We start from the raw sequence: 115,343 nt of genomic DNA, 5'->3' as shown, positions 1-115,343 counted from the left end.
TGGTTACTTAAAACGTGATGAATTTGTTGAGCTATTAAAATTTGCCAAAGATCGTCATATTCAAATTATCCCAGAAGTTGAAGGGCCAGGTCATGCGCGTGCCTCAATTAAAGCAATGGAAGCGCGATACCATAACCTGCTTGAAGAAGCAGAAAAAACAGCTAAAAATAACATCAAGTCACAGTCAGCTAATAAGGAAATTCAAAAAGTAGATATTGGCCCTGCAACACAATATTTATTGACCGATCCTAAAGACACCTCTGTGTACATGACAGTTCAAAACTACAAAGATAACTCGATGAATGTATGTATGGACTCAACCTACGCATTCTTAGATAAAGTGACCTATGAACTACAGCAGATGTACCGCGAAGCAGGTGTGCAGCTAAAAAATCTACACATAGGTGGTGATGAAGTGGGGGCTGGTTCGTGGATTGGCTCGCCGATTTGTCAGGCGCTGTTTGCTGATCCTAATAATGGTGTTGCTGGCCCTGCAGATTTAAAACCTTACTTTACTCAGCGTGTGGCGACCTTACTTGAGAAACGTGGTATCTCTCCGGGTATATGGGAAGATGGCATCATGTATGATCGTGAAAACTCGTTTAAGCGTGATGAGTTTCCAAATAAAACCTTTACAGTTAATACATGGGATAACATCTGGGAGTGGGGTGTTGCAGATAGGGCGTATCGCTTAGCCAATGCCGGTTACCAAGTGGTGTTATCGCATGGTACGCATTTGTATTTTGATCACCCGTACGAGGCAAGCCCTGAAGAACGTGGTTATTACTGGGCAACCCGTTACACCGACACCAAAAAAGCGTTTAACTATATGCCAGATGATGTGTATGCCAATGCCGATTACACACGCACTCGCGAGCCAATTGTTAATCTAGAGGCGTTAGTTGGTCGCCCATTACCTAAGCTTGAAAAACCTGAGAATATTTTAGGCATGCAAGGTCAAGTTTGGTCAGAAACAATCCGTACCGAAGATCAAGTGCTAGCGATGATCTTCCCGCGTATTTTATCGGTTGCAGAGCGTGCATGGCACAAAGCTGATTGGGAAGGGCAAAGCGTTGATAGTCAGAAACAAGCAAAAGATTGGGCTGAGTTTTCAAGTGCCGTTGGCTTAAAAGAGCTTGAAAAACTAGCTCAAGGTGGCATTAATTTACATTTGCCTGTGCCAGGTGGAGTGATTGAAAATGGTAAGCTCTATGCCAACAGCGCATTTGCTTATTTGAGCATTGAGTACAGCCTTGATAACGGCCAAAGCTGGCAGTCTTATGCTGAGCCAGTAAAGGTTGATAGCAAGGCAAAAGTAGCTTTGCGCACTCGCTTAAATGAGCAGCAAACCAGTCGCGTTACTTTTGTTGGAGAGTAATGTTTAAGGTATTTCGCGCGAAATAAATTTCACGCCTATGTGGTGTGTTTTTAACGGTTGTGCAATGTGGCATCTGCGCGCGAAATAAATTTCACGCTTACGTGGTGTGTTTTTAACGGTTACACAATGTGTACCTGTGGGTGAGTTAAGCTCATAGCTAAAAGAAATATGTCAGCGCTGTCATTTTTGTTGCGATAGTGTTATAAATATTTAATATCAATTTTATATAATTAATCTAAATGAGCAGCATTGCAGGGCCAATGCCTGCTGTGATTGGGAAACACTATGTCAGAAACGAATAAACAAAGTAGCTTAGTGCCAATGGCAATAGTGGCGACACTGTTTTTTATTTTAGGCTTTGCCACTTGGTTAAATGGCTCGTTAATGCCGTTTTTACAACAAATTTTACAGCTTTCACCGTTTCAGGCATCACTGATAATTTTCTCATTTTATATTGCAGTAACATTTACAGCGATCCCATCGGCGATGATCATTCGAAAAGTGGGCTATAAAAATGGCATGGCGCTGGGAATGGCAACCATGATGGTAGCAGGGTTATTGTTTATTCCTGCGGCTAAAACACAAGTGTTTGCACTGTTCTTATTTGCTCAACTTGTTATGGGCGCGGGTCAAACTTTGCTACAAACAGCCGTTAATCCATACGTAGTGAGAATTGGACCTGAAGAGTCAGCAGCAGCACGCGTGAGTGTCATGGGGATACTCAACAAAGGAGCTGGGGTTATTGCACCGATTGTCTTTACCGCGCTGATTTTAAGTGATTTTACAGGGTTTGTTGATAAAGAATTAAGCCAAGCTGATATCGATGCCATGGCAAATGGTTTAATACTCCCTTATTTAGGAATGGCGATTTTTATTGGTGTACTCGGTTTTGCCGTAACTAAAATGCCATTACCAGAGCTAATCGACGATGCTGATGAGCAAAAACCTGGGCAAGTAAAGGAAGCGCTGAGCCACCCAAGTCTTGCGTTAGGGATTGTTGCATTATTTGTTTATGTAGCTGTTGAAGTAATTGCTGGTGATACAATTGGCAGCTTCGCACTTTCATTAGGTGTTGAAAAGTATAGTGTTATGACTTCATACACCATGGGTTGCATGGTATTGGGTTACTTTTTAGGAATTTTATTAATTCCACGCATCTTGTCGCAGCAAGTTGCATTGACAATTTCTGCGATTTTGGGTTGTGCGCTTACAATAGCAATTGTTACAGTAAGCAATGAGTCTGTTTTTATTTCAACATTACTAGGCCTAAAATCGGTACTTCCTGATACCTTATTACTCATCGCTGTGCTAGGCTTTGCTAATGCGATTGTTTGGCCAGCAGTGTGGCCGTTAGCATTATCAGGTTTAGGCAAACTAACGAGTGTAGGCTCGGGCTTACTTGTGATGGGTATAGCCGGTGGTGCATTTGGCCCGTTATTTTGGGGTTTGGCAAGTGGCGGAGTTAAAAGTGCTGACGCCCAACAGGCAGCCTATATTGTGATGTTGCCTTGTTATTTATTTATCCTTTTCTATGCTTTAAAAGGGCATAAAATGAAAAGTTGGAAGTAATAATAAGCTTAAGGTTAAGTTATACAAATACTAACCTTGAGCTGTGAAAAGCATTTCTAGTAAATAGAAATAATCCCGTGTGTAATGCCACCGAAAGGTGGCATTTTTTTGTCAAAGCTAAACGGTACGTAAATTGATGTAAAACTGCTTCACAGAATAAGAGAGCTTTCCCCGTTTTTGTCGATTTTTCCGTTGTATCCGTTCATTTTTATGATCCAAGGCCAATAATCTCAAGATTGTCTACGGCTTAGTCAACTTAGCCAAATAGCTATTTATCAAATCAAGTCTTTGTTCCTCAAACATTATCCAAGCTTATTAAAAAAGCAAGGTGCTTACTAAATGAATGGAAGGGATGGAAATCAGGGGAACGCATTGAGATGAGTACTTGTGGATATGATGCTTTGCTGGATAACACGTTAAGGAATACCCAGCCATTTTACCTAATTAAAAATTTAGATGAATTTAAAACGCCATCGAATATGGTAATATTCGCAAATACAGCAGATAAGTGAAATGGTATAGGCAATAGAGCCTTTATCAAGTAGCTATTAGTAAAAGCTTTAGAGCAGGGTAAGCTCTAGAGCCCCTAAAAGGATTAAAATGAGATATTTAGTAACAGGTGCAGCTGGTTTTATAGGCTCTGCGGTTATACGCCATATCATTGAAAACACAAAAGACTCCGCTATTAATGTTGATAAACTGACTTATGCAGGTAATTTAGAGTCATTGAAATCGGTTGATTCGAGTGAGCGTTATACTTTTGAGCAGGTAGATATCTGTGACCGTGAAGAACTTGATCGCATTTTTAGGCAATATCAACCAGATGCTGTGATGCACTTGGCTGCGGAAAGCCATGTTGATCGTTCAATTACAGGCCCTGCAGAGTTTATTCAAACAAATATAATCGGCACCTATAATTTACTTGAAGCTGCTCGCCAGTACTGGAATACATTAGAAGGTAATGCTAAAGAAAAATTTAGATTTCATCATATTTCGACAGATGAAGTGTATGGTGATCTGCCACACCCAGCAGACCTTGCTCTGGAAGAAAATGAGCTGCAACCTCAGAGTTTGCCATTATTTACAGAGCAAACAGCTTATGCACCAAGTAGCCCATACTCTGCAAGTAAAGCATCGAGTGATCATTTAGTAAGAGCTTGGGCTCGTACCTATAATTTTCCAACAATCGTCACCAATTGTTCAAATAATTACGGCCCTTATCATTTTCCTGAAAAGCTTATTCCATTAGTGATATTAAATGCTTTAGAAGGGAAAGAGCTGCCGATTTATGGCAAAGGTGATCAGATCCGTGATTGGTTATATGTAGAAGATCATGCCCGTGCCTTATATAAAGTAGTGACAGAAGGAAAAGTCGGAGAAACTTACAATATTGGTGGGCATAATGAAATGCAGAATATAGAAGTCGTAAAAATGATTTGCGATCTTTTAGATGAGTTAGCCCCAATTAAACTTAAAGAGCTGAAATCGAAAGAGGGTGAATTATTAACTACATATTCTTCACTTATAAAGCATGTAAATGATCGCCCAGGTCACGATAGACGTTACGCTATAGACTCAACAAAAATGAGCAAAGAGCTTAATTGGAAGCCACTTGAAACATTCGAAACTGGCCTTAGAAAAACGGTACTGTGGTACTTAAATAACCTCGACTGGTGTCAAAATGTGCAAGATGGTTCCTACCAACGAGAACGCCTTGGTGAAATAAACCTCAACAAAACGGAGCAATAATATGAAAGGGATTATTCTAGCTGGGGGGTCTGGCACACGCCTATATCCTTTAACTCGTGGTGTTTCCAAACAATTACTGCCTTTATATGATAAACCTATGGTTTATTACCCATTATCTACTTTAATGTTGGCTGGAATTAAAGATATTTTAATTATAACCACGCCAGAAGACCTTCAGAGTTTTCAGCGAATTTTAGGTGATGGCTCAGATTTTGGTATTCAACTAGAGTATGCAGTACAGCCTAACCCTGAAGGGCTTGCCCAAGCATTCATTATCGGTGAAGAGTTCATTGGTAACAGTTCTGTGTGTTTGGTTTTAGGTGATAATATCTTTTATGGTCAAGGTTTCCCTAAAACATTAGCGAGTGCAAGTCATCGTGAAAGTGGTGCAACTGTATTTGGTTATCATGTTAAGGATCCGGAACGTTTTGGAGTCGTTGAGTTTGATGAGAACTTAAAAGCTATTTCTATTGAAGAAAAACCAGCTAAACCAAAATCTAATTTCGCTGTTACAGGGTTATATTTTTACGATAATTCAGTCGTTGAGAAAGCTAAAAAAGTAAAGCCTTCATTACGAGGAGAATTAGAAATAACCAGTATTAACCAGATGTATTTAGAAGAAGGTACACTGCATGTCGAGCTATTGGGTCGAGGCTTTGCTTGGCTCGATACGGGAACACATGAAAGTCTTCATGAAGCCTCTAATTTTGTACAGACAATTCAACATGTCCAAGGGCTTAAAATTGCCTGTTTAGAAGAAATTGCATGGCGTAATAACTGGTTAACGGCAGAACAAATACTTGCGCTGGCGGAGCCAATGAAAAAAAATGAGTATGGTAAGTACCTTGTACAATTAGTCAGTAATTAAGTTCATGCACGACAAGAAAAAAATTAAAAGTGGTTTTATTTGGAGTGCATTAGATAGTTTAGGCACACAAGCAATAGCTTTAGCTACAAGCTTAGTTCTGGCTAATATCTTAGGTCCAGCAGTATTTGGTTTAATTGCCATGCTAGCGATATTTATTGCGGTTGCTAATGTGTTTATTAATAGCGGGTTCAACGCTGCATTGATACGAAAGACAGACAGAGATGAGTCTGATTTTGCGACTACTTTCTATTTCAGTCTTGGTGTATCCATAGGCTGTTACCTATTACTATTTTTCTGCGCCCCTTATATTGCCCAATTCTATCAGCAGCCAGAGCTAACTACACTAACCAGAGTTATTGCACTTGTTGTCGTGATTAATACTTTTTCGGCAATTCCCATTGTCAAACTCAGTGTAAGCTTAAACTTTAAAACGCAAGCTAAGTGCAATTTCATTGCACTTACTTGTAGCAGTCTATTAGCATTGGCTTTGGCTTATTTTGATCATGGTGTATGGGCATTAGTGGCTCAACAACTAGCATTAGCAATCATCAATGTATTGATGCTAAATATTTTGGTGCCATGGAGGCCTAAGCGCAAGTTTTCTAAAGAATCCTTTAAAAACCTATTTGGTTTTGGTTCAAAGCTACTTTTATCTGGCCTGTTAGATACTATTTACAATAATATTTATAGCCTAATTATCGGTAAGCAGTTTACAGCCGTTCAGCTTGGTTTATTCAATCAAGCGAATAGATTGTCTAGCTTACCTGCGGTTACTTTGACAGGGGTAATTCAAAAAGTTACTTTTCCTATGTTAAGTGCGATACAACACGATACGAAGAAACTTGATGCATCCTACTTATTAACTTTGCAATTTGCTGCAGTAGTCATATTCCCTGTTATGTTTGGTTTATGCATTATTGCCAAGCCGTTGATTGAAATCTTATTAGGGCAAGAATGGCAGGGTACTGCAGAGCTCGTCAGTATCATTACAATGGCGTTAGTGCTTTATCCAATTCATGCTATTAATTTAAACATGTTACAAGTGAAGGGACGTTCTGACCTCTTCTTAAAATTAGAAATAATTAAGAAGATAACGATTACCTTAATACTTGTTGTGACGGTACCTATGGGTATTAAAGCAATGTGTATAGGTATGGTTGTCAGCTCTTACTTGGCATTGTTTATCAATACTTACTACACAGGTAAGCTTTCGAGCTTAACGGCTTATAAGCAGCTGATAGCCTTGCTTCCGATTGCGCTTATTACCGCTTTTTCGGCCTTTTTAGGATACAGCGTTGGTATGAACTTCAGCAGCAATATTATTCAAATTATCACTATGTTAGGTGTTGCTCTAGGAAGTTATATTCTAATTCTAATTCTGATGCAGCGATCATTGCTTATTGCCTTAAAAAACACATTAAAAAATTAACCCTATATGGAGTCATTATAAATGATTGCCTTAAACAACCCTGTTAAACCTAACTTAAAAAAGCTCCAAAAATTACTCGAAAAAATAAATGATAATAGTTGGTTCACTAATTTTGGGCCTATGCATAAAGAATTAACTGAAAAGTTAGAGGATTATTTATGTGTAGAAAACCTTTTACTGACAAATAATGGTACGTCAGCACTTCAAATCGCAGGTAGGGCACTTAACAGCCACTCTCTAATCTCAACACCATTTAGCTTTGTAGCTACTGTTAGCGCTTTTAAATGGCAGAAAGATGAAGTGGCATTTGCGGATATTGACTCAAGTAGTTTAAATATTTGCCCAGATGCAATTAAAGCTGCTTATGAACAAGGCTGTAAAGCTGATACTTTAGTTGCTACACATGTGTATGGAAACCCCTGTGATGTTCTTAAATTAAAAGATCTTGGCGAACAAAAAGACTTTAAAATTATTTATGATGCCGCGCATGCTTTTGGTGTGAAAATCAATGAACAATCAATTTTAAAGTATGGGGATGCGAGTACATTGAGTTTTCATGCAACCAAAGTTTTTCATACGGTTGAAGGTGGAGCTGTTATTTTTAAAGATAAAGACAGCTATGAAAGGGCTGAGCGACTCATTAATTTTGGTTCTAACCCAAGTGATTCGAACCATGTTGGCATAAATGCAAAAATGAATGAGTATCAAGCAGCTGTTGGTTTGGTTAACCTTGAAGAAATAGATGATGTGCTTGATCATAGAGCTGAATTATTTCATGCATATAGACAAGGTTTAAAGGATGTAGTTAAGTTACCTACTTGGCACCCAGAAGCAAATGCCAATGGTGCTTATATGCCAATCTTGTTAGACAGTGAGAAACAGCTAAAGAAAGTGACTCAAGCATTAGAAGAAAATAACATTCAAAGCCGCAATTACTTTGCTCCTTCATTAGACCGAATCTTTGTAGATGAACACAATTACGGAACGTCCAATAGCTTAAAAGCATCAGAAAGTATCTTGTGCTTGCCTTTACATGCGCATTTAAAACTACACGATATTACAACCGTTATCGAAAATGTAAAAAAAGGATTGTAGAAAATATGGCTTTTTATACACAAATTGAATTAGAAGCTTTGGGATTCAAGCATGTAGGTAAGAATGTCAAATTGTCAAAATTAGCATCTATTTACAATGCGGCAAACATAGAAATTGGCGATAACAGTAGAATCGACGACTTCTGCGTTTTATCAGCGGGAAAAGAGGGGATTAGCATAGGCAAGTACGTGCATATTGCTGTTTATACGTCATTGATAGGTGCAGGAAGAATTACGATGGAAGACTATACATGTCTATCATCAAGATGTTCAGTCTACTCTAGTAATGATGACTATTCAGGCGAATATATGACGAACCCAACGGTTCCAAGTCAATATACCAATGTTAGTCATGCACCGGTTACAATCAAAAAGCATAGTTTAATTGGAGCTGGAAGCATTATTTTGCCAGGGGTGATAATTGAAGAGTGCGTTGCAGTTGGTTCTCTATCTTTGGTCAATAAATCTCTTGAGGCTGGTTTTGTATATGCAGGGCAACCCGCTAAAAAAATCAAGCAACGCAGCAGAAATTGTGAAACGCTGGAAAATGAATTATGTTCGAAAAACTAGTCGCACCTTGCGAGGAAGAGGTTACTAAACACTGGTTATATGCTGACCAAGTTTTCACTTCGATTATTTGCACAACATTTAATCAAGAAAGCTATATCCGCGATACAATAGAAGGATTTCTAGCTCAAGTTACAGAGTATCGGTTTGAGATTATTATTCACGATGATCTCTCTACTGATAACACGCGGGCTATCATCCAAGAGTACCAGCAAAAATACCCATCAATAATTAAACTCATACTACAAGATGTAAATCAGTTTTCGATCAACATTAACTTGCCTTTCAAACATTCGTTAGCAATTGCGCAAGGAGAATATGTTGCCCTTTGTGAAGGGGATGACTTTTGGGTGGATCGTTGTAAGTTGCAGAGGCAGATTCTGGAACTTAAAAAACATAGCGATCTGAACCTATGTGTACACAATGCATACATTATAAACTCTGAAGAGGAGCCACACTCTTCATATCAGTTTCCTACACGAAAAGAAGCTACTCATATCATTGATTATGCTGAAATATACAAAGTACACTCACAGTTTTGCCCAACAGCATCAATGTTTATAAGAAAAAGTGTCTTGGATAACTTACCTAGTTTTTTTTATGATGCGCCAATCGGAGACTTTTTCTTGGAGGCTTTCTCTGGGATTAATGGGATTGTTTATCTACATGAAAAAATGAGTGTCTACAGACGTGAAAGTCAGAACTCCTGGTCTTCTGAAACAGTAAATAATACCGTGAAATTAAAAAAGCATAACTTACGCATGATAGAGTCTCTAGATAAACTAGAGCGTTACCTTGAGCCTGAATATTCTCGTAATGTAAAAATAAGAAAACAATACATATTTGGCCAATTATGTACTCAAAGCGTGTTGCAAAATAAATATTTAGAGTCAGTGAAATACTTTAATAAATATCGTGCACAAGGCGCAGCTTTTAAATCACTGTTAAGTTTACTGTATCGTTGTTCTAAAACGCTATTTATGAGACGTGCATTTTAGGTATTACAGCTTCAACAAAAACTAACCAGCAGCGAAAAGGCTACTTAGTATCTAAGTAGCCTGAAAATGACATTACATTTAGTATTAGGGCTTAGAGCTTATTTTTAGGAGGAAAGCTTTTAATCTTACAGCTACAAAAACGCTACTTTTAAAGAGAGAGTTTTGCCGACATTGCGCACTTCAAAGAAGTTTAAAGAGTAAGTGAAATTTAATTTGATAAATAAGGATATTTATAGAGGAAAAAGTGGGGCGACTGATGGGGCTTGAACCCACGACAACCGGAATCACAATCCGGGGCTCTACCAACTGAGCTACAGCCGCCACTGAGATACACCTCGATTGGTGTGGCGCGCATATTACATAATTAATATCACCTTGTGAAGCCCTAAATAGAAAAAACTATAAAAAAGTTTCTTTGCTCGGAAAATTCAGAAATGCTCATGCAGTCAGGTGGCATTCAGTTTTGCAGATTAGACTTTCGCCCTCTGCAATAGAGCAATCACTCATTTTTAATCAGTCTGTAATTTAATGATTTTTTAACCAAAGATCATATATAATTTATACAGCGTTATGCTAAAAATGAACTTCAGGAGAGAACATGGATACTATAATGAACTGGATCAATGAGAATTCAGGTTTAATCATACATTACGCCATTCAGGGTGTGTTGGCGCTAATTATTTTTCTTATCGGTGGCCGTATCGCCAAATTTTGTGAAGGGTTAACTGAAAAAGCTTTCGACAAGAAAAAAGTGGATAAAGCGGTAGGTTCATTTGTAGCAAGCATTGTGTATGCGATCGTATTTGCTGCAACAATCCTAATGGCACTTTCGCAACTAGGTATTGAAACAACATCATTCATCGCTATTTTAGGTGCGGCTGGTTTAGCGGTTGGTTTAGCGCTACAAGGTTCATTATCTAACTTTGCATCAGGTGTACTAATCATTTTACTTCGCCCTTTCAAGTCAGGTGACTACGTTGAGGCTGGTGGCAAAGCAGGTACGGTTAAAAAGATTGAGATCTTCTCTACAGAGTTACGCACGCCTGATAACAAAGTGATTATCATGCCAAACTCAAAAATCATGGGCGATGCCATTATTAACTACTCACGCGAATCAACACGTCGTATCGATTTAGTGATTGGTGTTGGCTACGATGCAGATCTAAAAGAAGCAAAAGCAGTGCTAAAATCAGTGCTTGATAAAGAAGAGCGTCTACTTAAAGACCCTGCTTATACCGTTGCTGTGTCTGAACTTGCCGATTCAAGTGTTAATTTTGTGGTGCGTCCATGGGTCAACTCGTCTGATTACTGGCCGACCTACTTTGATCTTGTAGAAAACATTAAGATCGCATTAGATGATGCAGACATCACTATCCCATTTCCGCAAATGGATGTTCATTTGCATAAAGAAGACGCAAGCGTCAAATAAAAGCAGTAAAGGTTATTTTTTAATGAAATTAAAAGCTTTATCAATTCTGGTTGCAGCATCAGCTGCAACTAGCGCATTCGCAGCTGACGAAACTAAAACGTGGGATGTAACCAGCGAACTGGGTGCAATTATCACTAGCGGTAATACTGAAACAACCACATTAAAAGGCGGTATTAAGGTATTACACAATCTTGAAAGCTGGAATAACGAATACAAACTTGACGGTCTTTATAAAGAAGATGAAGTTGAGAATGATGCGGGCGAAAAAGAAACGCAGCGTACTAATGAAAAGTACTCATTCTCTGCGCAAGGTAACTATAAATTAAACGAAAAGCACTCACACTTATTCATCTACGGCTCGCACGTATCTGATTATTTTGGTGCATATCGTAACGAAACAGTTATCTCAGCAGGTTACGGTTTACGTTTAATCGACCGTTCTGACATGTGGCTGAACGCTGAAATTGGTCCTGGTTATAAATACTTCCAATACCCTGATGACAGCACGGAAATGGATGATAACGGTAACTCACTTGCTGGTGAACGTGAAGGTGAAGTCATTGCGTTAGGTAAGGTTGATTACAACTGGCAAATTTCAGAAAGTGCACGTTTTACTCAGCTTGTATCTGTGGAGTACGGTGATACAAATACCAAAACACGCTCTGAATCAGCTATTTTGGCGAAAATCAACGGTTCACTACAAATGAAAGTGGCGTATAACATCACCCATAACTCAGATGTAGCAGACGACAAAGAAAATACCGATACAGAAACATCATTAACGTTAGTTTATAGTTTCTAAGCGCTTTATTTTAAGATTGAATGGGTAAACTTGTTTACCCATTTTTTTTGCTTAAAAAATGATGTAGTATGCGGCGGTTAATCTTTATTTTCTTAGAAGGGAAACTTTGTGAAGTTTTTTAGGCTTGTAATCGCTCTTTTTATGTCGCTTTTATTTATAACAGAAGCGCACTCCGTCACTCCGACCAAGCAGCAAATTGAACAATTTAAAAAGCTACCTAAATCACAGCAAGAAGCTATAGCAAAGAAATATGGCTTGGATATAAGCATGCTGGATTCTACCAATAAGGATGGCGAGTCGCTTGACGATGAGAATAACAGCTCAGTGATGCCAAGAGATTTATTCGGTGAGAAAAAAGATAATAAAGAAGAACTCACGGATGAAGAAAAATTCAAACCTCAACCTGATGAGCTTAAGCCTTTTGGTTATGAGTTGTTTTCAGGTGAACCAACAACATTCGCGCCAACAGAGAGCGCACTGGTACCAGACACCTATATTGTAGGCTCTGGTGACACATTAACGGTTAACCTATTTGGTAAAGAAGCTTCAACTGAAGAGGCAACGATTGACCGTGAAGGGCGCTTAACGGTTGGTTCGCTTAAGCCTGTGACTGTTGCAGGTATGCAGTATGCTGATGTAGTTCAGTTAATTAAAGCAAAAGTTCAGCAAGAAATGATTGGTGCAGAAGCATTTGTATCAATGGGTAAAACACGTTCGATTCGAATCATGGTGTTAGGTGAATCTTATAAACCAGGCGCTTATACGGTTCCTTCACTTGCTTCGATTACCCACGCTCTTTTTGTTAGTGGTGGTATTTCAGAAATTGGTTCGTTACGTAATATACAACTAAAAAGAGCGGGCAAAACGGTCACTACACTTGACTTATATAACCTACTTATTAAAGGTGACAGTAGTAACGATGTAATCTTAAAACCTGGCGATGTGGTATTTATTCCGCCTGTAGGTATGCAAGTTACTGTTGATGGTGAAGTACGTCGCCCTGCTATTTTTGAATTGAAAGAAGGCGAGTCTAGTCAAGATCTTATTGCTATGGCAGGTGGTTTTAGTGCCGCTGCATTTCCTCAAAAGTCAGTGGTAGAACGTTATACAGGTCACAGCTCAAAAACTGTATTGCAATTAAACCTATTCGATAAAAACGCCTATACACCAAAAAACGGTGACACAGTAAAAGTGCCTTCATCAAGCCAAGAGCTAGATGATGCGGTGACTCTAATTGGTGCGGTTTCTCACCCAGGTAACTATTCATGGCATGAAGGTAAAACGGTTAGCCAGTTATTTAACTCACTTAAATCTGATTTACTGCCAATTGCTGATTACGATTACTCACTCATTGTACGTGAAATCAATGTCCGTGGTGATATTGAAGTCCATCAGTTTTCTCTTTTAGATGCAGTAAATGGTAAGCAAGATTTAGAGCTTAAGCCGCGTGATATCGTTGTGGTATTTAGCCGTTTTCAATCAATTGAAAGTGAAGAAAATGCTTTAAACACAATGGCACTTACTAAAGAGCAGTTAAAGCAGCAAGAAAAAATCAGATTATGGGATGAATACGAAGAGCGTAAGTTCTATGAATTCATCGACTTAGGCTCGTCATTCGATAAAGAATTAGCACTTAGTGTCGCTGAAGAAGAAGAGGAAGAAGTTTTATCAATTACAGAAATGCTCACAAACAAAGATGAGTTAGAAGATGATGAGTATGCTGTATTTAGCCGTAAGAAATTACTAAAACCAATTTTAGCCAAGTTAAATCAACAAGCAACTAAAGACAGTGGCTTGCAGATTATTGGTGTGCGTGGTGAAGTATTTTACGAAGGCGTTTATCCGATGCCTGTTAATGCAGACGTACACGATGCGGTTGCAGCTGCTGGTGGCTTAAAAGAGTCCGCTTTTTTACAAAATGCTGAGGTAACGCGATACACAGAAAATTCAGACTTACAGCATATTAGTATTGATTTATCGACCTTAAATACAAAACAAGGGACAGAGCATTTTGCTTTAGAAAGTAAAGACACAATTAATGTTTACCCAATTCCTAATTGGCAGCAAGACAGAAAAATTAATATTCTTGGCGAAGTTAAATTCCCAGGTATCTACAGTATTGCAAAAGGTGAAAGCTTATCGAGCGTAATCAAACGTGCCGGCGGCTTTACTGATTTTTCTTTCCCTGAAGGGGCGGTATTTACCCGTGAAGCAATCAGACTACAACAACAGCAGCAATTAAATAAAATATCAGAAGACTTACGTCGTGATATTGCGTCTAAAAGTTTCAATAACTCAATTACTGATGCATCACTTTCTTATCAAGATATGGATAGCTTGATTAAAGACTTAGCTAAAGTGAAAGCGGTTGGCCGACTGGTTATCGATTTACCAGCCATTGCCAGTGGTAAACGCGATTTACAAGTTGAAGACAGCGATGTGTTGTATGTTCCTTCAAAACGTAACAGTGTTGATGTTGTGGGTGAAGTAAACTTCTCAGGTTCGCATTTATATCAAAATGAACTGAGCTTAGATGATTACCTAACACGCAGTGGTGGATTAAAACCGCGTGCTGATGAAGACCGTATCTATATTATTAAAGCCAGTGGTCTAGTCGAAGTACCAAACCGAGGTTCTTGGTTTGCGGTTAATAACGACTTTGAGCTATCACCTGGGGACACAATTGTGGTACCTCTTGATACCGATTACATTGATAACTTAACTCTTTGGAGTTCAGCAACACAAATTATGTATCAAATGGGTGTAGCAGTTGCAGCAATCAGCTCATTAGGTAACTAGACTATTTGATGAAAGCTTATGTAATCAAATTACTTAAACGTGCAATAGAGCAACTTCAAGTTGCTCTATTACCTTTATGCAGTAAATCACCAATACTGTCTGGGTTGTATTTTACTTTTTTCTCACGAGATTTTTTTTACGAGCACCAAGCAATACTTAAAGCTCGTCTTGCATATAACAATCAACAAGGCATGCATGGTAAATCAAGTGCCTTATTAAGACGCAATATACACCGCTTAGAAAAGGGGCTCATAATGCAGCCTAGGCGTAGTGTCTTTGCACTCGATTATTTAACAGAGACATTAGCGGCTTACCAACTTGCAGTAACCCAATCAAATGTGGAACAGTCAGAGTTGCAATGGGCAACGGATGTCCTCAGCGAGTACTTTTCTGTTGTAGATAAACAGCATTCAACTGTTGCAAAAAATTATGCTGTCTTTCAGCAGCTATCAACGGCACATAGCGGCTTGAAAAAGCCGTACGCTTACCAGCAAAAAGAGCCACACCAAGTTAGCTATGAGCAGTTTTTAGCGTTAACCAAGTTTCGTACCTCTGTACGTTGGTTTGAGCAAAAGCAAGTTGAGCTAGAAAAAGTTGAAAAAGCACTCGCTGCTGCACTGCAAGCGCCGAGTGCGTGTAATAGGCAGCCTTTCGAATTTTATTCTATTACAGAACAACCTTTGCTTAATAAACTGGCTAACTTACCAGGTGGGACGGCAGGGTTCGCAGACAATATTCCACATTTGATCGCCGTCGTTGGAGATTTATCGTATTATCCATTTTCGCGAGACCGGCATGTGATATATATAGATGGCTCGCTTGCATCCATGCAGTTTATGCTAGCACTTGAAACTTTAGGGTTGAGTAGTTGTCCTATCAACTGGCCTGAACTTATCACTTTAGATAAACGAGTCGCTAAGTTACTTGATTTACCGCAGTACAAGCGAGTTGTGATGTTCATTGCTGTAGGCTATCCCGCTAATTCAGGAATGATACCTTATTCAGATAAAAAGCAAGCGAAAGATATTTTAAAGCAGCTTTAATGCTTGAAAATTCGTTATATCGACAGCTATTTTCCTGCTTGATATACTCAAGCAAATTTAAATTTAAGGAGTTTTCATGAAAAAAAATAAAGGTTTCAGTTTAATGGAACTAATGATAGTGCTTATCATTCTTGGGCTATTAGGTTCTTTGGTTGCTCCTAAATTATTCTCAAAAGTAAGCTCATCGAAAATTAAAACTGCGGTTGCACAAATGCAGATGTTTGAAACAGCTATCGACACATATCGTTTAGATATGGGCACCGTGCCACCAACATTACAAGCATTACGTAGAAGCGAATCGGCAAGTTGGGATGGTCCTTACCTACCCAAAGACATTCCGCTAGACCCGTGGGGCAAAGAATATATTTATAAAGTACCGGGTGAAAACGGTGCACCTTATACCATTATGAGTTATGGCCTAGATGGGCAACCGGGTGGTGAAGGTGAAAACGAGGATGTGATTCATAAATGATCGATCTTAGCCAATTACTTGCTGAGCAATTTAAAGTTTCTGCCGCTGACATAGACAAAGCAAAGTCATATCAAAGTAGATACGATGGTAGGCTAGAGCAAATTTTAGTTAATATGGGCTGTTTAACTGAAGATGATTTAGCCCCTTTGTACAGTAAGTTATTAGGCTATCCGCTGTTTTCTGTCGATGACTATCCTAATTGGCAACTTCCTGAAGGGGTGGATGTAACACTACTTCAATCGCTCAAGGAACTAGATTGCGTATTACTTGAGGTGGGCGATGTATGGACTTTGGCCTGTAAGGACCCGCTTTCGTTATCGCTGGCACAGTTTATTCAGCAGCATGATGTCGATGTCAACATACTAGTTGCAACTGAGTCACAGCTACAAACCTTTTTTTACGAGATTCAAAGTACCTCAGAAAATAATATTGAGGATGATGAACTCACCGGTGATGAAGAGGCCAGATTAAGAGAGCTTGCTTCAGAAGCACCAACAGTAAACCTGTTAAACTCATTGATCACTAAAGCGCTGGCAAGAGGCGCGTCAGATATGCACCTTGAACCGCATCAAGGGCGCTTTCGTGTGCGCTACCGAATAGACGGTGTATTACATGAAGTAGATAAACTTGCGCCTAAAATGCAGTTACCAATCACAACGCGTCTAAAGATATTGTCAGGCATGGATATCGCAGAAAAGCGTCGTCCTCAAGATGGTAAAATAGAACTGCGTATCGCTAACCAAGAGCTTGATATACGTGTTTCTGCTTTACCGCTTAATGATGGTGAAAGTATTGTTTTACGTTTCTTATTAAAAGACTCAATTCGCTATGATATGTCGGTACTTGGTTTGTCTAATGATACACAAAATCTTATTCAGCAAGACCTACGTAAAACTACAGGGGTTATCTTGCTTACGGGCCCCACGGGTTCAGGTAAAACCACAACCCTTTACACGTTCTTAAATGAACTTAACCGCCCTGATGTCAAAATTATCACGCTTGAAGACCCAGTGGAGTACCAACTAGAAGGTGTAAACCAAGTACAAGTTAATAACGATATAGGGTTTAACTTTGCTGCGGGTTTACGTTCAATAGTACGTCAAGATCCAGACATTATCATGGTCGGTGAAATACGTGATGCGGAAACCGCTCGAATCGCTTTGCAATCAGCATTAACAGGGCACTTAGTTTTTAGTACCGTGCACACCAATGACGCAGCAAGTGCTTACACCCGCTTGCTCGATTTAGGTGTTGAAGAGTTTTTACTTAATGCGGCGCTGGTGTCAGTTGTTGCTCAGCGTTTGGCTAGACGCCTATGTCAGCACTGTGCGACACCTTTAGAAGATACAAGCGAATTACTTGCCCAGTATCCGTTAGAACAAGTTGCTAAAAATGCCGCCATCAGTGAATTAAACATCAAGCAAGCTGTTGGCTGCGAACATTGTAATCACACCGGCTTTAAAGGCCGAATTGCGATTAACGAATATTTGCGATGCGATGACGAAATCAAACAACTGCCTAAAAATGATCAATTTATTTCTAAAGCACAAGCCCATAATGCGCAATTGAAGCGCCGTAACCTGATGCAAGATGGTTTGTATAAAGTGGTTACTGGCGTGACCACCATAGATGAAGTATTGCGGGTTGCAGGCTAATGGAATTTGAATATAAAGCCATTGATAACCAAGGGGCGCGGCATCAAGGTGTCGTCAATGCTGCCAGCCAAGCCGAGGCACAAAAAAAACTCCTCGCAGATGGTTTAAATGCATTATCTATTAAGCCTATAGCAAGTGCTTCAAGCATCAGTAGTTTATTTTCACAAAAAGTAAACTTGGATCAGCTCGAGTTTTTTACCAGTGAGTTGGCACTTTTACTCGAAAGTGGTATACGTGTTGACCGCGGTATCGATATTATTAAAAAAGCAAATGGTCACCCAGCATTAACACGGTTATTGAGTCAAATCTCGGCTTCTTTAAAAAAGGGCTCGTCATTGAGCGAAGCCTTTTCAGAACATGAGCATTTATTTGGACCTTTATATATCAGCTTACTGAAAATAGGTGAAACCTCGGGTAACTTACCAGAGGTGCTTAATCGCCTATCAAACGATTTGAAGTTCCAAAAAGACCTTCGCACACAAATTAGTACCGCGTTAACGTATCCAAGCGTTATCTTTTTTGTGTGTATTATGGCGGTTTACTTTGTGCTTACCTTTATTGTGCCAAAAATGTCGGGTATTTTTACCGACCTTAGCCAAGCGCCTTGGTACACACAAATGATCATCAATGTGAGTAACTTTTTTGTTGATTACCAAGTGATTATTATTGGCTCTGTGGTGGCTGCAATTATGGGGCTGTCGTATGGCTTAAAGCGGCCAGAGGTTAAAAACTGGTTTTACATAAAAATCTCGCGTTTACCTGGCATTGGTAGCGTGATTTTAACAGCAGAACGTATTCGCTTTTCGCAATCTATGGCGATGATGCTAGAGGCTGGCCTACAACTAGACACCACCCTAGAGCTCACTGCAAATACCTTAAAACACCCAGAGCTGAAACGCGATGCAAAACTAGCGTTAAAACAATTAAAAACCGGTAAGCAACTGAGCCAAGTGTTAGAGAAAACACGTATTTTTCCTGACTTTTTCTTATCTATTATTAAAGTGGGTGAAGAGACAGGCCGACTACCTAGAGTGTTTTCTGAGGTTGCACAGCGCAGTAAAGCTGAACTTGAAAGTGTGATCAAAAAGCTGACGACTATGCTTGAGCCCATCATGCTTATTTTTATGGGGGGCTTTGTAGGTGGTATCGTCATAACAATGTTAATGAGTATGGTCTCTATTAATGATGTTCCATTCTAAAAAAGCCGCTGGCTTCTCACTTATTGAGCTAATGGTTGTGATGGCAATCATGGCGATTGTTATGGGGTTGACCGGCGGGTTAGTCACCAAAGCGGTTGATCAACAAACACGCCAAGTTGAATTGCAAAAAGTGAGGCAACTATTTAAACGCCTTAGTTACCAAGCTTACTACTCTGGTTTTCCTATTAATGTTCGTATGCAAGGCAGTGAAATTACGATTACAGTTAATCAGCAAGTATCAAGTATGCAATTTGAGCAATTAGTGTTTTCACCTAACGACTACCTAGTTGCGACTAACTCATTAGTGACCCCAAATAGCTATAAAATACTGCGCGCAGACACAATTCAAGAATACAAACTCGAGAGTATGTTTACCCCTTATGAAAACTAACCAAGGCTTCACCTTAATTGAAGTGCTCATAGCTGCGGTTATATTATTCTCATCGCTGGCAATAACAGCACAACTTTACAGTGCTAGCAGCTTATCTGCCGAAAAAGCAGCAAACACAGCTCAGTATTATCAAAGTGCTGAGCTTGTTATAACGAATATAAAGTCGCAGCTTAGAGAGCGTTATCAAACCACAAAACAAAAAGAGTACAGTGGCGTAACACAAGCTTTCGGTTTCGAATTTGAATGGCAGGCAACAACACAAACAATGATAACCCCGCCTATGGAAGTTGATGAAGACTTCCCGCCTGACGCTCGTTTTCCTATCTTTCTAGTTGAAGTGGAAGCACCAAAGTCTGGGCGTTCTTTTCAATTTAGGGTGGTTGCATGGTAAAGCAAAAAGGCTTTTCACTCATTGAGCTTATGATAGCCACAGCGCTGTTGTCTATGGTTATGTTTACAGGTTACTTTGCATACAGCCTATATACAGACAAATGGCAAAAGCGAGCGGACCATTTTTGGCAGCTTAACCAAAGTGCACTCGGTACAGAGGCAATTATAAGAACATTAGAAGCGGCAAGTGTGTATATTGTTCGCGATCAAAAAGAGCAATTTTCAATATTATTTGCAGGCCAGCAAACTGAAATCACACTTGTCACCAACACAGGCTTATTTTCGAATGAAACTGCGCTTATTAATATTAAAGCAATTGACCAAGATAACGGACTACAAAGCTTACTTTATAGTGAAATGCCTTTAAACAACACATTGTTGTTAAACTACCCAATAGAAGAAAACTGGCAGTACCAACATATATTAGTAAACGACATTGCGAAGATAAATTTTCAGTTTTACGGCTGGGAAACCTTACAAAATGCCGTTGCTGGCAACCTTGATAGTGCTGAGCTATCAATTGGAGAAACGCGTGTTAAAAGGCGTTGGTATACAGAACATAACCTCCCTAACAACAGGCTTTTACCTAATAAGTTAGCGCTGTTTTTTGAAAATGAACAACAGCAAGTTACTCATATACAGGTTGATTTGATTAACGTTTCGTACCTTGATCTAGTTAGACATTTAAGGCTGGACGTTTAATATGAAAGCTCAGACAGGTATTGCACTTATACAAGTCCTTATTATTTCCTTTATTTTGGCCTTATTAGGGATTTTTATTAATCAGTCGATACAACAACAAGTTAAAGTAACGCAGCAAATTCAAAACAAGTTTGCAATGCGTTTGGAGCTGGAAGAGGCCGAAACTCAGCTATTTTCAGCCTTATTAGCCCATAAAAAATATCCAGACACTAATAGTAATAACCAACTAGTTAAAAATTGGAACTTCTATGGTGAAGAGTTTAGATTAAGCGATTCAATATTTATAAGCTTAATGGACATGAAATCATTATTTAGTTTGAATATTTCAAGTCCAGATCTGATCAAAAATTTGTTAATTCAACTCAATGTCGAAGAAAACACAGCACAAACCTTTGTAAGCTCGTTGACTGATTGGAAAGACGAAAACGATGTAAGTCGTGTCAATGGTGCTGAGGCCAGCTTCTATAAGCAGCAAGGTAAACGTTATGTTCCCCGTAATGGTTATTTACAAAGCGTAAATGAAGCAGCTCTTATTCGAGGTGCTGAGCAAATACCGAAAGAATACTTTGCACGCTATTTCTCAACAGAAATGGTGACAGGTTTTAACCCAATTAACGCACCAGAGGCTATTTTAAAAGCGATAATAAAAGATGAATCGACAGCCAATAAAGTGTTGAAACGCAGAGCAGCAGGAACACTAAGCAGTTATGACTTTTATTTGCTAACAGGCATTGAAGAAGGTGAGTTTATAAATTTTGTCACTGGCAGCAAAATAAGAGTACAATTACGTGTTGTTTTAAATGGTGCGCAGTTGAGCAAGCAATATATTTTAGATGCTACTCCACGTTCTTACATAAAACCTATGGTGTTCTCTCAAGTTAGCTGGAATAAATCGTGAAATTAAATCAACTTACAAAATCAAGATTATTAAACACGCAGCTTAAAAATACTTTAGGCTATCTCGCTAATGGGGGAATAACCCCTATTTATGAGGACTGCACTCACTTTAAGCCGTTTTTTGTAGTGGTTGCTAGAAAGCACTACAGCATCACTCGTAAAAGTTACCCTGCGCTTAACATGACAGAGCTAAAGGCATTACTGAAAATAAATCAGCAACAATACAGTGATGCAAAACCGTTAGTTGAAATAAAGCCCAATAAAGAAATTGATGGTTTTGATGTAACAACTATCGTCTTTGATCAAGAGTGTGCAGCACTTGCTACAGGAAGCAAAGTGCTGATCCCTGAAACGGCTATTCTATCTAAGCAAAGCACAGCAGAAAAACAGCTTTTTGAGCTTACTACACCCCAAGGTGTATTATTTTTTAGTCGTTCAGGAACAAGTACTCATAGTGCCTACTGTAAGGGACTCATTCAAAATATAGCGGCATATAAACACAGTATTGGTCTTGCTGATGACATAGAGCCAACAATAATTAGTCAATCCGCTTATTTTCGCTTTTTGGCTGAGCAATTTAATGGATTAGCCATTGCTGATTTAGCCAAAATAAGTGTATTTAATTACCAGCATAAAATTAAAAGTACGCAGCTACATGCCCTATACTGGGGGCCACTCATTAGTGTTACCTTGTACTTTGCTGTTATGGCTGGATGGCAGTGGTTAAGTATTAATGCCACGAAGCAAGCAATTGAAAATCAAGCTGACAATGCTAATCAGTTATTATCGCAAAAGCAGCAACTTGATGATTTGAACAATAAAGTTACCTTACTAGAAACACAGGTTAAACAAAATCCGGCCGTTTTCTCAGACTGGGATATAGTCCACAGCGCATTAAGTACAGGCATGTTAATAGACAAGTTTTCATCACGCCAAGGAGTGATCACATTAAGTGGTGAATCTAAAAGCGCGAATACGACAATCGCTGCAATTGCTAAGTTATCTCAGGTTGATAGTGCCATTTTTAAATCAGGTGTGCGCAAGTACAGAGGTTCTGAAAAGTTTGAAATTGAGATAACCTTGCATACAGAAGTACCTGCAGGAGCAAAAGCGAATGGCTGAACTTATAAAATATAAGCATTATTTAATTGTCACCGCTGCTTTAATTTTTGGTTTATATATTACCGAACCATTAATGCTAGCCTACGATGAGCTTAAACAAACGAATACGCTGAATCAAAAGCGTGAAACTAAATTAACAGCCTTACTTTCTGAGCAACAAGTACTCGCTGAGCAACTGGCGTTAGCCGAGCAAAATAAAACGAAATTACAAGCTCTTATGTTTAATAAACCCTCTGAGAGCGACTTTAAACTCACGGCTCAAACACTTTTGGAGTCAACTTTAGAACCTGTAAATTGCTCAATAGAGCGGGTTGCGTGGCGAGGCGAAACTCCAATAAGTGAAAACATTAGCCAGTGGCGACTTAATATGCGCTTTAACGGTGATGCATTATGTGTTGTAAAGGCCACTAAAAAGCTAGAGTCATTAACGCCTTTAATACGCTTTGCAGAATATAATTTTACCAGCCGAGAGTGGAATGGAAGTACAACACAGTCATTAACGGGTGATATTGATCTTATTATGTGGAATAACCGTCAAGTGCTCCAACCACAAGAACAGGAGCCAGCAGCATGAATTGGATAATCGCAGCCATCTCTGTTATGAGTGTCATGTTTTTTGCTGTTCCTGAATTGTTTGACTCAAGCACAGAGCAATCCAGTAATAGTACTGATATTGCAGCATTAACTATTTCTGAGTCAGCATTAAAGCAAGATTCACCGTCGTTATTATTAACTCAATTGCAAAACGAAGCAAACAGTATAAAACGCCAGCAACTAGCCGAGCAAAAGCAAGCCGAGAGCAAAAATAAAAAAACAGCGGCTGAAAATGAACTCGTATTCGGCGATCAGGTTTTTCATTTATTAGGTATTTTTAACCAGCAGAACAATGTGTTTGTGATTATAAAAAATGACCAACAGCAGTTAGTAAAAGCAACAATAGGTGATACACTGGGCGGCAATGTAAAGTTAATTGCTGTAACAAATAACACCATTACCCTTGCAAACGAAACACAAACAAAAGAATTTAAACTTTTTCAACGGCAGTCTCATGAACAATCACCTTCATAAATCAAGCGGATTACTTTTTGCTATTTTATTTTTTAGCACTGGCTGTGCATCGCTTATTGAGCCTAGTAGCAATGTAAAAGCAAATAAAGTCGATGTTACAAATTCATACTTAAAAGATAATGACGACGGAATTAAAGACACAGCGCCTGTAAAAGTTGAACAACAAGACGAGAAAAAAACGACTTTTGAACGTGTCAATTCACTTGAAGATGGGCAGTCACTGACGTTAGAAGTTGACCTATCAAAGCAGTTTAATAACAGTAAACAGTTTCAGGTATCTGTTAATGCGTTACCGTTAAATGAGTTCATTCATTATTCGTTAGGTGAGCTGTTGCAAGTATCGTATTTAATTGAGCCATCAATTAAATCAAAAGCCACCCCTGTTACACTAGAACTGAAAGAAAAAGTAACCGCTCAGCGCTATTTTCAACTAGTACAAGAAATCTTTACGCAAAATAAAATTAGCATTACATTGAATGATGGGGTGTATTATATTTTTCCGGCTGACCCTAAAGGGAGTAAATCGGATGTTGCTTTTGGCTTTGGCCGCACCCCTGCATCGGTCCCTAATGTTGCAAGTGATATAGTGCAATTAGTGCCTACAAAATATGGTGTATCCACTGGGCTGCGTAGTGCCATTGCAGGTTTGGTTGACGCACAGGTGAGTATTGACCCTGCCCAAGGCATGGTGACAATTAAAGGTAAACGTGAGCAAGTGTTAAGGGCTATAAGCCTTATAAACTTAATGGATAGCGCTGCAATGAACAAAAAAGCGGTGGCGTTGATGAAGTTTAGCTATATAGACTCGCAAACATTTATTACCAAAGTAACCGAGCTATTAGCGCTTGAAGGGATTGATGCGCAAGCAAGCCGTTCAACCTCTGCCAGTGTTTATTTTATACCTATTGAGCATTTAGGGCAGGTTGTTGTGTTTGCAACCGCTGATGAAATAATTGACCGTGTTGAATATTGGCAAAAAGAGTTGGATAAGCCTGCAACAGGTGCAGAGCAAAGTTTTTATATTTATCACCCTAAATATGCAAGAGCCTCTGACCTAGGGCAAAGCCTTGCACCATTATTAGGTGGCAGCTTTAATAGTAAAAAAACACCCGAAAAGGCGGCAACTGATGCACCTACTCCAAGTAATGCATCAAGCCAAACACAAAATAACACAGTAAGCAGTATTGAAGGTGACGATATTCGCTTAGTGGTGGATGAGCGCGCTAATGCTCTTATTTTTTACTCGACAGGGCAATACTACCAAGAACTACAACCTATTATTCGCCAGCTTGATGTTATGCCTAAGCAAGTGATGATGGAAGTGGTGATTGCTGAGGTAAAACTCACCGGCAGTTTTTCTAAAGGTGTGCAATATGCTATTGAAAGCGGTGAGGCCACAGGCCGAAAAGAAAGCTTTAGCTTTAATACCGAAGGGGGAGGGGCATTTAATTACTCGATTGTTGGCTTACCTGGCAATATAAGTGTGAATTTATCGCAAACAGATGGCCTTGTAAATGTACTTTCGCGCCCAACGCTATTGGTACGCGATGGTGTCGCTGCTAATATTAGTGTGGGTGACGATATTCCAACTATAGGCAGCACCACCACAGACCCAATTAGTGGTGACCGCCAAACCACACAAGTGGAGTACCGTAAAACCGGTGTTGATTTAACGGTAACGCCAACCATTAATGCCCAAGGCACGGTGATTATGACCATTCAGCAAAATATTTCGAATATATCACCAGATGGCAGTGGGGCTGGAGGTAACCCGTCTATTTTTGAGCGTACCTTAAGCACAGAGGTGGTGGCTGGCAACGGCCAAACAGTGATGCTGGGCGGCTTAATTAGTGAAAACAAATCAAACGGTGCCTCATCAGTGCCCTTTTTTGGTGACCTTCCAGTGCTTGGCCACTTATTTAGAACAGACAGCAGTAGCTCAGATAAAACCGAGCTAGTAATATTAGTCACCCCTAAAATTGTTCAAAATAAAGAAGACTGGCAACGGGTAAAAGACAGCTTTATTAAAGGCTTAGAAAACATTGCCTTTTAATTGCTGTAAATCGCTAAAGTATTGTGAGTAGAGTGACGATATAAAGACTAAAGTGCCGTTTGGTGAGTGTTACGTTAAACGGCCTCGTTTTTATATTAGAATGATTATAAGCTTTTTGTATTAAAAGAAGGCTTTTTGCTTGCTGCTAAATGGTTAAGCTTGGTTCATTGGTTGTATAATTACTCTAATCGAACAAAAAAAGAGCTAAACGGCTGCGAAAGTGGCAAAATTGTATAAATAATCACTTGAAAAGATGTGCCTTAAAAGATAACTTTAGGTTGTTCAGTCAAAGTTAAGTTACGTAATAAAAAAGCGGTAATAAAACGACAACTGTGCGTACTAAACAACATTACATAAAATTGTAATGTAGGCTTGTTATAAGGTGTGTGTTTGCCTTAAATCAAAAAATGATTTAAAAACACATGCCAGTAACAATTTTATACTTGGGTTAGTTATTCGTTATATGCAATAATCGGTTGTAAATGACAGGTGAGTGTTAAGTAGGTTTGTTGTGAAAAGCGTTAAAAACTCTCTACAGCAAACAAAATTTTTTTTAAAGTAGTTTAAATTGTGAACAAAGTTGCAATTTAGCTGTAATTACTTGACATCTCTATAATAAGCCCTTAAATTTGCATTGATCTGGCAAACCTCCAGCCGGAACAATAAAAAATCTTGGTGTATTGCCTTCATTAACAATATGCCAGTTTCATGAAACTAGGAGAATGGAAATAATGAAACTATTCAAAAAAGCACTACTAGCTACGGCTGTATTTGGTGCAATGGGTGCACATGCTGCTGACGTATCTGATGCAGTTAAATTTACTTCAGCTGAAGGTTTTGCTGCTTCAGTTGCAGGTGGTCTTTCAGATGACCGTTCTGTACGTGTTATCGTTCGTGAAAAGCTAGAAGCTGGCGACAGAATCACACTTCAGTTTGGTAAAGGCTTTGGTGACAACATCACTGGTGTAGAAGCTTACACTGGTGGTGCACTTTCTTCAGGTCAAATCTCTATCAATAATGGTACTGCTGACTACACATTCACTGTTGACGCAGTTGCTAGTGACTTCGCTAAAGGTACAGTAGTACTTGAGCTAGACACTGGTTACACAGTTGAGCTTGATGAGTCTTTCGAAATCGTTGTTGCTGCAGATACATTCGAAGCTACTGCAACAGAAGCAAATTCAACAGTAACTTACTCTGCAGTTAGCTGGCAAGACGGTTCTGCTAAAGACACTAAAGGTGATAATACAGGTACTTTCCTTAAGTTCCGTAGTCAGTACTCTGCAACTGTTAAAACAGCGCTTGACGGTGTTATTGAGCGTAAAGACGGTGATAAGTTCATTTCAGGTTTCCCTGGTACAGCTGACGCAACTGATACATTAGTGCTTACACTAAAAGATGACACAACGCTTTTAGATGCAGTTACATCTGGTGCAGTAGCTACATTTAAATTAGCTGGTGACTTTAGTGATTTTGATCAAACAGTAGCGACTACTACTGATGTAGCATTCGCAGCTTCTGATGATACTATCGCACTTACAGCATTAACAGATTCTCTAGCAACCTTCACGGTAACAGACGCTGGTGCTGCTGGTATCGCTGGTGATATCACTGTAACATTAGACAATGCTACACGTATTGCTGCTTCAGAACGTATTAAAGCAACTTCATTCGCTCTAGCTGGTGATGTTAACTATGGTCTTCCTGCTACAACATCTGTTTTCTCAAATGCAGATGCAGGTAAATGGATTGTTGATGCAACTATCATCAATGTTCCTTACTTCCCAGTAGGTTACGAAGGTGTTTCAACTTCTGTACACTTCGCGAATGAAGGTTCTGCAGATGTTAACGTAATCATGACTGCTATCGATAACAGCGGTAAAGTATACGAAGCTGTTGACATGGGTGATTTAGCTGCTGATACAGTAACTAAATACAAGCAAACTGATATCATGGATGCATTCGGTATCACTTCAGCAACTAAGTTAAGCGTTACGTTTAACATTGATGCAACTGACGGTGTAGTTAATGCGTACGCATTCAGCAACGCTGGTACTGGTCGTCAATCACTAGTAACTTCACAACAAAAAGGTAAGTAATTAATATTACTTAATCTTTAGTGATAAAAACCCAGCTTAGGCTGGGTTTTTTATTTTTTAAGTACTGTTTAACACTTAAAATACAATCTAAACTTAAAATACAATCTAAAATGCCTTTCTGATTTTTTCCTATCATGCTTGCCCACAGACGCAGTTATTAATATGATGGCGACTTCGCAGTATGGTGTATATAAGCCTCTAAACTACCTTAAGGATAATGACACGATGTACAAAGCACTCTTATTTACCGCTTCTTTATTGGTTTCAGGTATGGTGGTTGCAAATGATAGCAATGACAGCGCATGTCAATTTGATATAGAGTTTTCATCAAAACCTAAAGAAAATAGTCAAACAGTGAACGCGTCTCCTTCGGTTACGATGGACATTAAACAGTTTGTTGCCACCAAAGTAGTCAAGAATGCAAAAATTGCGTCTAATGTAATGTGCCAACATTTGACGGGGCATGCCTTTACTGGCTCAGAAGGTGAGTTTGCTCAGTTTATTGATAACGCAATTCAAGGCCTTTTGAAAGCAGGTTTTAAAGGCCTTAAATTTACTCGAGTAGGTGCAGATGACGCGACCTATAAAGATGACTTAACTCATCTAGAGTATATATTTACAGGTGATAAAGCGGGTAATAAGCAAGTGATTCATAACCTTGCTGTGATCGATAAGAAGAATAACCAAGTAATTACCATTTCTGTAAGTGGTAATGAAAAAGTCAGTGATGAAATTAAAAGCGAATACACTAAACTGGTAAATTCATTTAGCCTTTAATGCTTTTTTGTAGACGATTTTAACTTTTCTAAAATCGTCTACTTCTCGCCTCTACTCCTTACCTCTACTCACCCTCATCTCTACATATGCTGATTTTAAAGCGTACTGTACTTGTCTTTTGCGCGTAGGTAGTTGTCGGTTTCAAATCGGCATAAATGCTGTATTTGTTGGTTGATGTGCGGTTCATTTAAATAATTTTGCAGTGTGTCTTTCACACTTTGCTTGTGCTTATCTAAATGGCTTTCGGTTGTATTATGACTGCCAATGTTAATCTGCTTACCTGTTAACGTGTGTATCTTAGAAGAAAACCCATCCAGATTATCTAAAAAACTCACCACGCTGTATTTTTCAAGGTTATCACTGAACTCACTTTGCATTGTTTTAGCATCATGCTCATCCCTAGCGAAGCGGCCAGCAATACACATACTGGTAACATTGGCCATTTGCCACCCCCTGCGGTGCTGCAAAATGGTGTCGACCTCTGCTGTGAGGTTATCGTAGTTTAAGTTGTTTGGTGCCATCATTGGCAATGAGTTGGTCAGTTTATTGTATAGGTAGTTCGACTTAAATCGGCTTACTGGCTCACGCAGCACAGTCACAAAGTGATACTGATTGGCAAATTGATTAAGCAATTGTTTGTTTGTTGTTACATGGCCACTTATATAGGGCCAGTCTTGTGCAAGGTGGTACGCAAGCAAGCCAGTTAATTGTTTAGCATGGTGATCGCTAAACTCACTAATACTATCTAAATCAGTAATTTCGCGGTTCATACCTGCTAGGCTCATGGCAATGGCACCTTCGCGGCTAAAGCGAGGTTGACCAGCAATCGCAAATTGCTCACGCATGGCTAAATCAATAGAAATACCTCCCGATTTAGGTACGTGTACAAAGCAGATTGGTTTTGCGTGGTTATGGCTGTTTTTAGCAATACGTCTAAAGGCAACGTCGTAACCAAGTCGGTTAATTATTTTTTTTACTGTGCTTTTCATACTGTACTTTTAAATCGTGAATAAGGTTTGTCAAAATTGGCACAGAGTGTAACACAGCTTGGTGCAATACTTTTGCGTACTCCCGAGTTTTTACGTTAATAAACAAAAAGCCATAGCTTGCAACCATATAAGCAATAATTGTTGCCCATGCAGCCCCTAACCCTTGGTATTTAGGTATGAGTAATAAGTTGAGTAAAATATTTACAACAGCCCCTAAAAGGTTAGAGAGCAGGCTGTATTTATAAAGTTTTTCAAGAATAAGCCATTTAGATAGCACTGCTCGCTGAAAAACAAACAAACTCGCAAAAATATGAACACTAAGAATAGCGGCACTGCTTGTGTATGCTGAGCCATAAATCAGTGCAATGATGTTGTCAGCAAAAAACCAAGTCGCTAAGCTTAAAATAATGGCGGAGCAAGTTAGCACCAGGATCAACCGCTGTAGTAACTGTTTATACAGGGTAGGGTGTTTAAAACGACAATGGCTAAGTTGTGTTGTATAAACATTGGCTATTAATACTGGAAACACATACCAAAATTCAGATAACTTAGCCGCTGCGGCATAGTAAGCCACTGCTTCTGTGTTAATGAGGTTAGCAAGCATTATCTGATCTATTTTTAAATAGATAACGGCTGCAACGCCTGAAAATAACAGCCATTTTCCTTTTTGATAAAGCGCAAGGTAAGTTTGCTTTTTGGGTTGTAGTTTATAAACCTGATGATGCTTTTGGCTGGTATACATAATGTAGTAACACACGCCGATCAGTACGGTCTCAAGCCCTTGTAAAAAAATAAGCGTTGTTAAATCAGCTGCATTAATAATAGCGATGAGTTTTGCAATATTAATAAGTGTTATGGTTACTAGGCGTAGTTTTACCAGCTGAGATACTTGCTTTTTAGCTATATAGAAAAACTCCAGCACATATAAAAATGTAAAACCTTGCATAGCGACTAACATGATTATTAGCCCTGCTTGCTGATGATCTAAATTAAAGGCGTATAAGCACACTAAGGTAGTAATCGCTAACGAGACAATGGCACCTAATAAGCGAATAATTAAGGCAGACTTTATATAGTAGTGGCTGTTTGCAGGGTATTTTACGATGTATTTAGTAATAATATTATTAAGCCCCATGACTGCCAATGGGCTGAAAATGGCGGCAAATGAAACTATGTAAGAAAACTCGCCAAATAAGTCAGGGCCTGCTAGCCGTGCTAATAAAATATTGTTTATAAAGCCAAGGCCAAGTAGCACAACTTTTTCGATGATAAGCAGTAGTGAGTTTTTAACGTTTAAGCTCATTTTAGGTGTTTTATTGCCTATTTGAACGGGTAGTTTATCGTAAATCAAAGAAATTGCACGGAATGCTTGAATGACTATAGATTGCTGTATATTCTTACTCGCTTTGCGTTTTCATTCAGTTTGGGTTGCTTGTGTTAGTTGAAATTAAGGGTGTTCAATTTGTTAATAAGGGTGCGGAGTTGATGCTTGCATCGATTATTGCGCAGTTAAATAAAGCGTTACCAAATGCTGAAATTTGTTTAGTGCATAATGCTAACTCGCCTTATGTAAAACGAGCAAAAGTAGGCGCATACCAAAAGATCAACCTGTGCAAAAATATTCTTGACCTTAATTGGCTATTTTACTGTATTCCGTCTTCAATACGTCGTTATTTTAAAAATCGCTTTGGTATTGTAACTGAAGCGGATGTTGATGTGATTTTAGATGCATCAGGTTTTAGTTATGGCGACCAATGGTCTGATCTCGTTTTAAGACAAGTGGCAAGTGTTGTTAAACGCACTCAGTCTCGCTCAAAGCATTATATTTTTATGCCGCAATCGTTAGGGCCTTTCTCGCGCGATGAAAATAAAAAGTATGCGAAGGTCGCGTTTTCTAATGCAAGCCTTGTGTTTGCAAGAGAACAGCCTTCGTATGAGCACATTGTAGAGCTTGTGGGTGAATCAACTAATATTAAGCAAGCCCCTGATTTCACGAATTTATTTTTACCAACAGCCAAGCCTGAATACGACATATATCAGGATCATGTTATTTTGATCCCTAACTCAAAAATGCTCAGTAAAAGAAATAAAAACACATGGTGGCGAGAAAACTATGTCACAACTTTGGCTCACTTGGCTAACCAAGCCCTTAAAAAAGGGGAGAAGGTGATTATTCTCAATCACAGTGGGGCAGATGACGCCCCCCTGTGCCATGAAATTAATCGCTTGCTAGACACGCCTTGCGAAGTGGTTGAGCCAGCAGATGCTGAGTCAGTCAAAGCATTAATTGCCAGAGGCAAAGTGATTATTTGCTCACGCTTTCACGGTTGTGTGAGTGCGCTTTCTCAGGCTATTCCATGTATTGCAACTGGCTGGAGCCACAAGTATCAAGAGCTTTTCAAAGAGTACGGCTCTGAGGAAACGCTGCTTCCTGCTAATGTTTCACCAGCTAGTTTAGATGCTTTACTCAATACGTGTTTGAACGAAAACACTGAAAGAAAGTCTCAGCTAGAAAATTATGCGATGAAGTATAAGCAGCAAAGTAAAGACATGTGGCAAACGCTGCTGTCTACCATACAGTAACTGTTTTTTGGCTCACTATTAAAAGTTGCGCTAACTGACAGGGGGAAGTCAGCTTTAATTCAGTTCTTAATTGTATGATTACATGTTAGTAACGAAGTTTTACAGTTTGTTTTTATGTTTGCTTGTAAGGTGATTGTAATTCTTATATTATTTTCGGCCTTTGTCTCGGTTGTAACTGTAAAAGGTACGATTTATATGTGTGGGTCAAAGTTTAGTTTTTAGTTTTATAGCTTATAGGTACTAATCGGTAGCTAAAGTTAGGTTTTTAGTAAAACAAGGGTTACAGCTGTTAAAACGTTTATGTCTTTTTATTTGTAATCATCTATAATGATAGGCGTTTTGATGATGTTTCGGGGTACTTCATGTTGATTAAGGTTTATTTTCTGTGATTTTAACAACTATTGCACTTTTTATGTGCTCGTTTTTGAGCCTTTTTGTATTTCGAAAATTTGCCATTTATATAAATCTTGTTGATCAGCCAAATATGCGTAAACATCATAACGGCCCTGTTCCTTTAGTGGGTGGTTTGGCTGTTTTTGTTGTTGTATTCAGTTATTTAGTTATCTACCCCGATTCAATCTCTTCCACTTTTATTTATTTGTTTTGCGCCAGTATATTATTAGTAATAGGTGTTTTTGACGACTTATACGATATTAGTTTCCGATTAAGGTTATTAGTACAAGCGTTTATTTCAACCATGATGATGGTGTTTGGCGAATTGGTTTTTACCAATGCAGGGCAAATCGTCGGTGGCTTTGATTTAGAGTTGTCGTATTTTAGTTATCTCGTTACCGTTGTTGTGGTAGTGGGGGCGATTAATGCCTACAACATGGTTGATGGAATCGATGGTTTATTAGGCGCATTAGCGACCATTACGTTTGCTTCGCTCGGTCTGTTATTTTATTTTAATGGTCAAGTCCAGCTAGCTGTATTTTGTATGGTTGTAGTTGCAGCGACGATTCCTTATATATTAATGAATTTAGGTATTCCTTTAGGTCAGCGCTTTAAGATATTTATGGGCGACGCTGGCAGTACGGTGATAGGTTTTAGTGTTGTTTGGCTTTTACTTGAAGGTTCGCAGTCAGAAAGCGCAGCCTTTAATCCTGTAACAGGGCTATGGGTGGCAGCTATTCCAATTATGGATGCGATTTCTACTATTATTCGTAGAATCAAAAAAGGTCAGTCTCCATTTAAGCCAGACCGAGAGCACTTACACCATATTCTGCAAAGATTAGGGGTTGGCCCTAAGATGACCTTGTTTGTTATTTCTATGCTAGGTTGTTGTTTTGCGTTAGTGGGTATTTTAGCCCAGTTAAATGCTGTTCCTGACTACTACATGTTTTACGGCTTTATTTTCTGTTTAATTGTATATCATCAAGTTATGGTTAACATATGGCGATTAACAGTACGTGCTCGCCGATTTTTTGGTGTTTCAAAAAAGCAGCCAGAGGGAAAGGCTCATAAAGTTAAGCAATAGCTTTGTTATTGCTTCTGTATTAGTGAACAACCTAGGTAATGCTAAGTAAATTAATTAGGCAGACTGGAACGCTGATCAGCGGAAATTTATCTGCGTCTGTCCTGAACTTCTTCTCAGTCGCCCTCTCGTTGAAAGCATTAGGTGTTGAGTCCTTTGGAGAGGTGACTCTACTTCAAGCTTACATATTGGTTTTAAGTTTGTGTTTTAATCCGCAAGCATGGCAAGGTGTGATTCGCTACTTTTATCTTGAAAAAGATAAAGCATCTCTTATTGTGTTAACCCTCAAGTATGATCTGATATGTGCCCTCATCGGGACTCTAATTGCGATATGCTTTGCACAAACCTACGCAGAGAGCTTCAATTTGCAGCATCACACTGAATTATTACAGTGGTGCTCAGTATATATCCTACTTAATCAAACTAGTGTTGCTATAGGTGTTTTGCGTTATCAGGAACGCTACAACGTTTTGGCGATGCAGGCAATCGTTAGCGCCGTGTTGTTTTTTCTGTGCGCATTATTAGGGTACTGGAAAAACTTTGGTGTCGGTTTTTTTGTAACGGCGTACCTTCTGACTTTAGGTGTGGGGGTTATTTATATACAATGCCACAGCAGTCGGTATGTTGCTTCATTGATAAAAAGCCAGAGTGATTGCAACTTGTTGTCTAATGATAAGAAAAAAGAATTTAGCCGTTTTAATTTGACTGTACACATGACCTCGTTGGCCGATATCCCAGTCAAGCAATTAGACAATATTTTAGTGGGTGCTGTGGTCTCCGTCGGTGCCGCTGGTGCTTATCGTGTTATTAAGCAAATAGCTACTATCTCAACAAGGTTAACCAGTCCTTTAAATCAGGTTTTATACCCAGAGATTAATGTCTATTTAGCCGAAAAAGCGTATGACAAAGTCGAAAAGATAATGTCAAAAATAGTGCTGTTACTATTGTTACCTTCCCTTGCATTTGTTGCTGTTGCAAGTATGACATTTGATTACTGGGTTGTGGCTCTTTTTTCAGCAGAGTTGTTGGTTTACAAGTGGCATATTGTGGTATTTATGATTGTTCATGCAGTATCCGCTGCATTGACTCCGATACATCCTGTTTTTCTGGCTTTAGGTTATGTTAAGAGTTTATTACTGATTACGCTTTTTTCTAATCTGGTTTTATGTTTAGGGATCCTAGTTCTAGGGGCGAAAATTGAACTTTGGGGAGTGCTTATAGCAATCTTTGCTCAATATTTTTTGACTATAGCATGCAAGCTCCCTGTAATTTTAAGTAGATTAAGAAAGGAAAAGAATGAGGGTTCTACATTACATACCTAACTTTTCAATGAGCACGGAAACATTTATTTATGATCAAGTTACAGCGTTGGAAAAAGAAGGGATAGAATCTGCGGTAGTGACCGCTAAAAGAGTCAATGAACAAAGCCGTCCTTTTGAACCTGTCTACTTGTGCCCAATTAAAATGGTTATTAATGAGCGCTTTACACAGGCATTTGCCCTAAGGCTACAGTTGCTGCCATATATGATTGACTACAAATATTGGCAAAAGGTGATTGATGAGTTTAAGCCAGATGTTGTTCATTGCCACACTGGTAATGGGGTGAAGACATGGATGCACGTAAGCGAAAAACTCAACCTCAAAATACCCACATTGGCATCATTGCATGGCTCTGATGTAAATAGTGAACCTTTAATTAGGGCTAAATACAGGGCTGTACTTAAAAAAGCAGGCAGCAAAGATTTTATAAAGTGGACTGTTCCTTCTGAATTTTTAAAACGTAAAACAGTCGAAAATCTGGATGTTCCGAGTGAAAAAATTACAGTTGTGCATAACTCTTTTAATTCTATGTTTCTGTCAACAAAGCAGGAAAAGAGTTTTGATACTTTGAATATTGTCTCGGTTGGACGCTTAATTAATTGTAAAGGTCATGAGTTTTTGATTCGTGCATTGGCTGTTTTACATAAAGACTACCCTAATGCGACCCTCACCCTGATTGGTGGCGGTGAGCTTAAAGAGCATTTACAGGGCTTAACTGACCAGTTAGCTTTAACTAAACATGTGAACTTTATCGATATGGTGAGTCATCAAGCATTACCAGAGCTGCTTTCATCGTATAATATTTATGCGCAGCCATCGATTCGAGATGATGTTACATTTCAAGAAGAATCTTTTGGTGTCGCTGCACTAGAGGCAATGGCATCGGGTTTAGCAACGGTTGTTTCAGAGTGTGGTGGTTTAACTGAGCTGGCATCATTAGTTGATACATCCGCAGTGAAAGTGGTGCCTCAAAGAGACCCTGAGTCATTGGCAGGGGCAATAGCTGAGTTATATAAAAATGAAGCGAGTTTAACCCTTGCGCAAAGACATAAATTAGCTGAGCTATTTTCAATAGACATGAATACAGCAAGTATTAAAAGACTTTACAGCGAGTTAACTCAGTAGTTCAGAACGTTAAGCCGTACTTTTCAAAAAAGTACGGAGTTACTTTTTTAGGAGCTTACTTGTTAACTCATCCGCGAGGAAAAAAGACTCTTTGCTGTAGGGAACAGGCTCATACGCGATGATGCCTTCTATATGACTCTCTATATGATTTACATCATGGCAAACCAAAGCATAGTTGTTTCTTTCGATATATAAGGCTAAATCTGATTGGTGTTTATCGACTCTGTCAAAATTTGGCACGACAATCATTTTTTTGTTGAGCTCCAATAGTTCAAAAACAGTGCCAGCCCCCGCGTGTGTAATAACAATATCTGCATCGGCAAGCACGCTTGAAAACTCATTTGAACGAGCGAAAGAGTTGCCATTTTGAGGCTTGTATCCTCCTGTGCCTATCTGAAAAGTAAATGAGAACGCCGTCAATTTTGTAGCGGCTTGGTCTACCGCACGAATTAAAGAATCAAAAGATGATGAGCCTACAGTGACAAGGATTTTCATAAGCGTCCACAATATTTTGCATTTTTATAGAGGGTAAGCTGCTCTTTATTTTGCACCCAAAATTCACTGCATATTTTCGACATCCATTTACCAGTGAAAGAGCGTGTATAAAAGCGACAAAACGTCTCGATGAAAATGACGTTTTTACCCATGGCTCTGAGAATGATAGAAGGAATAATAGCCATGCCAGGTCCGGTTGAAACGATCCCCGTCACTTGGTACTTATGACAAATCTTTAGCGTAATAACGGTTGACCGAAATAGCCCAAGCATTGCCATTAACAATGACTTTAAACGGTTCTCTTTGTGACGAACATCACCTAGTTTGAAATGTGTTACTTGTGAACATAGTGGAGATGGCCCTAAAGATATAAACTTAAGTTCTGATTCTTTAATATGTTTATATAGTAAACTCATCTCTTTTTTGTGCCCACCTTCCCCATATGCGAGAATAACGACTGGTTGTTTTGACATGCTTATTGATTTCTATTTGATCTTAGGTTCATTTTTGTAATCGGTTCTTATGGCTATAAAGTCGGGGGACAAAAGATAAGAAACACATATGCTTTATGATAACGAATTCAAAAAACATTTCCTAGCAGCAATTACTTAACGCTAGTTTTATGAGCATTTTTAAGTGAAATATTCGCGGGCGTAACTAAAGTTTTTAAATCTATTTTAATCATACCTTCATTTGCTATAATGCCTGACTTTTAGTAGTCAGTTGGTTGAGAAACTCCATGGAAAGTAAAGGTATAAACTTAACATTTTCTAGGTTAATGAAGTATAAATGGGTAGTTGTAATCGGTACTCTACTTTCGGCAGCATTGTCTGTATATATTGCTATGCAGCAACCAAATAAATACACAGCAAAAGTCTACTTGGTTCCATCTAATGCCAAGGAAGGGGGCGGCCTTAATAAATTAGCTGGTCAATTTGGTGGTCTTGCAAGTATGGCAGGGATATCGCTTGGTGGTTCTGAGGCTGACGAAGTTGAAACCGCAATTGAATTTATGCGAAGCAGAGGCTTTATTCAACCGTTTATAGAAAAAAGGAACTTATTACCAGAGTTACTTGCTCTAAAGGGGTGGGACCAAAGTACTGATACCTATATTTATAATCCTGAAGTTTACGATGCTGAGCAAAAAAAATGGGTAAGAACTCCGCCTCCTGGTAAAGATGTTGAGCCTTCGCCGTGGGATGGTTATATTCCTCTATTAGGCAGCTTCGATATACTTTATATGAAAAAAAAGGGCGTCGTTCAGCTAGAGGTGACAGCGCTTTCACCAGAGTTATCGGTTAATATTACCAATTGGTTAATTGAAGATATTAATGCCTTTTGGCGTGACAAAGACCGCAATGAAGCTGAAGAGGCTATTAATTACCTGCAAGAGAAAGCTGCGGAAACTAATGTCGCTGAGTTGCGCTCTCTATTCTACGAACTTATTGCGGACCAAACTCGCTCAAAGTTATTGTCTACCGTCGGTGACTTTCATCTAGTAAAACCTTTATCTCCTGTTATTTATCCTGAACAAAAATCAGGCCCTTCTCGCGCTCTTATCTGCTTAGGAATAACATTTTTTGGAGGCCTTGTTTCTCTAATTGTTGCATTTATTCTTGCGTTAAGAAAAAAGGCTTAAAAGCAATGACTACAGAACATGTTAAGCCTTGTGTGTTGCTCACGAGTAATCAATATAAGCCTAATATTGGTGGCATTGAGAACTCGCTTTATCACTTAGCACAAGAATACCTTCTGCTGGGCTATGAAGTTGTTATTGTAGCCAGTGACCTCAACCCTGAGAATAAAGAATTACCCGAAGTCGAAATAGAAGAGGGTGTGACTATTTATCGCTACCGTTTCGGACGCAGTAGAGGTTTAGGGCGAGTGCTAAAGCAGACTTATAATGCAGTTAAGCTTTATAAAAAAGTTTTGCAGCGTCACTCTCCGGTATTAACTATTTGTCGTTTTCACTTTAATGTTCTGTATTTAAAAGCCTTAAAATATAAAAATATTGTTTATTTAGTGCCAGGGGTTGTCGCTAACGAAACAAAAGCCAGCTACAGGGCTAATGATAATAAGCTACTAAAGCTAAAAGGGCACTTATCATTTTTTTTGCATAAAACTGTGCAACGTATGGCATTTAATAGCGCTGATAAATTATTTGTTTTCAGCGAAAACATGCAGCAGCAAATCCGAAATATTAACCGCTCTAAAGCAATGAGTATTTGTAAGCCTGGCGTTAGTTTGTCTCGCTTTAGTTTGGCGACACAAACTGAAAAATCTCAGCTAAAAAAAGAACTAGGTTTACCAGAGCAAAGCAAGGCTTTTTTATGTATAGGACGCTTTGTGAAAGCAAAGGGGTTTGATACTGCGATCGAAGCTTTAAAGCTTTTAAACGACAACAATGCCTCGCTCTGGCTACTAGGTGAAGGTGCTGAAGAGGCTGAATTACGCGCACTTTCTGAACGGTTAAATGTTAGTGGTAGAGTGATCTTTTTAGGTCGTCAAAGCTGCCCTGAACACTATTATAAAGCAGCTGACTTTTTCATTATGTCTTCAACATATGAGCCCTTAGGACAAACCATTTTAGAAGCGTTATCGTCAGGTTTGCCTATTATAGGTGCAAAATCGAGCGACAAGGTAGTCACTGCGACGAGTGAGATTTTGGAGCCTTCAAACAATATATTGGTCGATGAGTATTCTGCCTCTGCTTTTGCCAAAGGAATGACGAGCTTAATGGCTTTACCTGAGACGCAGTATACTCAGTTACAATATGAAAATAGAGAACTTGCAGAGCAAAAATTTAGCTGGCGTGTGCTTGCTAAGGAGTTAGCAGGTGATTTCTAAATTATTCTATTATTTATTAAAAGTTATTAGTCGAGTCATTAGTTCTGATAAATTACAGACTAAAATTGACAGCTTAGGCTATGCATTGAGTATCCAAAAGTACACCAGACAAGGTGCTCAGATTGGAGAAAATACACTTATTATTGATACTAAACTCTCGTCTTCATCTAAAGGAGACCGTTTTTATATCGGTAAAGATTGCACTATTACTGGAGCTACGCTTTTAGGTCACGATGCTTCTCCTACATTGTTTTTAAAGGAACTGGTGGTTCACAAAGATAGCTATAGGAAAGGATCCCGGCGCTCTTATCGAAAAGCAATTACCATCGGCGATAATGTTTTCATCGGCTGGGGGAGCATTATTTTACCTGGGGTCACTATTGGAAGTAACACTATCATTGGTGCAGGAAGTGTTGTCACAAAAGATATTCCTGATGGAGTGGTTGCGGCTGGAAACCCTGCTAAAGTTGTCAAGTCTACAGACGACTACGTTACAGCTTATAGAGAAACCCTTAAAAAAGAGCCCGGTAATTTCTGATGTTAAAGCTCTTTTTTTCTAACGATGACGGGCCTTCATATGCGGACAAGCTATGCGTATTTATGATGAGTCTTTATCTACTTGCTGATGTTGCTTCTGGATTCACTGTTCTTCAGTTAGGGATGGATTTAAAGCTGTCACTGCTATACAAATTACCATTAACTGGATTGGTACTGCTACTCGTACTGAAGCTTGATCCAAGGTATTTTATTTTCTTATGCCTTTTATTAGCGATACTGCTCATGGGGCCGGTACTTCAACTTCTCTCAGAAGCTGATACTTTCTTTTTTATCAGTGACTTCTCAAACGTGTATAAAATCCTCATGCCAATGTCTATTTTTATTTATTTTGGCTTGTTGGCTGCGCGTTGGGATTTGTTTACTAGAAAATGGCTTGAAAGAATATTAATTAGTAATTTTGCTATCCTGTGTTTTAACTTATTTTTAGGGGCGCTAGGTTTTGGTCGCTCAAGTTATCAATTAAGAGATGGTGAAACGGCAGGTTCTAATGGTTTTATATATGCGGCAAATGAATTAGGTGCGACCATGGTCGTGCTTTTCTCTTTCATGCTTCATATGTGTTGGAACTATAAGCGTAAGTGGTACATCCTGTTTTCTTTATTTACTGTGCTTTGTGGCTTACTTGTCGCCACTAAAACTGCCATGCTCGCTGCTGTAAGTCTTGTGTTTATAGTACCTATTCTCAATGAAAGAGAGAGGCTATTTAAAATGACGAAGCTGAAATTATATATTCTTGTACCTATGTTCTGTGCTATAGCGGTCATTGTATATGTAATTAACGATTTACTCATGGCTTTAGGCTTGTACGACAGACTTATGTGGGTACTGAGCCAAAAAGGAGTTTTAGGAATAATTCTATCTGGCAGAGATGAATTTGCAAAAGAGCTATTAGTTGTTTACGTCAATTACCTAGAATTCTGGCAGCAACTTGTAGGTGTCGGAACTGCGGGAATCGCTGAGTTTATCCCTATAAAGTACTCTGCTGAAATTGATGCGATTGATGTATTAGTTTACTTTGGATTCACTGGTTTATTTGTATGTTTTTCCTTCTACTTTTTTACCTTTATTAAAGCCTTAAAGCAATGTGTTAGGCCTGAATCTATTTATAGTCCTGCGGTGTTAGCTGGTACTCTTATCCTGCTATTTTTATCGCAGTTGAGTGGTCATGTTTGGATTTCTGGCACGTTAGGCATTTCACTCGGTTGTTTTGTATCGTTATTGTGGGTAGACACGGAAAGTAGGAGTAGCTCATGACAATATGTCAACCTCTCGTGAGTGTTTGGATACCAACCTACAACCGACTTCCACTTCTCAAAAGAGCTGTTGAGTCGGTAAAAAAGCAAACTTATAAAAACATAGAAATATTTATCGTTGATAATGGCTCTACAGACGGGACCGTTGAGTATTTAAAGCAGCTAGCTGGCGAAAATGAAAATATCCGCTTTCATAGCTTTGCTAAAAATGAGGGCGCATGTCGTGCTCGCAACTATGCAATTCAACATTCTCAAGGTGAGTATGCGACTGGCCTTGATGATGATGATGAGTTTTTACCAACCAGAATTGCAGACTTAGTTGAGGCATTTGAAGACAAATATGCCTTTGTTTGCAGTGGCTATATTTGGGATTACGGTCAAACTCAACGACCTATCTTAAATTCAGATATGATCATTGATATAGACGCTCAGCTAAACTTCAACCAAGCGTCTAATCAAGTTCTTACTAAGAGAGCACGCTTGATAGAGGCAGGGTTATTTGATGAGTCTGTTGTATCATCTCAGGATTGGGAACTGTGGACTCGAATGATTTTGACATTTGGTGCTGCGAAACGAATAAGTACTCCTTCATATATAGTGCATACTGCTCATGACAAACCCAGAATTACGGATAATCAAAAGAATCGCTCTGTAGGGTTTCAACAATTTTACGATCGGTACAGTCATTTAATGTCAAAAAGAAACAAAAAGTGTTTTGATTTTTTGGTTTATTACAGTAGCGGTCAAAAGGTAAGCCTGCTAACTGTATTTAAATATTTTACGCCCCCTATTGCTGGGAAATTACTGAGAGCATGGTTAGCTTCGTTATTTCCTGGACTTGCTAAAAAGAGATTAGAGCGCTTTAGAAAGGTTCAAAAATGAGTAAGATTTGTTTTATTGCAAACCTTTTCCCATCAAAAAAAGATCCCTCATTTGGAAGTTTTGTAGGTAAAAATTATCAACAGCTTCAAACACAAGGGAATCATATTGTAAGTAAGGTCGTTATTGATTATCGTGCTTCAGGTTTTGCAAAGCTTATTTGCTATATAAAATTTATTGCAAGCGGGATGTATGCAATAAGTAAGCGGAATTATGACTTCATTTACTTTCATTATTTAACATATTCGACCCTTTGCCTTATCCCTTTTCTATTGGTTGGAAGGCCGAAGTATGTAGTAAATATTCATGGCGATGATCTTGTTGGTAATACAACTATCCATAAGGTGATGGGGTTCGCGTCTAAATTAATATTAAAAAAAAGCACAGCAGTCGTTGTTCCATCCTCCTATTTCGAAGATAAACTTCTTGAGCTACATCCTTGGTATGATAAGGAGAAAATTATTGTATCTCCGTCTGGTGGTGTGGATTTTGATATATTTAAACCAACCATAAGCCCTTCACCATCCTTTTTCACTTTAGGGTATGTCTCTCGAATAGATGAAGGGAAAGGGTGGCAAGAATTGCTAGAAGCCTTAGTGTTAATTAGGCAGTCTCATCCTCATTTGATCAGTAAACTAAGATTGAATATCTATGGCACCGGCGCAGAGGTTGACGAACTAGTAAACACAATAGCCAACAGTGACTTATCTTCATTAGTTACATACTATGGTGCATTAGAACCAAATCAATTAGTTGATAAGTATAGTGAAATGGATGCTTTTATTTTTCCAACTCACAGAGAAAGTTTTGGTTTAGTGGCCGTAGAAGCTCTTGCATGTGGAACTCCCGTTTTAGCATCTAACATAAGCCCAGTGAATGATATAGTCCTACCTGGTAAAAACGGTTTACTGTTTGATGTAAAAGATAAAAACTCTATTGCCGATACAATCGTCGAATTACTAGAAATGGCACCTCAAGACTATGAATTACTGAGCTCATTTGCTCGTCAATCGGTATGTAACTATCGTTCAACTGAAGTCGCGCAGCATTTAGAAAATGAACTCAAAAAGCGATTATTACCCTAGGAAAGTTTAATGAAAATCACTATTGTCGGAACTGGTTATGTAGGCTTATCAAATGCAATGCTACTTGCTCAGCATAACCAAGTTATTGCACTGGATATTGTTGAAGAAAAAGTTGAGTTGCTTAATGCAGGTAAGTCGCCAATTATCGATACAGAAATCGAAGCATTCTTGACGAATAAAGATTTACAGTTTTCGGCAACCACAGACAAGCACTTAGCATTGAAAGATGCTGAATTTGTGATTATTGCAACACCCACTGATTACGACCCTGATACTAACTATTTTAATACGGGTTCAGTTGAAGCGGTTATTAATGATGTTTTAGCTATCAATCCTGATGCAACGATGGTGATTAAGTCTACGGTTCCGGTTGGCTTTACTAAAGCAATAAAAGAGCAGGTGAATAGCGACAATATCATTTTTTCTCCAGAGTTTCTGCGCGAAGGTAAAGCATTGTACGATAACCTGTATCCATCACGTATTATCGTGGGTGAGAAAAGTGAGCGTGCAAAGGTATTTGCTGAGTTATTAAAACAAGGTGCAGAAAAAGAACATATTGATATCTTATTTACCGACTCAACAGAAGCCGAAGCGATTAAACTGTTTTCAAATACCTATTTAGCGATGCGCGTAGCCTATTTTAATGAGCTTGATAGCTATGCCCAAAGCCATGACCTTGATGCTAAACAAATAATTCAAGGAGTTGGTTTAGACCCGCGCATTGGCTCTCATTATAATAACCCTTCGTTTGGGTATGGCGGATATTGCTTACCAAAAGATACCAAGCAATTACTAGCAAACTATAAAGATGTACCAAATAATATGATTCGAGCGATTGTTGATGCAAACTCGACAAGAAAGGACTTTATTGCCGAATCAATTATTAAACAAAACCCTAAAGTAGTAGGTATTTATAGGCTGGTCATGAAATCAGGATCTGACAACTTTAGGGCTTCAGCTGTACAAGGCATTATGAAGCGCATTAAGGCAAAAGGCATTGAGGTCATTATTTATGAGCCTAGCCTACAAGAGAATGAGTTCTTTAATTCAGAAGTCGTAACAACAATTGATGAACTAAAGTCACGCGCTGATATTATTATTTCTAATCGCAATACCGATGAGTTGGCTGATGTTGCTGAAAAAGTGTACACACGCGATTTGTTCGGTAGTGATTAACTATTTATTACTATGATTAAATGATAGCTAAGCCTTTTATCTTTTGATGAGGGGCTTGGTTAATTCAATAGTATTACTTTATTTGGCGCAGTGTTTCCCCCTGTTTTATTCAACACAAAAAGTGTCATTATTTATTGTTAACATGAAGAATATTAATAATAAATTACCTTGGGTTTGATATAATGTTCCCCTTTTGAGTGGTATCATTATACTCTGTTAAGCCAATGAGCGTCTTACGTTAAAGCGCTATTTTAGTCACGATTTAGCACTTTATTTAGCTGAGTGCGTAACAATAAATGATTGATTATGTCGAACGCTTTATTTTATTCAGCAAGTAATAAAATAAAAATAGTAGGTATTAAATTAGCTTAGCGACTTAGCCTAAAAGGACATGAACCTCAAAGGGTTACCATATTTGATGAAGTGAGTGACGTTTTGCCTCGCTTGTATGAGTAGTTAAAGTGATAATTTGTTCATATTCGAGCAAGCTTTACACTGCTAACTTAGTTGTAAATTTGAGTTAATATTTAAAAAAGGACTTAATATGAAAGCTGTTATCCCTGTTGCGGGTCTTGGAACTCGTATGCTTCCAATGACGAAAGCCATTCCAAAGGAAATGTTGCCGCTTGTCGATAAGCCTCTAATTCAATACATTGTTGATGAATGTGTGGCGGCAGGCATCAAAGAGATAGTGCTTGTAACACACAGCTCTAAAAATGCCATTGAAAACCACTTTGATACCAGCTTTGAGCTTGAAGCGACGCTTGAAAAGCGTGTTAAACGTACTTTATTAGAAGAAGTACGCTCTATTTGCCCTGATGATGTGACGATTATGCATGTACGTCAAGGCGAAGCAAAAGGGCTAGGTCATGCGGTATTATGTGCGAAACCTATTGTGGGTGATGATGACTTTGTTGTTGTGCTACCAGACGTCATTCTTGATAGCTATACAGCGGATCAAAAAACAGAAAATATTGCAGCCATGATCAAACGTTTCAAAGAAGTCAGAGCAAGCCAAATCATGCTTGAGCCTGTTGCAGCCGAAGATGTTAGTAAATATGGTATTGCTGATATTGGTGGAGTGACGATTAAAGCTGGCGAAAGCGCACCGATCAAAACCATGGTAGAAAAGCCAAAAACTGAAGAAGCGCCATCGAATCTTGCGGTTGTTGGTCGTTATGTATTGTCTAAAGCTATTTGGCCTATCCTAGCAAAAACCTCGGCAGGGGCTGGTGGCGAAATTCAGTTAACAGATGCAATTGATGCATTGATGGAAGCTGAAATAGTCGAAGCGTTCCACATGAGTGGCCGTTCACACGACTGTGGTGACAAGCTAGGCTATTTAAAAGCAATCATCGAATACGGTATGCGTGATGAAAAGCTAGGTGCTGAGTTTTCAGAGTTTGTTGCACAAGCAGTTGCACCTAAGCCGACCCATTTAAAAGCAGTTTAACGCTGTTTGCTGGTTTAGAGTACACAGAACGCCTGCATTAATGCAGGCGTTTTTGTTTCTAACCGTTATTGCCCTAGTCAAACAGGTAGTCGCGACTTTACGTCGCGCAAATCAAATGCAACCAGCCTAATCGTAGTCGCGACTTTATGTCGCGCAACAACCTTAATTATTGATTTCTAAAATCGCTTTAAGGGTATGCTCTTTATCAAGAATATCGCGATACAGTGCAAACTGATTACGAGCCCGCTCTAAATTGTGGTTCGCATGTTTAGTGGCAAAGTAATTATCACCATCAATAAAGTCAGTCAAAAAGCGCAAGCCAATCATAAACGTCATTACTTTGGTGCCTAGCCAAAAGCTTTGTTTTTCGGCATCGGTGATCACATTTTGCAGCGGTTCAACATAGCCTTTTACAATTGCTGCGAAAATTTCTTCACGCACGCGAACATTATTTAAGTTAGTTGAGTCTTCTTGCTCAGGTGAACAGAATGTACGTACCATATCGCCAAAATCAAACAGCCAATAGCCAGGCATACAGGTATCAAGATCGATCACCGCTTTCGCACTGTCTGACTTTGTGCAAAACAGCATATTGTTGATTTTGGTATCATTATGGCAAGGTCTTAAAGGAATAGTACCGTCAAGCGCTTTTAGTTCTGCAACGAGGCTTTGCTGTGCTAAGCAAAAATCAACATCGTCTTGGCATAGTGCAGTTCTGTTCAGTGGGTTTTGCTCTAGCACTTTTTTGAAGGCAGCAAATCGCATTTCTAGGTTATGAAAGTTAGGAATGACATGATGTAACTGTTCAGCCTGAAAATCTTGCAGAGCAAGGGCGAATTGACCAAATGCATTGGCCGCAGTTTGTGCTTGCGAGATGCTGGCTACAACATCTTCACTATAACTGCCGCCAATAAATTCGAGTGCGCGCCATACTCCTTGGTCATATTCAACCAAAAAGTCATTTTCAATAGTGGGTACGTGACGAATAATATCTAAATCATACTCACCATTATTATTTTTCTTTGTTAAGTGCTGTTCTATTAAACGGGCATTCTCAACGAGCTTCTCTGGGGCTGGAAATACATCCGTATTTAACTTTTGTACCACCAAGGCCTGATCATCTGCTTTAAGAAGCATGGTTGTGTTTATATGACCATTTCCAATAGGCTTTAGGCTAATATTGGCGTCGTTTAGGCCATAGCACTGAGATAAATGCTCAGCTACAGGGTTTGACTTCATTGAGAGTTCACTCTTCATTTTTGATTGCACTGGGGCGGTGACTGTTACTTCTTCCGTGATATAGTTCATAAAGCTTATTCGAAACCTTTTCTAGCTCTGATTTGTAAGTCACACCATACCAAGGCGACAGGGCTGTATAGACTGTGACAGATTGGTGTTTACCTTGAATGGCGGCTTGGATTTGGTCGGGCAAATAATACTCTTTTGTGACACCGTTGTCATTACTTTCTAGGAACTCAAAAAAGCCGCTTTCTAAGTAATTGAACACATCGGGAGTTATTCCCCAAAAGCTCATTGAGCCCAATGAATCATCTGCAATTACCACTCTTTCACCTTGTGGAGTATCGCCGTAAAGAGCAGTATTTTCGTGTTTAATATTTAAGTATTCAATCACATTAGTGAGCTGCTGTTGTTCATTGACCTCACACAGCCCGCGATTAACTCCCCCTTCATCTGACAGTGTTTGGCTAATTGGGTAACCAACCATGGCCCATTGCATGCTGTGCTTAAAGTGTTCAGCAACTATTTCAAACGAAGTATCGCCATAATAGTCATCAGCGGTGATCACAATCGCAGGATTATCTACATAAGGCTTTGCACAAAGCAGTGCATGCCCAGTTCCCCATGGCTTGATGCGATCTGCAGCTAGGTGGCCGAACTTGTCTGGTAACGCATCAATACTTTGCTCAACTAATACAACATCGAGGCCATTAGGAAGTCGAGGTAAGATTGTGGCCTCAAGTTCAGCACGAATTTTTTGATTAATAATGATCACAACTTGGCTAACACCCACTTTGACTGCATCGGCGATACTTAGCTCCATGATTGTGCGACCAAGACTTGGAATTTCAGCGATTTGTTTATTTCCGCCAAAGCGACTACCTAAGCCACCAGCTAATATAATTAAAGTGAGAGAATGCTGTGCCATTGTATCTATTAAATAAAAAACAAAATCTGAGTCTATCAGAAACAATCAAAACGTAGGAGGCGTTTTAATATTGAATCTTTTTTATTTATCGTTGAAGTTATTTTGTCGGCTTTATTTTAACGAGTAATGTTTACTCGCATCCCCCTTACCCCAGTGGTATATTGTCGTTTGAGGTATTGAATCGTTTAAATAGAGTGGGCGATGGCAAAAGATAGATACGCGCCTAAAGCACTGGGCGATATTATGGCAGGGCTCAATAGCCGACTTGCGTCCTATGCAGGTAAAGCGCAAGGGCTATCGAGTCAGCAAGTTATACTGGACGACTTCTTAGGCGAAACATTATCAAAAAAATGCCGAGTGAGTAATTATCGTGATGGTACTTTAATGATTGAGGCGGTCTCTGCCCCTATAGCACTGCGCTTAAATTATTTAAAAATGGACATGCTGTCGCACTTTCGTAAGGCGGGCATGGCTGAACTTGGGCAAATTAAAATTACTGCTAATCCACAAGCTACACAGCGTTTATCAGCAAAATCTGAGCAAGACAAAAAACCAGTTACAAAACGTCACATGAGTGAGCAAACAGCCGATTACCTCAGCGCCATTGCTGCGGATGCACCGCCGTCGTTAAAAGCTAAATTAGAACGCTTAGCGCAACATGGCCGTAAGAAGTAACGTGTAGGTGTGAAATTTATTTTGTGCGGGGGCTGCGGTCTGCTCGCAGTTCAAAGGGCGTCTTGCGAGCATAAGAGGCCTTCAGATTCGCCTTTTTTCATCCCTGATCTTGATTTTATTTCGATTGTCGCCATATCTACCCAGTGATTTAATTTTTACGCATTAGATCAAAGATTACGGCTAATTTTTAAATTTTCTTGCTGAAAATCCATATCTTCACACACAGAAGGTTTGATGTTGCGCAGACTCTGGTATGATAGCGCACGAAATAAGCTGTGTTTTAAACAGCGTACTGATAAATTGTTAATTAATATGCCCTACATCATGAGCATAAGCGCATATTAATTATCAATTAAAGAAAGTGGGTTAGCTAACGACTAGCTAACAAAGAATATATTGTAACGGTTTTATCATGATATCTAATTTATTTACCAAGATTTTTGGTAGTCGCAATGACCGCACTATTAAAAACCTAAGAAAGACGGTCGCACTGATCAATGCGCTTGAAACGCAATTAGAGGCGCTTTCTGATGAAGATCTAAAAGCAAAAACAGCGGAATTTAGAGAGCGTTACGATAACGGACAAAGCCTAGATGATATCTTACCAGAAGCATTTGCTGTGGTACGTGAAGCATCTAAGCGTGTAAATGGCATGCGTCACTTCGATGTACAGTTACTAGGTGGTATGGTTTTACATCAAGGTCGTATCGCAGAGATGCGTACCGGTGAAGGTAAAACATTAACGGCAACATTGCCTGCCTACCTACGTGGTTTAACAGGCAAAGGTGTTCACGTAATTACCGTGAACGACTACCTTGCAAAACGTGATGCGGAAACTAACCGTCCATTATTTGAATTCTTAGGCCTAACAGTAGGCTGTAACGTACCGGGTATGATGCCACAGCAAAAGAAAATCGCTTACGCTGCTGACATTACTTATGGTACGAATAATGAATTTGGCTTTGATTACCTGCGCGATAACATGGCATTTAGCATTGAAGAGCGTGTGCAACGCCCACTTTACTACGCAGTAGTTGATGAGGTGGATTCAATCCTAATCGATGAAGCGCGTACGCCGCTTATTATCTCAGGCCCTGCTGAAGATAGCTCTGAGCTTTACATCGAAATCAACAAAATTGTGCCAGAACTTGAGCTACAAGAAAAAGAAGATGAAGAAGGCGTTGAAGGCGACGGCGACTACACTATCGACGAAAAGTCTAAGCAAGTTCACTTAACTGAACGTGGTCAAGTTAAAGTTGAAGAACTACTGATCGAGCGCGGCTTAATTGAAGAAGGCGATTCACTTTATTCAGCCTCCAGCATCACATTATTAAGCCATGTGTATGCGGCGCTTCGTGCTCATAAGCTGTATCAAAAAGACGTTGATTACGTTGTTAAAGAAAACGAAGTTATCATTGTTGATGAGCATACAGGCCGTACAATGGAAGGTCGCCGTTGGTCAGAGGGTTTACACCAAGCTGTTGAAGCAAAAGAAGGTGTACGCATTCAAAACGAAAACCAAACATTGGCATCAATCACATTCCAAAACTACTTCCGTTTATACGACACATTAGCGGGTATGACAGGTACAGCAGACACAGAAGCGTTTGAGTTCCAGTCTATCTACGGTCTCGACACAGTCGTAATGCCAACGAACAAACCGATGATCCGTGACGATCGTGCTGACCTTGTCTACCTTACACAAGAAGAAAAGTACGAAGCAATCCTTGCTGATATCAAAGATTGTCAAGAGCGTGGTCAACCGGTACTTGTGGGTACTATTTCTATCGAAAGTTCTGAGTACTTATCGCAGTTCTTGCGTAAAGAAAAAATTAAGCACAATGTACTTAATGCGAAATTCCATGCCCAAGAAGCAGACATTGTTGCTGACGCGGGCTTACCTGGCACAGTAACCATTGCAACTAACATGGCCGGTCGTGGTACCGATATCGTGTTAGGTGGTAACTGGCAAAGTGAGGTTGAAAAGCTTGAAGAGCCAACTGATGAGCAAATCAAAGCGATTAAAGAAGCGTGGCAAAAACGTCACGACGCGGTAATCGAAGCGGGTGGCTTACATATCATTGGTACTGAGCGTCATGAATCTCGTCGTATCGATAACCAGTTACGTGGTCGCTCGGGTCGTCAAGGTGATGCCGGTTCAAGCCGTTTCTACTTATCAATGGATGACGCATTAATGCGTATCTTTGCTGGTGAGCGCATGACGAACATGATGCGTAAGCTAGGTATGCAACGCGGTGAAGCGATTGAGCATCCTTGGGTTAACCGTGCAATCGAAAACGCACAACGTAAAGTTGAAGCGCGTAACTTCGACGTTCGTAAACAATTACTTGAGTACGATGATGTAGCAAACGATCAACGTCGTGTTGTTTACTCACAACGTAATGAGCTACTTGAAGAAGGCGATATTTCAGAAACTATCACAGCTATTCGCAGCGATGTGCTAAACGGTACGATTGACCAATACATTGCGCCGCAAAGCCTAGCTGAAATGTGGGATATTCCAGGCCTTGAAGAACGTTTAAAGCAGGATTTCTTAATCGAGCTACCTATTGCACAATGGTTAGCTGATGATAATAAGCTGTACGAAGAAAAACTTCGAGAGCGTATTGAAGAAGCGGTTGAGCAAGCATATAAGCAAAAAGAAGAGATGGTAGGTGAGTCTGTACTACGTCAATTCGAAAAAGCAATTATGCTACAAAGTCTTGATCAACATTGGAAAGATCACTTGGCAGCGATGGATCACCTTCGTCAAGGTATTCACTTGCGTGGCTATGCGCAGAAGAATCCGAAGCAAGAATATAAGCGAGAGTCGTTCGAGTTATTCTCTGAAATGCTTGAGAACTTAAAAGTCGACGTTGTCGGTATTTTGAGTAAAGTACAAGTTCGCGCTGAAGAAGATGTTGAAAAAGTTGAAGAGCAACATCGTAAGAGCGAAAATGCACCGCGTGAATACCAGCACGAAGAGGCAGAGCACCTTGGTGGCGAAACACCACAAGATGCAGTGGTTAGCCATCGTGCAGAACCAAAAGTCGGTCGTAATGAACCGTGTCCTTGTGGTTCAGGCCAAAAATTCAAACAGTGTTGTGGTAAATTAAAGTAACCTAAACTCTGGGAAAAAAGCGACGCTTGCGTCGCTTTTTTTATGATTGAGGAAATATAAAATGACTAAAAAAATAGTGCATGTTGCAGTCGGCGTTATTTATAAAGATCAGCAGCTATTTATCTGTAAACGTCCAGATGACAAACACCAAGGCGGCTTATGGGAGTTCCCTGGTGGTAAGGTCGAGCAGGGCGAAAGCGTATTTGCAGCGCTACAGCGTGAGCTGTTAGAAGAAGTAAATCTAACTGTTAACGGCAGTGAAGCGCTAATGGTGATCGAACATGACTATGGCGATAAATGCGTTCGTTTAGATGTGCATATTGTTGATAACTTCAAAGGCACTGCTCATGGCGCAGAGGGGCAACAAGGGAAGTGGGTAGCAATTAATGAACTTGATAGTTACGCCTTTCCTGCAGCCAATGTAGAAATAGTTGAAAAGATAAAGCAAAAATACGAGCAATAAGCTTTGGTGAAAGTGTGAAATTTAAAAGCGCCCTGCAAGCCATTGTCCGCTTGGTGGTGTGTAATTCCCTCTTTCTCTATCAAAAGTGCTGATATAAAATAAAACGACACTAAATAGCGTATGATAAATATATTCTAATAGTATATGCCTTACTTGTTTACGGTATCATAGCTTCTCTATTCAGTGGTTATTGACCTACACTTTTGTTTTTTGTCAGCGTTTAGTGCTGAACCTCTTTTTTAAGGTTAACAATGAAATATTTAGTCACCGGAGCCGCGGGTTTTATTGGTGCTGCGACGTGCCAAAAGCTATTGAACGCAGGGCATGATGTTATAGGTATCGATAATTTAAATGATTATTACGATGTTAATTTAAAACTGGCTCGATTGGCTCAATTTGAATCTCATGAGCGCTTTTCTTTTAAAAAGCTTGATATAGCGAATCGCGTTGAAATGGCTGAGTTATTCGAAGTAGAAAAGTTTGAACGCGTTATTCACTTGGCGGCTCAAGCTGGTGTGCGTTATTCGATTGAAAATCCTGATTCATACGCCGATTCAAACTTAGTTGGGCACTTAAATATTTTAGAGGGATGTCGCCATAACAAGGTAGCACATCTAGTGTATGCGTCTTCTAGTTCTGTGTATGGTTTAAATGAAAAAACACCATTTGAAACAAAAGATAGCGTTGATCATCCTGTATCATTTTATGCAGCAACTAAAAAAGCGAATGAGTTAATGGCGCATAGTTACTCGCATTTATATGATTTACCCACCACAGGGTTACGCTTTTTCACTGTATACGGCCCATGGGGTCGCCCAGATATGGCGCCTTTTATTTTTACTAAAAAGATGCTTGCTGATGAAACAATAGATATCAATAACAATGGCGATATGTGGCGCGATTTTACTTATATTGATGATATCGTTGAGGGCGTTATTAGGGCGGCAGATGTTATTCCAGAGCGTAATGATCATTGGCGAGTAGAGACTGGTTCACCTTCGACAAGTTCTGCTCCGTACCGTGTTTATAACATTGGCCATGGTAGCCCTATAAATCTAATGAAGTTTATTGAAGCAATCGAGTCTGAGCTGGGTATTGAGGCAAAGAAAAACTTTCGAGAAATGCAGGCCGGTGATGTTTATAAAACATTTGCAGATACCCAAGACTTATTTGCTGCAACAGGTTACAAACCTGCTATTGGTTTAGAAGAGGGTGTAACAAAGTTGGTTACTTGGTATAAATCATTTTATGGCTAAATTATAAAGCCCAAATACAATAGATGATTGAGCTTCGACCTGCGGATGTTTGTAAGGTAACTATTATCTTTATTTAAGTAATAGCGACCTTACAAAATAAGCGCCTATTTGTTTCACACTATCGCTTAAATATGCGACTCATCGCTTTTGATAAGAATTGTTACATATTCGATTTTATTGTTTTGCTTGAGAGGTTTATGATGGACAAAGCGAAAGACTGCCTATTCGTAGTATTTCGAAAATACCTCTAACTATACGATAAGTACGGGAACCTCATGAAAAAAGTAACACTTACCGCGGCAAGTATCGCACTTGCGCTCGGTCTTGTTGGTTGTGGTGAAAAAGAACAAGAAACTAAAGCACCAGCAACTGCTGCCGTCACTGAAGCAAAAGCGCCTTTAAATTCAGGTATTGAACTGGCGAACATGGACAAGTCTGTTCGCGCACAAGATGACTTTTACTATCACGTAAACGGCGAATGGTTAGAAAAAACAGACATTCCTGGTGATAAATCAAACTACGGTTCATTTACTCAGCTTTATGATGATTCGCAAAAAGCGATGAAAGAAGTACTCGAAAAAGCGGCCGCAAATACCAATGTTAAGCCAGGTTCTGATGAAGCAAAACTCGCTGCATTCTATAACAGCTACATGGATGAAGCCGCTCGTGAAGCGGCAGGCATCAAACCATTATCGCCAGTACTTGAAAGCGTTGATGCTGTAAAGAGCAAGTCTGATCTTGTTGCTTTAATGGCTGAACTTCGCATTAAAGGCGGTAACTTGCCGTTTGGTTGGTACGTAAATAACGACGCGAAAAACTCTAGCGAAAACGCGATGTATGTTTATCAGTCTGGCTTAGGTTTACCCGATCGCGACTACTACCTAAAAGATGATGAAAAATTCACAAAAATTCGTGAAGCTTATCAAGCATACGTAACCGCTATCTTAAGCAAAGCGGGTGTCGCTGATGCAGAATCTGCGGCTAAAGCTATTATTGATCTTGAAACACGTATTGCTGATGCACAGTGGAGCCGAGTAGAAAGCCGTGATGCAACTAAATCTTACAACAAGATGAGCGTTGCAGATGCCAACAAACTTACTGGTGACTTTGATTTTGCTGCTTACCTTGATGCGTCAGGCATCAAGACTGAAGATGTCATTGTTCGCCAACCTAGCTACCTAGAAAAATTTGCAGGTATCTACAGTGATACAGACTTAGCAACTTGGCAGAACTACCTTAAGTTCCATTTTGTAAGTAACTACTCAGCGCTATTAGATAAAGAGCTTGTTGATCTTAACTTTGATTTCTACAGCACAACACTGCGCGGTGTGACAGAGCAGTCACCACTTTGGAAAAAAGCCGTTGATGCATCAAACGGTGTATTAGGTGAAATGTTGGGTAAAGTGTACGTTAAAGACAACTTCCCGCCTGAAGCGAAAGCACGCATGGAAGAGTTAGTTGATAACGTAATCAAAGGTTACGCAGTAGCAATTGAAAACCTTGAATGGATGAGCCCAGAAACAAAAATTGCTGCTAAAGCAAAACTTGATAAGTTCACACCAAAAATCGGTTACCCAGATAAGTGGAGAGACTACTCAGCACTTGAAATGAAAGGTGATGACCTAGTGGGTAATTACATTCGCCATAGTGAGTGGGAATTTGCAGATATGACGGCAAAACTAGGTAAGCCTGTTGATCGTTCTGAGTGGCATATGACACCACAAACAGTAAATGCTTACTATAACCCAGTGAACAACGAAATTGTATTCCCAGCGGCTATCTTACAACCACCATTCTTTAACCTAGAAGCAGATGATGCTGTTAACTATGGTGCAATTGGTGCGGTAATTGGTCACGAGCTAGGTCATGGTTTTGATGACCAAGGTGCTAAGTATGATGGTGACGGTAACTTACGTAACTGGTGGAGCGAATCAGACCTTAAACAGTTTGAAGAGCGCACCGGCCAGTTAGTTGCTCAATACAATGAATACAAGCCATTTGAAGATGCTAGCGTAAATGGTGAGCTTACACTTGGTGAAAACATTGGTGACTTAGGCGGCTTAACCGTCGCTTATACTGCTTATCAATTATCACTGGGTGATGAAAAAGCGCCTATCATTGATGGTTACACAGGTGATCAGCGTTTCTTCATGGGGTGGTCACAAATTTGGCGTCGTAAGTACCGTGACGAAGAGTTACGTAACCGCCTAATGACAGACCCTCATTCACCAAGCCATTACCGTGTAATCGGTATTCTTTCAAACATGCCAGAGTTCTATCAGGCATTTGATGTGAAAGAAGGCGACAAGATGTATATCAAACCAGAAGATCGCGTAAAAATCTGGTAATGGATTATCGATTTAAAAAAGGCTCTGAGTGAACGCTCAGAGCCTTTTTTGTATATGTTTTATTTTTCAGGAAGCATTTCAACGCAGGAATGGCTGTAAAAATCCGTACCATTTACATCAAGCGGCTTTCAGTTTATTAAAATAATTTAAACCATAATTGCATCTTTCAGATACTGGAATAATTCTTTGTAACTCTTAGCTGGTTTTTCTGCTTTGACTTCTTTGGCAGCGCCACGCACTAACTGGCGCATTTTTTGGCGCTCAAGTGCTGGATATTGCTCAATCGTTGGATTAATTAAGTCATCACCTTGCTTGATTAAATCATCTCGAAGCTTTTCGATTTTATTCATTAATACATCAGCTTGGTTATTTTTGTTCAGCATGATGTCAATCATGGCCTGAATTTCGTCCACGTTTTCTGTGGTACGTAATACTTTGGCGATGTAGTTTAAGTTACGGCGGTAAGCATCACTCTTATCACTGACTTTATCAGAAACAACTAACGCTTCTTTTAAATCGTGATTGAGCGGTAAACGATCACGTTGCTTTTTCGGCATTTTTGCGATTTCAGCACCCAGACCATGATATTGCATGGCTTCACGTTTTAATTCGCTTTTTGATACGTAAATAATTTCTTCTTCGATAAGTGGCTTTTTCTTCTTCGCCATAAGGATGCTCATTCAGTAAACTTAACTATTGGCTATTATACGTCATTTAGTTAATGATTAATATTAGCTGATGCACGTCTCGCAGTGTGTTAGCATTCGTTACACTATAAAAAATAGCAGAACCTAGGACACACAAGATGAAAGATCCTATTTATCAACACATTTCTGAAGTTAAAGACGCGGTCAGCGAAGTGCTAGAGCATGCAAAAAAGCTCGGTGCAACTGCAGCAGAAGCGGCGATGTCGAGCACCTCAGGTTTGTCTGTCAGCACGCGCATGGGCGAAGTTGAAACAATAGAGTTTAACCAAGACGGTGGCTTAGGTATCAGTGTTTATGTGGGTAATAACAAAGGCTCTGCTTCAACGGCCGACTTAAACCCTAAAACATTACGTACAGTGGTCGAAAAAGCCATTGATATCGCAAAATTCACTTCTGATGATCCATACAATGGAATCGCTGAAAAAGAGCTACTTGAGTTTGCGCCGCTCGATTTAGATTTATACCACCCGTGGGAAGTAAGCCCAGAGCAAGGTATTGAACTTTGTCATCAAGCAGAGCAGGCGGCACTAAACGCCGATGAGCGTATTGTCAATTCAGATGGGGCGAGTTTTTCTTCTCACCAAGGTTTACGTGTTTATGGTAACAGCCATGGCATGGTTGCAGGTTACCCGCGCACGCGTCATAGCATTAGCACTATGGTGATTGGTAAAGAAGGCGAGCAAATGCAGCGCGATTCTGCGTATACCGTAGCGCGCCATAAAGATGATTTAAACGACGCTGCAAAAGTGGGCCTCGAAGCGGCAACAGAAACCTTGGCTAAACTTAATAGCCAAAAGCTCGGTACTATGAAAGTGCCTGTTATCTTTAGAGCAGATATTGCCAATTCATTATTCGGTCATTTAGTGTCGGCGATTGGCGGTGGTGCGCTTTATCGTAAATCGAGTTTCTTGCTTGATAGCCTAGGGACTAAAGTATTTAGCGATTGTGTGAATATCTCTGAGCGCCCGCATTTATTAAAAGGTTTAGCGTCTTCACCGTTTGATGCTGAAGGTTTAAAAACCGTCGATCGTGAAATTATTCAAGGTGGTGAGCTGCAAACTTACCTGTTAGCAAGCTATGCAGCGCGTAAACTATCGATGGCACCAACGGGTCATGCTGGTGGTATTCATAACTGGCTAGTTGAACAAACCCATGCCGATTTGAAAGCGCTATTAAAAACCATGGGCACAGGCTTATTGGTAACTGAACTTATGGGTCAAGGTGTGAACACGGTGACTGGTGATTACTCACGTGGCGCAGCGGGTTTCTGGGTTGAGAATGGTGAAATCCAATATCCTGTAAGTGAAATCACAATTGCTGGTAACTTAAAAGATATGTTTAAAGCGGTCGTTGGCTTAGGTGGTGACATTGAGCGTCGTGGCGGTATTCAAACAGGCTCTGTATTAATTGAACAAATGCAGGTTGCGGGTAGTTAATTCATCAATAATTAATCATTTTTTAAAAGCCTCACTTTAGTGGGGCTTTTTTATTTGAAAAAACGCTTTACCTAAACTTAACTTGAGGTTTTATCTTGGTGGCAGTTTAAAAATAAAAAGGAAAACTACCATGTATTTAGAACACGTAAACCTTGTTGTTAGTAATGTTGATGCCATGCTGCACTTTTATAAAGTCGCATTCCCGCACTGGCGTGTGCGTAGTCAAGGTGACAGCACATGGTCTGGCAAACCACGCAAATGGCTGCACTTTGGTGATGATTACCAATACCTTGCACTGAGTGATAACGGTGAAGATGAAAATCGTGATTTAGCGGGTCATCAAGTTGGCCTTGCCCATTTTGCTTATGTGACAAACGACATTAACGCCGTCATTGAACGTCTTGTTTCAGCCGGTTATGAAATTGATAAACGGGGTCCAGAAAATCCATACCGAAAAAATGTTTACTTTATCGACCCCGCAGGTTTTGAAGTTGAGTTTGTAGAGTATTTCAGTGATATTCCAAGTGAAAGGAATAATGATCTTTGATGTTGCCGGGAAATTTATGTCGCGCGGTAGTTGTAGCTGCGGGTTGACCCCGCGTCATTGGTTACCTATTGCGCGATGTAAAATCGCGCCTACAATACCTCGCAACTTTTACTGCACCCTATTCATTTCTTTCCAACTGGCTTTTAGGCTATTGGCAAAGCTGATGAACTTTTCTTTCATGGTACGCTTTACTTTGATCTCCACTGAGCCTAGCCATACGTTACCTTCAATGGTAATGGTTGGGCCCTGACCTTTATTTAGAGCAACTGACTTGTTTTCTACGCTGCCAATAACGCTAAACAGTTTAGATACCACATTAACGTGTTCAGGCACGTAGATCTCGTCGTTACCTAAAATACAGTTTACGTAAATAGTGACATGCTGATGCTGGAAAATCGCTTCACTAAAGTCGAGCTCAATTGAACCTAGGCAGTTTGTGAGGTGAATTTCTTTTGGCACAAGCCACTGGCCGCTGCGTTCATTTGAACCAAGAATACTACGTAACTGTAAGTTTTCATTATCATTGCTATGACTGTAGTGAGGTTTAAATTGAGCATGTTTATGTGATTTGTAATCAGTATCAGCTTTTAGCGCTAAGTCAGCAACAAGCTCAACAAGTACTTCGTTGCTGGTGGCTGACATTGCTTGATCTAGTCGGCGTTCAAATGCCTCAGCTGAAATAACGGCATGACTGTAGTTATAAATGAGTTGATCGATGACTTCTTCTCTTACTTGATCGATTGGGCGATCTTCAAGTTTAACGGCCATGGTAGTTCCCTGTTGTAATTATAAAGTGATTGTTCTGTTATTGGATATGTAGCAAAGCTCAGGCCAAAGTTTATTTATATAAAAATCAATGTATTGTGTTTTTTGGCTTGTTAGTAACTTCGTTAAATTAACCATAGATTAATATTATCTGCAACTAATTGGTCATTTTTGCAACATTGTGAACTTATTACCGAGCAGCCTGTAAATTGTTACCGAGAAGAATATAACCATTATATGACTAAATCAATAAGGTGTTGATATGTAAGGGTTAAATAGTTGGCATTAAAGTCGCATTAGTTAATTCGTCTTTAATCAAAAGGAGAAAGATTATGAATACATTCAACAAGTCTATGATTGCCGCGTTAGTTATTGGTGCTACTAGCATGTCAGCTCAGGCAAGCAGCTGGGAAAATGAAAGTAAAGATGCTTGGATTGATGGTAAGGCAGAAACTGTTCTTTTAATGAACACAAATCTAAACAACTTTGATATCAACACAGATGTAAAAAATGGCAAGGTTGTACTAACTGGTAAAGTGAAAAGTGAGCTTGATAAAGAATTAGCGGAAGAGCTAGTACTGAGCTTAGACGGCGTAACTGATGTTGAAAACAAGCTTACAGTTGTAAAAGACATGAAGACTAAGCACGCCAAAAAAGATATGGGCGACTCAGCTGAAAGTGACTTAACAGATGCAAAAATCAGCACTGTAATTACTACACGCTTCCTATTTAACTCAGAAGTAGGTGGTACTGATATCGATGTAGATACTGATAATGGTGTTGTAACCCTTAAAGGTACCGTTGAATCTGAAGCTGAAAAACAACTTGCAGTAAGCATTGCAGAAAATGCTGAAGATGTTCGCAAAGTAATCGATGAATTAACGATTGTTGCTGAATAATAAGTAATTAATGAAAGCCCAGCTTTGGCTGGGTTTTTATTTTATTTTCAAGGAGTGAATCATGGATTTAATTCGCATTATATTGTCAGTTTTAATTCCCCCATTAGGTGTATTTTTACAGGTAGGTTTAGGTGCACAATTCTGGATTAATATTCTTTTAACTCTATTAGGGTACATTCCAGGCTTGATTCATGCTGTGTATATTATTGCTAAACGATAATTGCACACAAGGATGATTTAGGAGCACAGCAAGGAAACGCTGTAGGAGTAACGGATTATAAACCGCAAGGAGTTACATAATGGAAAACGTAGCAAAGCACAATGGAAAGCAAGGAAGTAACAAGGCGTTATGGACAAGCGCACAATGGCAACGCTTTATGGAAAAGGTGAAAGGATAATTGCTAAGGAGCAGCAAATGGTAAGGAACCTAAAATGGATGAAGCTAGCGTAAGGAGGTGACTATATGGAACAAGTACAAACGCAATCAAAACAAGGAACGGATCAGCAAGGAGTTGCTTTATGGAATAAGCAGCAGTGGCAAGACTTTATGGATCATGCGAAAGCAGTTGCACCACAGGTAACAGGGAAGGCTGACGATAAAAACCCGATATTATCATCTTCAGGTGATATCGGGTTTTTAATCACATCAGCAATTTATCTTTATAATTTAAACTGATTAACAGTTCTATTTAGTGACACTGCTAATTCATTCAAATCACGGGCTTCATCAGCCAATTCATGAGCATGATCTGCTGTGCTATTCACTAAATGATTAATAGCCGCAAGGCTGTTATTGATATCTTCTGCCACCACTGTTTGTTGCTCCGTAGAGGTCGCAATTTGATGACTTTGATCTTGTACGTTTGTCACTGATCGTGCGATGTCTTGCAGTGCTGTCAGTACAATTTGTGTTTGTTCGACAGAGCCCTCAGCACGTTCTTGCCCTTGTTGCATCATCGTGGATGCTTGTTGAGCACTCTGCTGTAACCTGCTGATCATATTACGAATATCATCTGTTGACTCTTGCGTACGGCTAGCTAATGAACGTACTTCGTCAGCAACCACTGCAAAACCTCGACCTTGCTCGCCTGCACGCGCTGCTTCAATGGCAGCATTAAGGGCCAGTAAATTAGTTTGTTCTGCAATAGAGTTGATTACATCGATGACGGCACCAATATTACCGCTTTCTTGCTCAAGACCAGCAACGACTTTAGACGCTTCACCAATGTGGCTTGCCAATGCGGTCATGACTGATTGAGCCTGTGTAGAACGGTTTGTGCCATCAACAGTAATGGTTTGTACTTGTTCAGCTGCATTATTGGTATTTTGTGCATTGCGCGAAATTTCGAGTACGGTTGAGGCCATTTCAGTGACAGCTGCACTAACACTGTCTACTTGTCGCTTTTCTTGTTGAATTTCATCATTGGTCTTTTGAGATACTGTTTTTAGCTGTGAAGCTGCTTGGCTTAACTGCTCCGCTTGTGCTGCAGTATTGAGCATCATTGCACGCAATTTATCAATAAAGGTGTTCATATGCAGGGCTAATTGGCCCACTTCATCGTGACTTTTTATATCAATTTTTTGTGTCAGGTCGCCATCTCCTGAGGCGATATCACGCATAATGTAAGTTAGTTTAGTCAGCGGTTTGGTGATCATTTGCGTAGCCCAAAAGATCATTGCAATGATAATCGTAAGAATAATGAACACTGATGTTGTGGTTGTCATTACCGCATCATTGACAGGCTCATCAATCATGCTGGTCGGAATTAAAATACCTACATACCAATCAAGATAAGGGGTTTCTAATTCAAGGCGATTGAAGATAACGTAATACTGCTCACCTTTAAAAGTGATGAAGCTACTACCGTCTTTTTTACTTTTCATAATGCGATTTAATTCGCTAAAGCCTGATGTATCGTTAAACTGTTTCTCTAGCGCTTCTAGGCCTTCTTTGCCATTTGGGCCTTCGTCGGTAATTGATAGTTTGTGACCTGTTCGTTTCGAAAGGTGCACAACTTTTTGGTTGCCATCAAGTAAAAAACCAAATCCTTGACCATTGAAACGAATATTTTCGACCATGTCGTTAATATTGTTGAGCTGTAAGTCGACACCACCAAAACCAATGAGTTTATTTTGTTTGTTATACACTGGTTGTTGTACAACCGCTGACGCATTGCCTGTGGTTAAGTCAACGGAAATAGGGCCGACATAGAGCTTGTTTATTGCTAGAGCATCTTGCCACCAACCACGTTTATAAGCGTAATAAGGGTCACCGTTAAAGTGTGTAGTACGTTCATTTTCTTTAAAGTACTCACCGGTGGTTGCTGAGGCAAAAAAAGCAGATAGAATATTGTCATCATTACCACTAATGCGTACAAAGTCTTGATTGATGCTGTTGTACCCAGGTTGGTTATCAAGTGGTTGATCACGCTCAGTCCAATTTTCAAACCAATTCACTAAATGTGGGTTAGTAATAAAAGTTTCAACAACTTTACCATAGCGAGCAAAGTAACCTTGCATTGAAAGTCGCTCACTTTGTAGGTAACTGTCAGCTTCTCGCTGAATTGCTTGTCGTGATAAGTCAGCGATGTGACTAACAAAAAAGCTCGATGCGATGATAAGTAGTACACTGATCGTCCCACCGATAAGAAGTAATATTTTTTTACGTAAAGAGAGGTTGTTTAACATAGGTGCACGTGTTTTTATTATTAGCTAGAGTAATCTATCTAATCATATTTGCACCCAAATCGCTACAAGACAAAGTAAAGTTTGTTAATAAAATAATACATAATACAAGGGGATGTTACCAAGTGGTTGTTAATGATAATAAATTAGTGGTGCTAGGTGCTGGCTGGCTAGGTGAAGCACTTTGTCTTAAGGCAAATGAATTAGGTTGGCAGGTGCAAGGCACTGGAAGAGAGGTCAAGCATGACCACGACTTTCAACGCCAATTGATATTACAATCAGGTGGATTAAAGCATACTGTCTCTTTAAAAGACGCGTGGTGGGTATGTGCTATTCCACCTAAAAGCCGCGACACTCAAAGTGATTATCTAGCGACGCTTTCCGCCAGTCTAGAGTTAGCTAAATCGCTGCAATGCCGAGGCTTTATTTTATGTTCTTCAACGGGTGTATATAACAACGCTGATAATACATACACAGAGCAAAGTACTATTGAATGTTCGTCACCTCGCCAACAGCTGTTGTATGATGCTGAACAATGCGTGCTGCAAGCGGGTGGTAAAGTATTGCGGCTGGCGGGGTTAGTTGGGCCAAACCGCGAACCTGGGCGGTTTGTCGCAGGTAAGGAGCTTAAGAGTTCAAGTCAACAGCTCGTCAATATGGTGCATCGAGACGATGTTATTCATGCTATTTTCAAGTTGATCGAAGGTTGGCCTAATGCATCTGCAATCTATAATGTAGTCAACCCTGCTCATCCAACGAAAGTTGATTATTACCAACAAAAGTGTGCCGAGCAGGGTACCTCTGAGCCAAGTTTCACCAGCGATGAGGCCAAGATGCGAATCATTGATGGATCGGCTATTGAGTCTTTAGGTTTTCAATATCAGTGGTCAATTTAAGCGGTTATTTTTTAAAGGTTAAATGCCCTCCTAGCCTATACTTACTGCCGGGGGAGACTAAACGTGCAAAGCTTACGATCCCCTCCGAGCACCAAGTTCGACGAATAACCTGCAGGCAAGGCTCTTCATTGTAAAGGTTGAGCCACTGACACATTTCACTGTTTGGCATAATTGCTTCAACAGTGTGTCTTGCTTCTGTTAATGGGGCTGCACTTGAGAGATATTCGTGGGGAGTCAGGGTGTGAAAGTTCTGTTGCAAATAATCTTTAGCCAGCTTTGGATTGACGAAACGCTCTTCAACTTGTAGTGGTTGCTCATTTTCATTGTGGACAATAACACTTCGATACACATGGCTATCAACATCAACACTTAATGCTATGGCAATAGGTGCAATGGCTTGTATTGATTCCATTACTAAAACAGTACAGCTGTATTGGCCATTTCGAGCTTTTACTTCATCGGCAATATTTTTTATCTCAAGGAGAGAAGACTGTGACTTTAAACTGGCAACAAAGGTTCCAAGTCCTTGGCTACGAGTTAAAATACCAGCATCTGTCAGTTCACTTAATGCTCGTCTTGCAGTCATTCTACTTACTTTGAATTGATTCGTTAACTCATTCTCTGACGGTACTCGATCGTTTTCTTGCCATTGGCCGGAACGAATATTATCAACTATAAATTGCTTTATCTGTGCGAATTTAGTGATGCTCATTGAAGGCGGGTGTATAAAGTTAATAGTATGTTACAAGGTGGCATAATTATCTTGTATATACAAGGTGACTTGATAAACTTTACGTCTATTTTAGCTACCAGCTTGAGAGCAAAGCTAAGTCAGGGCACTGCAAAATTTAGTATAGGTGAAAAATGCACACAATGAACAATGATGAGTCACACTGGGATCTACTAATTACAGATGCCAATATTGCTACCATGAACCCTGCTATTGATGCACCCTATGGTGCTATCGAAAATGGCGCTATTGCTGTTAAAGATGGCAAGATTGCTTGGTTAGGGAAACAAGCTGAGCTACCAAAGTTTGATGCATTAGCTACCCCAACTGTGTCAGTGAAAGGGCAGTGGCTTACACCCGGTTTAATTGATTGTCATACTCACCTTGTTTTTGCTGGAAGCCGTGCCGAAGAGTTTGAACAACGACTGCAAGGTGTCAGTTATGAGCAGATAGCTGCAAATGGCGGGGGGATTGCAAGCACAGTTCGTGCTACGCGTGAAGCTGATCATGAAACATTATTTGTTGCAGCAAAAGAGCGTTTGAATGCGCTGTTTTCAGAAGGGGTGACAACGGTTGAAATTAAATCAGGCTATGGCCTTGATTGTGAGAACGAAATTAAACTTCTTGAAGTTGCGCGCTTATTAGGTGAAAACCATCCGGTTGATGTGAAAACGACCTTCTTAGGCGCCCATGCACTACCTTTAGAGTATAAAGGTCGTAGCGATGAGTATATCGATCTTGTCTGTGGTGAGATGTTAGAACGGGTCGTTCAGGCCAACTTAGCTGATGCGGTCGATGCATTTTGTGAGAATGTCGGGTTTAGCAATGAGCAAACACGGCGTGTATTTGAAGCCGCGAAGAAATATAACTTACCGGTTAAATTGCATGCTGAGCAGTTATCAAATCAGCATGGTGCAGAGCTTGTCGCTGAATTTAATGGCTTATCAGCCGATCATATTGAACATCTTGATGAGGCAGGCATTCAAGCTATGGCGAAAGCGGGTACTGCAGCAGTATTATTACCGGGTGCTTTTTACTTCTTAAGAGAAACAAAATATCCGCCAATAGAGCTGTTACAGCAGTACCAAGTGCCCATTGCTATTTCTACTGACTTTAACCCAGGTACCTCGCCATTGTGCTCTTTGCATTTGATGATGAATATGGCATGTACTATTTTTCGTATGACCCCAGAGCAAGCGTTAGCTGGGGTGACACGAAACGCCGCAGGTGCATTGGGTCTTGATGATCGTGGCGTCTTAAAAGTGGGTGCTCGTGCTGATATTGCCCATTGGCAAATATCTCATCCTGCACAATTAAGTTATCAGTTTGGTGTAAATAAACTGTCAAATCTGTGGATTTTGGGTAGACTAAATTAGATAGAACTTTTACACAGTTTGGATTACATGTCATTGATTGCTAGTTTAACAAGTGCCAGTACAAGTCTTCTCTTTGTGAGTGGAGATGTCATTGCTGTGTTTTTGGCAGGTGCACTGTTTATGGCTATGGTATGTGCGCTGTGTGTGACTCAAAATCCTATTTTACGACTCAGCCTAGTAGTCAATGGTATGCTTGGCCTTGCTATCCTGAGTTTAAGTGAGCCTTGGCTGATTTTGCTTTTGGCGATCAGTTTTTGCTTCCATCTTTGGCAAGCATTCAGAACCACTAATTGGCTAGCCATTATTATAAGTGTCACAGCAGCATTGTGTTTTGCGGTGTTGTTTTCTGCCCATTTATTATTGGATGTTGCTTTTTATTGGCTCGTATCTGCGGTAATAATGCTGACTGTGTCGGGCTTTTTCAACTACGAAGAAGCCAACGAAGAGGAAGAAGTTCCTTCTTTATTAACTCACCATAATGAAATAGATAAAACGCCTTTAAGTGACTTGCCTGATCGCAAAGCGCTGCAAGATGGCTTTTTACACTTTCGACAGCAACACCCGAATAATTGCGCTTTAGTGGTGATACGTTTAGAAGGCTTTGAAAGTGTAAATCAGCATATAGGTCGTGATTTTGGAGACTTGTTGCTTGCACAATCAGCCAGCCGTATAAAACATCAGTTAGAATCAGATTCTGTGCTTAGTGTCGCGGCTCCTTCGGGACTTCATGAGAAGCTTGCTCATTTAGGTGGATTAAATTTTGCGTTTATTTGTTCACTTGAAGAGCAACAACATCATCATGAGCAATTAATTAATAAAATTAGACAAGTAACCTTAAAGCCATTTAATGTGGCAAATTGCACCATTGAAGTGAAAGTCAGAGCCAGCTATGTTGGTTGTGATAATCCAGAACATAGTTTTGATAATTTGCTCTCGTTTGCCAACCTTGCGCTTGATGCCAACCCAAATAAGGAAATTGTGCCTTATCATGCAAATATGATGGTTGAACAGCTTGAACAACAAGCACGACTGCGCGAGCTGTCTAACCTTGATTTTGCCAGTGAATTAGAGCTGTATTTTCAACCGATTATACGTAATAGTGATGAGCGCATAGAGTTTTTAGAGTTACTATTGCGATGGCAGCACCCAAAGCAAGGTATTTTGGCTGCTAATAAGTTCATTGATGATATACGTGTTGCAGGGCTTGGTTATCCTGTCGCTGCGTATGTAATAGAGCGAGCTGCAGAGCTTGCGATGGCGCTGAGAATGGAAGGGATTGAGCTTCCTTTAAGTATTAATGTGTTTGGCCCCGAAATGCTCAATGAAGAGTTTATTGAATTTGTTGATCGTATTTTCAGTGAACACCGCTTAGAGATTGGTGACTTGATCATTGAATGCCCACTTGATTTGTTTATGAATCTTGATGACCAAGGCAAAGCGATGATAGCCAGATTAAATAGTATTGGTATCAAATTATGTGTAGATGGGTTTGGTGATACTCCTATTTTACTTTCAAAACTGCCAAACTTAAATGTCGAGTACATAAAAGTAGCTCCGTCGCTCACCGCTGACTTTGCTCATCAAAGCCAAGTGCGTAGCTTGGTGTCTGGTATGGTTGATATGCACAACCAAAACAATGCAAAAGTAATATGCGAAGGGGTAGAAACTCAAGAGCATCTTAAATTTGTTAAGTCGCTTAATGCCTATGCGGCTCAAGGATATTATTTTAGCTATCCGTTGAGTAGTGTAGGGATGATGTCTTGGTTAAAACAGTGGCGCTTAGAGCATCAATGATTATAGCTCTGGGTTTACCCCACGTTGCTTATTACGTGATATAAAATCGCGCCTACAATCTTAACCTCGAACTAACCTGCTTCCCTAGCTTGTAAGTAAGCGTTCACAAGGGCGGTGATGATTTGGCCAGCATCGTTCATTCCTGCTTCTAAACCAACCGGATGTTGTGAGGGCGCACCTTCGCATAAGTGCAAGTAATGCGCATTGCTGTTGCTTGCTGCTAGATGTACAAAGTGTTCTGCATCAGCGACACTAAACCCGCAGTTTGTATAAGCACTCACAGGCATGAGTGAAATACTGTCGAGATCGACTTCAACTCCTAATGGTGTTTTACTTAAACGCGCTGTCGCTTGTTTGCATGCAGTTGATAGGTCAATAGTACGACGTACTTGAATATCTTGATAACTATCAAAGGTGAAGTGAGCGCTTTTGAGTGCATCAAGTATCGCTTGATTATTTTTAAACTCATGTAAGCCTATGACGTGATAATCAGCGAGATGATTTTCTTCAAAGGCATACCTAAAGCCATTGCCGCTGTGACGACCTTCGCATTCTCTAAAATCTGCATGAGGGTCAAGGTTTATAGCATGAACGGGTTTATTATACTGTTTACTTAAGGCTCGCAAAATTCCTAAGCAGTTATTGTGCCCACCGCCAATGACGATAGGTTCTAAACCCGCAGCGAAGATCATCGCAAGCACGTGCTCAACGCGGGTATCTATTTGTGCACAAAGCTGGCGTAGCTTAGCCAAATCGTCATCGTTTTTATTATCAAGGTGTGTGGCTTGTTGGTGTAAATCATCAAGTGCCACTTCGCCTAGCAATAATACACGCTCGTGATTTAAAAACTGGTTATGTGACTGGTTAAGAAATCGCTTTAAAAAGGCAGGCCACGCTTGGTGTGAGCCGCCATTACCTAAATTTGCTCGTGGGCCAATATCTTCACATACCCCAACTAATACATAGCGAATACCGAAATGTTTCGCATCAATTAAAGCTTGTTGGGCATTAACATGGGTATCCAATAAAGACAGTGCTTGCCATGCTTTTTGTTCATTTAAGCGGCGTGTACATAAATGTTCTACAGCCGCTCGTTCATAAATTTTAAGGTAATCAGTCACCGAGTTTAGTCTTCTTCTATTACTTCTAACTCTAATTCTTCGGCAGATAAAAGAATGCCAGTGCTATCTGCATAGATAAAGTCGTCATCAAAAAACGACACTCCTGCGAAGTTAACACCAATGCCATCTTCGCCGGCACCTTCGCTGTCAGCTGCAACGGGAATCGAAGCAATCGCTTGAACGCCTAAGTCGAGCTCTTCTAACTCATCAACATGACGTATTGCACCGTAAACGATGATACCTTGCCAATTATTTTCCAATGCAATTTCAGCCAGCTCAATATCGATTAATGCACGGCGAGTAGAGCCGCCACCATCAACGAGTAGAACGCTATCAGTTCCATCTGTTGATAAAATCTCGCGGATCAGCTCATTGTTTTCAAAGCATTTAACAGTTTTTACTCGACCACTAAAGCTTGGGCGTCCACCAAAATTAATAAACATTGGTTCGAGCACATCAACCACATCTGCAAAGTGGTCGCATAAATCCGAAGTGCTGTAATCCATTTTTTCATCCTCTAAAGAGACTGTCTGTTTAGTATTCAGTATACCTTGATACAACTCAATAACAACGACTTAATGTGGGTTTATTGGTTTAAATCAAAGGATTTTGTACACCGCAACATTAGTGTCTCAAAAGCGTCACCTAATTGTTATTTTTAACGCCTAAGCTGAGATGAGTATAAAAATTAGGCGCAAAGTATGACAAGGAGCTCACCATGGCAAACAACATACTTACAAGGTTAGCAAAGGTTGATGAGCAGCTGTTTTTGAGTGTCTTCAATGACGCTTCTCCAAACTGGGTGAAAAAGTCAGCAATCGGTTTATCAAAGACGGGAGATGGCGGGTTATATGTGGTGTTGCTCATTGGTCTTTGGTGGTTTACAGAGCAATTACACTTTCAGCAACTTGCACAGTGCCTATTGCTGGGCTTCGCGATAGAACGGCCTATCTATTTCTTAGCAAAAAAGCGGATTGCAAGGGTGCGTCCATGTGATTGCTTAGTTCAAGGTGCTTATTTGATCCCGAGTGACCAGTTTAGTTTACCGTCAGGGCATAGTGCAGGGGCATTTGTCGTGGCCACAATATTGGCTATTTATTTTCCTGAGCTTTCATTTGTCTGTTTTATGTGGGCATCAGGTGTCGCCATATCAAGAGTGATAATTGGGGTGCATTATCCTGCCGATGTATTAATAGGGGCGGCGATGGGGTCGTGTTGTGCAATGTTAGCTGTAATGGTGGTGGAATATCTATGAGAATTTTATATGGTATCCAAGGGACGGGAAATGGTCATATTACACGTGCTCGTGTCATGGCAACGACCTTTAGTGCATTGGATGTTGAGGTAGACTATGTGTTTTCTGGTCGAACTGAGCTTGATTACTTTGATATGGACGATTTTGCCGACTACAGAACATTTCGGGGTTTATCGTTTAATAGTAAATCAGGGCAGGTTGATAGTATAAAAACCCTAAAGAATGCACGCCCTTTACAGCTATTAAAAGATATTAAAAACTTAGACTTACGCCACTATGATTTAGTGTTCAATGACTTTGAGCCTATTACAGCGTGGGCGGCAAGGCAGCAAGGTGTACCTGTAGTGGGTATGAGCCATCAAGCTGCATTTTTATCAGATAAAGTGCCTATGTTTGGTCGGGCTTTCTTGCGGCGTGCACTTATACGTAATTATGCACCAGCGAATGTTTATCTAGGTGTGCACTGGCAACCTTACGCTGAGAATATTATTCCACCATTTATTGCAAATCATCACCATGACAACCCTGTAATGGTCGAAAACAAAGTACTTGTATATTTACCATTTGAAAACCTAGACAGTGTTGTTGATTATTTGAAGGATTTCCCTGAACGTGAGTTCTATTGCTATCACCCCAATGCCAAGGATAGCTCGGTGGGGAATATTCATTTGCGTGCGCCATCAAGAGTCGGCTTTTTAAATGATTTAGCCAATGCGGGGGGCGTTATCGGTAATGCAGGGTTTGAGCTTGCCAGTGAAGCGTTACAATTAGGCAAAAAGCTACTCTTAAAGCCGCTTGGCAAACAATTTGAGCAAGGGATTAATGCACAAACGTTATTAGCGATGGGGGCTGCTCATGTAATGAGCTATTTGAATCCAAATGCAATGGATGATTGGCTTCAATCCCCCCAAAATAAAAAACTGAATTTTCCGAGTGATCCGGCCCCATTAGTCGACTGGTTGCAGAAAAAACAATGGCAACAGCTAGATAAGTTGCATCATCATTTATGGCAACAGGTTGATCTGGGACAAAAAATCATTGTCTAAGCGTTTCTTATAGCGGAAAATGCATGCAAAATTTAGCTGCTTTCAATAATTTAGCTATACTCTAAAATGCATATTTCGATGGGGCACTTTGAATGAATGTATTACAAAACTTAACTATAAAGCGTCGTTTACAGTTAAACGCGCTAGTTGTTGGTCTTGCAATGGTTGTGATGCTGTGTGTAATTATCTTTGAGTCGCGCATGATGCTCAAGCTCAATGAAACGATTCAAAATGCTGAAGAGCTCGATATTCATGAGCTTTCAATGCGTAAGCATGAGAAAAACTTTCTATTTTACAAAGATGTAGATAGCCTTGAGTTATTCGAAAAAGAATATGATGGCCTAAAAAACAAAATGGCACGCCTTGATGAATTACTTGTTGATTTATCAATGGATGTAAGCAAGCTAAATGAATTCAGAGGGCTTGCGAAAGCCTACTATGAAGATTTTCAAGCAGTTGTTGTACTGCAAAAGAAAATCGGTCTACACCCCAAAGATGCGCTTTATGGTGACTTAAGAGGGGCTGTTCATCAGGTCGAGACTTTACTAAGTGAGCGCGAGAACTATCGTTTGTTAACGCTCATGTTACAGTTGCGCCGTGCAGAAAAAGATTTTATGTTGCGCTTTGACTTAAAATATTTAAGTAAGTTTGATGACCTAGTTGAAACATTCAAAACAGAGATCAGAAACTCACGATTCGATGCCAGTTATGAAAGTCAGTTACTGAGCTTACTAACCACCTATCAAACGAAATTTAAAGCATTAGTCGATGCACAGGTGGCACTTGGCCTTGATTTAGAGTCAGGCGCATTAGGTGAAATGAAAGCCAGTGTTGAGAAAAGTGATGCGATTGTGTCTGAACTTACTAATGACACCAAAGCGTTTGTGGAATCAAGCGCAGCGCAAGCGCAGTTTATTGCCGTTATGGTATTCATTATTGCCAGTATCGTGGTTATGGCGTTGGTTTATTTTACCAGCCGTTCTATTATTCAGCCAATTGAGCGTGTTTACCACACTATTAATGAGATTCGCCGCAGCAATGACTTAAGTATGGCGATTGCTCAGTCAGGTAAAGACGAAATTACCACTATGTCTATGGATTTTAATAGCTTGATTGGTGATTTTAAAAAGCTAATTTACGAGGTGAACACTGCACTTGGAACGCTTAATGTCGCTACTGAGCACTTATCAGAAACAACTGCTGCAACGAGTTCAGGCATGCAAGAGCAGTTACACGAAGCAGATATGGTTGCCACAGCAGCAACAGAAATGCAGGCAACGATTCAAGATATTTCTCATAACACTGAAGCGGCCGCTAAAAAAGCAGAGTCAACTAACTTAAGTGCTCAGCAAGGTCGCTCGGAAGTTGAATCAACCGTGGTGCAAATTAACCACCTGTCTGAGTCGTTAGGTAATGCGTCAAATGTTGTGTCTCAACTTGAAAAAGATGCCGAAACGATTGGCTCGGTACTTGATGTAATTCGGGGTATTGCAGAGCAAACTAACTTACTTGCTCTGAATGCGGCAATTGAAGCTGCTCGCGCAGGTGAGCAAGGGCGTGGCTTTGCTGTGGTTGCTGACGAAGTACGTTCACTGGCACAGCGCACGCAAGATTCAACTCAAGAGATTGAGAGTATTATCTCCACTCTACAAGGGCGTACTCAAGAAGTGGTGAGTATTATGCAAGAATGTCGAGCTCAAGGTGGTGAGAGTGCAGATCAAGCCAGCAAAGCCGGTGAGTTACTGCGTTCGATTACCGAAGATGTGCAAACCATCATGGAAATGAGTACACACATTGCAACGGCTATTGATGAGCAAAGCCAAGTAGCCTCTGAGGTTAACAAAAATGTGGTTCGCATTCGTGATATAGCTCAAGAAGCGTCAGGCCATGCGGCAACCAATGCGCAAACCAGCGAAGAAGTGTCTGAGCAAGCGCGTGTGCTTTATCAAGCAATTGATAAGTTTAAAGTTTAATACATTTTTTGTAGGTAAAAGAACAGCGCGTTGACTAGTCGTCATCGCGCTTTTTGATTTTTGATAGCCTCTAAGGCACAAACTTAATAGGCACGCTGTCTTTGTTAGCTTCGTGCTCTGTGACTCGCGTTTGGTATTGCTGCCAAAGTTCATCATGATTGGCTTGTAAGTCTGCTAAGTAATGCCAGCTGTATAAACCGCTGTTATGATTATCACTAAATACTAAGCGCAGAGCATAATGGCCAACCGGCTCAATCTTACTAATCGCTACTTGCTGTTTATCAAGCACCAGTTTCATAGGTTCGTTGCCATGGCCTTGTACTTCTGCTGAAGGCGAGTGAACACGCAAAAATTCAGCATTAAATCGCGCAATAGAGTCATCGTCAAAATGAACATCTAAGACTTTACTTACAGTGTGGTAATGAACTTTAGTGACTTCTTTCATGTCAGCCTCGATAGACGATTTATAAACTAAAAAGCCTCCAGTTGGAGGCTTTTGATTATAACGCTAATTTGTTGATTAAAGAATGAAGCGACTTAAGTCTTCATCTTCAACAAGTGCACCTAAGTGCTGTTCAACATAGCTTGCATCGATTGTCAGTTTTGAGCCTGCTTTTTCAGATGCATCAAATGAAATTTCTTCCATTAGTTTTTCCATCACAGTGTGCAGACGACGAGCACCAATGTTTTCGGTTTTCTCGTTAACTTGCCACGCAGCTTTAGCAATACGCTCAATTGCGTCATCAGTAAACTCAACATCAACTTGTTCTGTTTTTAACAGTTCACGTTGCTGCTCAGTGAGTGATGCATGAGGTTCGGTTAGAATGCGTTTGAAGTCATCTGCTGATAGTGCTTCAAGTTCAACACGAATAGGTAAGCGGCCTTGAAGTTCAGGGATCATATCTGATGGTTTAGACATCTGGAATGCGCCTGAGGCAATAAATAACATGTGGTCGGTTTTCACCATGCCGTGCTTAGTGCTAACTGTTGAGCCTTCGATAAGTGGTAGTAAGTCGCGTTGTACACCTTCACGACTTACATCAGGGCCAGATGCTTCACCACGTTTACAGATTTTATCAATCTCATCGATAAACACGATACCGTTTTGTTCAACTGCGAAAATAGCCTGCTCTTTTAACTCTTCAGGGTTAACCAGTTTTGCTGCTTCTTCTTCAACTAGTAGCTTAAACGCTTCTTTAATTTTTAGCTTACGCTTGCTGCGCTTGTCGCCACCCATATTTTGGAACATGCTCTGTAGCTGGTTGGTCATTTCTTCCATACCAGGCGGTGCCATAATCTCAACATTAGGCTGTGCTTGTGCAACATCGATATCAATTTCTTTATCGTCTAGCTGACCTTCACGTAATTTTTTACGGAAAGATTGACGAGTAGAAGAGTTCTCTTCTGTTTTTGACTCACCAAATGTATCGCGTGCTGGTGGCAATAAAGCATCTAAAATACGCTCTTCTGCCGCTTCTTCAGCGCGATATTTGAATTTCTTAGTTTGTTGTTCACGTGTCATTTTAATCGAAATATCAACTAAATCACGGATGATCGTCTCAACTTCTTTACCAACATAGCCCACTTCGGTGAACTTAGTTGCTTCCACTTTAATGAAAGGGGCATTAGCAAGTTTTGCAAGGCGGCGAGCAATTTCAGTTTTACCCACACCTGTAGGACCAATCATTAAAATGTTTTTTGGTGTTACTTCGGTACGTAAATCATCGCTCAGTTGCATACGGCGCCAGCGGTTACGTAGCGCGATTGAAACTGCTTTTTTAGCTTTAGCTTGGCCAATAATATGTTGATCAAGCTCGTGAACGATTTCTCTTGGCGTCATCTCAGACATAGCAGTTCCTATTACAATTCTTCAATGGTTTGATAGTTATTCGTAAATACGCAGATATTGCCAGCAATTGTCAGGCTTTTTTCGACAATTTCACGAGCACTTAAATCGGTATTTTCCAGTAGTGCAGTGGCTGCTGATTGTGCGAAGTTACCACCGCTACCAATAGCAATAAGGTCATTTTCAGGCTGCACAACATCGCCATTACCCGTGATAATTAATGAGGCGGTTTCATCTGCGACTGCAAGCAGAGCTTCAAGCTTTCTAAGGGCGCGATCACTGCGCCAGTCTTTAGCCATCTCAACGGCAGCCTTAGTGAGGTTACCTTGATGCATTTCTAATTTACTTTCAAAACGTTCGAATAGAGTGAAGGCATCAGCAGTACCGCCAGCAAATCCAGCGATTACTTTGCCATTATAAAGGCGTCGAACTTTACGGGCGTTGCCCTTCATTACGGTATTACCAAGTGAAACTTGGCCATCGCCACCAATAACGACCTTGTCGTCGCGGCGTACACTTACAATAGTGGTCATGTTTTTCCTCATCTTCGAGCGGCAGAGCCGCTCGTAAAAAGCGATTGATGAGGTGTTTATATGGGTGAATGAACTAAAATCAAGTCCAAAGCCAAATACCGCAGCCCATTATTTTGATGCGTTTCAGTTTATTTTTGTCACTTTCTGCTTGGCGTTTGGTTTTATAGGGCCCCAAGCGCACTTTGTACCATACGCCATTACTTCCTTCGACGCGCTTAGCTTCTGCAACAAGGCCTGCAAATGCTATTTTTGCTTTTAGGGTTTGTGCTTGTTCTAGTGTTCTAAACGAGCCACATTGCATAACGTATGGGCCTTTTTGTTCAAGCTCTTTTACTTCAACTTGAACTTCATGCTCTTTTATTTCTTTTATAAACTCAGGCGGTTTAGGTTTTGGAATCACCTTTTCTTCCGCTTTAGTCGGATTGGCTTGCTGCTCAACAAGTACAGGATCAGCATTGTGCTTTATGTACCACAAACCATAGCCAAAGCAGCCCACAAGAATAATAGCAAGGAGCACTAATGCAACTGGAAAAGGTTTTTTTGCGGGTGCCTGCTTTTTATTATTTCGATTCGATGGTTTTTTATTTATGTAATCGTGTTGTGCCATGATTCTCTATTGGCCTTTAAATCATATCTATAGGATCAACGTCTAAGCTCCACCGCACCTTTTGCGCAAGTTTACTGGTACTAATATAGTCAACCATTTGCGCTAAATACTGGTGTAAGTGGGAACGCTCCTGCGCTTGAATATGTAATTGGAACCGATACTTACCCGCCACACGTTCCAGTGGCGCGGGGATCGGGCCGAGCAATTGTATACCAGATACACTCTGTACAGGAACCAAATCAGTTAAAAAATCCATAACTTGATTTATGTTATGTCCTTCAGCACGCACAATCGCCATATTCGTAATGGGGGGAAGCAGGGCATCTTCTCGCTCAGTCAAGGCGTAACGCGCAAAGTCTTGGTAGCCATTATTAACAAGGTCTTGCAGTAGCGGGTGCTCAGGAAAGTGCGTCTGCAATAACACGTGCCCAGGCTCACCACTACGTCCAGCACGGCCTGCTACTTGTGTTACAAGTTGCGCTAAATGCTCAGTGGCACGAAAATCACATGAATAGAGGCCACTATCGACATCTAAAATCAGTACTAAACTAACATCGGCAAAATGGTGGCCTTTTGCCAACATTTGCGTGCCAACTAAAATACGAGCGCCGCCTTGGTTGATGTCATCGAGGGCTTTTTCTAGGCTACCTTTACGGCGTGTTGAATCACGGTCGATACGGCTAATAGGAATATCGGGAAAGGTTTGCGTTAAAAACTCTTCGATTTGCTCAGTGCCTTTACCGTTTGGAAAGATCTGCGTACTGCCACAATCAGGGCACTGATGAGGCACGGTATGTTGTTCACCACAGTGGTGACAAATCATTTGGCCAATGGCTTTATGAAATGTTGCGCTGGTACTACAACGTGAGCACTCACTTAGCCAGCCGCATTCATGGCATATAAGCGTAGGTGAAAAACCACGGCGATTTAAAAATACCATAACTTGCTTGCCACGCTCTAAATGTTGGCGCATATAAGCAAGACTGGCATGAGCGATGCCAGCTTGCTCAGGTTGTCCTTTCATGTCCAATAGTTGAAACTGATTATCGGTGCTGGTTTGTGCTCGCTGTGTTAAACTAAGTAGCTGATATTTATTAGTAATCGCCTTATGCAAGGTTTCTAATGCAGGTGTCGCGCTGCCGAGTATCAATGGAATATTATGTTGGAAGGCTCTGTAAGCGGCAAGATCTCGCGCATGGTAGCGTAGTGTATCTTGCTGTTTAAATGAGCTGTCATGCTCTTCATCAACAATGATCATGCCTAGTGATGAAAAAGGTAAAAATATACTCGAACGTGTGCCGATAACTATCGCACAACTGCCTTTTTCACAAAAGCGCCATGTTTGTAGGCGCTCGTTATCAGTGAGTGCCGAATGCCATAGCATAATGGGCGTATCAGGAAAGCGACGACGAAAACGATTGACGGTTTGTGGGGTTAGACCTATTTCAGGAACCAAAACCAAAGCTTGTTGGCCTTTTTTTAATATTTCTTCAAGGCATTGTAAGTAAACTTCCGTTTTGCCGCTGCCAGTCACCCCTTCGAGTAGAAAGCTTGCAAACCCATGGGCTTGGTTAATGGTAGTACAAGCGACAGCTTGTTCTTTATTGAGAGTCGGTTTTTTACTCACTGTGGGTGCGTGTTGCTGCCATTGATTGTCATGCTCAATAAATTGTTTGATTAGCGCTTTCTCTAGCAGGCTATCAATTGTTTTTTTATTAAAACCGAGCGCTTTTAATTCGGTTAACGATGACTTACCCGACTGCGCAAGTTGCTTTAATAAGTTGAGTTGCGTTTTCGCCCGTAAAGAGGGGAGCTTTGCCCCTTTTTCAGTTAACTCAACCATATTAATGCTGGTTTTGTCAGGGCATTCACCTTGTCTTAAAGCAGCGGGCAGTGCAGTATGTATGGTCTCACCTAAAGGATAGCAGTAGTAGCGAGCTGTAAACTTTAATAGCTCTAAATGACGTTTGGATAAAATCGGGGCTTCGTCAATCACCTCTATGATGGCTTTTATCTTCTCTTTAGGGATGTCAGTACTTGTTTTCGTGGCAAGTATGACCGCTACTTTTTTTTGTGGGCCGAATGGCACAAGAACACGCATGCCCGGCTGCAATTCAATGTTATGCAACAGCGGTTCAACTTTATAATCGAAGGTACGCGGTAAAGGGACTTTTATGGCAACTTCTACAAAGTGCATGGTGGCTCAACGAAAACAAGAACAGACAGATAATGTACTAAAAATAGTCGTAAAAACCTACCAACAAATGCTAGGCCAAGCGCCGTCTGTTTATTTTTTTAGCGAAAGATGCATTTAAAGCTTGTCGCAGAGCGTATTGGCCTATAAAATACGCGGCCTATTAATTGTATTAACGACGTATGGTGCCAGACTACGGGTTTGGAGAGCGATGCGGCCTTAACTAGAGGTTCCCTATGAAAGAAGGTATTCACCCTAAGTACGAAGCTATCACTGCAACTTGTTCATGTGGTAACAAATTCGAAACTAGCTCTACTTTATGTAAAGACATCCACTTAGACGTATGTTCTGAGTGTCACCCGTTTTACACTGGTAAGCAAAAGATTTTAGACACTGGCGGCCGTGTTGATCGTTTCAACAAGCGCTTCGGTGCACTTAGCAGCAAGAAGTAATGTCTGCTGTTTAGTTAAAAAAAGCACCTTAGGGTGCTTTTTTTATACCTGAAATTAACAAAGCATGATGTTAGACGCTATGCCGAACCTGCTGTTTTCACTCACTTCCCATATAACTATTTTTGCTTGTTATGCTCATTATGTCGCTAATTTTGCAGACAAAGTGCAATCCCTTCGCTATATTCTGAGATGTATAAATGATTCCAAAAGTTACAAAAAGTAATAAATTTAAATAACTTTGTAAGTAAATGCTGGCAATGTCGTCGAAATGGTCATTTGGAACTAATTTCGGCTATTTGCAGTGTTCGTGCATATAAAATACAAAAACAGGTGCTTAAAAGGTCATAAATAGGTGAATTTTTATGTCTGATTAATCGCAACTATGCACAGAAGTTGTGGGTAAATCCTTTAAAATTAAGCGATATAGCATATAACAGGATAGACCTGATAATACTTGGAATTTTTATACATTACAGGTATCGTACTGATGCAAGCTCTCTCACTTTTTAACTTTTTTGCAGGATACTATCGCGTTATGTCAGATTTCCGTGAACAAGCATTACATTACCACGCTCACCCCGTTCCAGGTAAAATTAGTGTTGAACTAACCAAGCCGGCCGAAACGGTTAACGATCTCGCTTTAGCTTATAGCCCAGGTGTGGCTGAACCAGTTCGTGAAATCGCTGCTGATCCAGCAAATGCCTACAAATATACTGGTAAAGGTAACATGGTTGCGGTGATTTCAAACGGTACCGCAATTTTAGGTTTGGGTAACTTAGGCCCTCTTGCATCAAAACCTGTCATGGAAGGTAAAGCATTACTATTCAAACGTTTTGCTGGCCTTGATTCAATCGATATTGAAGTAAAACATCGCACTACAGAAGATTTCATCAATACGGTTGCAAACATCGCTGATACGTTTGGCGGCATCAACCTAGAAGATATTAAAGCACCAGAATGTTTTGAAATTGAAAAAGCGCTTATCGAGCGCTGCGATATTCCAGTTTTCCACGATGACCAACATGGTACAGCTATTGTTACTGCTGCCGGTATGCTTAATGCCCTTGAAGTACAAGGTAAGGATATCGAAGATGCCATTATCGTATGTTTAGGAGCTGGTGCGGCAGCTGTTGCTTGTATGGAGCTGTTAATTAAGTGTGGTGCATTACGTGAGCATATCTATATGCTTGACCGTAAAGGTGTGATCCATACTCGCCGCGATGATTTAAACGAATATAAGCAGTTGTTTGCTAACAACACTGATAAACGTACATTACAAGACGTTATTGCTGATGCGGATGTATTTGTAGGTGTATCTGGGCCAGATTTATTGACGGCGGATGATTTAAAGCTAATGGCAGACAAGCCAGTGGTGTTTGCGTGTTCAAACCCAGATCCTGAGATTGCGCCAGAAGTTGCACACAGTGCGCGCAATGATTTAATTATGGCAACGGGTCGTTCAGATTTTCCTAACCAAGTAAATAACGTGCTTTGTTTCCCGTTTATTTTCCGCGGTGCGCTTGATGTGCGTGCAACGGCAATTAATGATGAAATGAAAATTGCAGCTGTGCATGCTATTCGTGGTATTGCCAAAGAGCCAGTACCAAGCGAAGTATTAACAGCGGCTGGCGTTGAATCACTTGAGTTTGGTGCCGAGTACATCATTCCGAAGCCAATGGACCCGCGTTTATTACCACGTATCGCGCGTGCTGTTGCAGAAGCGGCGGTTGAGTCGGGCGTTGCGCAAATCGAAATGCCAGAAGATTACATGCGTTAAATTTATTTACGCTAATAAAAAACTCAGCCTTAGCTGAGTTTTTTTATACCTGTGAATCGGCGTGTATCCGATGGCTCATTCAGAATCAAGTACAGGGATATCTAATCCCATTTCAAGCATGATCTTTTTCACTTCTTCAGGGACTTTTTCTGGGTTGTCTTTGCGTAAGTCGTCATCATTTGGTAATGGCTGACCTGTAAAAGCATGTAGAAAAGCTTCGCATAGAAGCTCACTATTTGTCGCATGTCGTAGGTTGTTGATCTGACGACGAGTGCGTTCATCTGTTAATACTTTTAGTACATTTAGCGGAATTGATACGGTAATCTTTTTAACTTGTTCTGATTTTTTACCGTGTTCTGCGTATGGGTGAATGTATTCACCGTTCCATTTAGCCATAAGTAATTTCGTTGCCTCGGTTATAAGTAGTTCACGCCTTTTTCACAGCGCAAAGATGCGGAAATTTTATCTCTTTAAAAAAGATAGTCAAATACTAGTTGTTTAGCCATCTAGTCGTGTAAATGTATAAACTTCTTTATGTCAGCCACAAATGCTTTGACTTCTCATAATTGATCATCTAACCTTTTAGACGTCTAAACATCCAATTAATGAGTAGGTGATGAAATGAGTGAAAAAAATAAAGCGACGATAGCTGTTCGTCATGGTATCGAAGCTGACAAACATCATGGTGCTGTCGTTCCACCTATCTATTTATCAACCACCTATTCATTTGCTGATTTTGATACTAAACGTCAGTATGACTACGGACGCAGTGGTAATCCGAATCGTGATATTTTGGCTGAAACACTGGCTGAACTTGAAGGCGGTGCAAAAGGCATTATTACAGCAACGGGTATGTCTGCGGTGCATTTAGCAACACAGCTTTTAAATAGTGACGACACTTTAGTGATCCCGCATGACTGCTATGGTGGCAGTTACCGTTTATTCACATCATTAGAAAAGCGCGGGTTATTGAAGCTAAAAGTGTTAGATTTAACCAACAGTGAAAATCATCAAGAAATTTTAGCAATCAAACCAAAGCTTATCTGGATAGAGACACCCAGTAATCCAATTTTGCGTTTAACTGATATTAAAGCGATCACCTCAATTGCTAAGCAATGTGGAGCTTTAGTTGCTGCCGATAATACGTTCTTATCACCAGCACTCCAAAATCCAATTCAGTTTGGTGTAGATATCGTCGTACATTCAACGACTAAGTATATTAATGGCCACTCAGATGTAGTAGGTGGTGCAGTGATTGCCGCAACACAAGAGCTTGGTGATGAACTAGCTTGGTGGGCAAATAACATTGGTATTACCGGTGCACCATTCGATAGTTATTTAACCCTTCGTGGTTTGCGAACATTAAATGTGCGCTTAAAACAACACCAAGAGAATGCGTTTGCAATCGCTCAGTATTTAGAAAATTCGCCTTTTGTTAGTCAGGTTTATTACCCTGGTCTTGCTTCTCATCCTCAGCATGAGCTCGCTAAAGCGCAGCAACGTGGCTTTGGTGGTATGGTTAGCTTTGATATTAAAGGTGATATTAATGACGCTGCTGCGTTTTTAACAAGCTTAAAAGAGTTTAGCCTTGCAGAGTCATTGGGTGGGGTTGAGAGCCTTATTTGCCATCCTGCGACAATGACTCATGCTGGCATGGATCCTAAAGCACGCCTTGAGGCAGGTGTGGGCGATACACTCATTCGTATTTCTGTCGGTATTGAAGATATTAACGACTTAATTGCTGATCTGGAACGTGTTTTCAATCAAGTTAAACCAGGCGAAGGCTTACAAGCGGGCCAACCTAAAGCCGCTCAAGTACAGCCAACTAATCAGCAAAATACATCGTTTAAGTTAACGCCTGCACATACGGCATTGTGGTAGAAGAAATGGTTAATATTGTTCATAAATTTGGTGGCTCAAGCCTAAGCTCAGCCGAGCGGTATCAAGCAGTTGCGAACATTGTGTTGGCAAACACTGAGCTAGGCGATTGTGTTGTTGTATCAGCCTCTGGGAAAACGACAGACACACTTGTAAAGCTCTGGCAGAGCTATCAACAAAATGATAATCAAGCTGTGAGTGATATTTTATTGCTTATTGATAATAATCAGCGTGCACTAATCGAGCAGCTATTAGTGTCGCAGAGTAAGCAACATGCATTAGCTAAACTAAAAGATGAATTAGCATCACTGACAGCGTTAATTGCCCAGCAACAACTACATGAAGCACCTTTACTTGCTCATGGTGAGGTTTGGTCTGCTCGGTTACTTGCAGCCTATTTAAATCAACTCGGTTTAGAATCTAAAGATGTTGATGCAAGACAGCTCTTTACTTTGCATGATGGCCAATTGTTGCATCAAAAAAATCAGCAAAGTTGCAGTGAGTTAATCAACCATAACCAGATCAATGTTGTGACGGGGTTTATTGCCGCTGATTGCCAAGGCAATACCGTAACCCTAGGGCGCAATGGCAGTGACTATAGTGCCACACTACTGGCTAGTTATACCTTTGCAAAGCAAGTTTCAATTTGGACTGATACACAAGGTGTATTTAGTACAGATCCTCGCAAAGTTAAAAATGCTGTTAAGTATAACAAGGTATGCCGTGAACAAGCGAATTTGTTAGCCCGTTTAGGTAACCCTGTATTGCATGCTAAGACATTGTCGCCGCTAAAAGGTAGCGACATTAAACTCGTTGTAAGAAGCAGCTTTGACTGTGAGGCAAGCCCAACAGAGGTTGTAAAAGAGGGGTACAGTAAAGCTAAACGTTTTATTACGACCCTTGATAACATTGACTTGCTTCGTATTGATAAATTAAGTAGTGGCGAAGTGGGTGAATTGAGCCAGTTGATTCAGCATAGCCTGCATCACTTTGTAAAAGCCGGCGATACCTATCTGTTAGTGCCAGGCTCGTGTACACATCAAGTTGTAAGTTACCTTGCAGGGCGTGCCAATATTGTTGAGTCTAATTTAAGTGGTTGTGCGGTGGTAGCGCCAAGTAGTGATATTAGCTCACTCGCAGAGCAAACAACGGCGTTATTAAAAGAGCAAAGTATCAACACACGCTTTGTACAGCAAGATGAAAACTACGTATTAGTTTTAAAAGACCAAGCGATTGATAGTGACGTGCTGACCTTACTACACGACAAGTTAATTAATAAAGGCCAAGAGTTGGCTGTGATTGTTGCTGGGCTGGGTAATGTTGGGGAGGTGTTTCTTTCACAACTACAAGCGCAGCTAAAACGCCTTTCAGAACACTATGAAGTGAAAGTGGTCGCTTTACTTCGCTCCAAGCAAATGCTGTTTAGTGCTAGTGGTTTAAACACTGAGATGTGGCAAGAACAGTGGCAAAATGAAGCACAAAACTACGAAAAAGAAGAGCTATTAACACGTATTAGTGAACTCGATTATGAGCACAAAGTGATCGTAGATATCACAGCTAGTGAAGCGTTTAGCCTTTTATACCCTGATTTTGTTGAGCTAAACTGCCACCTGATCAGTGCTAATAAATATGCTGGTACGGCAGCTAATAGTTGGTATCAAAACTTACGCAGTAATTTAGCTGAGCGTAATTTATTATGGCGTTATAACACCAGTGTTGGTGCAGGTTTGCCTATCAACTTTGCACTCGCTGATCTGCAAAACAGTGGCGATAAAATTAACCGTATTGAAGGGGTTTTTTCCGGTACTCTGTCGTGGTTATGCAGCAGTTATGATGGCAGCGTGCCGTTTTCTGATTTAGTACTAAAAGCACAGCAAATGGGTTACACAGAGCCTGATCCTCGTGAAGATTTGTCGGGTCGAGATATGCAACGTAAGCTGCTTATTTTAGCACGTGATCTTGGTCTTGATTTAGAGCTTGATGATATTGCTTTAACACCATTAATGCCTGAAGAGTTGGCCGCGGGTAGTTGGCAAGATTTCTTAGCAAATAAGCATTTACTTGATGAATTTATGAAGATAAAAGCTGAGCAAGCACAAGTCGAAAATAAGCTTGTTCGCTATACCGGCGCGATTACCATTACTCATGGCAACGTGAAAGCTGAAGTTGGTCTAGTTAATGTAGCAAAAGACGATGTGCTGGCAAGCCTTAAGCCAGGTGACAATATCTTTGTTATTAACTCACAGTGGTACACTGAGAACGCTTTGGTAATACAAGGCCCAGGTGCAGGAAAAGAAGTCACTGCGGCAGGGGTTCATTCTGATTTGTACTGGTTGGTGAACAACCTAAAATAAATCTTGTTTATCGTGTAATAAAAAACCGCCAAATGAAGTGACCCCCAATAGTTGGACATGCCAATTACTGGGGGTCTTTTTATTACACTCAATTAGCTAAAATAGCTCTTCTTCTGTTGAAAGATTTTCTTCGAATACATCAGTTGGCTGATCGAGTACATATTTCGTAGGGGCTGTGCCCTTAATAAAGTACTCAAAGCGGCTGGTATAATCATTTTTATGACTAAGCAAGCCCGTGGCTAAGTCAATACGAACAGACACCAGTCCTTCAGGTAACTCAATAGGTGCCTCAGGCATGCCATCGAGTGCGACTCGCATAAAATCAACCCAAGCAGGTTGAGCTGTTTTAGCACCAGACTCTGCACCAGATATTTGTGATTTATCTAGATTATTATTGTAGGTTGAACGGCCAAGTGGGTTACCTGGGTTATCGAAACCAACCCACACTGAGGTCATTACATTTCGATTAAAACCACTAAACCAAGTATCCACAGAGTCATTGGTTGTACCGGTTTTACCAGAAAGATCACGGCGCTCAAGTGCTTGAGCTCGCCAGCCTGTACCACTCCAGCCCGTTTTGTGGGTCCAACTACCGCCACCCCAAATTGCGCTATGCATCGCTTGTGAAATTAAGAAAGCATTTTGCTTTGAAATAATACGCGGTGCACAACGTGGCGCAGTATCAGGTTGTGCTGAATTTAACTGGTCACTGTCAGCTGTATAACTTGTAAATGATGTCGGCTCGGGCGTGTCACACGCAAGCTCTGGCTGTGTTTTAAATATCGTATTGCCAGAAGAATCCTGTATTTCAGTAATAAAATACGGGGTGATGAGGTGTCCACCATTAGCAAAGCTACTCATCCCTCTGGCAAGTTCAAGCGGTGTAATTGAAGCACTGCCTAATGCAAGGGATTCACTGCGGTTAATATCGCTATTCAAAAAGCCGAATTTGAGTAGGTGGTCTGCGGTGCGTTGTAAGCCAACACCGCGTAGTAACCTTACAGAGATCACGTTTTTAGATTGTGCAAGGGCACGGCGGATACGAATAGGGCCGTTATACACTGCAGGGCTGTTCTTTGGACGCCATGCAACACCTTGGCTTTTATCCCACTGATTTATTGGCGCATCATTTAAAATAGATGCCAAGGTGTAGCCGTTTTCAAGTGCCGCTGAGTAGATAAACGGTTTTATATTTGACCCTACTTGACGTTTTGCTTGAACAGCACGGTTGTATTGGCTTTGCTCAAAGCTGTAGCCCCCAACGATAGCCTTAATACGGCCATCTTGTGGGTCGAGGGATACCAATGCACTTGATGCCTCTGGTATTTGGCTCAAAATGTAGCTGTCATCAGTGTTTTTACGAAGCCATATTTGCGCACCCGCTGTGAGGATTTCAGCAGCTGTTTTTGGTGGGAAGCTTTGACGGTAGCGAGTGATATATTTACGCGCCCACTTTAAGCCATCCCATTCAACCGTTACCTGTTCGCCATTTTTTAGCAACACTTGAATTGATTGTTCTGCAACTTGGGTAACGACACCTGTTAATAATGGACCAAACTCTTTAACGTCTTTTAGTTTTTCTAAAATCGCGTCTTTGTTAAGAGGATTTTCTGTTTCGCTATCCCATAGCTGAGCTGTTGCACCTCGATAGCCATGACGCATATCGTAAGCATGGAGGTTATTGACTAAAGCATCTTGTGCAGCTTGTTGTATTTCAGAATCGATACTTGTAAATACTCTAAAGCCAGTATTGTAAGCGCGTTCATGACCAAAACGGGCGACCATTTCTGCACGTACCATTTCTGAAATATAGGGCGCGTATACATCAATTTCAGCGCCGTGAAACTTAGCTGTGATAGGGGCACTAGTTGCTTCATCATATTGCGCTTGTGTGATGTATTTTTCTGTATACATACGACCAAGCACTACGTTTCGACGTGCTTTGGCACGTACAGGGTTTCGGATAGGGTTTAAAGCAGAGGGGGCTTTTGGTAAGCCTGCAATCATCGCCATTTGCGCAAGGGTTAGTTCGTTTAGTTCTTTACCGTAGTAAACTTGGGCGGCGGCACCAATACCAAAAGCTCGATTTCCAAGCTCAATTTTATTTAAGTACAACTCAAGAATTTCATCTTTACTAAGAATACTTTCAATATGCAGTGCGATGAAAATTTCTTTGACCTTACGAATATAAGCTTTTTCTCGAGTTAAGAAAAAGTTACGAGCTAACTGCATAGTTATAGTGCTTGCGCCTTGTTTCTTTTCACCTGTGGATATGAGTACAATGGCAGAGCGAACAATACCAATAGGGTCAATCCCTATGTGTTCGTAAAAGCGGTTGTCTTCAGTTGCCAAAATTGCATCAATGAGTGGCTGTGGTATTTGATCTATCGTGACGGGAATACGTCGTTTTTCACCAAATTGATTAATCAATAAGCCGTCCCGAGAAAAAACCTGCATAGGTGTCTGTAACTGAACGTCTTTTAGTACCTGAACGCTAGGAATGTCAGGTTTAACGTAATAGTATAGACCGACTAAAGTAATAAGGCCTAAAAACGAGCAGATGATAATAAATTGTAAAGTTCTCTTTAATAAAATCACTTATATTTTCCCTAAATAGACTCCCAATTAGAATCGGAGACTGCTAGTATATATTGATTAAAAAATGAATAATATTTTTTCAGACAAAAATTATAACTTGTTTATTATTAAAACAAAGGCCAAGTTGCAAACATGCTAAGTCAACTATTTAAAAAGCCTTCATCTATGATGGTAGGGATCGACATTGGATCGCATTGTATCAAAGCGGTGTTGTTGCAGAAAACAGACGCAGGTTTGCGACTTGAGGCTTTAGCGATAGAACCTATGCCTAAAGGCGCAATATCTGAACGATCAATCCAAGATATTGAAGCAATTGGCAATGTGATTACTAAATTAAAAAAGAAACTACCCAAATCAGTTCAGTCCGCGGCCGTAGCCGTGTCTGGACAAACCGTGATCACGAAAGTTATTTTTATGGATGTATCATTAACTGATGCTGAATTAGAGTCGCAAATTGCCATTGAAGCCGACAGCCTCATTCCTTATCCACTTGATGAGGTTAATATTGATTTCGAAAAACTTTCAATCAATGAAGCTGATCCAAGTAAAGTGAATGTTTTACTCTCTGCTGCGCGAACTGAAAGTGTAGAGGCACGGGTTAGTGCACTTGAAACAGCCAACCTGAAAGCGAAAGTTGTTGATGTTGAAAGCTACGCATTGAGCCGTGCCATGGACATCTACTATCAGCAGCTACCAAGTGATGCTTTTAACAAGTGTGTAGCCGTCGTTGATATCGGTGCTGTATTGATGCTGGTGAGTGTTGTTCAAGCGGGTGAAACGATATATACCCGTGACCAAGTATTTGGTGGTGACCAATACACTAATAGTATTGTCAGTTATTACAACAAGAGTTTTGATGAAGCTGAAATTGGTAAAACAACCGGTGATTTACCCCCTAATTATACCTTTGAGGTGCTTGCACCATTTCAAACATCGCTTTTACAGCAAGTAAGGCGTGCTGTGCAAATGTTCCTAACAACCAGTGGTAAAGATCAGGTCGATTATATTGTTTTAACCGGTGGAACCGCCATGATAGATGGGTTAGACCGTCTATTGATTGAAGAATTAGGGATCCATACAGTGGTTGCAGAACCTTTTGCTAATATTGAGATAGCCCCAAAGATAGATCGTAACGTTTTACAACGTCATCGTACGCAATTTGCAATAGCGACAGGGTTAGCATTAAGGAGCTTTTCATCATGCCACATATAAACCTGCTACCTTGGCGTGAACAGCAACGAAAAGAGTCACAAAATAAATTTGTCACTATTTTGTTTGCAGTTGTGGTGGTTTGCTTCTTGAGTATGTACATCCTGAGCTCTTTTTATAGCGGTCTGCGCGAAGGGCAAAATATTAAAAATGATTTTTTGAACACAGAAATAGCATTACTGAATCAACGTATTCGTGAAATTAACGAGTTGGATAAAAAGAAAGAAAGCTTACAACAACGTATGCGCTTAATCGAAGAGTTACAAAGCAGTCGTAACCTGGGTACGCAAATTATGGACGAAGTTGCGAAAATAGTGCCTGCGGGAGTGTATTTAACTAAATTAGAGCGCCGCGGTAATAGTATTCATGTTGTTGGTCGTAGCGAGTCAAATAACCGTTTATCAACCATGCTACGCCAAGTTCAAGGCTCTTATTTACTTGAACGACCTATCATGCAAGGTATTGTTGCAGGTGAACAAACATCAAGACTACTGAGTGACTTTAATATGGAATTTTATGTTAAGCCATTTGATAAGATAGGCGAGGCGCGCAATGAACCTTGATATCAAATCGTTAACAGAAATAGATTGGAATGAAATAGAGCTCGAAAACATGGGCGATTGGCCTATCGCCGTTAAAGTTCTGTGTTGTAGCTTTGTTGCAGCTATTGTACTTTACTTTAGTTACAGCTTATTGGTGTCTGATGAAATCGCGAGTTACCAAGCCGCTGTTGAGAAAGAAACCCAATTGCGCACCACCTATAAGCAAAAGTACGCTATAGCCAGTAATTTAGAACTGTATCGCCAACAAATGATTGATATGGAAGAAAAGTTCTCGCAGCTATTGAAGCGCTTACCGACCTCAAATGAAACCCCTGGATTACTCGATGATTTATCTTATGTGGGAACAACCAGCGGCCTTACATTCTTAAAAATTGGTTGGTTACCTGAAATAGAAAAAGAATTTTATACTGAGTTACCAATAAAAATAGAGGTTGTGGGTACTTATCATGAGTTTGGTGATTTTGTTGGTAAAGTCGCACAGCTTCCTCGTATTGTCAGCCTTCATGATTTCACAATTCAAACCTTAGGGAATGATGAGTTAACGTTTAGTGTTGTGGCTAAAACATACCGTTATGAAGGAGGGACTAAAAAGTGAAACAGTTCCCCTTAGTAATCATGATGAGTTTATTGCTCAGTGCCTGTAACGATGATACCTCTGAGCAAAAAGAGTTTATTGATCAGGTTAAAGCAAGCACAACGCCGAAGGTCGAGCCGATTCCACAAATGGCGAATTTTGAGTATTTTGAATACAGTGCGGGTAAAATGCGCAGCCCATTTGTCGCCCCTAAGCCTGAAATTATTCAAAATAATCTCGTGCAGGTAAAAAACTGCTTACATCCCGATCCTGACCGTGTTCGCCAGCCACTAGAAAAATACCCGCTTGATAATTTATCAATGAAAGGAACAATTGGCCGAAGTGGTCAAACATGGGCACTGATCAAAGCGGCTGATGAAACTCTTTATCGGGTTACTGTTGGTAATTATCTTGGTTTGTATCATGGCGAAATAAAAGAAGTGCATGACAATTATATACAATTATTAGAATTAATCCCTGATGGGGCTGGTTGTTGGAAAGAGCGTCTGACAAAACTAGAAATGTTAGAGGCAAATACAAATGGTGCAAGTTAATCGTATGAAAAGTAAAAACAAAATGCATAAAGCAACGACTTGGTTAAATGATATGCATAAATATATATTAGCTGCATTAGCTTTTTTTATGGCGCAAGCTGCTGTAGCCGCTCCATTATTATATGACATACGTTATAACCCATTAATGAAGGGCGAGACACAATTACAACTCGTCTTTGATGAAGCACTTACCTTTGAGCCAAAAGTGCAGGTGTATAATACGCCAGCTCGTATTGAGATGCTATTCAGTGATGTAGGCGTTGATAACGGTGTTCGTGATGTAGCCGTAAACCAAGCGGGTATAAAGCATGTGACAAGCACAATGACTTCTGAAGGTCTAAAAGTGACAGTGTCTTTAGAGCGTTTGAAAATTTATAAAACAACCGCTAAAGATAACATAGTCAGCTTGCATGTTTCGGACAATCCAATCACATCCGACGAAGCCGATCCTCTTTCTGCAAAGAACAATTATATCAATACAATTCAGTCGATAGATTTTCGCCGTGGTGAAAAGGGAGAAGGGCGTGTACTTGTATTTCTGCAAGATACGCAAGCTGCCATCGACGTTCACGAAAGTGGTGGGAAAATTGTTGCAGAGTTTCATCACACAGATATTTTAGATGATCTACTTTATCAATTAGATGTACTTGATTTTGGCACTGTGGTTAGCTCAATCGAAACCTTTAAAGAGGGTAATATGAGCCGTGTTGTCATTGAGCCTAATGCGGCGTTTAAATTTACTCATCAACAAATAGAAAATATTTTCACCCTCACTGTTGAAAAAGATGATTCACAGCGAGCCTACCTTGATGGTGGTATAGAGTATCAAGGTCGACCAATGACCTTAAACTTTCAAGATATTCCGGTGCGCGCCGTTTTGCAGATTATTGCTGGCTATAATGAGTTTAATCTAGTGACCAGTGACTCTGTAACAGGAAACATCACATTACGCCTAGAAGGTGTACCATGGGATCAAGCGCTGGACGTTGTGTTAAAAGTCAAAGGTTTAGACAAACGTATGGATGGCACGATTTTAATGGTTGCGCCATCTGAAGAGCTTGCAGCCCGAGAAGCAAAAGAGTTAAAAGCGAAACAACAAGTTGAAGACTTAGAACCTCTATACAGTGAGTACATTCGCCTTAACTACGCAAAAGCAGAAGAGTTTGCGGACTTATTAAAAACCGACACCAATAGTATCATTTCTGCGCGTGGTAGTGTGTCAGTTGATAAACGTACTAATACACTGCTAATCAAAGATACCGCAAAGAGTATTGAAAGTGTTCGCCGTATGGTTGAAACCTTAGATATTCCGGTAAAACAAGTGGTGATTGAGTCACGTATGGTAACAGTACGAGACAATGTTCAAGAAGACTTGGGGGTTCGTTGGGGCTTTAGTGATCAACAAGGGAGTGATGGGATTGCTGGCACATTAGAAGGTGCAGAGACGATTTCGAATGGGGTTATTCCTAATTTGTCTGATCGACTCAACGTTAATTTACCAATCTCAAACCCTGCGGGAAGCATTGGTATGCATGTAGCAAAACTTGCAAATGGCACCTTAATTGATTTAGAGCTGACAGCGCTTGAGGAAGAAAACAAAGGTGAAATTATTGCAAGTCCTCGTATTACAACAGCAAACCAGCAAAAAGCGCGCATAGAACAAGGTACTGAGATCCCTTATGTTGAAGCGGCATCAAGTGGTGCAACAACGGTGAGCTTTAAAAAAGCAGTATTAAGCTTAGAAGTAACACCGCACATCACGCCAGATAACAAAGTCATCTTAGATCTTGTGATTACACAAGATACACGCGGTGACACTGTTCAGACACCAACAGGACCTGCTGTAGCGATTGATACCCAACAGATTCAAACACAAGTGTTGGTTGAAAACGGACAGACGGTTGTGCTTGGCGGTATTTTCCAACAGCAAATCGTCAATTCAACAAAGAAAGTCCCCCTATTGGGTGATATTCCGTACTTAGGTGTTTTGTTTAGAAGCACCAGTGAATTTAATGAAAAAAGAGAGTTACTGATCTTCGTAACACCAAAAATCCAAATCGATTAGGTGATTTTTTCTTAATCAACGAGCAATTAACCTGTTTAATTGCTCGTTATCTGGCTTTTTATGTTAATTGACTTGAAATACCCAATCAATTACTGAGATAATCCCCTCCTTAATTTTGGGGCCAGGTCGTTAGGCGGGGTTTTATTTCAAATTTTAGAGTTCGTTTGTACTAAAAAGATATGGCTGAGAAACGTAATATATTTCTAGTGGGCCCTATGGGGGCTGGCAAAAGCACAATTGGTCGTCACATTGCTGACCAATTACACCTTGAATTTTTCGATTCAGATCAAGAGATCGAGCGTCGTACTGGAGCAGATATTGCTTGGGTATTCGATCTTGAGGGTGAAGAGGGCTTTCGACTTCGTGAAGAAACTGTTATTTCAGACTTAACTGAGATGCAAGGTATCGTTCTTGCAACCGGTGGTGGTTCTGTGATCAGTAAAGAAGTACGTAACAAGCTTTCTGCTCGTGGTATTGTTGTATACCTTGAAACGCCGATCGAAAAGCAAGTTGCACGCACGCAGCGCGACAAGCGTCGTCCATTATTGCAAACAGAAGAAGCACCGCGCGATGTATTAGAGCGCTTAGCTGAAGAACGCGAACCGCTATACAAAGAAGTCGCTGATTTTGTTGTCCGCACTGATGAACAAAGCGCAAAAGTTGTTGCTAATCAAATCATCGAGAAATTAGATTTTTAAAAACCAAGAATAAAAGGAAACTAGCGATGCTTGAATTAACTGTTAATTTGGACGAGCGAAGTTATCCTATTTATATTGGTCAATCTGCACTTCAATACCAAGGTCGACTCCGTGAACATATCGGTGATTGTCGACCTGTTATTATCACCAACGACACTATTGCACCTTTATATTTAGATGATGTAATGAGGTCGTTGGCTGATCTTAATCCGCTCTCTTTTATTATTCCTGATGGTGAACAATACAAGTCACTAGAGTGGTTTGAAAAGATTTCAGCATTTTTACTTGAGCATAACTGTGGCCGAGACACCTGCTTAATAGCTTTGGGTGGTGGTGTGGTTGGCGACTTAACGGGCTTTGTGGCAGCGTGTTATCAACGTGGCGTGCCGTTTATACAAGTACCAACAACCTTACTATCACAGGTCGATTCCTCGGTGGGTGGTAAAACAGCGGTAAATCATCCGTTAGGTAAGAACATGATTGGCGCTTTCTATCAGCCACAAGCGGTGTTCATTGATACTAAGTCTTTGCATACGTTGCCTGAGCGTGAGTTTGCAGCAGGTATGGCTGAAGTCATTAAGTATGGCCTGATCTACGATACAGAATTATTTGCTTACCTTGAGCAAAATATTGCCAACCTTAAATCACTCGATGAGCAAACTTTACAACACGTGATTTACCGTTGCTGCGAAATTAAAGCGCTTATTGTTGCTGAAGATGAAAAAGAAGCGGGCCTGCGTGCATTATTGAATCTAGGTCATACGTTTGGTCATGCGATTGAAGCACAGATGGGCTATGGTAATTGGCTACACGGTGAAGCGGTTGCAGCGGGTATGGTATTGGCGGCAAGACTAGCACACAAGCGTAATGATTTATCACAGCAAGAGGTTGAACGTATTGAAGCGCTTATTGCTCAATACGACTTACCTGTGGAAGCGCCAGATGAGATGACTTGCGAGCAGTTTCTTACCCACATGCGCAAAGATAAGAAAAATAAAAAAGGCACCATTCGCTTTATTCTTCCTACAAAATTTGGTCAATGTGCGCTGGTTAGTGATGTAACTGATCAGCAGGTTTGTGATTTACTTATACGCTAATGCAATCGCAAATATTGCCTAGCCGTGCTGCGCTAGTTGATCGAATCGCCCTACAGTTTGAATATGGGCAAAACCTGATATGTTTATTAGGTCCTTCTGGTTTAGGGAAAAGTTATCTATTAGAAACTTTTATTACCGATAAGTATCTTGAGTTTAATAAAGCTTTTGTGCAACTTAACGGTAAGATGACGGATCAACAATTTGTTACTGATTTACTCGAACAGAATTTTCGCAACCCGCTTATCGATCACTCATTAACACTTTCAGAGAACTTTTATCAGCTCTATAAGCAGCAGCCATGTGGCGATTGTTTATGGGTTATCGATGGTGGTCGTCACCTATCAGAAGAGCTTGTTCAGCAGCTTGAGCTTATTGCCAAGCAAAGCCCCAGCACGCTCTATATCCTAATAGCCTCGCAATCGGTAGGGCAGTTTACACAAGCCGTAGAAATTCATCTTGAAGCCCTCAATATGAGTGAGAGTAAACAATTAATGCGTTGGTTCTTTCCTAACTTGCCAGTTGAAGAAGACCCTGTTTTTCGCACTTTTGTTGAAGAAGCAAAGGGTAATCCAGCTCTTTTATTGGCTTGGCAGCCACAAGAACACACCGCTGATATTCGTGAACCTGAAAAAAGTTATAAATTACTCTACTTACTCTTATTACTGTTAACGACCATGCTGCTGATAATTGGCTTTTTATACAAGGCCGATATGACCGAGTGGTGGAAAGAGCATTATCAACAAGATACAACAGCAAAGGTAGCCACTGCGCTGCCAGCTGAAAAAATCATAGCACCAACTGACAAAGCACTTGAAAAAGCACCTATTGAAACCGCTCAGCAACAAAGTAATGAGCAAGAACAACCTGTTGCTACGCTATCACATGAAAATAACGTATCAGCAATTGTTGATAGTTTAGCTATTCCTGTACCTGCTGAACCTCAAGAAACGGCAGAAAGTGATGATACCGCCACTGGTTTAGAAGATGCACCCGCGGAGCAAAAGCAGCTAACAGAGCCCGCTGAGGTTGCAACGTTAACAGGAAATGCCTGGTACTTAGCTGAACCTGATGAGCACTTTGTTATTCAACTGCTGGCTGTAACTAAACAAGAAATTACCGATAAGTTTATTACAGAAAATAACTTACAGGATACAGTTCACATATACCAAGCCCTACGTAATGGTACACGTTGGTGGATTGTTACTTCCGGCAGTTATAAAACCTTAGGTGACGCAAAAAAGGCTGCTTTACAGCTTTCTGATAATGTGCGTAAAAATCAGCCTTTTTACAAAAAAATAAGTAAAATTAAGCAAGAAATCGCCTCACTAGATCAGTAAAATAAAACAGATTAGTGTAGAATCGCGCAACACTGAATTGAAGTTAAGAGCAGATGCAGCAAAAGACCAGAGCCTTCCTTAAGTGGGCAGGTGGAAAATACAGCTTAGTAGAAGATATTCATGCCCGTTTAAAAAAAGCGAGCGCGAGCGCTGATACCTTAGTTGAGCCTTTTGTTGGTGCAGGTTCTGTTTTCTTAAATACAGATTTCAAGCATTACATTCTTAATGATATCAATGCAGACCTTATCAACCTATATACCGAACTAAAACGCACTCCGGATGAGTTTATTAGTGATGCGAAAAAACTATTCGTTGAATTAAACAATCATCCTGAAGCTTATTATGAGTATCGTGTTCAGTTTAATCAAAGCAATGATGTGTATGAGCGTGCTATCTTATTCTTATACATGAATCGCCATGGCTACAATGGCTTATGTCGCTACAACCTCAAAGGCATTTTTAATGTGCCTTTTGGTAAATATAAGCGCCCATATTTTCCTGAAAAAGAAATGAGCTTTTTTGCGCACAAAGCACAGCAAGCAACCTTTACTTGCTTAGGTTATGACGAAGTATTTAAGCTTATTCCTGAAAATGCGGTTGTTTATTGCGATCCACCTTATGTGCCGTTAAGTAAAACGGCCTCATTTACCTCGTATGCGAAAGGGGGCTTTAATTTAGATGATCAAGCTAACCTAGCAAATCTGGCAGAGCAAACAGCATTTGAAAATAACACTCCAGTGCTTATCTCAAACCACGATACAGTGTGGACTCGGAAAATATACAGCCAAGCAGCACTTGATGAGATTCAGGTGAAACGCACAATTAGCCCAAAAGGGGGCTCGCGGAATAAAGTAAACGAGTTGATGGCTATGTATTTAGCACCAAAGAAACGGTGAAATAAATAGCCGCTACGAATAAGCTAAATAACACAAGAGCAATAACAATGATTGTGCTTAATGAGTGCTCTTTGAAATCGGCCTGACGTTTGTTTTCTGATTGCACACCAAAAAAAGCAGCGAAAACACTTTGTAATGCGCTAAAAAACTTACTCATCGGGCTTAAAATTTCGAGCCTAAACTACTAACTTTTTTTGATTCTTCACTACTTGTTAGTAATTCTAGTAAATCTAAATAATGGAATTGTGCGCTGCGGCTATCGCCTGTAAGCCAAGAAAACCAACCAGTTTCTTGTTCGGCTTGCATACATTGATTAGCACTTGTAGAAAGGCCTGTTGTGTTACATTGACAATTTGATGCAGTTAATAAAAAGTCGTCATTCGCAGTTGAAAGCGAATGTGCAAAAGCAGCAACAGTCAGTGCGGACGCGATTAAGATCCCAGTTTTAAAAGCACGCATGGTAATAACCTTTGTTTATGTTATTTTGCCAAGCATACCTAACAATTGCTCAAATAACAAACTTAATTACTGCTGAATTTAAGGAAAAATTAATAAAATTAGTGTCTTGAGGTAAGCTTTATGTTTAATTTTTGTGTGTTAAAACCTAACTATGCGAATAAATTAAATAATTTATTACTCATACTCAAGTTTAGTTAGCTGAATGGACTAGTTCACTGTATTTATTTACCTCACAAAGAGCGCAGTGTTTTAATCGGCTAGCTATTGGGTTACATTATGCGCTCTTCTTGCTGTCGCAAATTATAATGGAATTTCTCATGTTGGAAACATTACAAAAGTATTTAATAGCCCCGTCTATACTCTCGGCCGATTTTGCTCGCTTAGGTGAAGATGTTGATCGTGTACTCGCAAGTGGCGCTGATGTTGTACATTTTGATGTAATGGATAACCATTATGTGCCAAACCTAACTTTTGGCCCGATGATTTGTAAAGCACTGCGTGACTACGGCGTGACGGCACCGATTGATGTACATCTCATGGTAAAACCAGTCGATCGAATTATCCCAGACTTTGCAGAAGCAGGCGCTTCAATTATTAGTTTTCACCCTGAAGCCAGTGAACATATTGATCGCACCTTGCAGCTCATAAAAGACAGTGGCTGCCAAGCAGGTCTGGTGTTCAACCCTGCAACCAGTCTTAGCTACCTTGAACATGTACTCGATAAAGTCGATGTAGTGTTATTAATGTCGGTTAACCCAGGCTTTGGCGGCCAAAGCTTTATTCCTCATACCCTCGAGAAGCTTCGCCAAGCGCGTAAAATTATTGATGACTCAGGTCGCAATATTCGTTTAGAAGTTGATGGTGGTGTGGGTATTGATAATATTGCCGAAATAGCAAAAGCGGGCGCTGATATGTTTGTCTCAGGCTCTGCGATTTTTAATCAACCAGATTATAAAGCGGTAATCGATGCAATGCGCAGTGAACTTGCGAAGGTTGATTCATGAAATACGATGCAGCATTTTTTGATTTAGATGGCACCTTAGTCGACAGTGTTTATGATTTATATATTGCAATGAACCTGACTCTGACTGACTTAGCATTTCCAGTTGTTAGCCAAAAGTTGGTCGAAAGCTGGGTGGGAAATGGGATAGAAACACTTGTTAAGCGCGGCTTGAGTGGCGATATGCAAATCAGTGAACATTTAGACGAAGCCCTTGCTGAGCGCGCTATTAATTTGTTTTATCAGCATTATGACCACGTTGTGGGTGACTATAGTGCGCTTTATCAGCATGTAGAAACAGGGCTTGCTGCGCTTGCTGGTGTGCCTAAAGTGGTGATCACCAATAAGGCACGTCGTTTTACCGAGAAGTTACTTGATAAACTCTCACTGACCAGCCATTTTCAGCTGATTGTCTGTGGTGATGATATGGCAAAGAAACCATCACCTGAGCCTTTGCAGTTTGCATGTCAGCAACTTGATGTAAGCCCAGAAAAAGCGGTTATGATAGGCGACTCAAAAAGTGATATTTTGGCTGCCAAAGCGGCTAATATTGAAGTTGTTGCGCTAAGCTACGGCTATAACCAAGGTGAAAACCTCGCTGATTTCAATCCAGAGTACCTCTGCGAGAATTTCTTAGATATAATACCTGTTCTTACCCAAAGGTAAGTGCATTTTAAATTCGTCTTTTTAAGTAAAAATATAAAGGAACATCATGAGTAAACCAGTAGTGTTAAGCGGCATTCAGCCAACCGGTGGTATGACAATAGGCAACTATGTTGGCGCTATTAACCAGTGGCTTAAGCTACAGGAAGACCACGAAAGTTTCTTTATGTTAGTAGATTTACACGCCATTACTGTACGTCAAGATCCAGAGCAACTACGCTCTCGCGTGCTTGACGGTATTGCGCTGTATGCAGCATGTGGTATCGACCCTGAGAAATCGGCACTATTTGTACAATCTCAAGTGCCTGAACATGCTCAGCTTAGCTGGGTTTTAAACTGTTATGCGCAAATGGGTGAGCTTAACCGTATGACGCAGTTTAAAGATAAGTCGTCAAAGCATGCGAATAACGTAAATGTGGGTTTATTCTCTTACCCTGTGCTGCAAGCGGCTGATATCTTGTTATATCAGGCTGATCAAGTGCCAGTGGGTGAAGATCAAAAGCAACATCTTGAGTTAACACGGGATATTGCAACACGTTTCAATAACTTATACGGTGATGTGTTTAAACTACCTGAACCATACATCCCTGAGTTTGGTGCACGTGTAATGAGCCTGCAAGATCCGTTGAAAAAAATGTCTAAGTCAGATGAAAATCCAAACGGTTACATCATGTTATTAGATGAGCCGAAGAAGATAGAAAAGAAACTGAAAAAAGCAGTAACAGATTCTGACGAGCAAGCGCGTATCTACTTTGATCGTGAAGAAAAACCAGGTGTATCTAACTTACTCACTTTATTATCAGTTGCAACTAAGCGCTCAATTGAAGACTTAGTGCCTGAATATGAAGACAAAATGTATGGTCACCTGAAAAAAGACACAGCAGCAGCTGTTGTTAATATGATTGAGCCAATTCAAGCGCGCTTTAAAGAAATTCGCGAAGATCAGTCACTACTTGATAGCATTATGAAATCAGGTGCTGAAAAGGCGAGTATCCGCGCTGAAAAAACATTAAAAGCTGTTTACGATGCGGTAGGTTTTATCCCTCGTCCGTAAGCTTTTCAACAAATTATTGAAATAAAAATACCGCTGAATAGCGGTATTTTTTTGTCTGCTATTTAGTAACTGGCAAGATACCTGGTGAGTCACAAGCTATCACTTCAAAGCGGTAGCCATACTCCGCATTGTTATCTGGGGTTACTTGCACAATTTCATAATCATTGAGTTCAACCGCTTTACTGTTTTCTGTTTTTACGCAGCGGGAGTAACTATCTGCCTCAAAGCTGTATGCAAACATGGCAATTAAGCGTTTACTGCGTTCAAAGTAGCCTTTGGTATCTAAAAACTGGCGAAGGTTTTCGGCTGTTTCGCCATCACCGTCAAGATTTATGTCAGGCTTTGGTGTGAGTGGTTTCTCTGAGCTGTCTGGCAATTGTTGTTCTATTTTTTCACTGAGTTCTTCAACCGCTTTTTGTTGCTCTTCACCTGACTCTTTAGCAATGGCTTTACTATCTGCAAAGGTGCTGACAATGTTGTCGAGTACTTCTTCAGGCGGTTGGTCGTCAATAAAGGAAATTAGGTTAATCAATACCACTGACGCTAATACAAAGCGCACTATGGCGGTTAATAGTGGCGAATAGCTTTGGCTTATAAACTTAATTCGCTCAGAGCCAAATGGTTTTATCAGTAATAAAGCAAAAATATAGAAGGGTAAAAAAAGTTGAAATAATAATAGGGTCGCTAGGCTAATGCCCATCGCCCAAGGGGGTAAATATAAGAGAGTGGCAAAGTTATGCGTGTAGTTAAAGTGAGTAGATGAGACATGAGTTACATCGTTTACAATACCGCTCGCACCGGCCAATACAAAGTTAGCGATACTGGCGTAGAAGATTAAAATTAACGCTTTGCCTGCAAGTGAATGCCAAAGCTGATTAAATTTCGGCCAAAACTCTATAACGAGTGCTATGATCGTAATGGTTGCACTTAACCAGCCCGATTGTAGAACAATCAGGCTGCTTAATGCTAACAGATAAAGCTTTTGCGCGGTACTTAAGTTAAACCAAATGGCTTGTATACGTTCAACCAGCTTTGTTTTATGTGGCTGCCAGCTACGCTGCTGTTGTTGAAGCTGTTTATTCGCGCGCCATTTTGCAATTTTTAAATACCTACGCACGCAATATCCTTTTTATAGTAGTGGTTTTAAGTATCTTCCAGTGTGTGAACGCTCACAATCAGCGACCTCTTCAGGTGTACCAGAAATTAAAATTTCTCCCCCACCTGAACCGCCTTCTGGACCTAAATCGACAATCCAGTCTGCGGTTTTAATCACATCAAGATTATGCTCAATAACGACTATGGTGTTACCGTGATCGCGTAAACGGTGGAGCACTACCAATAATTGCTGAATATCAGCAAAGTGTAAACCCGTAGTTGGTTCATCAAGGATATATAAGGTTTTACCCGTATCGCGTTTTGACAGTTCACGAGCCAGTTTCACACGCTGCGCTTCACCACCTGAAAGAGTCGTTGCAGCTTGACCTAAGCGAATATACGACAAGCCGACATCCATTAAGGTTTGTAGTTTACGTGCAATAGCGGGAATTTTATCAAAGTACTCACGGGCATCTTCAACAGTCATTTCGAGTACTTGGTGAATGTTTTTACCTTTGTACTGTACTTCGAGTGTTTCGCGATTATAGCGCTGACCCTTACACACATCACAAGGCACATACACATCCGGTAAAAAGTGCATTTCTACCTTGATTACGCCATCGCCTTGGCACGCCTCACAACGACCACCTTTCACGTTAAAGCTAAAACGACCCACTTTATAGCCTCGTGAACGGGCTTCCTGAGTGCCTGCAAATAGCTCACGAATACCGGTAAAAATACCGGTGTAAGTTGCAGGGTTTGAGCGCGGAGTACGGCCAATGGGGCTTTGGTCAATATCAATGACTTTATCAAAATGATCCAGACCTTGAATTGACTTATACGGTGCCGCTTCTGCGGTTGTTGCGCCATTTAACTCGGTATGAGCCAGCTTAAATAAAGTGTCGTTGATAAGCGTTGATTTACCTGAGCCTGATACACCTGTGACACAGGTCATTAAGCCAAATGGAATACGTAAATCAACGTTCTTTAAGTTGTTACCTGTGGCACCAAATAACTCAAGCCATTTGTCGTTGGTTTGATGGCGAGCCGCAGGTACTTCGATTTTCTTTTCACCAGAGAGGTACTGACCGGTGATTGAATCTTTACTTGCTAGAATATCGTCGTGAGTACCCTCGGCAATAACATGGCCGCCATGAACCCCCGCACCTGGGCCAATATCGATAATATGATCCGCCGCTCGAATGGCATCTTCGTCATGTTCAACCACAATCACTGTATTGCCTAAATCACGTAAATGAATAAGGGTTTTTAGTAAGCGGTCGTTATCGCGTTGGTGTAAACCAATTGAAGGCTCATCCAGTACGTACATAACACCAACAAGACCTGCACCGATTTGGCTTGCTAAACGAATACGCTGCGCTTCACCACCAGACAGGGTGTCGGCACTTCGCTCAAGCGATAGATAATTAAGGCCTACATTAATTAAGAAAGATAAACGGTCACGAATTTCTTTGAGAATTTTTTCGGCAATTTGCGCGCGCTGGCCTGTCAGACTTAAACTTTCAAAAAATGCCATGCTTTCACCAATACTCATTGTGGTGATAGCTGGTAGATTCGTTTGACCAATAAATACGTGGCGAGCTTCTTCACGCAATCGAGAGCCATGACAGCTCGGACACGCTTGGCTCGTTTGGTATTTAGCCAGTTCTTCGCGCACTGAGTTTGACTCGGTTTCACGGTAGCGGCGATTCATATTATTTAAAACGCCTTCAAACTCATGGTTACGCGTAATTAAATCGCCACGATCGTTACGATAATTAAAGGCAATTTTAGTTTTGCCTGAGCCTTCAAGAATCACTTTTTGAGCCTCTTTACTAAGCTCTTGGAAAGGCACTTCTAGATCAAACTTATAATGCTCTGCGACTGCTTGCAGCATTTGGAAGTAATAAAAGCTGCGTTTGTCCCAGCCTTTAATTGCCCCACCCGATAAACTTAACTCTGGATTTTGCACAACGCGGTTTGGATCAAAATATTGACGCACACCTAAACCATCACAGCTTTGACATGCACCCGCTGGGTTATTAAACGAGAATAAACGCGGTTCTAGTTCACTCATGGCATAGCCACACGTTGGGCAGGCAAAGTTAGCAGAAAACAGCATGTCTTCGCTGAGTGAGTCGTCCATCGCCGCTACATGGGCAATACCACCTGATAGCTCAAGGGCTGTTTCGAATGATTCAGCTAAACGCTGTTGTTGGCCATCTTTTACTTTAAAGCGGTCAACCACGACCTCGATAGTATGCTTTTTATGAAGCTCGAGAGTCGGTGGATCAGATAAGTCACATACTTCGCCATCAATACGGGCGCGGATAAAGCCTTGGCTTGCGAGTTGCTCTAATAGCTTAACATGCTCACCTTTGCGATCTTTGACTACTGGGGCTAACAGCATTAGCTTACTACCTTCAGGTAGGGCTAAAACCGTATCGACCATTTGGCTGATCGTTTGTGCGGCAAGTGGCAAGTCGTGAGTAGGGCAGCGAGGCTCACCTACGCGGGCAAATAATAAACGTAGGTAATCGTAAATCTCAGTGATTGTACCAACTGTTGAACGCGGGTTATGCGAGGTCGATTTTTGCTCGATAGAGATAGCAGGCGATAAACCTTCGATGTGATCGACATCGGGTTTTTCCATTAGCGATAAGAACTGTCTTGCATAGGCTGACAGTGATTCAACATAACGACGTTGCCCTTCTGCATACAAAGTATCAAACGCTAAAGACGATTTCCCTGAACCAGATAGGCCAGTGATAACTATCAGCTTATCACGGGGAATGGTTAGGCTGATGTCTTTTAAATTGTGCGTGCGGGCGCCTCGGACTTCAATGTTTTCCATGCTATCTCGTTTTATTACCTAATTATTTTTTCAGTATCTCATAATACGCGATAAGATTAATCCTTGATCAAAGAAAAAATCATCACTTACAGGTGATTATTTAGTTTTCGCTTGTGGTAGAATCCACGCTCAGATTTTAATAGACAGCAAGATCAGTAATTCATGACAGCATCTTCACTCAACTCTCGAGAAAAACGCGCAGCCGTTTCGTTGGCGAGCGTATTTGCATTCCGTATGCTTGGCTTATTTATGCTGATGCCAGTATTGGCGATTTATGGTCAGCAATTAGAAGGGTTTTCGCCACTATGGATTGGCTTTGCTATTGGTGCTTATGGTTTAACACAAGCTGTGTTGCAAATTCCGATGGGTTGGTTGTCTGATAAAATTGGTCGTAAAAAAGTCATTATTGGGGGCCTGTGTGTGTTTGCGCTGGGCTCTGTGATTGCGGCAACCGCTGAATCTGTGCAAATGGTGACACTAGGGCGCGCCTTACAAGGTATGGGCGCGATTGCCAGTGCATTATTAGCGCTGGCTTCTGATTTAAGCCGTGATGAGCAACGCCCGAAAGTGATGGCCGTGATTGGCATGTGCATTGGTATGAGCTTTGCCGTTGCCATGCTACTTGGACCAATTGTTGCTGCCTCTTGGGGAGTTGCTGGCGTATTTTGGCTTACCGCTGGGCTTGCTCTTTTAGGTATTTTAATTGTGTTATTTTTAGTACCTAATGCGGTTAGTAAAGCCCCAAAAGGCGACACGCTCGCTACCTTAGATGACATTAAGCAACTCATTAAACACCCGCAATTAGCACGCCTTGATTTTGGTGTGATGTTGCTTCACCTTACATTAACCACCGTATTTGTAGCCTTACCAGGCCAGCTTATAAAAGATGGTTTAATTGCCGATCACCATTGGTATTTATACATCCCTGTGCTGTTTTTAGCGTTTTTCTTGATGGTGCCGATAATGATAGTGGCGATTCGCAAAGAAAAAGAGAAACAAGCCTTTATTGGCTCAATCGCGCTGCTTGTTTTAAGTATGCTGGCTATGTCCCTATGGGTTGACTCTGTGATTGGCATTGGAATTTGTATGCTGGTTTACTTTATTGCTTTTAACTTTTTAGAAGCAACCATGCCTGCACTTGTGTCGCGTATTGCCCCTGCAAATCAAAAAGGCTCTGCGATGGGCGTGTTCTCATCAACGCAGTTTTTTGGTGCCTTTTTAGGTGGTTTATTAGGGGGTTACGTTGCTCAAGTATTAAGTGCGCAAGCAGTGTTTGCGGCGGCGGCACTTGTTGGGTTAATATGGCTTATCCTTGCTTGGAATATGCAAGTCCCACCAAGAAGTAAAATTATTAGCTTAATGACTGAATTAAGTTCAGAGCAGCAGGCACAAGTGCTTGCTTCTCGTCTAGTTGCTTTACCGGGCGTAATTGAAGCAACGGTTGTTTGTGATGAAAATCGCAGCTATTTAAAGATTAATGATAAAGAATTTGACCTAGACCAAGCACGCAAAGTGGCTGGTTTAATCTAACGTTTTATAGGAGAAGTTCCATGGCACGCGGTGTGAACAAAGTTATCTTGGTTGGTAATTTAGGCCAAGATCCAGAAGTACGTTATATGCCTAATGGCAATGGCGTAGCGAATATCAGCATTGCTACGACAGATAGCTGGAAAGATAAAAACACAGGGCAAATGCAAGAGCGTACTGAATGGCACCGTGTTGTGTTATTTGGCAAACTAGCAGAAGTTGCTGGTGAGTATCTTCGTAAAGGTTCACAAGTGTACATTGAAGGTCGTTTACAAACGCGTAAATGGACTGACCAATCAGGCCAAGAAAAATACACCACAGAGATCGTGGTAGACATGGGTGGCCAAATGCAAATGCTAGGTGGTCGTGGTGGCGATCAACAAGGTGGTGGTTATCAAGGTGGCCAATCACAAGGCGGTTACCAAGGTGGTCAACAACAAGGTGGCGGCTACGGCGGTGGCTCACAACAAGCACAAAGCAATAATAGCTATGCTCCACAACAACAGTCTGCGCCAGCACAGCAGCAACAGCGCCCGCAGCAGCAACCTGCACCACAACAACAAAGTAATAACCAGTATGGTGGCGGTTATAATCAACAGCAGCAAAACAACGCGCCACAACAAGGTGGTGGTTTTGCTCCTAAACCTCAAAATGCACCACAAGGCGGCGCATCAAACCCGATGGAACCACCAATCGATTTTGATGATGATATTCCGTTCTAGATCACTCGCATTGAGTGTTTGAGTTATTTAAACCCAGCCTAATTGCTGGGTTTTTTATTGCTTTAACATGGCTTTGTTATTTTGCGTAAGCTTGCAGTTGTCGGTTACAAAATAATTATCATTAACACTTTTTGCTAGGTGTTTAAAAATACATGACTTTTGACAGCGTTGGTCTTAGGATAATTCTGAAATTGCTTTTAATCGCTCTGTAGCCTTGTATTTATAGGGTTCTTGGACAACACTTTGTGTATGTTTGAGCAACAAAGCTGTGAAATGAAAAAAGATTTTACTGCACATATTAAGAAACCGGAGGCCATTTATATGGCGGCCGTTTTTTTGCTATTAGTTGTTTTTAATATTTTTTTAAGTGATGTACTACACGAAAAAGTACATAACTCAGGGACTGAGCTTGCCAAGCAAGTTTATGACTTAAGTCTCGACCCTGTTTCCTCACATGACATTATTGCAACTTTAGTTCAAAGCCAAGGGTTTGTGATGAATACGTCAGAGGTATCACCTAGTTTAGCGAAGTTTATTGATTTAGAGCAGGAAGTATTTAGCTATAAGACGGTGAGCCTGCGGTTATTTCATTGGCCTTCTTGGTTAGTGGAAAGTCATTTGTTTTTGTTTCTAAATTTAATCTTGATTGGAGCGTGTTATTGGGGGTTACGTCGCTGGCGGATGGCGCTTAAGACACCTGTGCTGGAAGATGCAACGATTAAAAAGCCCGCTCAATTAAGTGAGGCCAAGCCTGAAATGCCGCGTAAATTAGTAACGCCAAAGCTTTTGCCTCATCAAGATTTGAATATTCTGTATGGTGTTCCTACTAATTATAACCATTTATTTTCGTTATTTTTTTGGAAAACCCCTTTTCCTGAAAACTTGGATGTCGATAATTATTTTAAATTAGTGATTGCTAAAGGATTTGGTGAGCTGGTCAATCGCTCGGTTAAGTTGCTTCCTTCAGGAGGCGTTGCGGTCACACTGAATAGCGTCCCTGCGACTGAGGTTGATAAATACACTAAGCGATTGCATCAAGTTATCTATCAAGCATGTCTTAATTATCGCAGTGACTTGTCCCGCAGTGATGTAAAAATAGGGGTGTGTAATTACCGCACTGGGGCGGATCAAGCGGTTGTTTATCAGTTGACTAAATCGGCCCTTGCGCTAGCAAAACAAAGTGCCTGGCAACATATTCATCGCTTGCCGTTTGGGCACACGCAATCGAGTGTGCTTGCTGATAGCAAAGAACACTTATTTGAATATATAAAGAAAAAGCACTTTATGCTTTTTTTCCAACCATTATTCGATTTGCAGACCGGCGATATCCTTCAGCATGAAGCGTTAATCCGTATTCGTCATAAAAGCCTCGGACTTTTGGCGGCGCGTCATTTTATCCCGCAAATGAGTAGCAAGAAGGATGTACTTTTGCTTGATCAAACGGTTGTTTTGCAGGTAAAAAAAATACTGTTGAGTGAACGAGGCGCAATGGCCGTTAGTATCAACTTACATGCCCTGAATTGGTTTAATAAAGAGTTTTGGCAGTGGTTGAAAGGTGAGATGCAAAGCTGTGATACGGTCAGTAAGCTGCAATTTGAATTAAATGAGGATGACTTTTTAAAGCAGCGCCACCGATTAGCAGGGCAGTTAGATTGTTTGGGTAAATTGTCGGCAGGAGTGGTTATCGATAATGTACGCAGTGCAGAGCACTTGCCCCTTTACCGTGAGCTTGCTAATTTTTGCGCTATAAAGCTCGCGTTTGAGTTAATACACAATATTGATACTAACAAGCAGCAACAAAAGATCGTGAAGGAAATTATCGCAAAAGGGCATGAATTAAGTTGCCCTGTTTATGCTGTGGGTGTTGAGACACAAAATGAGTTAGCAACGCTGAAAAATTTAGGAGTGGTTGCTGCACAAGGGTTTTATTTTGCTGAACCACTGCAAAAGTTGGCGGATATTACCCCATATAGCTGACCGTCGCTAAATTAAGCCTCTGTACTTTAACCCATTTAGACCTTGTAACCCGCCTGTGTGGATGGCGGTTATTACACTTCCAGATGCAAAGTAACCTTGCTCAATTAACTGCCAAATAGCATACATCATTTTTCCACTATAAATAGGTTCAAGGGGAATGTCGTATTGTTGAGTAAAGGTTTGACAAAAACGCCATAGCTCATCAGAAAACTTGCCATATCCGCCATCATGGTAATCACATAAAAGTTGCCAGTTGTGCTGTTCTTTTGCTTTATTACTGAGCTGTTTTATTTCTTCGATTAAATAATCAGCGTGTTTAAGGACAGCAATACCTAAAAGGGTTGTTTGACTGCTCGTTCCTTCTATTAACCCTGCTAATGTGCCACCGCTACCCGTTGGGCAAATGATATAGTCACTAGCTGGTAAGCTTTGTGCCAATTCCATACAGCCTTTAATCGCCGCAAGGTTTGTTCCCCCTTCAGGCAAGATGTAAGCATTAGGAAACTGCTTTTTTAGTTCGTCTAAGTAATGGGGATCATGACGCTGGCGGTAAGTAAGGCGATTGACCGGATGTAGCGTCATACCAAAGCGCTTTGCATCGTTTAGCGTCGGGTTAGCTTCATCAAGTAAGGGGCCACGGATAATCCCATGAGTTTTGAAGCCAAATAGTTTTCCTGCGATTGCACTGGCGTGGATATGATTTGAGAATGCGCCACCAAAGGTTAACAGCTCTGACTTACCCTGTTGTTGCATTATTTGTAAGTTAAATTTAAGTTTTCGCCATTTATTGCCGCTTATTTCAGGGTGAATCAGGTCATCACGTTTGATAAACAACTGTAAGTTATGCGCTTCTAACAGAGGGTGGAAAATGGGTTGAATGGGTGACTCACAACTAATATTCACGATGCTACTTAGATAAAAAAAGGGGCTCAATTATAGCAAAATCGTCATATAGATAGAAATTAGTCAATTAAACTAAAATGATTATGTTATTTACTGGCATCAACTAAGGTAATAGTTGTAAACTCAGATAATAATTGAACAAAGCTTGTGTTTTGCCTTGCAAGTACATAGCATAAGAGTTTAATTATAAAAAATAATAATGACCAAATAATTGCCGCTTTTTGGGAATGGAATATATGCGAATAGCTCCTTTATCTCTGTTAATTTCAGTTAGTTTGCTAGCAACGAGTGCATTTGCACAAGATACTGCTACGGTAACTGGGATTGAATCAGAGATCAGTAAAAAACAAGCCGAATACGATAACTCGACCGTAATCCTCGAAAAACACCTAAAAGAAGAAAGTCAGTTACAAAAACAACTCGAATTATTACGCGCACGCTCAACTGAGTTAGACAAAGAAAAAAACCAAGCGCTTGATGCAATGAACGAGATGTACCGTCGACTTATTGATGACCCAACATTAGATATCAGTAATGCGCAAGCGCGTTATCAAAAAGCAGTGGTTGATCATAAACAGAACAAAGATGATATTTCGATGCAATTAGCGGCAATTGCTTCACACCGAAAAGATATCGAGCAAATTCGCGTAGCGAAACATACGCAACTAAACACATTAGAAAGCTTAAAAGAGCAGTTGGCTACAGCACGTGTCGAGCGTTTGCGCAATGAGTTTACTCGAGAAGGCACTTTAGAAGTTAATCACACAATTAACTGTAAGCGTACCGAAACACTTGCAGCCTGTGAGCAGCGCGGCCAACAAATGGGCTTGCAAAAAGCCACCAAACGTTTTGTAGACCAAATTTTTGCTAACTTAACCGAAGAACGCCTTGTTGAACCAAAGCGTAATCTTGCTGGCGCACAAGTTAAAATTCTTAGCAGTCATGTTGTAAATAGTGCGTTTAGCGGCCAAGGTAATTACAACGTGAACTTAAGCGTAACGATGCGCGGAGACGTAAATAGTAGCCGTTTATGTAGCTTACTGAATTTGGATAACCGTTTTTGTGCTGATTATGGCACACCGCTGGCGGGCAGCTATCAACCAAACTATACAACGACTTACTCGGATAGTCAGTTAACATTCAGTGACTCTCAGGATAATAGTAAGGTGGTATCGGTTTCTCGTATGAGTGAGGAGCCGGTAAGTGATTATTCTGTAAAAAAGCCAGTAAGGGTTGAACCATTACCTGATCTAAAAAAATCTAAAATGGTTGAATTAACGCTTCGTTCTAATGTCTATGATGATGAAGTGTTTATAGATGGCGTCAGTTTTGGTTCTACTAAACTCACAACATCATTACCTGTTGGCTTTCATAATGTAGAAATTCGTAAGCGCGGCTACAAAAGCTATCAAGTTCGCTTAGAACTTAATAAGTCACAAACAATTCATGCCAAGCTGGTAAAAAAGCCTGAGCCTGTTGTTGCAGCTATTACAACCGCTGAGCAACCATCATCGGCACCAGCGGCAAGTATTGTAAATAAAACGAATACGGCGAGTCTCGTTGTCATTCCGGCAGGTAAATTTAAAATGGGCGATATCAACGGCAGTGGTCTTGCTAATGAGCGTCCAGTGGTAGAGAAAACCATTGCCAACTCCTTTGCGATGCAAAGTAAAGAAGTCAGTGTTGGTGAGTATGAGCAGTTTGTTGCCAATACAGGTTATAAAACAGAAGCCGAAAAAAATCGCGGTTGTGCTTATTACCTAAATGGTGAACCTGTGTGGGAAGCAACCCTAAACTGGCGTAATCCAGGTTTTGATCAAGACAGTGATTTTCCGGCAGTGTGTTTAACCTACAATGATGCTAAAGCATACGCAGATTGGCTATCAGGGCAAACTGGACAGCTATTTCGTTTACCCAATGAGGTTGAATGGGAATACGCTGCACGTGCAGGTAAAGAAACTGAATACCCTTGGGGTAATGAAATTGGTAAAAACCTAGCGAATTGTGGTTGGTGTGGCAGTGAGTGGTCTAACAAAAGTGCTGCGCCAACAGGCTCATTTTCTCCTAATGCATTTGGCCTATACGATACTGTAGGCAATGTATGGGAGTGGACAAATAAAAAATCGGAACAGTCTGATGTGGCTGTTCGTGGTGGGGCATGGAATTTCGCACCTAGCTTGGCTCGTGTATCTACGCGTTTAATTTTAGCGCCAGATTTTCGTGCAAACTATATTGGGTTTCGTCTAGTACGCGAACGATAAATTTAATAAGGAAGCAATGGATGCTTCCTTTTTTAACAAATAAAGAAGGTAGCTGCGCTTTTTCATGGTGAGCATGATAGAGTGAAAGCAGCTAATATAAGAACGTATTTTCAAAGGTCATCCAGCCTCATGTTTAAAAAACTTCGTGGTATATTTTCAAACGATCTATCGATCGACTTGGGTACAGCCAATACCCTAATCTATGTAAAAGAAGAAGGAATCGTATTAAACGAGCCTTCAGTTGTTGCTATTCGCCAAGAGCGCGCTGGTGGTCCTAAAAGCGTTGCCTCTGTGGGAACAGAAGCTAAGCAAATGCTTGGTCGTACACCTGGAAATATTAAAGCGATTCGTCCAATGAAAGACGGTGTAATTGCCGACTTTTATGTGACCGAAAAAATGCTTCAGCACTTCATTAAGCAAGTACATAACAACAACTTTATGCGTCCAAGCCCGCGTGTACTTATTTGTGTTCCTTGTGGTGCAACACAAGTAGAAAAACGCGCCATTCGTGAATCGGCAATGGGGGCAGGTGCACGTGAAGTGTATTTAATTGAAGAGCCAATGGCTGCGGCAATTGGTGCAGGTTTACCAGTATCTGAAGCAACAGGTTCAATGGTTGTTGATATCGGTGGTGGTACCACTGAAGTGGCTATTATTTCTTTGAATGGTGTGGTTTATTCATCATCTGTACGTATTGGTGGTGACAAGTTTGATGAGGCAATTATCAACTATGTTCGTCGTAACTTCGGTAGCTTAATTGGTGAAGCAACCGCTGAAAATATTAAGCATCAAATTGGCTCTGCATTTAAAACAGATGAACCAGTTGAGATTGAAGTGCGAGGCCGTAACCTTGCCGAAGGTGTGCCGCGCTCATTCACGCTTAACTCACATGAAATTCTAGAAGCATTACAAGAACCACTGATGGGAATTGTAAGTGCTGTGATGGTTGCACTTGAGCAGTCTCCACCAGAGCTTGCATCAGATATTTCTGCACATGGCATGGTATTAACCGGCGGTGGTGCATTACTAAAAGATTTAGACCGCTTACTCATGGAAGAGACGGGGATTCCGGTTGTTGTTGCTGACGACCCACTTACCTGTGTTGCGCGTGGTGGCGGTAAAGCCCTCGAAATGATTGATATGCACGGTGGTGACGTATTTAGTTACGACTAATGAAGTTAATGTTTGGTCGTACAATCTCTTTGCAACTGCGACTTTTTGTCGCAGTGCTTTTGAGTGTCGTTTTGATTGTGGGCGACCGCTATACACAGGGTGGCACAACCATTCGCACCAGCTTAAATACCCTAGTAAGCCCACTTATCTATCTTGCTAATCTGCCTTATGAACTATTTAGTATAGGTGCAAAAAACCTTCACACACGCGATCAACTTCTTACCGAAAATGAAGCACTTAAAAAGAAGCAGCTACTACAAAGCGAACAACTACAACAGTTAGCCTTTTTAAGTCGTGAAAATGATAAGTTACGTGCTTTACTAGGTTCATCGGCTAAGCAATCTAATCGGAAGATCATTGCGCAAGTATTGTCTGTACATTCAAATCCATATAGTCACCAAGTGGTGATTAATCGTGGCACAACCGATGGCTTAAGTGAAGGCCAAGCTGTCATCGATGAAATGGGGGTTGTTGGGCAAATTACGCAAGTTGGATCGACAACTTCCCGCGTATTATTAATGACCGACACCACACACGCTACGCCAGTACGCATTTTACGTAACGATGTACGCACAGTGGTTGAAGGCATTGGTAAGATTAATGTCGTAAAGCTTTCACACGTGCCTCACAGCCTTGATGTACGCATAGGTGACATCTTAGTGACCTCTGGGTTAGGAGGAACTTTTCCTGAAGGTTACCCAGTGGCCGTTGTGACAGAAATCAATCGCGATGAAGGTCACCCATTCGCACAAGTGTATGCTGAGCCTATTGCACAGTTGGACCGTATCCGCTTATTGGTTGTGCTGTGGCGTAACCAGCAGGAGAGCATAAGTAATGAATAGTCGCTATTCCTTGCTAATCGCAATTAGTATCTTCTTTGCACTGGTGATGGCATTGATGCCATTGCCTATTTCATTTGAACCTTATCGACCTGATTGGGTGTTAATGGTGCTGATGTACTGGTCGCTCGCTGTACCACATCGTCTTAATATCGGCACGGCTTGGGTGGTGGGGTTACTCATGGATTTGGCTTCGGGTTCACCACTTGGCGTGAACTCATTAACTTACTCTGTGTGTATTTTTATCACGGCAAGTAACTTTCAAAAAATTAGAAACTTTTCTCTATGGCAGCAGAGCATATTAGTGGCTCTGTTTTTAACGCTTTACCACCTTATGCAATTTTGGCTTAATCATTTCTTGATGGGGGTTTATTTCAGCCCGCATTACTTATGGCCAGTGCTAACCGGCATGCTTTGTTGGTGGTGGATTTTCTTAATATTGCGTAAATACCGCCGTCATTTCAGGATTAGATAATGCAAACCGCAATTTATTTGGCGTCTGCATCACCGCGTCGAAAAGAGTTGCTCAGCCAGCTTGGTATCGAGTTTTCTCAATTTAGCGTTGATGCAGATGAAAGCCAATTCCCGAACGAGTCTCCTCGTGATTATGTTGAGCGTTTAGCGAGACTCAAAGCACAATCTGGTGTCGCAATGGGTTACACTGACCGCCCTGTGCTTGGCAGTGATACCGTGGTGGTGATTGATGACACCGCACTTGGCAAACCGTTTGATAAAGCAGACTTTATCGCAACAATGAAGCGCCTATCAGGGCGTACTCACCAAGTTATGACCGCCGTAGCTATTGCTGACAGCCAGCACGTAAAAAGCAGTCTTGTTGTCACTGATGTGACTTTTAAACAATTAAGCGATGACGAAATCGATGCATATTGGCACTCCCAAGAGCCACAAGATAAAGCCGGTGGTTATGGTATACAAGGTCTAGGCGGGCGATTTGTGAGTCACATTTCGGGTAGCTATTTTGCTGTTGTCGGCTTACCTTTATATGAGACAGAGCTGTTATTAAACGAATTTTTAAGAGGGTAACATGAGCACCGAATTACTGATCAACGTTACACCGAGTGAAAGCAGGGTTGCGCTGATTGAAAATGGCGTACTGCAAGAAATTCAACTAGAGCGAATTGGCAACCTAGGGATTGTTGGTAATATTTACCTCGGCAAAATTAGCCGTGTATTACCAGGCATGCAAGCCGCATTTGTAGATATTGGCTTAGACAAAGCGGCTTTTTTGCACGCGTCTGACATTGTTAACAGCGCCTCTATTGTTGAAGGTGTTGATGAGCAACCCATCAAGAAAGTACAAGATATTCGCGAGCTTGTTCGCCAAGGACAGCACATCATGGTGCAGGTGGTCAAAGATCCTCTTGGTACTAAAGGGGCGCGTTTAACGACTGATATTACGATTCCATCTCGTTACTTAGTGTTTATGCCTGATGCGACACACGTCGGTGTGAGCCAGCGTATTGAAACCGAAGAAGAACGTTTACGCTTGAAAAAAATTGTTGCTGAATACGGCGATGAAGATGGTAGTTTTATTGTCCGTACTGCTGCCGAAGGGGCAAGTGAAGCTGAGCTTCGTCACGATGCTGAGTTTCTAAAAAAGCTGTGGCAAAAAATTGTTACTAAGCGCAAAAAAGTAAGCAAAGAAAGTATTTTGCATGAAGATCTTACACTGGCGTTTCGAACTCTTCGTGATTATGTTGGCGAAGATATGGAGCGAATTCGTGTTGACTCTAAATTAACGTATCAAGAACTAAAAGAATTTACTGAAGAGTTTGTACCAATTCTATCCGGCGCGCTTGAATATTACCCAGGTGAGCGACCAATCTTCGACTTATTTGATGTTGAAACCGAAATTCAAAAAGCCTTGCATCGTAAAGTAGAGCTTAAATCGGGCGGTTATTTAATTATTGACCAAACTGAAGCGATGACCACCGTTGACGTAAATACCGGCGCGTTTGTAGGCCATCGTAATTTAGAAGAAACTATTTTTAACACTAATATTGAAGCAACATCGGCGATTGCCCGTCAGTTACGGTTACGTAACTTAGGCGGCATTATTATTATCGACTTTATCGATATGGTCAGCGACGAGCACAAACGCCGAGTGCTTCATTCACTTGAGTCAGCATTGGCAAAAGATCGCGCTAAAGCCAACATAAATGGGTTATCTGCACTAGGCTTAGTGGAGATGACTCGAAAGCGCACCCGTGAGAGTTTAGAGCATATTTTATGTGATGTTTGCCCTGCGTGTTCTGGACGAGGCTCACAAAAAACGGTTGAAACAGTCTGCTACGAGATTCTGCGTGAAATTGTGCGGGTTAATCGCGCTTATGCTGCTGATAAATTTATGGTGTATGCTGCGCCATCGGTCTCTGAGGCACTTATTAATGATGAGTACCATAACCTTGCTGAACTTGAACTATTTATTGGCAAGCAAGTCAGTATTCAAACAGAGAGTTTATATAATCAAGAACAGTTTGATGTGGTAATGATGTAATGAACACAAAGACGGTCTG

103 protein-coding genes and 1 tRNA gene (2 of these 104 running past the window's edge) are annotated in these 115,343 nt (G+C 40.6%); 79 read left to right on the top strand and 25 right to left on the bottom strand.

What is annotated here, in order from left to right; genetic code table 11:
* The 8 genes from L3V41_RS15520 to L3V41_RS15485 form a co-directional block, all read left to right on the top strand.
* Window positions 1-1,378, top strand: partial view of a family 20 glycosylhydrolase gene (locus tag L3V41_RS15520; protein WP_237128054.1) — the 3' portion only. 1,271 nt of this gene lie to the left of the window's left edge; 1,378 of the gene's 2,649 nt are visible here — the last part of the coding sequence; its start codon lies beyond the left edge, outside the window; the stop codon is at window positions 1,376-1,378.
* A 285-nt stretch (window positions 1,379-1,663) separates the two neighbouring features.
* Window positions 1,664-2,947: a sugar MFS transporter gene (locus L3V41_RS15515; protein ID WP_062567246.1), complete on the top strand. Its 1,284-nt coding sequence runs from the start codon at window positions 1,664-1,666 to the stop codon at window positions 2,945-2,947.
* 600 nt (window positions 2,948-3,547) lie between these two features.
* On the top strand, window positions 3,548-4,696 hold the full coding sequence (gene rfbB, locus L3V41_RS15510; RefSeq protein ID WP_237114741.1) for a dTDP-glucose 4,6-dehydratase: 1,149 nt from the start codon (window positions 3,548-3,550) through the stop codon (window positions 4,694-4,696).
* A gap of 1 nt (window position 4,697) precedes the next feature.
* Window positions 4,698-5,564 carry a glucose-1-phosphate thymidylyltransferase RfbA gene (gene rfbA / locus L3V41_RS15505; RefSeq protein WP_130151597.1) on the top strand — a complete coding sequence of 289 codons (867 nt, stop codon included), beginning with the start codon at window positions 4,698-4,700 and terminating at the stop codon, window positions 5,562-5,564.
* Window positions 5,565-5,568: 4 nt separating this feature from the next.
* Window positions 5,569-6,993, top strand: coding sequence for a lipopolysaccharide biosynthesis protein (locus L3V41_RS15500; protein ID WP_237114742.1), 1,425 nt, complete (start codon window positions 5,569-5,571; stop codon window positions 6,991-6,993).
* Between the two features lie 21 nt (window positions 6,994-7,014).
* Window positions 7,015-8,088 (top strand): DegT/DnrJ/EryC1/StrS family aminotransferase, encoded by a 1,074-nt coding sequence (locus L3V41_RS15495; protein ID WP_193988201.1) that lies wholly within the window; start codon window positions 7,015-7,017, stop codon window positions 8,086-8,088.
* Window positions 8,089-8,093: 5 nt separating this feature from the next.
* Window positions 8,094-8,657 carry an acyltransferase gene (locus L3V41_RS15490; RefSeq protein WP_193988202.1) on the top strand — a complete coding sequence of 188 codons (564 nt, stop codon included), beginning with the start codon at window positions 8,094-8,096 and terminating at the stop codon, window positions 8,655-8,657.
* Window positions 8,642-9,652 carry a glycosyltransferase gene (locus L3V41_RS15485; protein WP_237114743.1) on the top strand — a complete coding sequence of 337 codons (1,011 nt, stop codon included), beginning with the start codon at window positions 8,642-8,644 and terminating at the stop codon, window positions 9,650-9,652. The genes L3V41_RS15490 and L3V41_RS15485 overlap by 16 nt, the downstream gene beginning before the upstream one ends.
* Window positions 9,653-9,897: 245 nt before the next feature.
* Here L3V41_RS15485 and L3V41_RS15480 read toward each other — a convergent pair.
* Window positions 9,898-9,973: transfer RNA gene (locus tag L3V41_RS15480), tRNA-His, on the bottom strand.
* Window positions 9,974-10,250: 277 nt separating this feature from the next.
* Between L3V41_RS15480 and L3V41_RS15475 the strand changes: the two genes are divergently transcribed.
* The 17 genes from L3V41_RS15475 to L3V41_RS15395 all read left to right on the top strand — a co-directional run bounded on the left by L3V41_RS15475 (window position 10,251) and on the right by L3V41_RS15395 (window position 28,550).
* Window positions 10,251-11,081: a mechanosensitive ion channel domain-containing protein gene (locus L3V41_RS15475; RefSeq protein ID WP_062567247.1), complete on the top strand. Its 831-nt coding sequence runs from the start codon at window positions 10,251-10,253 to the stop codon at window positions 11,079-11,081.
* 22 nt (window positions 11,082-11,103) lie between these two features.
* The gene (locus L3V41_RS15470) at window positions 11,104-11,883 is read left to right on the top strand and encodes a DUF481 domain-containing protein (protein ID WP_130151602.1); all 780 of its coding nucleotides are present in this window, start codon (window positions 11,104-11,106) and stop codon (window positions 11,881-11,883) included.
* 108 nt (window positions 11,884-11,991) lie between these two features.
* Entirely contained in the window at window positions 11,992-14,682 is a 2,691-nt protein-coding gene (locus L3V41_RS15465; protein WP_346656325.1) for an SLBB domain-containing protein, read from the top strand.
* Between the two features lie 8 nt (window positions 14,683-14,690).
* On the top strand, window positions 14,691-15,725 hold the full coding sequence (locus L3V41_RS15460) for a nitroreductase family protein (RefSeq protein WP_193988204.1): 1,035 nt from the start codon (window positions 14,691-14,693) through the stop codon (window positions 15,723-15,725).
* 76 nt (window positions 15,726-15,801) lie between these two features.
* Window positions 15,802-16,197 carry a type II secretion system major pseudopilin GspG gene (gspG, locus tag L3V41_RS15455; protein WP_130151605.1) on the top strand — a complete coding sequence of 132 codons (396 nt, stop codon included), beginning with the start codon at window positions 15,802-15,804 and terminating at the stop codon, window positions 16,195-16,197.
* Window positions 16,194-17,852, top strand: coding sequence for a GspE/PulE family protein (locus L3V41_RS15450; protein ID WP_237128053.1), 1,659 nt, complete (start codon window positions 16,194-16,196; stop codon window positions 17,850-17,852). Before gspG ends, L3V41_RS15450 begins: the two co-directional genes overlap by 4 nt.
* The gene (locus L3V41_RS15445) at window positions 17,852-19,051 is read left to right on the top strand and encodes a type II secretion system F family protein (RefSeq protein ID WP_193988206.1); all 1,200 of its coding nucleotides are present in this window, start codon (window positions 17,852-17,854) and stop codon (window positions 19,049-19,051) included. The genes L3V41_RS15450 and L3V41_RS15445 overlap by 1 nt, the downstream gene beginning before the upstream one ends.
* Window positions 19,035-19,442, top strand: coding sequence for a type II secretion system protein (locus tag L3V41_RS15440; protein ID WP_130151608.1), 408 nt, complete (start codon window positions 19,035-19,037; stop codon window positions 19,440-19,442). The genes L3V41_RS15445 and L3V41_RS15440 overlap by 17 nt, the downstream gene beginning before the upstream one ends.
* Window positions 19,432-19,833: a type II secretion system protein gene (locus L3V41_RS15435; RefSeq protein ID WP_193988208.1), complete on the top strand. Its 402-nt coding sequence runs from the start codon at window positions 19,432-19,434 to the stop codon at window positions 19,831-19,833. The genes L3V41_RS15440 and L3V41_RS15435 overlap by 11 nt, the downstream gene beginning before the upstream one ends.
* Complete coding sequence (locus L3V41_RS15430) at window positions 19,827-20,534, top strand: prepilin-type N-terminal cleavage/methylation domain-containing protein (RefSeq protein WP_130151610.1); 708 nt, start codon at window positions 19,827-19,829, stop codon at window positions 20,532-20,534. Before L3V41_RS15435 ends, L3V41_RS15430 begins: the two co-directional genes overlap by 7 nt.
* A 1-nt stretch (window position 20,535) precedes the next feature.
* On the top strand, window positions 20,536-21,432 hold the full coding sequence (locus L3V41_RS15425; protein WP_237128052.1) for a type II secretion system protein GspK: 897 nt from the start codon (window positions 20,536-20,538) through the stop codon (window positions 21,430-21,432).
* Entirely contained in the window at window positions 21,429-22,553 is a 1,125-nt protein-coding gene (locus L3V41_RS15420) for a hypothetical protein (RefSeq protein ID WP_237128051.1), read from the top strand. Before L3V41_RS15425 ends, L3V41_RS15420 begins: the two co-directional genes overlap by 4 nt.
* Window positions 22,546-23,127 carry a hypothetical protein gene (locus tag L3V41_RS15415; protein ID WP_237128050.1) on the top strand — a complete coding sequence of 194 codons (582 nt, stop codon included), beginning with the start codon at window positions 22,546-22,548 and terminating at the stop codon, window positions 23,125-23,127. The genes L3V41_RS15420 and L3V41_RS15415 overlap by 8 nt, the downstream gene beginning before the upstream one ends.
* Window positions 23,124-23,621: a hypothetical protein gene (locus L3V41_RS15410; protein ID WP_237128049.1), complete on the top strand. Its 498-nt coding sequence runs from the start codon at window positions 23,124-23,126 to the stop codon at window positions 23,619-23,621. Before L3V41_RS15415 ends, L3V41_RS15410 begins: the two co-directional genes overlap by 4 nt.
* Window positions 23,602-25,674: a secretin N-terminal domain-containing protein gene (locus tag L3V41_RS15405; RefSeq protein ID WP_193988213.1), complete on the top strand. Its 2,073-nt coding sequence runs from the start codon at window positions 23,602-23,604 to the stop codon at window positions 25,672-25,674. Before L3V41_RS15410 ends, L3V41_RS15405 begins: the two co-directional genes overlap by 20 nt.
* A gap of 731 nt (window positions 25,675-26,405) precedes the next feature.
* Window positions 26,406-27,773: a hypothetical protein gene (locus L3V41_RS15400; RefSeq protein ID WP_193988214.1), complete on the top strand. Its 1,368-nt coding sequence runs from the start codon at window positions 26,406-26,408 to the stop codon at window positions 27,771-27,773.
* Between the two features lie 225 nt (window positions 27,774-27,998).
* Window positions 27,999-28,550 (top strand): photosystem II reaction center PsbP family protein, encoded by a 552-nt coding sequence (locus L3V41_RS15395; protein ID WP_237128048.1) that lies wholly within the window; start codon window positions 27,999-28,001, stop codon window positions 28,548-28,550.
* A 95-nt stretch (window positions 28,551-28,645) separates the two neighbouring features.
* Here the strand turns inward: L3V41_RS15395 and L3V41_RS15390 are convergent, their stop codons facing one another.
* Together L3V41_RS15390 and L3V41_RS15385 are read right to left on the bottom strand one after the other, a co-directional pair.
* Complete coding sequence (locus L3V41_RS15390) at window positions 28,646-29,539, bottom strand: sulfotransferase family 2 domain-containing protein (RefSeq protein ID WP_237128047.1); 894 nt, start codon at window positions 29,537-29,539, stop codon at window positions 28,646-28,648.
* Window positions 29,511-30,842 (bottom strand): flippase, encoded by a 1,332-nt coding sequence (locus tag L3V41_RS15385; RefSeq protein WP_193988217.1) that lies wholly within the window; start codon window positions 30,840-30,842, stop codon window positions 29,511-29,513. Before L3V41_RS15385 ends, L3V41_RS15390 begins: the two co-directional genes overlap by 29 nt.
* Window positions 30,843-30,973: 131 nt before the next feature.
* On the opposite strand from L3V41_RS15385, the gene L3V41_RS15380 reads away from it, so the two are divergent.
* From L3V41_RS15380 to L3V41_RS15365, 4 genes are all read left to right on the top strand, one after another.
* A complete protein-coding gene (locus L3V41_RS15380) occupies window positions 30,974-32,122 on the top strand; it encodes a polysaccharide pyruvyl transferase family protein (RefSeq protein WP_228074390.1) in 1,149 nt (382 codons plus the stop codon).
* Window positions 32,123-32,507: 385 nt separating this feature from the next.
* Window positions 32,508-33,599 carry a UDP-N-acetylglucosamine--undecaprenyl-phosphate N-acetylglucosaminephosphotransferase gene (gene wecA, locus L3V41_RS15375; protein ID WP_193988219.1) on the top strand — a complete coding sequence of 364 codons (1,092 nt, stop codon included), beginning with the start codon at window positions 32,508-32,510 and terminating at the stop codon, window positions 33,597-33,599.
* A gap of 38 nt (window positions 33,600-33,637) precedes the next feature.
* Window positions 33,638-34,918: a lipopolysaccharide biosynthesis protein gene (locus L3V41_RS15370; protein ID WP_193988220.1), complete on the top strand. Its 1,281-nt coding sequence runs from the start codon at window positions 33,638-33,640 to the stop codon at window positions 34,916-34,918.
* Window positions 34,893-36,041, top strand: a complete 1,149-nt coding sequence (locus tag L3V41_RS15365) for a glycosyltransferase family 4 protein (RefSeq protein ID WP_193988221.1) — start codon at window positions 34,893-34,895, stop codon at window positions 36,039-36,041. The genes L3V41_RS15370 and L3V41_RS15365 overlap by 26 nt, the downstream gene beginning before the upstream one ends.
* Window positions 36,042-36,080: 39 nt before the next feature.
* Here the strand turns inward: L3V41_RS15365 and pssE are convergent, their stop codons facing one another.
* Both pssE and pssD read right to left on the bottom strand, forming a co-directional pair.
* Window positions 36,081-36,536, bottom strand: coding sequence for a PssE/Cps14G family polysaccharide biosynthesis glycosyltransferase (gene pssE, locus L3V41_RS15360; protein WP_193988222.1), 456 nt, complete (start codon window positions 36,534-36,536; stop codon window positions 36,081-36,083).
* Complete coding sequence (pssD, locus tag L3V41_RS15355) at window positions 36,533-37,009, bottom strand: PssD/Cps14F family polysaccharide biosynthesis glycosyltransferase (protein ID WP_193988223.1); 477 nt, start codon at window positions 37,007-37,009, stop codon at window positions 36,533-36,535. Before pssD ends, pssE begins: the two co-directional genes overlap by 4 nt.
* A gap of 266 nt (window positions 37,010-37,275) precedes the next feature.
* On the opposite strand from pssD, the gene L3V41_RS15350 reads away from it, so the two are divergent.
* From L3V41_RS15350 to galU, 8 genes are all read left to right on the top strand, one after another.
* Window positions 37,276-38,175 (top strand): Wzz/FepE/Etk N-terminal domain-containing protein, encoded by a 900-nt coding sequence (locus tag L3V41_RS15350; RefSeq protein WP_193988224.1) that lies wholly within the window; start codon window positions 37,276-37,278, stop codon window positions 38,173-38,175.
* 5 nt (window positions 38,176-38,180) lie between these two features.
* Window positions 38,181-39,383, top strand: a complete 1,203-nt coding sequence (locus L3V41_RS15345) for a glycosyltransferase family 4 protein (RefSeq protein ID WP_193988225.1) — start codon at window positions 38,181-38,183, stop codon at window positions 39,381-39,383.
* Window positions 39,373-39,921, top strand: a complete 549-nt coding sequence (locus L3V41_RS20025; RefSeq protein ID WP_193988226.1) for a DapH/DapD/GlmU-related protein — start codon at window positions 39,373-39,375, stop codon at window positions 39,919-39,921. The genes L3V41_RS15345 and L3V41_RS20025 overlap by 11 nt, the downstream gene beginning before the upstream one ends.
* A complete protein-coding gene (locus L3V41_RS15335; protein WP_193988227.1) occupies window positions 39,921-41,195 on the top strand; it encodes an O-antigen ligase family protein in 1,275 nt (424 codons plus the stop codon). Before L3V41_RS20025 ends, L3V41_RS15335 begins: the two co-directional genes overlap by 1 nt.
* A complete protein-coding gene (locus L3V41_RS15330; protein WP_193988228.1) occupies window positions 41,192-42,076 on the top strand; it encodes a glycosyltransferase family 2 protein in 885 nt (294 codons plus the stop codon). The genes L3V41_RS15335 and L3V41_RS15330 overlap by 4 nt, the downstream gene beginning before the upstream one ends.
* On the top strand, window positions 42,073-43,158 hold the full coding sequence (locus L3V41_RS15325; RefSeq protein ID WP_193988229.1) for a glycosyltransferase family 4 protein: 1,086 nt from the start codon (window positions 42,073-42,075) through the stop codon (window positions 43,156-43,158). The genes L3V41_RS15330 and L3V41_RS15325 overlap by 4 nt, the downstream gene beginning before the upstream one ends.
* A gap of 9 nt (window positions 43,159-43,167) precedes the next feature.
* Window positions 43,168-44,334, top strand: coding sequence for a nucleotide sugar dehydrogenase (locus L3V41_RS15320; protein WP_237114758.1), 1,167 nt, complete (start codon window positions 43,168-43,170; stop codon window positions 44,332-44,334).
* A gap of 544 nt (window positions 44,335-44,878) precedes the next feature.
* Window positions 44,879-45,787, top strand: a complete 909-nt coding sequence (gene galU, locus L3V41_RS15315) for a UTP--glucose-1-phosphate uridylyltransferase GalU (RefSeq protein WP_062567267.1) — start codon at window positions 44,879-44,881, stop codon at window positions 45,785-45,787.
* Between the two features lie 162 nt (window positions 45,788-45,949).
* Here the strand turns inward: galU and L3V41_RS15310 are convergent, their stop codons facing one another.
* Both L3V41_RS15310 and L3V41_RS15305 read right to left on the bottom strand, forming a co-directional pair.
* Entirely contained in the window at window positions 45,950-47,026 is a 1,077-nt protein-coding gene (locus L3V41_RS15310; RefSeq protein WP_237128106.1) for an aminoglycoside phosphotransferase family protein, read from the bottom strand.
* A 7-nt stretch (window positions 47,027-47,033) separates the two neighbouring features.
* Window positions 47,034-47,954: an NTP transferase domain-containing protein gene (locus L3V41_RS15305; RefSeq protein WP_237128046.1), complete on the bottom strand. Its 921-nt coding sequence runs from the start codon at window positions 47,952-47,954 to the stop codon at window positions 47,034-47,036.
* A 201-nt stretch (window positions 47,955-48,155) separates the two neighbouring features.
* Between L3V41_RS15305 and L3V41_RS15300 the strand changes: the two genes are divergently transcribed.
* The 5 genes from L3V41_RS15300 (at window position 48,156) to L3V41_RS15280 (ending at window position 55,817) form a co-directional block, all read left to right on the top strand.
* On the top strand, window positions 48,156-48,629 hold the full coding sequence (locus L3V41_RS15300) for a DciA family protein (RefSeq protein ID WP_237114760.1): 474 nt from the start codon (window positions 48,156-48,158) through the stop codon (window positions 48,627-48,629).
* A gap of 412 nt (window positions 48,630-49,041) precedes the next feature.
* Window positions 49,042-51,750, top strand: coding sequence for a preprotein translocase subunit SecA (secA, locus tag L3V41_RS15295; RefSeq protein ID WP_237114761.1), 2,709 nt, complete (start codon window positions 49,042-49,044; stop codon window positions 51,748-51,750).
* Between the two features lie 61 nt (window positions 51,751-51,811).
* Window positions 51,812-52,213: an 8-oxo-dGTP diphosphatase MutT gene (gene mutT, locus L3V41_RS15290; protein ID WP_237114762.1), complete on the top strand. Its 402-nt coding sequence runs from the start codon at window positions 51,812-51,814 to the stop codon at window positions 52,211-52,213.
* A gap of 251 nt (window positions 52,214-52,464) precedes the next feature.
* Window positions 52,465-53,469 (top strand): NAD-dependent epimerase, encoded by a 1,005-nt coding sequence (locus L3V41_RS15285; RefSeq protein ID WP_237114763.1) that lies wholly within the window; start codon window positions 52,465-52,467, stop codon window positions 53,467-53,469.
* A 275-nt stretch (window positions 53,470-53,744) separates the two neighbouring features.
* Entirely contained in the window at window positions 53,745-55,817 is a 2,073-nt protein-coding gene (locus L3V41_RS15280) for a M13-type metalloendopeptidase (RefSeq protein WP_237128045.1), read from the top strand.
* 146 nt (window positions 55,818-55,963) lie between these two features.
* Here the strand turns inward: L3V41_RS15280 and yjgA are convergent, their stop codons facing one another.
* Entirely contained in the window at window positions 55,964-56,485 is a 522-nt protein-coding gene (gene yjgA / locus L3V41_RS15275) for a ribosome biogenesis factor YjgA (RefSeq protein WP_062567435.1), read from the bottom strand.
* 137 nt (window positions 56,486-56,622) lie between these two features.
* Between yjgA and pmbA the strand changes: the two genes are divergently transcribed.
* Window positions 56,623-57,960: a metalloprotease PmbA gene (gene pmbA, locus L3V41_RS15270; protein WP_237128044.1), complete on the top strand. Its 1,338-nt coding sequence runs from the start codon at window positions 56,623-56,625 to the stop codon at window positions 57,958-57,960.
* Window positions 57,961-58,090: 130 nt separating this feature from the next.
* Window positions 58,091-58,507, top strand: a complete 417-nt coding sequence (locus tag L3V41_RS15265) for a VOC family protein (RefSeq protein ID WP_062567276.1) — start codon at window positions 58,091-58,093, stop codon at window positions 58,505-58,507.
* A gap of 108 nt (window positions 58,508-58,615) precedes the next feature.
* Here L3V41_RS15265 and L3V41_RS15260 read toward each other — a convergent pair whose 3' ends face one another.
* Entirely contained in the window at window positions 58,616-59,275 is a 660-nt protein-coding gene (locus L3V41_RS15260; RefSeq protein ID WP_237114766.1) for a LiaF domain-containing protein, read from the bottom strand.
* A gap of 329 nt (window positions 59,276-59,604) precedes the next feature.
* Between L3V41_RS15260 and L3V41_RS15255 the strand changes: the two genes are divergently transcribed.
* From L3V41_RS15255 to L3V41_RS15245, 3 genes are all read left to right on the top strand, one after another.
* A complete protein-coding gene (locus tag L3V41_RS15255; RefSeq protein WP_062567278.1) occupies window positions 59,605-60,171 on the top strand; it encodes a BON domain-containing protein in 567 nt (188 codons plus the stop codon).
* A 61-nt stretch (window positions 60,172-60,232) separates the two neighbouring features.
* Window positions 60,233-60,391 carry a YqaE/Pmp3 family membrane protein gene (locus L3V41_RS15250; protein WP_064971745.1) on the top strand — a complete coding sequence of 53 codons (159 nt, stop codon included), beginning with the start codon at window positions 60,233-60,235 and terminating at the stop codon, window positions 60,389-60,391.
* A gap of 243 nt (window positions 60,392-60,634) precedes the next feature.
* Window positions 60,635-60,847, top strand: a complete 213-nt coding sequence (locus tag L3V41_RS15245) for a hypothetical protein (RefSeq protein ID WP_062567279.1) — start codon at window positions 60,635-60,637, stop codon at window positions 60,845-60,847.
* Here the strand turns inward: L3V41_RS15245 and L3V41_RS15240 are convergent.
* A complete protein-coding gene (locus tag L3V41_RS15240; RefSeq protein WP_237128043.1) occupies window positions 60,832-62,859 on the bottom strand; it encodes a methyl-accepting chemotaxis protein in 2,028 nt (675 codons plus the stop codon). The genes L3V41_RS15245 and L3V41_RS15240 overlap by 16 nt on opposite strands.
* A gap of 122 nt (window positions 62,860-62,981) precedes the next feature.
* Here L3V41_RS15240 and L3V41_RS15235 point away from each other — a divergent pair, with 122 nt between their 5' ends.
* Complete coding sequence (locus tag L3V41_RS15235) at window positions 62,982-63,752, top strand: NADP-binding protein (RefSeq protein WP_193988237.1); 771 nt, start codon at window positions 62,982-62,984, stop codon at window positions 63,750-63,752.
* 4 nt (window positions 63,753-63,756) lie between these two features.
* Here L3V41_RS15235 and hutC read toward each other — a convergent pair whose 3' ends face one another.
* Window positions 63,757-64,464, bottom strand: coding sequence for a histidine utilization repressor (gene hutC / locus L3V41_RS15230; RefSeq protein ID WP_062567282.1), 708 nt, complete (start codon window positions 64,462-64,464; stop codon window positions 63,757-63,759).
* 152 nt (window positions 64,465-64,616) lie between these two features.
* On the opposite strand from hutC, the gene hutI reads away from it, so the two are divergent.
* Window positions 64,617-65,858, top strand: coding sequence for an imidazolonepropionase (hutI, locus tag L3V41_RS15225; RefSeq protein ID WP_062567283.1), 1,242 nt, complete (start codon window positions 64,617-64,619; stop codon window positions 65,856-65,858).
* Between the two features lie 120 nt (window positions 65,859-65,978).
* Window positions 65,979-67,652, top strand: a complete 1,674-nt coding sequence (locus tag L3V41_RS15220) for a GGDEF domain-containing phosphodiesterase (protein ID WP_193988914.1) — start codon at window positions 65,979-65,981, stop codon at window positions 67,650-67,652.
* A 71-nt stretch (window positions 67,653-67,723) separates the two neighbouring features.
* Here L3V41_RS15220 and L3V41_RS15215 read toward each other — a convergent pair whose 3' ends face one another.
* Window positions 67,724-68,773, bottom strand: coding sequence for a formimidoylglutamase (locus L3V41_RS15215; protein WP_237128042.1), 1,050 nt, complete (start codon window positions 68,771-68,773; stop codon window positions 67,724-67,726).
* A 5-nt stretch (window positions 68,774-68,778) separates the two neighbouring features.
* Window positions 68,779-69,279, bottom strand: a complete 501-nt coding sequence (gene rraA, locus L3V41_RS15210) for a ribonuclease E activity regulator RraA (RefSeq protein WP_062567286.1) — start codon at window positions 69,277-69,279, stop codon at window positions 68,779-68,781.
* Between the two features lie 212 nt (window positions 69,280-69,491).
* Here rraA and L3V41_RS15205 point away from each other — a divergent pair, with 212 nt between their 5' ends.
* The 3 genes from L3V41_RS15205 to L3V41_RS15195 all read left to right on the top strand — a co-directional run bounded on the left by L3V41_RS15205 (window position 69,492) and on the right by L3V41_RS15195 (window position 73,047).
* Window positions 69,492-70,028, top strand: a complete 537-nt coding sequence (locus tag L3V41_RS15205; RefSeq protein ID WP_062567287.1) for a phosphatase PAP2 family protein — start codon at window positions 69,492-69,494, stop codon at window positions 70,026-70,028.
* Window positions 70,025-71,074 (top strand): MJ1255/VC2487 family glycosyltransferase, encoded by a 1,050-nt coding sequence (locus tag L3V41_RS15200; RefSeq protein WP_062567288.1) that lies wholly within the window; start codon window positions 70,025-70,027, stop codon window positions 71,072-71,074. Before L3V41_RS15205 ends, L3V41_RS15200 begins: the two co-directional genes overlap by 4 nt.
* A 92-nt stretch (window positions 71,075-71,166) precedes the next feature.
* Complete coding sequence (locus L3V41_RS15195) at window positions 71,167-73,047, top strand: HAMP domain-containing methyl-accepting chemotaxis protein (protein ID WP_062567289.1); 1,881 nt, start codon at window positions 71,167-71,169, stop codon at window positions 73,045-73,047.
* A 70-nt stretch (window positions 73,048-73,117) separates the two neighbouring features.
* Here the strand turns inward: L3V41_RS15195 and L3V41_RS15190 are convergent, their stop codons facing one another.
* From L3V41_RS15190 to priA, 5 genes are all read right to left on the bottom strand, one after another.
* A complete protein-coding gene (locus L3V41_RS15190; protein ID WP_062567290.1) occupies window positions 73,118-73,492 on the bottom strand; it encodes a gamma-butyrobetaine hydroxylase-like domain-containing protein in 375 nt (124 codons plus the stop codon).
* 75 nt (window positions 73,493-73,567) lie between these two features.
* Window positions 73,568-74,896, bottom strand: coding sequence for an HslU--HslV peptidase ATPase subunit (gene hslU, locus L3V41_RS15185; RefSeq protein ID WP_193988239.1), 1,329 nt, complete (start codon window positions 74,894-74,896; stop codon window positions 73,568-73,570).
* An 11-nt stretch (window positions 74,897-74,907) separates the two neighbouring features.
* Complete coding sequence (hslV, locus tag L3V41_RS15180; protein WP_130151657.1) at window positions 74,908-75,426, bottom strand: ATP-dependent protease subunit HslV; 519 nt, start codon at window positions 75,424-75,426, stop codon at window positions 74,908-74,910.
* A 79-nt stretch (window positions 75,427-75,505) separates the two neighbouring features.
* On the bottom strand, window positions 75,506-76,033 hold the full coding sequence (locus tag L3V41_RS15175; protein ID WP_237128041.1) for an SPOR domain-containing protein: 528 nt from the start codon (window positions 76,031-76,033) through the stop codon (window positions 75,506-75,508).
* A 16-nt stretch (window positions 76,034-76,049) separates the two neighbouring features.
* A complete protein-coding gene (gene priA, locus L3V41_RS15170) occupies window positions 76,050-78,230 on the bottom strand; it encodes a primosomal protein N' (protein WP_062567294.1) in 2,181 nt (726 codons plus the stop codon).
* Window positions 78,231-78,463: 233 nt separating this feature from the next.
* On the opposite strand from priA, the gene rpmE reads away from it, so the two are divergent.
* Together rpmE and L3V41_RS15160 are read left to right on the top strand one after the other, a co-directional pair.
* Complete coding sequence (rpmE, locus tag L3V41_RS15165) at window positions 78,464-78,679, top strand: 50S ribosomal protein L31 (protein ID WP_036973208.1); 216 nt, start codon at window positions 78,464-78,466, stop codon at window positions 78,677-78,679.
* 535 nt (window positions 78,680-79,214) lie between these two features.
* Window positions 79,215-80,456, top strand: a complete 1,242-nt coding sequence (locus L3V41_RS15160) for a malic enzyme-like NAD(P)-binding protein (protein ID WP_062567436.1) — start codon at window positions 79,215-79,217, stop codon at window positions 80,454-80,456.
* A gap of 75 nt (window positions 80,457-80,531) precedes the next feature.
* On the opposite strand, the gene metJ is transcribed toward L3V41_RS15160, so the two are convergent.
* The gene (metJ, locus tag L3V41_RS15155) at window positions 80,532-80,852 is read right to left on the bottom strand and encodes a met regulon transcriptional regulator MetJ (protein ID WP_062567295.1); all 321 of its coding nucleotides are present in this window, start codon (window positions 80,850-80,852) and stop codon (window positions 80,532-80,534) included.
* A 225-nt stretch (window positions 80,853-81,077) separates the two neighbouring features.
* Here metJ and metB point away from each other — a divergent pair, with 225 nt between their 5' ends.
* Together metB and metL are read left to right on the top strand one after the other, a co-directional pair.
* Entirely contained in the window at window positions 81,078-82,337 is a 1,260-nt protein-coding gene (gene metB, locus L3V41_RS15150) for a cystathionine gamma-synthase (RefSeq protein WP_062567296.1), read from the top strand.
* A 5-nt stretch (window positions 82,338-82,342) separates the two neighbouring features.
* Complete coding sequence (metL, locus tag L3V41_RS15145) at window positions 82,343-84,688, top strand: bifunctional aspartate kinase/homoserine dehydrogenase II (RefSeq protein ID WP_237128040.1); 2,346 nt, start codon at window positions 82,343-82,345, stop codon at window positions 84,686-84,688.
* Between the two features lie 96 nt (window positions 84,689-84,784).
* Here the strand turns inward: metL and L3V41_RS15140 are convergent, their stop codons facing one another.
* Window positions 84,785-87,286, bottom strand: coding sequence for a PBP1A family penicillin-binding protein (locus tag L3V41_RS15140; RefSeq protein ID WP_062567298.1), 2,502 nt, complete (start codon window positions 87,284-87,286; stop codon window positions 84,785-84,787).
* A gap of 132 nt (window positions 87,287-87,418) precedes the next feature.
* Here L3V41_RS15140 and L3V41_RS15135 point away from each other — a divergent pair, with 132 nt between their 5' ends.
* The 9 genes from L3V41_RS15135 to L3V41_RS15095 all read left to right on the top strand — a co-directional run bounded on the left by L3V41_RS15135 (window position 87,419) and on the right by L3V41_RS15095 (window position 96,279).
* Complete coding sequence (locus L3V41_RS15135) at window positions 87,419-88,498, top strand: pilus assembly protein PilM (protein WP_193988242.1); 1,080 nt, start codon at window positions 87,419-87,421, stop codon at window positions 88,496-88,498.
* Window positions 88,486-89,058, top strand: a complete 573-nt coding sequence (locus tag L3V41_RS15130; protein ID WP_062567300.1) for a PilN domain-containing protein — start codon at window positions 88,486-88,488, stop codon at window positions 89,056-89,058. The genes L3V41_RS15135 and L3V41_RS15130 overlap by 13 nt, the downstream gene beginning before the upstream one ends.
* Window positions 89,048-89,653, top strand: a complete 606-nt coding sequence (locus L3V41_RS15125; RefSeq protein ID WP_062567301.1) for a type 4a pilus biogenesis protein PilO — start codon at window positions 89,048-89,050, stop codon at window positions 89,651-89,653. The genes L3V41_RS15130 and L3V41_RS15125 overlap by 11 nt, the downstream gene beginning before the upstream one ends.
* Window positions 89,650-90,186: a pilus assembly protein PilP gene (locus L3V41_RS15120; RefSeq protein ID WP_193988243.1), complete on the top strand. Its 537-nt coding sequence runs from the start codon at window positions 89,650-89,652 to the stop codon at window positions 90,184-90,186. Before L3V41_RS15125 ends, L3V41_RS15120 begins: the two co-directional genes overlap by 4 nt.
* Window positions 90,173-92,251: a type IV pilus secretin PilQ family protein gene (locus L3V41_RS15115; RefSeq protein ID WP_237128039.1), complete on the top strand. Its 2,079-nt coding sequence runs from the start codon at window positions 90,173-90,175 to the stop codon at window positions 92,249-92,251. The genes L3V41_RS15120 and L3V41_RS15115 overlap by 14 nt, the downstream gene beginning before the upstream one ends.
* Before the next feature lie 179 nt (window positions 92,252-92,430).
* Window positions 92,431-92,949: a shikimate kinase AroK gene (aroK, locus tag L3V41_RS15110; RefSeq protein ID WP_036973192.1), complete on the top strand. Its 519-nt coding sequence runs from the start codon at window positions 92,431-92,433 to the stop codon at window positions 92,947-92,949.
* 26 nt (window positions 92,950-92,975) lie between these two features.
* Window positions 92,976-94,046 carry a 3-dehydroquinate synthase gene (aroB, locus tag L3V41_RS15105; protein ID WP_237128038.1) on the top strand — a complete coding sequence of 357 codons (1,071 nt, stop codon included), beginning with the start codon at window positions 92,976-92,978 and terminating at the stop codon, window positions 94,044-94,046.
* The gene (locus L3V41_RS15100) at window positions 94,046-95,383 is read left to right on the top strand and encodes an AAA family ATPase (RefSeq protein ID WP_193988244.1); all 1,338 of its coding nucleotides are present in this window, start codon (window positions 94,046-94,048) and stop codon (window positions 95,381-95,383) included. Before aroB ends, L3V41_RS15100 begins: the two co-directional genes overlap by 1 nt.
* 53 nt (window positions 95,384-95,436) lie before the next feature.
* Window positions 95,437-96,279 carry a Dam family site-specific DNA-(adenine-N6)-methyltransferase gene (locus L3V41_RS15095; RefSeq protein WP_062567306.1) on the top strand — a complete coding sequence of 281 codons (843 nt, stop codon included), beginning with the start codon at window positions 95,437-95,439 and terminating at the stop codon, window positions 96,277-96,279.
* Here L3V41_RS15095 and L3V41_RS15090 read toward each other — a convergent pair.
* Window positions 96,251-96,436 carry a DUF2970 domain-containing protein gene (locus L3V41_RS15090; RefSeq protein WP_062567307.1) on the bottom strand — a complete coding sequence of 62 codons (186 nt, stop codon included), beginning with the start codon at window positions 96,434-96,436 and terminating at the stop codon, window positions 96,251-96,253. The genes L3V41_RS15095 and L3V41_RS15090 overlap by 29 nt on opposite strands.
* A gap of 5 nt (window positions 96,437-96,441) precedes the next feature.
* The gene (locus L3V41_RS15085) at window positions 96,442-96,738 is read right to left on the bottom strand and encodes a hypothetical protein (RefSeq protein WP_062567308.1); all 297 of its coding nucleotides are present in this window, start codon (window positions 96,736-96,738) and stop codon (window positions 96,442-96,444) included.
* Window positions 96,739-97,055: 317 nt separating this feature from the next.
* On the opposite strand from L3V41_RS15085, the gene rpe reads away from it, so the two are divergent.
* From rpe to trpS, 3 genes are read left to right on the top strand one after another with little or no spacing between them, the layout of a single operon-like run.
* Window positions 97,056-97,742 carry a ribulose-phosphate 3-epimerase gene (gene rpe / locus L3V41_RS15080; protein WP_062567309.1) on the top strand — a complete coding sequence of 229 codons (687 nt, stop codon included), beginning with the start codon at window positions 97,056-97,058 and terminating at the stop codon, window positions 97,740-97,742.
* Complete coding sequence (locus L3V41_RS15075; protein WP_237128037.1) at window positions 97,739-98,404, top strand: phosphoglycolate phosphatase; 666 nt, start codon at window positions 97,739-97,741, stop codon at window positions 98,402-98,404. Before rpe ends, L3V41_RS15075 begins: the two co-directional genes overlap by 4 nt.
* Before the next feature lie 46 nt (window positions 98,405-98,450).
* On the top strand, window positions 98,451-99,455 hold the full coding sequence (trpS, locus tag L3V41_RS15070) for a tryptophan--tRNA ligase (RefSeq protein ID WP_062567311.1): 1,005 nt from the start codon (window positions 98,451-98,453) through the stop codon (window positions 99,453-99,455).
* A 58-nt stretch (window positions 99,456-99,513) separates the two neighbouring features.
* Here trpS and L3V41_RS15065 read toward each other — a convergent pair whose 3' ends face one another.
* Complete coding sequence (locus L3V41_RS15065) at window positions 99,514-100,572, bottom strand: hypothetical protein (protein WP_062567312.1); 1,059 nt, start codon at window positions 100,570-100,572, stop codon at window positions 99,514-99,516.
* Between the two features lie 12 nt (window positions 100,573-100,584).
* Window positions 100,585-103,404 carry an excinuclease ABC subunit UvrA gene (gene uvrA, locus L3V41_RS15060; protein ID WP_237128036.1) on the bottom strand — a complete coding sequence of 940 codons (2,820 nt, stop codon included), beginning with the start codon at window positions 103,402-103,404 and terminating at the stop codon, window positions 100,585-100,587.
* 162 nt (window positions 103,405-103,566) lie between these two features.
* On the opposite strand from uvrA, the gene L3V41_RS15055 reads away from it, so the two are divergent.
* From L3V41_RS15055 to L3V41_RS15045, 3 genes are all read left to right on the top strand, one after another.
* Window positions 103,567-104,934, top strand: a complete 1,368-nt coding sequence (locus L3V41_RS15055) for an MFS transporter (RefSeq protein WP_062567314.1) — start codon at window positions 103,567-103,569, stop codon at window positions 104,932-104,934.
* Window positions 104,935-104,954: 20 nt separating this feature from the next.
* The gene (gene ssb / locus L3V41_RS15050; RefSeq protein WP_062567315.1) at window positions 104,955-105,653 is read left to right on the top strand and encodes a single-stranded DNA-binding protein; all 699 of its coding nucleotides are present in this window, start codon (window positions 104,955-104,957) and stop codon (window positions 105,651-105,653) included.
* A gap of 321 nt (window positions 105,654-105,974) precedes the next feature.
* Window positions 105,975-107,630 carry an EAL domain-containing protein gene (locus L3V41_RS15045; RefSeq protein ID WP_237128035.1) on the top strand — a complete coding sequence of 552 codons (1,656 nt, stop codon included), beginning with the start codon at window positions 105,975-105,977 and terminating at the stop codon, window positions 107,628-107,630.
* 6 nt (window positions 107,631-107,636) lie between these two features.
* On the opposite strand, the gene L3V41_RS15040 is transcribed toward L3V41_RS15045, so the two are convergent.
* Entirely contained in the window at window positions 107,637-108,533 is an 897-nt protein-coding gene (locus tag L3V41_RS15040) for a pyridoxal-phosphate dependent enzyme (protein WP_237128034.1), read from the bottom strand.
* 236 nt (window positions 108,534-108,769) lie between these two features.
* Here L3V41_RS15040 and L3V41_RS15035 point away from each other — a divergent pair, with 236 nt between their 5' ends.
* The 7 genes from L3V41_RS15035 to L3V41_RS15005 form a co-directional block, all read left to right on the top strand.
* On the top strand, window positions 108,770-110,794 hold the full coding sequence (locus tag L3V41_RS15035) for a formylglycine-generating enzyme family protein (protein WP_062567318.1): 2,025 nt from the start codon (window positions 108,770-108,772) through the stop codon (window positions 110,792-110,794).
* 129 nt (window positions 110,795-110,923) lie between these two features.
* On the top strand, window positions 110,924-111,967 hold the full coding sequence (locus tag L3V41_RS15030) for a rod shape-determining protein (RefSeq protein ID WP_036973172.1): 1,044 nt from the start codon (window positions 110,924-110,926) through the stop codon (window positions 111,965-111,967).
* A complete protein-coding gene (mreC, locus tag L3V41_RS15025; protein ID WP_193988248.1) occupies window positions 111,967-112,809 on the top strand; it encodes a rod shape-determining protein MreC in 843 nt (280 codons plus the stop codon). The genes L3V41_RS15030 and mreC overlap by 1 nt, the downstream gene beginning before the upstream one ends.
* Complete coding sequence (gene mreD, locus L3V41_RS15020) at window positions 112,802-113,281, top strand: rod shape-determining protein MreD (RefSeq protein ID WP_062567319.1); 480 nt, start codon at window positions 112,802-112,804, stop codon at window positions 113,279-113,281. The genes mreC and mreD overlap by 8 nt, the downstream gene beginning before the upstream one ends.
* Window positions 113,281-113,850: a Maf family protein gene (locus L3V41_RS15015; protein WP_237128033.1), complete on the top strand. Its 570-nt coding sequence runs from the start codon at window positions 113,281-113,283 to the stop codon at window positions 113,848-113,850. The genes mreD and L3V41_RS15015 overlap by 1 nt, the downstream gene beginning before the upstream one ends.
* Before the next feature lies 1 nt (window position 113,851).
* Complete coding sequence (rng, locus tag L3V41_RS15010; protein WP_062567321.1) at window positions 113,852-115,324, top strand: ribonuclease G; 1,473 nt, start codon at window positions 113,852-113,854, stop codon at window positions 115,322-115,324.
* Window positions 115,324-115,343, top strand: partial view of a YhdP family protein gene (locus L3V41_RS15005; protein WP_237128032.1) — the 5' end (the start) only. 3,841 nt of this gene lie beyond the right edge of the window; only the first 20 of its 3,861 coding nucleotides appear in the window; it begins with the start codon at window positions 115,324-115,326; its stop codon lies off the right edge, out of view. Before rng ends, L3V41_RS15005 begins: the two co-directional genes overlap by 1 nt.

Origin of the sequence: Pseudoalteromonas sp. L21, from assembly GCF_021728035.1 — a bacterium.
GTDB lineage: Bacteria > Pseudomonadota > Gammaproteobacteria > Enterobacterales > Alteromonadaceae > Pseudoalteromonas > Pseudoalteromonas arabiensis.
This window is presented reverse-complemented; position numbering and strand designations above follow the sequence as displayed.

Bases quoted from the DNA above. Each gene is read 5' to 3' on its own strand.
- L3V41_RS15515 (WP_062567246.1), top strand. From the start codon at position 1,664: ATGTCAGAAACGAATAAACAAAGTAGCTTAGTGCCAATGGCAATAGTG.
- rfbB (WP_237114741.1), top strand. From the start codon at position 3,548: ATGAGATATTTAGTAACAGGTGCAGCTGGTTTTATAGGCTCTGCGGTT.
- rfbA (WP_130151597.1), top strand. From the start codon at position 4,698: ATGAAAGGGATTATTCTAGCTGGGGGGTCTGGCACACGCCTATATCCT.
- L3V41_RS15500 (WP_237114742.1), top strand. From the start codon at position 5,569: ATGCACGACAAGAAAAAAATTAAAAGTGGTTTTATTTGGAGTGCATTA.
- L3V41_RS15495 (WP_193988201.1), top strand. From the start codon at position 7,015: ATGATTGCCTTAAACAACCCTGTTAAACCTAACTTAAAAAAGCTCCAA.
- L3V41_RS15490 (WP_193988202.1), top strand. From the start codon at position 8,094: ATGGCTTTTTATACACAAATTGAATTAGAAGCTTTGGGATTCAAGCAT.
- L3V41_RS15485 (WP_237114743.1), top strand. From the start codon at position 8,642: ATGTTCGAAAAACTAGTCGCACCTTGCGAGGAAGAGGTTACTAAACAC.
- L3V41_RS15475 (WP_062567247.1), top strand. From the start codon at position 10,251: ATGGATACTATAATGAACTGGATCAATGAGAATTCAGGTTTAATCATA.
- L3V41_RS15470 (WP_130151602.1), top strand. From the start codon at position 11,104: ATGAAATTAAAAGCTTTATCAATTCTGGTTGCAGCATCAGCTGCAACT.
- L3V41_RS15460 (WP_193988204.1), top strand. From the start codon at position 14,691: ATGAAAGCTTATGTAATCAAATTACTTAAACGTGCAATAGAGCAACTT.
- gspG (WP_130151605.1), top strand. From the start codon at position 15,802: ATGAAAAAAAATAAAGGTTTCAGTTTAATGGAACTAATGATAGTGCTT.
- L3V41_RS15450 (WP_237128053.1), top strand. From the start codon at position 16,194: ATGATCGATCTTAGCCAATTACTTGCTGAGCAATTTAAAGTTTCTGCC.
- L3V41_RS15445 (WP_193988206.1), top strand. From the start codon at position 17,852: ATGGAATTTGAATATAAAGCCATTGATAACCAAGGGGCGCGGCATCAA.
- L3V41_RS15440 (WP_130151608.1), top strand. From the start codon at position 19,035: ATGATGTTCCATTCTAAAAAAGCCGCTGGCTTCTCACTTATTGAGCTA.
- L3V41_RS15435 (WP_193988208.1), top strand. From the start codon at position 19,432: ATGAAAACTAACCAAGGCTTCACCTTAATTGAAGTGCTCATAGCTGCG.
- L3V41_RS15430 (WP_130151610.1), top strand. From the start codon at position 19,827: ATGGTAAAGCAAAAAGGCTTTTCACTCATTGAGCTTATGATAGCCACA.
- L3V41_RS15425 (WP_237128052.1), top strand. From the start codon at position 20,536: ATGAAAGCTCAGACAGGTATTGCACTTATACAAGTCCTTATTATTTCC.
- L3V41_RS15415 (WP_237128050.1), top strand. From the start codon at position 22,546: ATGGCTGAACTTATAAAATATAAGCATTATTTAATTGTCACCGCTGCT.
- L3V41_RS15410 (WP_237128049.1), top strand. From the start codon at position 23,124: ATGAATTGGATAATCGCAGCCATCTCTGTTATGAGTGTCATGTTTTTT.
- L3V41_RS15405 (WP_193988213.1), top strand. From the start codon at position 23,602: ATGAACAATCACCTTCATAAATCAAGCGGATTACTTTTTGCTATTTTA.
- L3V41_RS15400 (WP_193988214.1), top strand. From the start codon at position 26,406: ATGAAACTATTCAAAAAAGCACTACTAGCTACGGCTGTATTTGGTGCA.
- L3V41_RS15395 (WP_237128048.1), top strand. From the start codon at position 27,999: ATGTACAAAGCACTCTTATTTACCGCTTCTTTATTGGTTTCAGGTATG.
- L3V41_RS15390 (WP_237128047.1), bottom strand. From the start codon at position 29,539: ATGAAAAGCACAGTAAAAAAAATAATTAACCGACTTGGTTACGACGTT.
- L3V41_RS15385 (WP_193988217.1), bottom strand. From the start codon at position 30,842: ATGAGCTTAAACGTTAAAAACTCACTACTGCTTATCATCGAAAAAGTT.
- L3V41_RS15370 (WP_193988220.1), top strand. From the start codon at position 33,638: ATGCTAAGTAAATTAATTAGGCAGACTGGAACGCTGATCAGCGGAAAT.
- L3V41_RS15365 (WP_193988221.1), top strand. From the start codon at position 34,893: ATGAGGGTTCTACATTACATACCTAACTTTTCAATGAGCACGGAAACA.
- pssE (WP_193988222.1), bottom strand. From the start codon at position 36,536: ATGAAAATCCTTGTCACTGTAGGCTCATCATCTTTTGATTCTTTAATT.
- pssD (WP_193988223.1), bottom strand. From the start codon at position 37,009: ATGTCAAAACAACCAGTCGTTATTCTCGCATATGGGGAAGGTGGGCAC.
- L3V41_RS15350 (WP_193988224.1), top strand. From the start codon at position 37,276: ATGGAAAGTAAAGGTATAAACTTAACATTTTCTAGGTTAATGAAGTAT.
- L3V41_RS15345 (WP_193988225.1), top strand. From the start codon at position 38,181: ATGACTACAGAACATGTTAAGCCTTGTGTGTTGCTCACGAGTAATCAA.
- L3V41_RS15335 (WP_193988227.1), top strand. From the start codon at position 39,921: ATGTTAAAGCTCTTTTTTTCTAACGATGACGGGCCTTCATATGCGGAC.
- L3V41_RS15330 (WP_193988228.1), top strand. From the start codon at position 41,192: ATGACAATATGTCAACCTCTCGTGAGTGTTTGGATACCAACCTACAAC.
- L3V41_RS15325 (WP_193988229.1), top strand. From the start codon at position 42,073: ATGAGTAAGATTTGTTTTATTGCAAACCTTTTCCCATCAAAAAAAGAT.
- L3V41_RS15320 (WP_237114758.1), top strand. From the start codon at position 43,168: ATGAAAATCACTATTGTCGGAACTGGTTATGTAGGCTTATCAAATGCA.
- galU (WP_062567267.1), top strand. From the start codon at position 44,879: ATGAAAGCTGTTATCCCTGTTGCGGGTCTTGGAACTCGTATGCTTCCA.
- L3V41_RS15310 (WP_237128106.1), bottom strand. From the start codon at position 47,026: ATGAAGTCAAACCCTGTAGCTGAGCATTTATCTCAGTGCTATGGCCTA.
- L3V41_RS15305 (WP_237128046.1), bottom strand. From the start codon at position 47,954: ATGGCACAGCATTCTCTCACTTTAATTATATTAGCTGGTGGCTTAGGT.
- L3V41_RS15300 (WP_237114760.1), top strand. From the start codon at position 48,156: ATGGCAAAAGATAGATACGCGCCTAAAGCACTGGGCGATATTATGGCA.
- secA (WP_237114761.1), top strand. From the start codon at position 49,042: ATGATATCTAATTTATTTACCAAGATTTTTGGTAGTCGCAATGACCGC.
- mutT (WP_237114762.1), top strand. From the start codon at position 51,812: ATGACTAAAAAAATAGTGCATGTTGCAGTCGGCGTTATTTATAAAGAT.
- L3V41_RS15285 (WP_237114763.1), top strand. From the start codon at position 52,465: ATGAAATATTTAGTCACCGGAGCCGCGGGTTTTATTGGTGCTGCGACG.
- L3V41_RS15280 (WP_237128045.1), top strand. From the start codon at position 53,745: ATGAAAAAAGTAACACTTACCGCGGCAAGTATCGCACTTGCGCTCGGT.
- yjgA (WP_062567435.1), bottom strand. From the start codon at position 56,485: ATGGCGAAGAAGAAAAAGCCACTTATCGAAGAAGAAATTATTTACGTA.
- pmbA (WP_237128044.1), top strand. From the start codon at position 56,623: ATGAAAGATCCTATTTATCAACACATTTCTGAAGTTAAAGACGCGGTC.
- L3V41_RS15265 (WP_062567276.1), top strand. From the start codon at position 58,091: ATGTATTTAGAACACGTAAACCTTGTTGTTAGTAATGTTGATGCCATG.
- L3V41_RS15260 (WP_237114766.1), bottom strand. From the start codon at position 59,275: ATGGCCGTTAAACTTGAAGATCGCCCAATCGATCAAGTAAGAGAAGAA.
- L3V41_RS15255 (WP_062567278.1), top strand. From the start codon at position 59,605: ATGAATACATTCAACAAGTCTATGATTGCCGCGTTAGTTATTGGTGCT.
- L3V41_RS15250 (WP_064971745.1), top strand. From the start codon at position 60,233: ATGGATTTAATTCGCATTATATTGTCAGTTTTAATTCCCCCATTAGGT.
- L3V41_RS15245 (WP_062567279.1), top strand. From the start codon at position 60,635: ATGGAACAAGTACAAACGCAATCAAAACAAGGAACGGATCAGCAAGGA.
- L3V41_RS15240 (WP_237128043.1), bottom strand. From the start codon at position 62,859: ATGTTAAACAACCTCTCTTTACGTAAAAAAATATTACTTCTTATCGGT.
- hutC (WP_062567282.1), bottom strand. From the start codon at position 64,464: ATGAGCATCACTAAATTCGCACAGATAAAGCAATTTATAGTTGATAAT.
- hutI (WP_062567283.1), top strand. From the start codon at position 64,617: ATGCACACAATGAACAATGATGAGTCACACTGGGATCTACTAATTACA.
- L3V41_RS15220 (WP_193988914.1), top strand. From the start codon at position 65,979: ATGGCTATGGTATGTGCGCTGTGTGTGACTCAAAATCCTATTTTACGA.
- rraA (WP_062567286.1), bottom strand. From the start codon at position 69,279: ATGGATTACAGCACTTCGGATTTATGCGACCACTTTGCAGATGTGGTT.
- L3V41_RS15205 (WP_062567287.1), top strand. From the start codon at position 69,492: ATGGCAAACAACATACTTACAAGGTTAGCAAAGGTTGATGAGCAGCTG.
- L3V41_RS15200 (WP_062567288.1), top strand. From the start codon at position 70,025: ATGAGAATTTTATATGGTATCCAAGGGACGGGAAATGGTCATATTACA.
- L3V41_RS15195 (WP_062567289.1), top strand. From the start codon at position 71,167: ATGAATGTATTACAAAACTTAACTATAAAGCGTCGTTTACAGTTAAAC.
- L3V41_RS15190 (WP_062567290.1), bottom strand. From the start codon at position 73,492: ATGAAAGAAGTCACTAAAGTTCATTACCACACTGTAAGTAAAGTCTTA.
- hslU (WP_193988239.1), bottom strand. From the start codon at position 74,896: ATGTCTGAGATGACGCCAAGAGAAATCGTTCACGAGCTTGATCAACAT.
- hslV (WP_130151657.1), bottom strand. From the start codon at position 75,426: ATGACCACTATTGTAAGTGTACGCCGCGACGACAAGGTCGTTATTGGT.
- L3V41_RS15175 (WP_237128041.1), bottom strand. From the start codon at position 76,033: ATGGCACAACACGATTACATAAATAAAAAACCATCGAATCGAAATAAT.
- priA (WP_062567294.1), bottom strand. From the start codon at position 78,230: ATGCACTTTGTAGAAGTTGCCATAAAAGTCCCTTTACCGCGTACCTTC.
- rpmE (WP_036973208.1), top strand. From the start codon at position 78,464: ATGAAAGAAGGTATTCACCCTAAGTACGAAGCTATCACTGCAACTTGT.
- L3V41_RS15160 (WP_062567436.1), top strand. From the start codon at position 79,215: ATGTCAGATTTCCGTGAACAAGCATTACATTACCACGCTCACCCCGTT.
- metJ (WP_062567295.1), bottom strand. From the start codon at position 80,852: ATGGCTAAATGGAACGGTGAATACATTCACCCATACGCAGAACACGGT.
- metB (WP_062567296.1), top strand. From the start codon at position 81,078: ATGAGTGAAAAAAATAAAGCGACGATAGCTGTTCGTCATGGTATCGAA.
- metL (WP_237128040.1), top strand. From the start codon at position 82,343: ATGGTTAATATTGTTCATAAATTTGGTGGCTCAAGCCTAAGCTCAGCC.
- L3V41_RS15135 (WP_193988242.1), top strand. From the start codon at position 87,419: ATGCTAAGTCAACTATTTAAAAAGCCTTCATCTATGATGGTAGGGATC.
- L3V41_RS15130 (WP_062567300.1), top strand. From the start codon at position 88,486: ATGCCACATATAAACCTGCTACCTTGGCGTGAACAGCAACGAAAAGAG.
- L3V41_RS15125 (WP_062567301.1), top strand. From the start codon at position 89,048: ATGAACCTTGATATCAAATCGTTAACAGAAATAGATTGGAATGAAATA.
- L3V41_RS15115 (WP_237128039.1), top strand. From the start codon at position 90,173: ATGGTGCAAGTTAATCGTATGAAAAGTAAAAACAAAATGCATAAAGCA.
- aroK (WP_036973192.1), top strand. From the start codon at position 92,431: ATGGCTGAGAAACGTAATATATTTCTAGTGGGCCCTATGGGGGCTGGC.
- aroB (WP_237128038.1), top strand. From the start codon at position 92,976: ATGCTTGAATTAACTGTTAATTTGGACGAGCGAAGTTATCCTATTTAT.
- L3V41_RS15100 (WP_193988244.1), top strand. From the start codon at position 94,046: ATGCAATCGCAAATATTGCCTAGCCGTGCTGCGCTAGTTGATCGAATC.
- L3V41_RS15095 (WP_062567306.1), top strand. From the start codon at position 95,437: ATGCAGCAAAAGACCAGAGCCTTCCTTAAGTGGGCAGGTGGAAAATAC.
- L3V41_RS15090 (WP_062567307.1), bottom strand. From the start codon at position 96,436: ATGAGTAAGTTTTTTAGCGCATTACAAAGTGTTTTCGCTGCTTTTTTT.
- L3V41_RS15085 (WP_062567308.1), bottom strand. From the start codon at position 96,738: ATGCGTGCTTTTAAAACTGGGATCTTAATCGCGTCCGCACTGACTGTT.
- rpe (WP_062567309.1), top strand. From the start codon at position 97,056: ATGTTGGAAACATTACAAAAGTATTTAATAGCCCCGTCTATACTCTCG.
- L3V41_RS15075 (WP_237128037.1), top strand. From the start codon at position 97,739: ATGAAATACGATGCAGCATTTTTTGATTTAGATGGCACCTTAGTCGAC.
- trpS (WP_062567311.1), top strand. From the start codon at position 98,451: ATGAGTAAACCAGTAGTGTTAAGCGGCATTCAGCCAACCGGTGGTATG.
- uvrA (WP_237128036.1), bottom strand. From the start codon at position 103,404: ATGGAAAACATTGAAGTCCGAGGCGCCCGCACGCACAATTTAAAAGAC.
- L3V41_RS15055 (WP_062567314.1), top strand. From the start codon at position 103,567: ATGACAGCATCTTCACTCAACTCTCGAGAAAAACGCGCAGCCGTTTCG.
- ssb (WP_062567315.1), top strand. From the start codon at position 104,955: ATGGCACGCGGTGTGAACAAAGTTATCTTGGTTGGTAATTTAGGCCAA.
- L3V41_RS15045 (WP_237128035.1), top strand. From the start codon at position 105,975: ATGGCGGCCGTTTTTTTGCTATTAGTTGTTTTTAATATTTTTTTAAGT.
- L3V41_RS15035 (WP_062567318.1), top strand. From the start codon at position 108,770: ATGCGAATAGCTCCTTTATCTCTGTTAATTTCAGTTAGTTTGCTAGCA.
- L3V41_RS15030 (WP_036973172.1), top strand. From the start codon at position 110,924: ATGTTTAAAAAACTTCGTGGTATATTTTCAAACGATCTATCGATCGAC.
- mreC (WP_193988248.1), top strand. From the start codon at position 111,967: ATGAAGTTAATGTTTGGTCGTACAATCTCTTTGCAACTGCGACTTTTT.
- mreD (WP_062567319.1), top strand. From the start codon at position 112,802: ATGAATAGTCGCTATTCCTTGCTAATCGCAATTAGTATCTTCTTTGCA.
- L3V41_RS15015 (WP_237128033.1), top strand. From the start codon at position 113,281: ATGCAAACCGCAATTTATTTGGCGTCTGCATCACCGCGTCGAAAAGAG.
- rng (WP_062567321.1), top strand. From the start codon at position 113,852: ATGAGCACCGAATTACTGATCAACGTTACACCGAGTGAAAGCAGGGTT.